The organism is Thalassospira profundimaris, assembly GCF_003326755.1.
Lineage (GTDB): Bacteria > Pseudomonadota > Alphaproteobacteria > Rhodospirillales > Thalassospiraceae > Thalassospira > Thalassospira profundimaris_B.
The window spans coordinates 172,688-288,030 of record NZ_JPWH01000002.1; the positions used below are offsets into that span (position 1 = coordinate 172,688).

Annotated in this window: 100 protein-coding genes and 1 pseudogene (1 of these 101 cut by a window edge); 51 read left to right on the forward strand and 50 right to left on the reverse strand. The window is 53.8% G+C overall.

What is annotated here, in order from left to right:
* Positions 1-36: 36 nt before the first annotated feature.
* From rplI to rpsF, 4 genes are read right to left on the reverse strand one after another with little or no spacing between them, the layout of a single operon-like run.
* Positions 37-627, reverse strand: coding sequence for a 50S ribosomal protein L9 (gene rplI, locus TH25_RS03830; protein WP_114087106.1), 591 nt, complete (start codon positions 625-627; stop codon positions 37-39).
* Positions 627-1,568 (reverse strand): DUF2232 domain-containing protein, encoded by a 942-nt coding sequence (locus tag TH25_RS03835; RefSeq protein ID WP_114087107.1) that lies wholly within the window; start codon positions 1,566-1,568, stop codon positions 627-629. The genes rplI and TH25_RS03835 overlap by 1 nt, the downstream gene beginning before the upstream one ends.
* 49 nt (positions 1,569-1,617) lie before the next feature.
* Complete coding sequence (gene rpsR, locus TH25_RS03840) at positions 1,618-1,851, reverse strand: 30S ribosomal protein S18 (RefSeq protein ID WP_073956518.1); 234 nt, start codon at positions 1,849-1,851, stop codon at positions 1,618-1,620.
* Between the two features lie 23 nt (positions 1,852-1,874).
* Complete coding sequence (rpsF, locus tag TH25_RS03845; protein ID WP_073956517.1) at positions 1,875-2,243, reverse strand: 30S ribosomal protein S6; 369 nt, start codon at positions 2,241-2,243, stop codon at positions 1,875-1,877.
* Between the two features lie 451 nt (positions 2,244-2,694).
* Between rpsF and TH25_RS03850 the strand changes: the two genes are divergently transcribed.
* From TH25_RS03850 to mltG, 6 genes are all read left to right on the forward strand, one after another.
* Entirely contained in the window at positions 2,695-4,488 is a 1,794-nt protein-coding gene (locus tag TH25_RS03850; RefSeq protein WP_114087108.1) for a chloride channel protein, read from the forward strand.
* Positions 4,489-4,755: 267 nt separating this feature from the next.
* On the forward strand, positions 4,756-5,697 hold the full coding sequence (fabD, locus tag TH25_RS03855) for an ACP S-malonyltransferase (RefSeq protein ID WP_114087109.1): 942 nt from the start codon (positions 4,756-4,758) through the stop codon (positions 5,695-5,697).
* 36 nt (positions 5,698-5,733) lie between these two features.
* Complete coding sequence (gene fabG, locus TH25_RS03860) at positions 5,734-6,474, forward strand: 3-oxoacyl-[acyl-carrier-protein] reductase (protein WP_114087110.1); 741 nt, start codon at positions 5,734-5,736, stop codon at positions 6,472-6,474.
* A gap of 166 nt (positions 6,475-6,640) precedes the next feature.
* Positions 6,641-6,877 carry an acyl carrier protein gene (locus tag TH25_RS03865; RefSeq protein WP_073956513.1) on the forward strand — a complete coding sequence of 79 codons (237 nt, stop codon included), beginning with the start codon at positions 6,641-6,643 and terminating at the stop codon, positions 6,875-6,877.
* 86 nt (positions 6,878-6,963) lie between these two features.
* On the forward strand, positions 6,964-8,223 hold the full coding sequence (fabF, locus tag TH25_RS03870; protein ID WP_114087111.1) for a beta-ketoacyl-ACP synthase II: 1,260 nt from the start codon (positions 6,964-6,966) through the stop codon (positions 8,221-8,223).
* 89 nt (positions 8,224-8,312) lie between these two features.
* A complete protein-coding gene (gene mltG, locus TH25_RS03875; protein WP_258549020.1) occupies positions 8,313-9,224 on the forward strand; it encodes an endolytic transglycosylase MltG in 912 nt (303 codons plus the stop codon).
* Positions 9,225-9,326: 102 nt separating this feature from the next.
* On the opposite strand, the gene TH25_RS03880 is transcribed toward mltG, so the two are convergent.
* Positions 9,327-10,106 carry an SDR family NAD(P)-dependent oxidoreductase gene (locus TH25_RS03880; RefSeq protein WP_114087113.1) on the reverse strand — a complete coding sequence of 260 codons (780 nt, stop codon included), beginning with the start codon at positions 10,104-10,106 and terminating at the stop codon, positions 9,327-9,329.
* Between the two features lie 192 nt (positions 10,107-10,298).
* Between TH25_RS03880 and TH25_RS03885 the strand changes: the two genes are divergently transcribed.
* Positions 10,299-11,180, forward strand: a complete 882-nt coding sequence (locus TH25_RS03885; RefSeq protein ID WP_114087114.1) for a YicC/YloC family endoribonuclease — start codon at positions 10,299-10,301, stop codon at positions 11,178-11,180.
* 22 nt (positions 11,181-11,202) lie between these two features.
* The gene (gene gmk / locus TH25_RS03890) at positions 11,203-11,835 is read left to right on the forward strand and encodes a guanylate kinase (RefSeq protein WP_114087115.1); all 633 of its coding nucleotides are present in this window, start codon (positions 11,203-11,205) and stop codon (positions 11,833-11,835) included.
* A gap of 71 nt (positions 11,836-11,906) precedes the next feature.
* On the opposite strand, the gene rsmA is transcribed toward gmk, so the two are convergent.
* The 7 genes from rsmA to TH25_RS03925 form a co-directional block, all read right to left on the reverse strand.
* Positions 11,907-12,779 (reverse strand): 16S rRNA (adenine(1518)-N(6)/adenine(1519)-N(6))-dimethyltransferase RsmA, encoded by an 873-nt coding sequence (gene rsmA, locus TH25_RS03895; protein ID WP_114087116.1) that lies wholly within the window; start codon positions 12,777-12,779, stop codon positions 11,907-11,909.
* Positions 12,772-13,830, reverse strand: a complete 1,059-nt coding sequence (pdxA, locus tag TH25_RS03900) for a 4-hydroxythreonine-4-phosphate dehydrogenase PdxA (protein ID WP_114087117.1) — start codon at positions 13,828-13,830, stop codon at positions 12,772-12,774. Before pdxA ends, rsmA begins: the two co-directional genes overlap by 8 nt.
* A gap of 38 nt (positions 13,831-13,868) precedes the next feature.
* Positions 13,869-15,146, reverse strand: a complete 1,278-nt coding sequence (locus TH25_RS03905) for a peptidylprolyl isomerase (RefSeq protein ID WP_114087118.1) — start codon at positions 15,144-15,146, stop codon at positions 13,869-13,871.
* Between the two features lie 6 nt (positions 15,147-15,152).
* Positions 15,153-17,387, reverse strand: coding sequence for an LPS-assembly protein LptD (locus tag TH25_RS03910; RefSeq protein ID WP_114087119.1), 2,235 nt, complete (start codon positions 17,385-17,387; stop codon positions 15,153-15,155).
* Positions 17,388-17,391: 4 nt separating this feature from the next.
* Positions 17,392-18,495 (reverse strand): LPS export ABC transporter permease LptG, encoded by a 1,104-nt coding sequence (gene lptG, locus TH25_RS03915; protein WP_114087120.1) that lies wholly within the window; start codon positions 18,493-18,495, stop codon positions 17,392-17,394.
* Positions 18,492-19,625 (reverse strand): LPS export ABC transporter permease LptF, encoded by a 1,134-nt coding sequence (lptF, locus tag TH25_RS03920; protein WP_309471281.1) that lies wholly within the window; start codon positions 19,623-19,625, stop codon positions 18,492-18,494. Before lptF ends, lptG begins: the two co-directional genes overlap by 4 nt.
* Before the next feature lie 220 nt (positions 19,626-19,845).
* Positions 19,846-21,636 carry an acyl-CoA dehydrogenase gene (locus TH25_RS03925; protein ID WP_114087122.1) on the reverse strand — a complete coding sequence of 597 codons (1,791 nt, stop codon included), beginning with the start codon at positions 21,634-21,636 and terminating at the stop codon, positions 19,846-19,848.
* Between the two features lie 333 nt (positions 21,637-21,969).
* Between TH25_RS03925 and TH25_RS03930 the strand changes: the two genes are divergently transcribed.
* Entirely contained in the window at positions 21,970-23,508 is a 1,539-nt protein-coding gene (locus tag TH25_RS03930; protein ID WP_258549021.1) for a S41 family peptidase, read from the forward strand.
* An 85-nt stretch (positions 23,509-23,593) separates the two neighbouring features.
* Here TH25_RS03930 and TH25_RS03935 read toward each other — a convergent pair whose 3' ends face one another.
* The 3 genes from TH25_RS03935 to TH25_RS03945 form a co-directional block, all read right to left on the reverse strand.
* Complete coding sequence (locus TH25_RS03935) at positions 23,594-24,463, reverse strand: NAD(P)-dependent oxidoreductase (protein ID WP_114087124.1); 870 nt, start codon at positions 24,461-24,463, stop codon at positions 23,594-23,596.
* Between the two features lie 206 nt (positions 24,464-24,669).
* A complete protein-coding gene (gene ppk2 / locus TH25_RS03940) occupies positions 24,670-25,836 on the reverse strand; it encodes a polyphosphate kinase 2 (RefSeq protein WP_258549022.1) in 1,167 nt (388 codons plus the stop codon).
* Between the two features lie 104 nt (positions 25,837-25,940).
* Positions 25,941-26,279, reverse strand: a complete 339-nt coding sequence (locus tag TH25_RS03945) for a DUF1127 domain-containing protein (protein WP_114087125.1) — start codon at positions 26,277-26,279, stop codon at positions 25,941-25,943.
* A 193-nt stretch (positions 26,280-26,472) separates the two neighbouring features.
* Between TH25_RS03945 and TH25_RS03950 the strand changes: the two genes are divergently transcribed.
* Positions 26,473-27,432: a transcriptional regulator GcvA gene (locus TH25_RS03950; protein ID WP_114087126.1), complete on the forward strand. Its 960-nt coding sequence runs from the start codon at positions 26,473-26,475 to the stop codon at positions 27,430-27,432.
* A gap of 26 nt (positions 27,433-27,458) precedes the next feature.
* On the opposite strand, the gene TH25_RS03955 is transcribed toward TH25_RS03950, so the two are convergent.
* Positions 27,459-27,875, reverse strand: a complete 417-nt coding sequence (locus TH25_RS03955; protein ID WP_114087127.1) for a DUF1489 family protein — start codon at positions 27,873-27,875, stop codon at positions 27,459-27,461.
* A 205-nt stretch (positions 27,876-28,080) separates the two neighbouring features.
* Here TH25_RS03955 and TH25_RS03960 point away from each other — a divergent pair, with 205 nt between their 5' ends.
* Genes TH25_RS03960 through TH25_RS03970 form a run of 3 tightly spaced genes read left to right on the forward strand, consistent with a single transcriptional unit; the run spans position 28,081 to position 30,556 of the window.
* Positions 28,081-28,374 (forward strand): DUF2849 domain-containing protein, encoded by a 294-nt coding sequence (locus tag TH25_RS03960; RefSeq protein ID WP_114087128.1) that lies wholly within the window; start codon positions 28,081-28,083, stop codon positions 28,372-28,374.
* Between the two features lie 12 nt (positions 28,375-28,386).
* Positions 28,387-30,042, forward strand: coding sequence for a nitrite/sulfite reductase (locus tag TH25_RS03965; protein ID WP_114087129.1), 1,656 nt, complete (start codon positions 28,387-28,389; stop codon positions 30,040-30,042).
* On the forward strand, positions 30,029-30,556 hold the full coding sequence (locus tag TH25_RS03970; protein ID WP_114087130.1) for a DUF934 domain-containing protein: 528 nt from the start codon (positions 30,029-30,031) through the stop codon (positions 30,554-30,556). Before TH25_RS03965 ends, TH25_RS03970 begins: the two co-directional genes overlap by 14 nt.
* A 373-nt stretch (positions 30,557-30,929) precedes the next feature.
* Here the strand turns inward: TH25_RS03970 and TH25_RS03975 are convergent, their stop codons facing one another.
* Entirely contained in the window at positions 30,930-31,313 is a 384-nt protein-coding gene (locus tag TH25_RS03975) for a hypothetical protein (protein WP_181847387.1), read from the reverse strand.
* Positions 31,314-31,929: 616 nt separating this feature from the next.
* On the opposite strand from TH25_RS03975, the gene TH25_RS03980 reads away from it, so the two are divergent.
* Positions 31,930-33,594 (forward strand): methyl-accepting chemotaxis protein, encoded by a 1,665-nt coding sequence (locus tag TH25_RS03980; RefSeq protein WP_114087132.1) that lies wholly within the window; start codon positions 31,930-31,932, stop codon positions 33,592-33,594.
* 87 nt (positions 33,595-33,681) lie between these two features.
* On the opposite strand, the gene TH25_RS03985 is transcribed toward TH25_RS03980, so the two are convergent.
* From TH25_RS03985 to TH25_RS04010, 6 genes are all read right to left on the reverse strand, one after another.
* Entirely contained in the window at positions 33,682-34,605 is a 924-nt protein-coding gene (locus TH25_RS03985) for a hydroxymethylglutaryl-CoA lyase (protein ID WP_114087133.1), read from the reverse strand.
* 2 nt (positions 34,606-34,607) lie between these two features.
* Positions 34,608-36,608 carry an acetyl/propionyl/methylcrotonyl-CoA carboxylase subunit alpha gene (locus TH25_RS03990; protein ID WP_114087134.1) on the reverse strand — a complete coding sequence of 667 codons (2,001 nt, stop codon included), beginning with the start codon at positions 36,606-36,608 and terminating at the stop codon, positions 34,608-34,610.
* A gap of 4 nt (positions 36,609-36,612) precedes the next feature.
* On the reverse strand, positions 36,613-37,419 hold the full coding sequence (locus TH25_RS03995; protein ID WP_114087135.1) for an enoyl-CoA hydratase/isomerase family protein: 807 nt from the start codon (positions 37,417-37,419) through the stop codon (positions 36,613-36,615).
* Positions 37,420-37,435: 16 nt separating this feature from the next.
* Entirely contained in the window at positions 37,436-39,043 is a 1,608-nt protein-coding gene (locus TH25_RS04000; protein ID WP_114087253.1) for a carboxyl transferase domain-containing protein, read from the reverse strand.
* 302 nt (positions 39,044-39,345) lie between these two features.
* On the reverse strand, positions 39,346-39,942 hold the full coding sequence (locus tag TH25_RS04005; RefSeq protein ID WP_114087136.1) for a 2-hydroxychromene-2-carboxylate isomerase: 597 nt from the start codon (positions 39,940-39,942) through the stop codon (positions 39,346-39,348).
* Between the two features lie 138 nt (positions 39,943-40,080).
* Positions 40,081-40,554, reverse strand: coding sequence for an Lrp/AsnC ligand binding domain-containing protein (locus tag TH25_RS04010; RefSeq protein ID WP_114087137.1), 474 nt, complete (start codon positions 40,552-40,554; stop codon positions 40,081-40,083).
* 232 nt (positions 40,555-40,786) lie between these two features.
* On the opposite strand from TH25_RS04010, the gene putA reads away from it, so the two are divergent.
* Entirely contained in the window at positions 40,787-44,596 is a 3,810-nt protein-coding gene (gene putA / locus TH25_RS04015; RefSeq protein ID WP_114087138.1) for a bifunctional proline dehydrogenase/L-glutamate gamma-semialdehyde dehydrogenase PutA, read from the forward strand.
* 71 nt (positions 44,597-44,667) lie between these two features.
* On the opposite strand, the gene TH25_RS04020 is transcribed toward putA, so the two are convergent.
* Both TH25_RS04020 and TH25_RS04025 read right to left on the reverse strand, forming a co-directional pair.
* Complete coding sequence (locus TH25_RS04020) at positions 44,668-44,889, reverse strand: helix-turn-helix domain-containing protein (protein ID WP_114087139.1); 222 nt, start codon at positions 44,887-44,889, stop codon at positions 44,668-44,670.
* Positions 44,889-45,437, reverse strand: coding sequence for a DUF2975 domain-containing protein (locus TH25_RS04025; protein ID WP_114087140.1), 549 nt, complete (start codon positions 45,435-45,437; stop codon positions 44,889-44,891). The genes TH25_RS04020 and TH25_RS04025 overlap by 1 nt, the downstream gene beginning before the upstream one ends.
* Before the next feature lie 315 nt (positions 45,438-45,752).
* On the opposite strand from TH25_RS04025, the gene TH25_RS04030 reads away from it, so the two are divergent.
* Together TH25_RS04030 and TH25_RS25670 are read left to right on the forward strand one after the other, a co-directional pair.
* Entirely contained in the window at positions 45,753-46,388 is a 636-nt protein-coding gene (locus tag TH25_RS04030; protein ID WP_114087141.1) for a BON domain-containing protein, read from the forward strand.
* Positions 46,389-46,551: 163 nt separating this feature from the next.
* Positions 46,552-46,680: pseudogene (locus TH25_RS25670) on the forward strand ((2Fe-2S)-binding protein); the annotation flags it as partial.
* 207 nt (positions 46,681-46,887) lie between these two features.
* Here the strand turns inward: TH25_RS25670 and TH25_RS04040 are convergent.
* The gene (locus tag TH25_RS04040; RefSeq protein ID WP_114087143.1) at positions 46,888-47,937 is read right to left on the reverse strand and encodes a Glu/Leu/Phe/Val dehydrogenase dimerization domain-containing protein; all 1,050 of its coding nucleotides are present in this window, start codon (positions 47,935-47,937) and stop codon (positions 46,888-46,890) included.
* A 401-nt stretch (positions 47,938-48,338) separates the two neighbouring features.
* Between TH25_RS04040 and TH25_RS04045 the strand changes: the two genes are divergently transcribed.
* Positions 48,339-48,572 carry a hypothetical protein gene (locus TH25_RS04045; RefSeq protein ID WP_073956479.1) on the forward strand — a complete coding sequence of 78 codons (234 nt, stop codon included), beginning with the start codon at positions 48,339-48,341 and terminating at the stop codon, positions 48,570-48,572.
* Between the two features lie 159 nt (positions 48,573-48,731).
* Here the strand turns inward: TH25_RS04045 and TH25_RS04050 are convergent, their stop codons facing one another.
* From TH25_RS04050 to TH25_RS04065, 4 genes are all read right to left on the reverse strand, one after another.
* Entirely contained in the window at positions 48,732-49,331 is a 600-nt protein-coding gene (locus tag TH25_RS04050; protein ID WP_114087144.1) for a 2-hydroxychromene-2-carboxylate isomerase, read from the reverse strand.
* A gap of 69 nt (positions 49,332-49,400) precedes the next feature.
* A complete protein-coding gene (locus TH25_RS04055) occupies positions 49,401-50,588 on the reverse strand; it encodes an endo alpha-1,4 polygalactosaminidase (protein WP_114087145.1) in 1,188 nt (395 codons plus the stop codon).
* 2 nt (positions 50,589-50,590) lie between these two features.
* Complete coding sequence (locus tag TH25_RS04060; protein ID WP_114087146.1) at positions 50,591-51,727, reverse strand: NAD(P)/FAD-dependent oxidoreductase; 1,137 nt, start codon at positions 51,725-51,727, stop codon at positions 50,591-50,593.
* Between the two features lie 5 nt (positions 51,728-51,732).
* Complete coding sequence (locus tag TH25_RS04065; protein WP_114087147.1) at positions 51,733-52,830, reverse strand: hypothetical protein; 1,098 nt, start codon at positions 52,828-52,830, stop codon at positions 51,733-51,735.
* A 227-nt stretch (positions 52,831-53,057) separates the two neighbouring features.
* Between TH25_RS04065 and TH25_RS04070 the strand changes: the two genes are divergently transcribed.
* From TH25_RS04070 to pgmG, 6 genes are all read left to right on the forward strand, one after another.
* On the forward strand, positions 53,058-53,933 hold the full coding sequence (locus tag TH25_RS04070; protein ID WP_181847407.1) for a division plane positioning ATPase MipZ: 876 nt from the start codon (positions 53,058-53,060) through the stop codon (positions 53,931-53,933).
* Positions 53,934-54,078: 145 nt separating this feature from the next.
* Entirely contained in the window at positions 54,079-54,747 is a 669-nt protein-coding gene (locus tag TH25_RS04075; protein WP_258549023.1) for a VWA domain-containing protein, read from the forward strand.
* A gap of 5 nt (positions 54,748-54,752) precedes the next feature.
* Positions 54,753-55,565, forward strand: coding sequence for a J domain-containing protein (locus tag TH25_RS04080; protein ID WP_181847389.1), 813 nt, complete (start codon positions 54,753-54,755; stop codon positions 55,563-55,565).
* Positions 55,566-55,685: 120 nt separating this feature from the next.
* A complete protein-coding gene (galU, locus tag TH25_RS04085; RefSeq protein WP_114087150.1) occupies positions 55,686-56,573 on the forward strand; it encodes a UTP--glucose-1-phosphate uridylyltransferase GalU in 888 nt (295 codons plus the stop codon).
* A 60-nt stretch (positions 56,574-56,633) separates the two neighbouring features.
* Entirely contained in the window at positions 56,634-57,953 is a 1,320-nt protein-coding gene (locus TH25_RS04090) for a UDP-glucose dehydrogenase family protein (RefSeq protein ID WP_114087151.1), read from the forward strand.
* Positions 57,954-57,956: 3 nt separating this feature from the next.
* A complete protein-coding gene (gene pgmG, locus TH25_RS04095) occupies positions 57,957-59,372 on the forward strand; it encodes a phosphoglucomutase/phosphomannomutase PgmG (RefSeq protein WP_114087152.1) in 1,416 nt (471 codons plus the stop codon).
* 295 nt (positions 59,373-59,667) lie between these two features.
* Here pgmG and TH25_RS04100 read toward each other — a convergent pair whose 3' ends face one another.
* Positions 59,668-60,981, reverse strand: coding sequence for a D-alanyl-D-alanine carboxypeptidase (locus TH25_RS04100; protein WP_258549024.1), 1,314 nt, complete (start codon positions 60,979-60,981; stop codon positions 59,668-59,670).
* 257 nt (positions 60,982-61,238) lie between these two features.
* Here TH25_RS04100 and TH25_RS04105 point away from each other — a divergent pair, with 257 nt between their 5' ends.
* Positions 61,239-61,901, forward strand: coding sequence for a hypothetical protein (locus TH25_RS04105; protein ID WP_114087153.1), 663 nt, complete (start codon positions 61,239-61,241; stop codon positions 61,899-61,901).
* A gap of 26 nt (positions 61,902-61,927) precedes the next feature.
* Here the strand turns inward: TH25_RS04105 and TH25_RS24870 are convergent, their stop codons facing one another.
* Positions 61,928-62,296: a hypothetical protein gene (locus TH25_RS24870; RefSeq protein ID WP_181847391.1), complete on the reverse strand. Its 369-nt coding sequence runs from the start codon at positions 62,294-62,296 to the stop codon at positions 61,928-61,930.
* Positions 62,297-62,363: 67 nt separating this feature from the next.
* Here TH25_RS24870 and TH25_RS04110 point away from each other — a divergent pair, with 67 nt between their 5' ends.
* From TH25_RS04110 to TH25_RS04125, 4 genes are all read left to right on the forward strand, one after another.
* Positions 62,364-63,149, forward strand: coding sequence for a phasin family protein (locus TH25_RS04110; protein ID WP_181847393.1), 786 nt, complete (start codon positions 62,364-62,366; stop codon positions 63,147-63,149).
* A 316-nt stretch (positions 63,150-63,465) separates the two neighbouring features.
* Entirely contained in the window at positions 63,466-63,792 is a 327-nt protein-coding gene (clpS, locus tag TH25_RS04115; RefSeq protein WP_073956469.1) for an ATP-dependent Clp protease adapter ClpS, read from the forward strand.
* A 6-nt stretch (positions 63,793-63,798) separates the two neighbouring features.
* Positions 63,799-66,117 carry an ATP-dependent Clp protease ATP-binding subunit ClpA gene (gene clpA / locus TH25_RS04120; protein WP_114087155.1) on the forward strand — a complete coding sequence of 773 codons (2,319 nt, stop codon included), beginning with the start codon at positions 63,799-63,801 and terminating at the stop codon, positions 66,115-66,117.
* A gap of 130 nt (positions 66,118-66,247) precedes the next feature.
* Positions 66,248-66,799, forward strand: coding sequence for a hypothetical protein (locus TH25_RS04125; protein ID WP_114087156.1), 552 nt, complete (start codon positions 66,248-66,250; stop codon positions 66,797-66,799).
* 376 nt (positions 66,800-67,175) lie between these two features.
* On the opposite strand, the gene TH25_RS04130 is transcribed toward TH25_RS04125, so the two are convergent.
* Positions 67,176-67,454, reverse strand: a complete 279-nt coding sequence (locus tag TH25_RS04130) for a hypothetical protein (protein WP_114087157.1) — start codon at positions 67,452-67,454, stop codon at positions 67,176-67,178.
* 147 nt (positions 67,455-67,601) lie between these two features.
* Between TH25_RS04130 and TH25_RS04135 the strand changes: the two genes are divergently transcribed.
* On the forward strand, positions 67,602-68,219 hold the full coding sequence (locus tag TH25_RS04135) for a hypothetical protein (protein ID WP_220151336.1): 618 nt from the start codon (positions 67,602-67,604) through the stop codon (positions 68,217-68,219).
* 13 nt (positions 68,220-68,232) lie between these two features.
* On the forward strand, positions 68,233-69,915 hold the full coding sequence (locus tag TH25_RS04140; RefSeq protein ID WP_114087158.1) for a methyl-accepting chemotaxis protein: 1,683 nt from the start codon (positions 68,233-68,235) through the stop codon (positions 69,913-69,915).
* Positions 69,916-70,006: 91 nt separating this feature from the next.
* Here the strand turns inward: TH25_RS04140 and TH25_RS04145 are convergent, their stop codons facing one another.
* Positions 70,007-71,173, reverse strand: a complete 1,167-nt coding sequence (locus TH25_RS04145; RefSeq protein WP_114087159.1) for a GNAT family N-acetyltransferase — start codon at positions 71,171-71,173, stop codon at positions 70,007-70,009.
* A gap of 194 nt (positions 71,174-71,367) precedes the next feature.
* Here TH25_RS04145 and serA point away from each other — a divergent pair, with 194 nt between their 5' ends.
* Entirely contained in the window at positions 71,368-72,609 is a 1,242-nt protein-coding gene (serA, locus tag TH25_RS04150) for a phosphoglycerate dehydrogenase (RefSeq protein ID WP_114087160.1), read from the forward strand.
* A gap of 153 nt (positions 72,610-72,762) precedes the next feature.
* Here serA and aat read toward each other — a convergent pair whose 3' ends face one another.
* On the reverse strand, positions 72,763-73,413 hold the full coding sequence (gene aat, locus TH25_RS04155; RefSeq protein ID WP_114087161.1) for a leucyl/phenylalanyl-tRNA--protein transferase: 651 nt from the start codon (positions 73,411-73,413) through the stop codon (positions 72,763-72,765).
* A gap of 320 nt (positions 73,414-73,733) precedes the next feature.
* On the opposite strand from aat, the gene TH25_RS04160 reads away from it, so the two are divergent.
* Positions 73,734-74,561, forward strand: coding sequence for a hypothetical protein (locus TH25_RS04160; RefSeq protein ID WP_114087162.1), 828 nt, complete (start codon positions 73,734-73,736; stop codon positions 74,559-74,561).
* A gap of 49 nt (positions 74,562-74,610) precedes the next feature.
* Here the strand turns inward: TH25_RS04160 and accC are convergent, their stop codons facing one another.
* Genes accC through aroQ form a run of 3 tightly spaced genes read right to left on the reverse strand, consistent with a single transcriptional unit; the run spans position 74,611 to position 76,884 of the window.
* Positions 74,611-75,954: an acetyl-CoA carboxylase biotin carboxylase subunit gene (gene accC, locus TH25_RS04165; protein WP_114087163.1), complete on the reverse strand. Its 1,344-nt coding sequence runs from the start codon at positions 75,952-75,954 to the stop codon at positions 74,611-74,613.
* 18 nt (positions 75,955-75,972) lie between these two features.
* Positions 75,973-76,425 carry an acetyl-CoA carboxylase biotin carboxyl carrier protein gene (gene accB, locus TH25_RS04170; protein WP_114087164.1) on the reverse strand — a complete coding sequence of 151 codons (453 nt, stop codon included), beginning with the start codon at positions 76,423-76,425 and terminating at the stop codon, positions 75,973-75,975.
* A 12-nt stretch (positions 76,426-76,437) separates the two neighbouring features.
* Positions 76,438-76,884, reverse strand: a complete 447-nt coding sequence (gene aroQ / locus TH25_RS04175; RefSeq protein ID WP_114087165.1) for a type II 3-dehydroquinate dehydratase — start codon at positions 76,882-76,884, stop codon at positions 76,438-76,440.
* 244 nt (positions 76,885-77,128) lie between these two features.
* On the opposite strand from aroQ, the gene thiS reads away from it, so the two are divergent.
* Complete coding sequence (thiS, locus tag TH25_RS04180; RefSeq protein ID WP_114087166.1) at positions 77,129-78,124, forward strand: sulfur carrier protein ThiS; 996 nt, start codon at positions 77,129-77,131, stop codon at positions 78,122-78,124.
* Between the two features lie 111 nt (positions 78,125-78,235).
* Here the strand turns inward: thiS and TH25_RS04185 are convergent, their stop codons facing one another.
* The 3 genes from TH25_RS04185 to TH25_RS04195 form a co-directional block, all read right to left on the reverse strand.
* Positions 78,236-79,006: a thioredoxin domain-containing protein gene (locus TH25_RS04185; protein ID WP_114087167.1), complete on the reverse strand. Its 771-nt coding sequence runs from the start codon at positions 79,004-79,006 to the stop codon at positions 78,236-78,238.
* Positions 79,007-79,090: 84 nt separating this feature from the next.
* Entirely contained in the window at positions 79,091-79,831 is a 741-nt protein-coding gene (locus TH25_RS04190; protein ID WP_114087168.1) for a hypothetical protein, read from the reverse strand.
* Positions 79,832-79,977: 146 nt separating this feature from the next.
* Complete coding sequence (locus TH25_RS04195) at positions 79,978-81,315, reverse strand: M48 family metalloprotease (protein ID WP_114087169.1); 1,338 nt, start codon at positions 81,313-81,315, stop codon at positions 79,978-79,980.
* 85 nt (positions 81,316-81,400) lie between these two features.
* On the opposite strand from TH25_RS04195, the gene TH25_RS04200 reads away from it, so the two are divergent.
* Positions 81,401-82,675, forward strand: coding sequence for a gamma-glutamyltransferase (locus tag TH25_RS04200; protein ID WP_258549025.1), 1,275 nt, complete (start codon positions 81,401-81,403; stop codon positions 82,673-82,675).
* A gap of 85 nt (positions 82,676-82,760) precedes the next feature.
* A complete protein-coding gene (locus TH25_RS04205; protein WP_114087171.1) occupies positions 82,761-83,912 on the forward strand; it encodes a pyridoxal phosphate-dependent aminotransferase in 1,152 nt (383 codons plus the stop codon).
* 47 nt (positions 83,913-83,959) lie between these two features.
* Here TH25_RS04205 and TH25_RS04210 read toward each other — a convergent pair whose 3' ends face one another.
* Positions 83,960-84,406, reverse strand: a complete 447-nt coding sequence (locus TH25_RS04210) for a DMT family transporter (RefSeq protein ID WP_114087172.1) — start codon at positions 84,404-84,406, stop codon at positions 83,960-83,962.
* A 4-nt stretch (positions 84,407-84,410) separates the two neighbouring features.
* The gene (locus TH25_RS04215) at positions 84,411-84,941 is read right to left on the reverse strand and encodes a GNAT family N-acetyltransferase (RefSeq protein ID WP_114087173.1); all 531 of its coding nucleotides are present in this window, start codon (positions 84,939-84,941) and stop codon (positions 84,411-84,413) included.
* Between the two features lie 35 nt (positions 84,942-84,976).
* Between TH25_RS04215 and TH25_RS04220 the strand changes: the two genes are divergently transcribed.
* Positions 84,977-85,546 carry a helix-turn-helix domain-containing protein gene (locus tag TH25_RS04220; protein WP_114087174.1) on the forward strand — a complete coding sequence of 190 codons (570 nt, stop codon included), beginning with the start codon at positions 84,977-84,979 and terminating at the stop codon, positions 85,544-85,546.
* Positions 85,547-85,693: 147 nt separating this feature from the next.
* Here TH25_RS04220 and TH25_RS04225 read toward each other — a convergent pair whose 3' ends face one another.
* Entirely contained in the window at positions 85,694-88,810 is a 3,117-nt protein-coding gene (locus TH25_RS04225; protein ID WP_114087175.1) for an Rne/Rng family ribonuclease, read from the reverse strand.
* An 861-nt stretch (positions 88,811-89,671) separates the two neighbouring features.
* Between TH25_RS04225 and TH25_RS04230 the strand changes: the two genes are divergently transcribed.
* The 12 genes from TH25_RS04230 (at position 89,672) to TH25_RS04285 (ending at position 105,414) form a co-directional block, all read left to right on the forward strand.
* Positions 89,672-90,844: an N-acetylmuramoyl-L-alanine amidase gene (locus tag TH25_RS04230; RefSeq protein WP_258549026.1), complete on the forward strand. Its 1,173-nt coding sequence runs from the start codon at positions 89,672-89,674 to the stop codon at positions 90,842-90,844.
* Positions 90,845-91,129: 285 nt separating this feature from the next.
* On the forward strand, positions 91,130-93,565 hold the full coding sequence (locus tag TH25_RS04235; RefSeq protein WP_114087177.1) for a penicillin-binding protein 1A: 2,436 nt from the start codon (positions 91,130-91,132) through the stop codon (positions 93,563-93,565).
* 232 nt (positions 93,566-93,797) lie between these two features.
* The gene (locus TH25_RS04240; protein ID WP_114087178.1) at positions 93,798-95,369 is read left to right on the forward strand and encodes an alkaline phosphatase D family protein; all 1,572 of its coding nucleotides are present in this window, start codon (positions 93,798-93,800) and stop codon (positions 95,367-95,369) included.
* Positions 95,370-95,551: 182 nt separating this feature from the next.
* Positions 95,552-96,680 (forward strand): peptide chain release factor 2 gene (prfB, locus tag TH25_RS04245; protein ID WP_114087179.1). Its coding sequence is split into 2 segments (ribosomal slippage): positions 95,552-95,620 and positions 95,622-96,680, totalling 1,128 coding nucleotides; the frame shifts between segments, so codons are not numbered across the junction.
* 295 nt (positions 96,681-96,975) lie between these two features.
* Positions 96,976-98,289 (forward strand): YjiH family protein, encoded by a 1,314-nt coding sequence (locus tag TH25_RS04250; protein ID WP_114087180.1) that lies wholly within the window; start codon positions 96,976-96,978, stop codon positions 98,287-98,289.
* 282 nt (positions 98,290-98,571) lie between these two features.
* A complete protein-coding gene (locus TH25_RS04255) occupies positions 98,572-99,072 on the forward strand; it encodes a MarR family winged helix-turn-helix transcriptional regulator (RefSeq protein ID WP_220151337.1) in 501 nt (166 codons plus the stop codon).
* Positions 99,069-100,226, forward strand: a complete 1,158-nt coding sequence (locus tag TH25_RS04260; protein WP_114087181.1) for an HlyD family secretion protein — start codon at positions 99,069-99,071, stop codon at positions 100,224-100,226. The genes TH25_RS04255 and TH25_RS04260 overlap by 4 nt, the downstream gene beginning before the upstream one ends.
* On the forward strand, positions 100,223-101,779 hold the full coding sequence (locus tag TH25_RS04265; RefSeq protein ID WP_114087182.1) for a DHA2 family efflux MFS transporter permease subunit: 1,557 nt from the start codon (positions 100,223-100,225) through the stop codon (positions 101,777-101,779). Before TH25_RS04260 ends, TH25_RS04265 begins: the two co-directional genes overlap by 4 nt.
* Positions 101,780-102,263: 484 nt before the next feature.
* Positions 102,264-102,491 carry a hypothetical protein gene (locus TH25_RS04270; protein WP_114087183.1) on the forward strand — a complete coding sequence of 76 codons (228 nt, stop codon included), beginning with the start codon at positions 102,264-102,266 and terminating at the stop codon, positions 102,489-102,491.
* 153 nt (positions 102,492-102,644) lie between these two features.
* Positions 102,645-104,189 (forward strand): DNA-3-methyladenine glycosylase 2 family protein, encoded by a 1,545-nt coding sequence (locus TH25_RS04275; protein WP_114087184.1) that lies wholly within the window; start codon positions 102,645-102,647, stop codon positions 104,187-104,189.
* Positions 104,173-104,694 carry a methylated-DNA--[protein]-cysteine S-methyltransferase gene (locus TH25_RS04280; protein ID WP_114087185.1) on the forward strand — a complete coding sequence of 174 codons (522 nt, stop codon included), beginning with the start codon at positions 104,173-104,175 and terminating at the stop codon, positions 104,692-104,694. Before TH25_RS04275 ends, TH25_RS04280 begins: the two co-directional genes overlap by 17 nt.
* A gap of 87 nt (positions 104,695-104,781) precedes the next feature.
* Entirely contained in the window at positions 104,782-105,414 is a 633-nt protein-coding gene (locus TH25_RS04285) for a glutathione S-transferase family protein (protein WP_114087186.1), read from the forward strand.
* Positions 105,415-105,501: 87 nt separating this feature from the next.
* Here the strand turns inward: TH25_RS04285 and adhP are convergent, their stop codons facing one another.
* Together adhP and TH25_RS04295 are read right to left on the reverse strand one after the other, a co-directional pair.
* On the reverse strand, positions 105,502-106,524 hold the full coding sequence (gene adhP, locus TH25_RS04290) for an alcohol dehydrogenase AdhP (protein ID WP_114087187.1): 1,023 nt from the start codon (positions 106,522-106,524) through the stop codon (positions 105,502-105,504).
* Positions 106,525-106,703: 179 nt separating this feature from the next.
* A complete protein-coding gene (locus tag TH25_RS04295) occupies positions 106,704-107,642 on the reverse strand; it encodes a LysR family transcriptional regulator (RefSeq protein WP_181847395.1) in 939 nt (312 codons plus the stop codon).
* Between the two features lie 204 nt (positions 107,643-107,846).
* On the opposite strand from TH25_RS04295, the gene TH25_RS04300 reads away from it, so the two are divergent.
* Positions 107,847-108,773, forward strand: coding sequence for a DMT family transporter (locus tag TH25_RS04300; RefSeq protein WP_114087189.1), 927 nt, complete (start codon positions 107,847-107,849; stop codon positions 108,771-108,773).
* A gap of 189 nt (positions 108,774-108,962) precedes the next feature.
* Here the strand turns inward: TH25_RS04300 and TH25_RS04305 are convergent, their stop codons facing one another.
* From TH25_RS04305 to TH25_RS04320, 4 genes are all read right to left on the reverse strand, one after another.
* On the reverse strand, positions 108,963-109,784 hold the full coding sequence (locus tag TH25_RS04305; protein ID WP_114087258.1) for a ferritin-like domain-containing protein: 822 nt from the start codon (positions 109,782-109,784) through the stop codon (positions 108,963-108,965).
* 101 nt (positions 109,785-109,885) lie between these two features.
* Positions 109,886-110,659, reverse strand: coding sequence for a response regulator (locus TH25_RS04310; RefSeq protein ID WP_114087190.1), 774 nt, complete (start codon positions 110,657-110,659; stop codon positions 109,886-109,888).
* Positions 110,660-110,885: 226 nt separating this feature from the next.
* A complete protein-coding gene (gene bcp / locus TH25_RS04315; RefSeq protein ID WP_114087191.1) occupies positions 110,886-111,350 on the reverse strand; it encodes a thioredoxin-dependent thiol peroxidase in 465 nt (154 codons plus the stop codon).
* A gap of 63 nt (positions 111,351-111,413) precedes the next feature.
* Positions 111,414-114,395: a bifunctional [glutamine synthetase] adenylyltransferase/[glutamine synthetase]-adenylyl-L-tyrosine phosphorylase gene (locus TH25_RS04320; RefSeq protein WP_114087192.1), complete on the reverse strand. Its 2,982-nt coding sequence runs from the start codon at positions 114,393-114,395 to the stop codon at positions 111,414-111,416.
* Between the two features lie 245 nt (positions 114,396-114,640).
* Here TH25_RS04320 and TH25_RS04325 point away from each other — a divergent pair, with 245 nt between their 5' ends.
* Positions 114,641-115,343 carry the beginning of a YhdP family protein gene (locus TH25_RS04325; protein ID WP_147252986.1) on the forward strand. Its footprint extends 3,092 nt past the window's final position, so 703 of the gene's 3,795 nt are visible here — the first part of the coding sequence; it begins with the start codon at positions 114,641-114,643; its stop codon lies beyond the right edge, outside the window.

Consider the following 115,343-nt stretch of genomic DNA (forward strand, 5'->3'; position numbering starts at 1 on the left):
ATACGCCGTTTTCCGAAACCGTCAAAACAACACCGATCAGGCGTTGGCAGCAGCAGCTTCTTCTTCGCCAGCAGCTTCGAGGTCTTCCTCGGCAGCTTCTTCAGCGAGAGCTTCTTCTTCTTCCATCTCTTCGATGGTGCCCAGAACGGCCGCACCTTTACGAAGCTGCTCGGCGGCGTCTTCTTCGGTACGGGCGACGTTGGCGGTCACCGTGATCAGGACTTCCGGGTGCAGGGCGACGGTAACGTCGTGCAGTCCCAGGGTCTTGATCGGGGCGTCCAGGCGAACCTGGCCGCGCGAAATGGTGCAACCCGCTTCGGTAACGGCGGTTGCGATATCGCGTGCCGTGACAGAACCGTAAAGCTGACCAACGTCAGAAGCCTGACGGACCAGGGTAACGGCCAGGCTGCCGAGGCTTTCGGCAACTTTTTCGGCTTCGTTACGGCGTTCCAGGTTGTCAGCTTCAAGCTGGGCTTTCTGTGCTTCAAACACAGCAATGTTTGCCTTGGTTGCGCGCAGGGCCATGCCCTGGGGCAGCAGGCGGTTGCGGGCGTGGCCCGGCTTTACGGTGACAACGTCACCCATCTGGCCGAGTTTTTCCACCCGCTGGAGCAGAATAACTTCCATCACCGATCCTCCTCATTGCTACGGGTCATCGGTTGGTTCCCCCGCAGCCTGATTAAATGCTCAACAATTCCAAGTCCGCAAATCGCGATAAACGACCAGCTAGACAGAACCGCGACGATATAAAATACCGTCAATATCAAACGTTTCTGCGGCCATCGGGCTGCCTGCCCGTGTATGAGTGCCAGACCCTGAAACAGGAACGGCACCGCCAATACAACCGCGACGTTGCGTGCGATATAGGCCAGGTTGCCATCGCCAAACGCGATGGAGGCCCCGGCCAGGGCGAACGCAAAAAGTGACCAGCCAGGTAATTCAAGCGACGCCAGACTTGGTGTCGGGCGCAGGTTTTTGCCTGCGCGTATCAGAATTGCCTGTGCAATCATGGCATTGACCAGAACCATAAGGTACCAGGACAAAGCCGCAATTGCCGGGAAGTATGCCTGGAAGATGGCGATGACCTGTTGGACTTCCGTGGTTAACGGAACACCCATTGAAGAATACATCGTCGAAAAGAAGTGAGCGATCACTTCCTGTATTTCCAGACCTTCCGCCGCAACGGTTGCAAGGATAATTGTCACTATCACTGCAACTGCCAGGGCCATGACCGCCAAAATGATGCCGGGCTGAATGAACTTCGGTTTCCCGGAGTCGTCGGCCCGCATAATCAGCGCCACGCGGGTCAGCATCGTCGCTGGTCCGGCTATCACGACCAGAAAGACCGTGAAGGGCATGACACCACCCAGCAAAAGCAGGGCAGCACATGCCGCAAGCGCCGCAACCAGCAGGCTTTTGGGTCCCTGCCACAATCCGATCAGGAAAAGTGGCAAATGCCCGAAATAGGAAAGCAGCAAAGCCAGCGGACTTCCTGTCAATACCAGCAGGAACAGAAGCGCACTGCCCAGTCCTGCTCCGATAGATGTCAGGGTATCACGCGAAGACATTGGCTACTCCGTGGCCGAGACCGCAAAACAAAGTCTCTTGCCGACTGCCTCAGACCTGGTCTGCGTAAGGCAGCAGCGCCAGAAAACGAGCGCGTTTGATAGCCTTCGAAAGCTCACGCTGTTTTTTGGCCGAAACGGCCGTGATACGGCTCGGAACGATCTTGCCGCGTTCGGAAACGAAACGCTGCAACAGTTTGACATCTTTGTAGTCGATCTTCGGCGCGTCCGGACCCGAGAACGGGCAGGTTTTGCGGCGACGGAAAAACAGACGACGTCCAGCCATGATATATCCTCCTCGTTACTCGATTACTGACGCGGGCCGCTGCGGCGGTTGCCACGGCTGCCGCGCTCGTCGCGGTTACGCAGAATGGCAGACTGTTCTTCTTCGAACTCGTCAACCTTTACGGTCATCTGACGCAGAACGTCTTCATTGAAGCGCATCTGGCGTTCATATTCCGCAATCGCGTCCTTGTCGGCTTCGATCTGGAAGAGGGTATAGTGACCCTTGCGGTTTTTCTTGACCCGGTAGGTCAGGGAACGAAGACCCCAGTATTCGGTTTTGGCGACGGTTGCGCCCAGGCCGGTCAGGATTTCGTTCAGTTTTTCGTTCAGGGCTTCGACCTGTGCAGTCGAGAAGTCCTGACGTGCAATATACACGCTTTCGTACTTGCTCATAATTCTCCTAATCACTCCTTGTGGCTTGTCTCTTCCTGGCACGACCTCATGTCGTGCAGGCATAGCCGGGTTCGTCCCGGCAAGGAGCCGTGAGCGGGCGAATATACACTTTTCGCAAATTGGTGCAACGGCAAATGCCGCGATATTCGCACGATTCGACATCCCTTCCGTGCAGGCCAGCGTTGCACAATCCTGACGGCGCAGGCAGGGGGGATCAATTCGTCACAAAAGCGTTGCACTTTTCTAAGAGCGGCTATGCAGAGCCGGATATTCCCTTGATTTATAAAGGGTGTGCGAGTAAGCCTTAAGGCCATTCGTCGAACCGGTCGACCTCCCATTCTTGCACGATTTTCCTGCCTCCCCCTCTTAATGACAACAAAAATTGCGGGGCAGGGGACAGGTGTTACTGGGCGCAACGCCGGGATATACTCAGAACGTACATGGTTTGGTGATGGTTGAATCCCAGGTTGAAGGCGCGTCACCCCGGCGCGCGACACTTGTTACATTATGTTTTTTTTCGCTCGTTGTTGGCATTGTGACCGGCTATGGCGCGGTGGCGTTTCGCGCGCTGGTCGCCCTGATTCATAATTTGGCGTTTTATGGCACTTTTACGCTTGATTATGATGCCAACATGCTGACGGAACCCTCGACATGGGGACCGCTTATTATTCTGGTCCCCGTTATTGGCGGGATGCTGGTTGTTTTTCTGGTCAACAATTTTGCCCCCGAAGCCAAGGGCCACGGTGTGCCCGAGGTGATGGACGCCATATATTTCAAACAGGGGCGCATTCGCCCGCTGGTGGCGGTGATTAAATCGATCGCATCTGCACTGTCAATTGGTACGGGTGCTGCTGTTGGCCGTGAAGGACCGATCATTCAGATTGGGGCATCGCTGGGCTCCAGTATCGCGCAGGTTCGCAACCTGCCAACGGGGCAGCGCATTACGCTGCTCGCGGCCGGTGCAGGTGCCGGTATTGCGGCGACATTCAATACGCCACTGGGCGCGGTGCTGTTTGCCATCGAACTGATGATGCCCGAAGTTTCGACCCGGACCTTCCTGCCGGTCGTGATTGCAACCGGGGCTGCGACGTATATCGGTCGTATTTCCTTTGGTCTGGCACCGGCCTTTGAAGTGCCGCTGGCGGCCATTCCCCAGGTTTCGGCAATCGATCTTGAAGCACTTGTTATTTATGTGGTGCTCGGTGTTCTTTGTGGTGTTGCCGCGTGGATGCTGATCCGTTCGATGCTGATTACCGACAAGTTTTTCAAGAAACTGCCGGTCAATGACTATGTGCGTCACGCCATTGGTATGCTGTCGGTCGGCATCCTGATGTATGTTCTGCTGCTAACGGCTGGCAACTATTATGTTGATGGTGTTGGTTACGGCACCATTCAGGAAATTCTGCGGGGCGGGATGACGACATTGCCGCTGCTGGTGATCCTGTTCTTTGCCAAAATGTATGCCACGTCGGTCAGTATCGGATCGGGGGCATCGGGCGGGGTGTTTTCGCCCTCGCTGTTTATTGGTGCGACGATGGGCGGTGCCGTTGGTGTGGTTGGCACCATGATTTTCCCGCATGCAGGCATTAATCCGGCGGAATTTGCCCTGGTCGGTATGGGCGGTGTTGTTGCTGCCGGTACGGGGGCCGCCATGACCGCGATCATCATGATATTCGAGATGACGCGCGACTATAATATTGTCGTGCCGCTGGTGGTGTCTGTTGCCATTGCACTGGGCATCCGTCGCATGCTGATCAGCGAAACCATCTATACCTCCAAGCTGGTATTGCGCGGAAAGCACATTCCCAAGGAACGTCACAGCAATATGTTCATGGTGCATCCCGCCCATGAGGTCATGGACCGTGAACCGATTTTCCTGGATGCCGCGATGCGCGTTTCCGAAGCGGTTGAAAGCCTGACGCCAAAACCGAAAGTTGCCTCGATTGTTGTGGTGTCGGGCGACCGTCTGGTCGGGGTTCTGCCAGACATTGATCATCTGTTCGCCATTGTCGGGGAAAGGGGCACCGATACCCTGGCCGACATTGTGGACGAGGATTTCGTGGTAGTTGTGGATAAAACCACATTGTTTGATGTGATCAAGCGTATGCACCGCCGCAATGCCCGTTCTGCCATTGTCGTGCAGCCCTGTCGCGGCTTGCCGCGTCAGTCCGATGTGCGCGGTGTGATTACCAAATCCCATATTTCGGACAGTGTTGTCTCGAGTATGCAGAACTATCTCGATTAGACTGTGACGCCCTTTGGCGCCGGTGTCTTTTGTGCCGGTTCGTGTTTCATATATGAAAAGGCAGTAGACAATTTATCAAGTTTACTGCCTTTTTTCTTGCAATCGTGAATTTCTAAGCCACCTTTGTGAGCAATCCGGATTTTCCAGGGCGACATAACGGTGTCTAGCCTTGACAGGACGGTTCGGCGCGTTATCAAGGGGGCCTTTTAAAATGTCGGGCCGGGTGTGCCGGGTGACATAAACGCAGACAAGGGTGCTATATCCATAATGACACGCGCATTTGTATTCCCCGGTCAGGGGTCGCAGGCTGTTGGTATGGGCAAGGAACTGGCTGATGCCTTTCCTTTGGCTCGTGAAGTGTTTCAGGAAGTTGATGACGCACTTTCCCAGAAGCTCAGTACGCTGATGTTTGAAGGCCCGGAAGGGGATTTGACCCTGACGGAAAATGCCCAGCCCGCCCTGATGGCTGTCAGTCTGGCTGTTACCCGTGTTCTTGAAAAAGAAGGCGGCTTTGCTCTGACCGATAAATGCGAACTGGTTGCCGGGCATTCGCTGGGCGAATATTCCGCCCTTGCTGCTGCCGGAACGTTTAGCATTTCCGATGCTGCCCGTTTGCTTAAAATCCGTGGTCAGTCCATGCAGGCTGCTGTGCCTGTCGGTGTTGGCGCGATGGCCGCCCTTTTGGGCCTGGACTTCGCCGATGCTGCCGCCGTTGCCGAACTGGCCGCCCAAGGGGATGTTTGCACGGCCGCCAATGACAATGCCAATGGGCAGGTTGTTGTTTCGGGCCATAAGGCTGCGGTGGAGCGTGCGATTGAAATTGCCAAGGAAAAGGGTGCAAAGCGCGCCGTTCTGCTGCCGGTTTCAGCACCGTTCCATTGCGCCCTGATGCAGCCTGCAGCTGATCGCATGGCGGAGGCCCTTGGCGAAGTTACCATGAATGCACCGAAAGTACCGCTGGTTGCCAACGTAACCGCAGCCAAGGTGCAGGATGCCGATGCCATCCGTGATTTGCTTGTTAAACAGGTTTGCGGCACAGTGCGCTGGCGTGAATCCGTGCTGTATATGAAAGAGCAGGGTATTTCCGATTTGGTGGAAATCGGTGCAGGCAAGGTACTGAGCGGCATGGTGCGCCGAATTGATCGTGATCTTAACGGAACCGCAATTAATGGTCCGGCAGATATAGAAGCCTTTCTGGGCGCGCTTTAAACCGCTCCAGTTTGAAAAGTGACAGGGACGAAACATATGTTTGATCTGACAGGTAAGACCGCACTGGTGACCGGGGCAACCGGGGGCATTGGTGGCGAAATTGCCAGGATGCTTGCGGCGGCGGGTGCAAAGGTTGCCCTTTCCGGGACGCGGGCAGAACGCCTTGAAGCCGTTGCTGCCGAAATTGGTGAAAACGCTGTTGTGGTGCCGGGTAATCTTTCCGACAGTGCGTCGGTTGATGGACTGATCAAGCAGGCGGAAGAGGCCCTTGGCGGCCAGCTTGACATTCTGGTGAATAATGCCGGTATCACGCGTGACCAGCTGGCAATGCGCTTAAAGGACGAAGACTGGCAGGCGGTGCTGGATGTCAACCTGACGGCCGCGTTCAAGCTGGCCCGCAATTCGCTGCGTGGTATGATGAAGCGCCGGTTTGGGCGCATTATCAACATCACCTCGATTGTTGGTGTTACCGGGAATCCGGGCCAGACCAACTATGCCGCGGCCAAGGCGGGCATGATTGGCTGGTCAAAATCGCTGGCACAGGAAGTGGCGGCACGCGGTATTACGGTAAACTGTGTCGCGCCGGGTTTTATTACCACGGCGATGACCGAAGAATTGGGTGATGCCCAAAAAGAGAAGCTGCTGGGGGGCATTCCGGCCGGTCGCATGGGCGAGAGTGCTGAAATTGCCGCAGCGGTTTTGTATCTTGCAAGTAATGAAGCCGGATATGTTACCGGCCAGACCTTGCATGTGAATGGCGGAATGGCGATGATTTAACCCGTTGCGGGTTGCCTGCTTTTCTGCTTAAAAGAGGCCGCTATATCAAATTGCCGGAACCGGCAATTACGGTTGCCGGTTTCCACGGTCCCGGTTCGCACCGAAAAAGGGCGGACTTACGGATAAATTAAACTACTGACAGAGAACCTATTGAAGGATTTAAGCTATGAGTGATGTCGCAGATCGCGTGAAGAAGATCGTTGTCGAGCACCTCGGTGTTGAAGAAGACAAGGTCACGGAAAACGCCAGCTTCATCGACGATCTGGGCGCCGACAGCCTGGATACTGTCGAGCTGGTTATGGCGTTTGAAGAAGAATTCGGCGTTGAAATTCCCGACGATGCCGCTGAAAAAATTCTGACCGTCAAAGACGCGATTGACTTCATCGAAAAGGCAAACGGCTGATTTTGCTGTTTGACGCGGGCGCCGGAGGCATCCTCGGGCGCCCTTTTCGTCTTTGCAATTTTCATAAAATAAAGGCGTAAAGCGGGATGAGACGCGTAGTTGTAACCGGTATTGGCGCAGTCACGCCTGTCGCAAATGGTGCCCAGGCAACCTGGCAGGGGCTGCTGAACGGACAATCGGGCATTAAAGCCATCGATAATTTCGATGTGTCTGATATTCCCGCCAAGATTGCGGGGATGGTTCCGCGTGGAACGGGCGCTGGCGAGTTTAATGCCGAAGATCATGTTTCCGTCAAGGACATGAAAAAAATGGACGATTTTATCGTCTTTGGCATTGCTGCTGCGGATCAGGCGCTTGCTGATTCCGGCTGGGCGCCGGAAGAAGAAGAAGACCGTGAAGCCACCGGTGTCATGATTGGATCGGGCATTGGCGGTTTGCCACGTATTGCCGAATCTGCCGGATTGCTGGCAGAAGGCAAAATTCGACGTATCAGTCCGTTCTTTATTCCGTCCTGCCTGATTAACCTGGTTTCCGGCCAGGTGTCGATCAAGCACGGTCTGAAAGGCCCGAACCACGCCGTTGTTACCGCATGTTCCACTGGCGCACACGCCATTGGCGATGCCTCGCGCATGATTATGCTGGGCGATGCTGACGTGATGGTGGCCGGTGGTGCCGAAGCCGCAGTCTGCCGATTGGGCATGGCGGGTTTTGCTGCTGCCCGTGCGCTCTCGACCGGTTATAACGACACCCCGACCGAAGCTTCCCGCCCGTGGGACGAAGGCCGCGACGGTTTTGTCATGGGTGAAGGTGCCGGTTGCGTCGTGCTTGAAGAATACGAGCATGCCAAGGCGCGCGGCGCAAAAATTTATGCCGAAGTTGCCGGGTATGGCATGTCTGGCGATGCCTATCACATCACTGCCCCGGCATCGGATGGTAATGGTGGTTATCGCTCCATGCGCAATGCCTTGCGCAATGCCGGTATCAATCCGGAACAGGTTGATTATGTCAACGCGCACGGCACATCGACTCCGTTGGGTGATGAAATCGAACTGGGTGCGGTAAAACGCCTGTTTGGCGATGCCATTAATTCGGTTTCCATGTCCTCGACCAAATCGGCAACCGGGCATTTGCTGGGGGCTGCTGGCGCGATCGAGGCTGTGTTCTCGATCCTGGCGATCCATGAAGGGGCGGTTCCGCCGACCCTGAACCTGAATAAACCGTCCGAGGCCTGCCTCGGGGTTGATCTGGTTCCGCTGGAAGCCAAACAGCGCAAGGTCAATTACGCTTTGTCGAATTCGTTCGGCTTCGGGGGCACCAACGCGTCGCTGGTGTTCAAATCGGTCTAACAAGTCAGTAGGGGAACGCATTGCGGCGTTTTCTGCTCTTACTTGGTATGTTATGTATCACCGCCGCGTTCGCTATCGGGGGCGTGGCGGTGTATGTATATATTGCCTATACCTCACCCAGTCGTCTTGCCCAGGGTATTGACATTGTCATCCCGCAGGGGACTGGCGTTCGCCAGATTGGTGCTATTCTTTCCCGTCAGAAAATTGTTTCCGATCCGCTGATCTTTTTGGTGGGTGTGCGGGCTGCTGGTCTGGATCATGCGCTACAGGCGGGGGAATATCATTTCCCGGCCCGTGTCAGTCCCCGGCAGGCTGCGGAAATTCTGGCGTCAGGCGAAACCGTCAAGCGGTTTGTCACCATTCCTGAAGGATTGCGCAGTATCGAGATTGTCGATCGGCTTGATCGTGTTGACGGGCTGGTTGGCACCATTGATACCGTTCCCGATGACGGAACATTGCTGCCGGAAACCTATCAATTTTCCTATGGCGATAGCAAAAAAAGCATCCTTGACCGGATGCAGGCCGCCCAGGCGGACTTGCTGGACCGGTTGTGGCCCCAGCGCGCGCCCGATTTGCCGATAGATACGCGTCAACAGGCGCTGACTCTGGCATCCATTGTTGAGCGTGAGACGGGAATTGCTGCCGAACGGGCGCGGGTTGCCGGTGTTTTCGTCAATCGTTTGCGCAAGAATATGCGGTTGCAGTCAGATCCGACTGTTGCCTATGCCGTCAGCCCCAATGTGCCACTTAATCGTGCGCTGACCCGCGCGGATCTGAAATATGAAAGCCCTTACAATACCTATGTTGTAAACGGCCTTCCGCCAGCACCCATTACCAACCCCGGGCGCGAGGCGATTTACGCGGTCTTGCATCCGGCGGCAACAGATGAAGTTTATTTTGTTGCCGACGGGACAGGGGGCCATGCCTTTGCCCGTACCCTGGACGAACATAATCGCAATGTAGCGCGCTGGCGTAAATTGCGGGCCCAGAGTGCTGATTAAAAACCAAAGGTTTTAGCCAGCCTTTCGGGCCCGGCATTGCATCGGGCGTTTAATCGTCCGGGCCCGGCGATGCCGGGCTGACCGGTTTTGTCGTTGAACCGCTTAACTGCTCTGTCGGGACGGCTTTTGGGGCAGACGGGCGGTAACGCGTTCATACAGAGCGGATGGAAGATATTTCAGCAATTTCGTTGCCATGTTCATTTGCCAGGGAAACGCGATCAGGGCTTTGTTTTTGCTTAACCCGCGATCTATGATTTTTGCGGCTTTGTCGGCTTCCATCAGGAAGGGCATTTTAAAATCGTTGGCGTCGGTAATGCGGCTTTTGACAAATCCGGGACAGATGACATTCACCCGGATACCGGTTGATTTAAGGCTGCCGCGCAGGGCTTCGCCATAGACACGAACCGCGGCCTTGCTGGCGCAATAGGCAGGCGCAGTGGGAAGGCCGCGCCACGATGCCTGGGAAGACATAATCGCAATCTGGCCCCGGCCATCACGTGTCATCAATTCAATGGCCGGATCAATGGTGTTTAACACGCCTTCGACATTGATCGACATGATCTCGCGAACCTGGTCTGGCGTTTCACCAAGCCCGCCGCTGCCTGCCGAAATACCGGCATTGGCGACGACCAGACTAAGCGGCATAATGCCATAGCACTGCGTGACATATTGGTGCATGACCTCTGCATCCGTGACATCAAGGATGTCGGCAAAGACATTGGCACCGTTATTTCGGCAGTCATTCTCAACCTGTTTCAGGCGCGATTTGCTCCGTCCGCTGATAAACAGGGTTACGCCGGGGCGGGCATAATGCCGTGCCAACGCCGCCCCAATGCCCGAACTGGCACCTGTAATCAGAATTGCGTTATATTGCAAAGACATGCGAGGATATGTTCCGCTTCATGAATGTCGCATTTTCTGCGTGTTTAAAACCGGGGCGAACATGACGGATGATTGGGGCATCAATATGAAAGTTCGTCAGGAAGTTTACGTGTTTTATCGGTGACTTATTCTTGGCGGTGCGGCAATGCGGCGCTATAAAACCGCATACAATTTAAAAGGATGACTATCAGCATGACCGTATCAAGCATGACCGGGTTTGGCCGCGCCGAAGGGGCAGGTGAGGGATTTGCCTGGGTATGGGAACTTCGCAGTGTGAATGGCAAGGGACTGGATGTTCGCGCCCGTCTGAATGGTGCAGAGCGGCTTGAGGCTCCGGTTCGGGATGCGGTTTCAAAGGTTTTTAAACGTGGCAATATCGGCGTTACCCTGAATGTCACGCGACCCGGCGAAAATACAAGCTATCGTATCAATCGCGATCTTTTGGCCGATCTGGTTCGACTGGCCGAGGAATTTGACAGTTCCAGCAAGCTGGGGGCTGGCACCATTGCCGATCTGTTGAATGTGCGGGGTGTGCTGGAAGCCGTTGAGCAAACCGAAGATGACGCCAGCCGTGAAGCCCGCGAAACCGCCATGATGGCGACCCTGGAAATCGCGATTGCCCAACTGGCTGAAAACCGGAATGCCGAAGGTGTGAAGCTGCATGACATGTTGTTAGGCCATATTGACCGGATTGAACAAACGGTAACAAAAGCCGAAAGTTGTGCCGGTGCCCGGGTGGAGGCCATTCGTGCGCGCCTGCAACGCCAGATTGGCGACCTGATGGATGCCGGACAGTTTGACGCGGACCGTTTGCATCAGGAAGCCGCCCTGTTGGCGACCAAGGTTGATGTGCGCGAAGAAATCGACCGCTTGAAGGCGCATATCGCGGCAGCACGCAGCATGATTGGCAAGGGCGGGGCAATTGGCCGTAAACTGGATTTCCTGTGCCAGGAATTTAACCGCGAAGCCAATACCTTGTGTTCCAAAGCAAATGATATTGAACTGACAAGTTGCGGCATGGATTTGAAAGTGATTATCGACCAGTTGCGCGAACAGGTGCAAAACGTTGAATAAGGATGGGCGAAAGGTTTGACCAATGATTGATTCGCATAAGCGTCGGGGCGTCATGCTGGTTTTCTGTGCGCCATCCGGGGCAGGTAAAACCACAATTACCCGGCAGTTGCTTGAAAAAGACGATCTGATTTCGTTGTCCGTCTCCGCAACGACCCGTGCCGCTCGCCCGGGCGAGGAAGAAGGCGTGCATTACTTTTTTAAATCTGTCGATGGCTTCAAACATATGATCGCCGATGACGAGCTGCTGGAATGGGCAGAGGTCTTTGGCAATTATTACGGTACGCCGCGCCAGCCGGTCGAGGAAGCCCTTTCCGCCGGGCGGGACGTGCTGTTTGACATCGACTGGCAGGGGGCGCGCCAGTTGCGCGAAAAAGGCGGTGACGACGTTGTGTCGGTCTTTATCCTGCCGCCATCATCGGCGGAACTTGAACGCCGCCTGCGCGACCGGGGGCAGGATGCCGACGACGTGATCATGAAGCGCATGGCAAAGGCCGGGGCGGAAATCAGCCACTGGGAAGAATTTGACTATGTGCTGGTCAATGACAACCTTGAACAGTGCCTTGCCTCTGTCGAGCATATTATCGGTGCGGAACGGGTCAAGCGTGAACGGCAGATGGAACTGAATGCTTTTGTTAAGAAGCTTTTGACCGACTGATCCGGAATGTGCCGTTTGCACTGCTTAGCAAGAAAATCCCCCTGATGTCGGCGACACAGGGGGATGTTTTTTTAAAGAGTGTCATAAATCCGTGTGAGCCTGACAAAGTCCGTTACCGACAATTCTTCTGCGCGGGCGGTTTCGGCAATCTCTGCCTGTTCCAAAAGGGCAAGAACATCGATATTCAGGCTTTTAAGGCTGGCGCGCAGCATTTTACGCCGTTGACCAAAGGCTGCCTGCGTAACCTTTGCGAGGCTTCCTATGTTGATATTTTCGCCGCGCTCGGCCTTGGGGATCAGTTGAACAACGGCTGATGTGACCTTGGGCGGCGGGGTAAAGGCGCTGCGATGGACATCAAACAGAATGTCGCAGTCACACAAATACTGACACAGCACCGACAATCGGCCATAGGCCTTGGTTTTGGGTTTCGCCACCACACGCTCGGCGACTTCTTTTTGGAACATCAGGGTCAGGCTGGCGAAGGCGTCAATGTTTTCCAGCCAGCCGATCAGCAGCAAGGTGCCGACATTGTAGGGCAGGTTGGCGACGATCTTGCGTGGTGCCGGGCCAAGTGTGGTGACATCCACGTCAAGGGCGTCGCCATCAATGACATGCAGGCAGCCCGGATAATGATTGCTGATTTGGGTTAGCACCGGCTGGCAACGGGGGTCGCGCTCGATCACGGTCAGGTTTTGGGCACCGTTAAATAACAGGGCGCGTGTTAATCCGCCGGGGCCAGGGCCAATTTCGATGACGGTGGCATTATCCAGCGGTGCCGCAGCACGGGCGATGCGACCTGTCAGGTTCAGATCAAACAGAAAGTTCTGGCCGAATTTCTTTTGGGCTGACAGGTCATGTTCGGCGATGACGTCGCGCAACGGCGGCAGGCCATCATTTGCCAGTTTGACGGTAGGCTGATCGGACGGGACCGGCGAATCAATCATTTTTGGTACCCGTGCCAAATCGGTTATGGGCCATTTGGTTCGCAATTTTCAGGGCTGCCATCAGGCTGTCAGCGCGGGCGAGACCTTTACCGGCAATATTGAGTGCGGTGCCGTGATCCGGCGAGGTGCGGATAAAGGGCAGCCCCAGGGTGACATTCACACCCCCGTGGAAATCCAGTGTTTTGACGGGAATAAGTGCCTGATCATGATAGGGACACAGGGCAACGTCATATTCCGCACGCGCTTCTTCATGGAACATCGTATCGGCGGGCAGGGGGCCGATAACGTTATATCCTTCCTCGCGCAGGCGCGTGATGGCCGGTGTGATGATGGTTTGTTCTTCATGTCCCATTGCACCGTCTTCGCCGGCATGGGGGTTTAACCCGGCAATGGCAAGACGGGGCTGGACCAGGCCAAAATCGCGGGATAATGCCGTTGCGGTAATGCGTGATAGATCGACAATCACGTCGGTCGTCAGGGCGGACTGAACCTGAGACAGCGCAATATGGATGGTCAGGGGCACAACGCGCAGTTTGCTGTTTGCCAGCATCATGACCGGAATGGTACCGGGGCCTGCCAGCTCGGCTAGGAATTCCGTATGGCCGGGGTGGCTGAAACCTGCCTGGTATAGTGCACTTTTTTGAATGGGATTGGTGACAACGGCGGATGCAGTCCCTTTGCGGGTGAGGTCAACTGCTGTTTTGATGCTGTCAATGACCATGTAGGCCGTTTTGGCAGCCGCGACACCAGGAATGACGGCAGCACCATTATCGGCGATTTCAAGGACGGGAAGACCGTTTGCGAAGTGATCGCTCGTTTGGCTGATGTCGCTGACGGGAATGAGTGGCACATCATAGGCCAATATATCGGCATATTGTGCGATGATGCGGGCCGGGGCAATCAGGCAAAAGGGCAGCATGTCGCTGCCCTGATGTGCTGATGTTTTGCTTGCATTCTGATAGGCCTGCCAGGCCTTCAATGCGAGTTCCGGGCCAATGCCGCCAGGATCGCCAAGGGTCATTGCCAGTGGTTTTGGCTGTTTGTGTGCCATTGGCGGTCTCGCATAAGGTTGGGTATCTGCCAGATATGTCAGATACGGATATCAATAAAGGCTTCGCGGCGCAGTTCGCGCAATTTGCGACGGGCGGCAATTTCAAGGCGTTCCATCAGCAGGCGGTTGTGAATGGTATCACGGTCGGGCAGGGTGCTTTTGACCGTTTTGCCACACAGCATGACGACAAGTGCACCACCATCAACACGAATCACATTCGATGTTTCCCCGTCTTTAAGCTGGCTTACAGCCGTTGCGACGGTGCCGGAAAGCTCCTGTGGTGATATGCCTTTGGTTCGGCCGCTAAGATCCGAGCCCAGATCAACCGCGATTTTGGCCATATCTTCGCAGCTTTTGGCTGTTTCGCGTGCATTTTGCAAAATGCCGACTTTGGTACGGATTTCGTCAGACGAGGCGTTTTGTGAAATGGGGACGTAAAGCTGATAAAGATCAAGTTTGATGTCCCGGTCCGCATCGGTGTCGCCTTTTGCGCGATCAAGCAGTTTCAGAATGTAGTACCCCCGGACGGTCCGGATGGGTTGGCTGATTTGGCCCGGTTGCATTTTGTTAATGGCATCTTCCAGCGTACTGTCCATTTCACCGGCTGACATCCAGCCAAGGTTGCCTCCGTTGGCCGCACTGGCATTGGCGGAAAACTGGCGCGCAAGGCCTTCAAAACTGGCACCATTGCGCAGGGCACCGATGATTTTTTGGGCGTTGTCCAGAACCTTGTTTTCTTCCTGCGGGTTATCAATGGGCAGGAAAATTTCCTGAACATTGCTCCGCGGTTTGTCCTGGTTTCGTTTGATACGTTCCAGCACATCGTCAATTTCGCTTTCGGAAATTTCGATGTCACGGCGCATTGACCGCAGGACTTTTTGCCACGCAATTTGCGGACGCAACTGGTCTTTAAGGGTTTCAAGCGGAATATTGTTGGCCTGAAGATAACGTTCCAGTCCCCCGGGCGGCATACCGGAATTTTGCTCTACGGCAGCAATGGCACGCTTCATATCGTCGTCAGAGACCGTAAAGCCAAGGCGCTTTGCCTCCTGCATCTGAAGGGTTTCGTCAATCAGCTGTTGCAGAATCTGGGGGATCATTTCCCGCCGGCGATCATCGGTAAGCTGGATATTCGATGTTGTTGCAACAAGTTTGAGACGGTCAATCAAATCGACCACGGAAATCGGCTGGTCATTGACAACAGCAGCCAGACCGATGGTCGACTGGGCACGAGCCTGCCCCGCTGAAAAGGTTAACAGAACAACGCCAAGAAGCATCGCACAAAGCTGGAGCGGTCTGGAAATGTAAGGTCTCATATTCTGTTAAAGTCCTGCTTGCGAGGCAAATTCGCCCAATGTCTTGAAGACGAGGCGGAACATGATTTCGTCAGACTGTCCAAGATCTTGATCCTGATAGAATGTCCGACGTACGCGTCCGTCAAAAATAAAGCACTCGTCTTCGTACTGAAACCCGATACCGTATTCAAGGGGGGAGCTGTTCCGATCCATATCAAAACGGCCATAACCATTGCCTGACCAGTGTTCATCGAATCTGCGTCTTGCGTTGAAATAAAATTCTTCGCGGTCGTTAAATTCTTCTGTTCCCGCATTTTCTGAAAGTTGCAGATAGCTAAGATCAAGGCGAACAATCTTTTCGTCCCCAACACTGGCCGACACTTGGTTGCGGCGTGCGGAAAAGTCATTGCTGTCCAGACGGAAACGGTAGGTCAGATCAACATACTGGTTCGGGGCAACCGTCAGGCGGCCAACATAGTCTGACAGGTGTTTGTCCAGGCCGGAGCCCTTAGCAAAGGTGTTATTGTCTTCCAGACGATAGCTTTGCCCAAACAGGGCGTTGGTATAGCCGCCATTTTGCCCGTAAACGCCCCATTCAAGGCCATAACTTGCACGCAGGCCGTCTTCAATCTTGTCCAGGCCGCCATAACGGTCATGTGAAAACAGGTTAATGTCATCAAACTCGAATGACTGCGAGTCTTCGTTCGGGATTTCGTCGGGATTACCGCCGTTGGGAGACCAGGCGACCATGGCGATCGGCTTGATAACCTGATGATAGCCACCCTCATCACGAACAAAGGGCATGTTCCAGTCAATGGCAACGAGCGGGACGGTGCGCCCGGCATAGCCTGTATAATCGGATTGCCCGCTGCGGGTTACATTATTGACCAGATAGCTGTCGCCGCGTAACGAAAGCGTAAGTTTTGTCACATCCCCATAATCGCTGATATGCGGCATTTCCCAGCCGACTTTGCCCGACAGGCGGTTGGAATCCGCCCCCGTGCGCCGAGACAGCGACAGGGCATCAAGATCCAGCGTGGTATAGGCGCCGTTTGCATCTGGAGATGTGCGGGCATGATACTGGGCGTGCGGAAGCACCAGCGGGCTGGTAGCGCGGCTGTCTTCCTCCTTTAACCCCTGAAAATAATACCCGTCGATCCGGCCGTAATTTTGGGCGGTAAAATGTTCGGTAAACAGATTGGATGTCAGGACCGAGGGTGAACCGAAGCCATACCGCGACATGTAGGTTTTGCTTGACGCCTGTTCGGCATCAAAGCCCCAGCGCCAGTTTTTGTCGATATCAAAACGCCCGGTCGCGTCGATATGGCCCTGCCAGCCGTCATCTCCGCCATCGGTGAGACTGTCGACAATATTCAGATTGCCGGTATCAAATTTGCGCCGGTAATCGGATGAAAGAATCGCGCCTTTTTTGGCGGTGATAATGGGGGTTACGGTGAGGTCACTGGATTTGTCGATGGCCCAGTAATAGGGCAATTCAAAGCGTGGCCCGACATAGCTGGTGCTGCCAAAGGAGGGCGCAAGAAAACCCGAGCGACGTTTGACTGTCGGGTCGGGATGGCTGAAATACGGGCTGTACAAAACGGGAATGCCCTCGAATTCGAGACGGGCATCTTTATATTCAATGCTTTGGCCCTTTTGGTCATGGATCACGCGGGCAGCCTTGATCCGCCAGAGCGGCGGTTCATCCGGGTTATCCTTGCATACGTTACAGGGCGAATAGACCGCTTTTGCCAGTTCGGTAAAGTTGCCGGCACTGCGGCGTGCGCCAACACCGGCAAGCCGGGTGTGGTCGTCAAGAAGGACGTAAATATCCTTGACGATACCTTCCTTGAAGTCGCCGGTCAGTTCGATGTAATTGGCAAAAATGACTTCCCCGTTCGGTTGCAGCATTTTGACATTGCCCGACGCCGAAACGATGTCCTTGGTCATGTCATAGCTGACCGTATCGGCCATCAGAACCTGATTATCGCGCGAGATTTCGACATTACCACGCGCCGTAACGGTTTTCAGATCCTCGCTATAGTCAACTTCATCGGCAGAAAACAGCAACGGATCTTCCTTTTGATCGGAATTCGTGCCGTTTTTGCTGTTACCGTCATCGTGCGTTTTTGCACTCACACCTGGTTTATTTGCGTCTGTTTCCTGGGCATGAGAGATCCCCGGTATCGCCAGTGTCGCGATTCCCCCGATCAGACCCCATACAGCCAATGCTTTCAGACTTCCCCCTGACAAGTCCGCCATCTAGTTAGCCATCCTCCAGATGTAACAGTGTCGATATCCCCAGCAGAGCGGAAATGCCGGCTGGTGCCCAAGCTGCCAGTGCCGGGGGCAAGCCCCCTGAAACGCCCAATGCAGAAGCAACGTCGGTAAAGAAATACAACAGAAAACCCGTGGTAACACCACCCCCGATAACAAGAGAAACCCGTCGGCGTCGAGAAAATTTAAGACAAAAAGCCGCCGCAATGAGAACCATCGCACATAAAAGTAACGGTCTTGATAACAGGCTGTTGAAATGAATGAGGTGCCGTCTTGCATTGAAACCGGCATGTTCGAGCAGGTTGATGAACGGCTTGAGGTCCCAGAAAGACATTGTATCGGGGGAGGCGAAACTGTCCTGGATCTTGCGCACCGTCAGATTTGTTGGCAATTCCAGATCTTTGGCAAATGTACTTTTCTGGCCGGGTATGAAGCTCCAGGCGTCGTAGAAATGCCAAAGGCCCGGTGTCAGTACCGCCCGTGCCGCGTCGATCCGCGAGGTAAAATCGTCCAGGTTTTCAAAACGGAAGACGGTAACATTGCGCAGGTCAATGCGGTTTTCCTGCTGCGAATGAATGGTGCGCGCATAGATAACCGCCTGCCCGTTTTGTGTGCCCTGGCGCAGCCAAAGGCCACTGGATGACAAATTCATCACACTCGAAACACCCTTGAGATACCGGGAATCGAGTTTTTCATATTTTTGCAGCAGAATTGACGAAAGCGGGTTTAAGGCCGTGATTTGAAGGGTGCCAAGCAAAAAGGCACACAGAAGCGGCGGCAATAGAAATTGCCAGGCGGAAACCCCCGCAGCGCGGGTGACAACCAGTTCCTGATTCCCCGTCAGTTTCCAGAACGAATACATCGATCCAAACAGCACACCAAAGGGCAGAACTTTTTCCGTCATGAACGGAATGCGCGACAGCGCCATTTGGATGATGATACCGATCGTCGCATCCGGCCGGGTGCTTGCGCGGCGCAGAAGTTCGATCAGATCGCCAATAAAAATAAGCCCAACCAGCAAAACCAGAATGGCAAGGATCGAAAACAGGACATGGCGTCCGAAATACCAGGTCAGAAGGGGAGAGATCCTCATGAGGCGGACCCTTCTTCCTGACGATCTTTTCCGGCCGCGCGGGCCAGCGTTATTTTGGGGCCGCGCAAGGTCCAGTACATTCCGCCAATAATGGGAATTAACACATTAAGATACATGAGTATAATAAAGGCAGGGTTTTTTGCCGCCAGGTTCTTAAGCGCGATCGCGGCGGCCTCGCTGCCGATCATCAGGGCGATGGCAATTAACAGACGGGAATGCTGGGTCCGGCGTGAAAAACTGCCCGAAACCAGAACTGCCAGTGCCAAGGAGGCGAAGCCTATGGCATAGAGTGGCGAAATCAGTCTTTCATGTCCCTCGGCACGGTATTTGCGAATATCCTGTGGTTGAATATCGGGCGGGTCAGCGGTAAGCAGGTTGCTGACACTGCGTTCGCGCGCCTCGAGATACCGAAGGGATGGGTCGTCAACATCCTCTGCAATATCAACGGCATAGCGGTCAAAATACAGGATCGACATGGTGCCGTCCTGGGTGTTCACTTCCTGCCGGTTGCCATCGAGCAGCACAATACGCGGGCCTTTATCGGTGCGCACAAGCGCCCCATGCTTTGCCATCATCGTACTTTGTGCCTTGGGGTTGCGGGCATCGTGAACCAGAATACCCATCAGCTCGTTATCCTGCCCGACTTCGCGCACATAGATTGTCAATCCGTCAATATCGGTGAAGCTGCCTTCCTGCAACAACACGGACGAATAATCGTTCCGGATGGTATATTGCAGTTGCTTGAATTGACGATAGCTATAGGGAAGATAATAGAGCGTTAAGAAATACCCCACAGCGGCCACACAGACCGACAGGATAATGGCCGGTTTTGCCAGCGCCCACTGGCTTAACCCGGCAGACCGCATCACGATCAGTTCGCGATCCTGGATCAGCTTGTTATAGGTGAACACCACCACGAAAAACAAAGCGATGGGGAGAATGATCGTGAGGAAACTGGGCAAAAGCAGGGAGGTCAAATGCAAAAAGACCGAAATCGACAGACCCCGGTTTACAATCATTTCCACGAAACGCAGGCTTTGCGACAGCCAAATGACACAGAGCAGGCCCAGTGTCACAAAAACCATCATGATAAGCTGCTGTTTGAGCATATATCGGGTCAAGCGATTCATCGGGCGGATTATAGAGAAGCCGATAAAAACAGAAACAGGAAATTGACCGAAAATTTCCGTATTTTTTCGTATTCGTCAAATTGAAGGCTTGCCAATAACAATTGGCTTGATTTTCAATCTCTTATTGCCTGAAAAGCCGCATTCGAGCAAGAGGCCCGCCCTTGCCCAGGGCGGAAATTCAACCGCAACGGCAAATGGCGGGCCTGATACTGCCTGCTCGTTAACCGGCTGTAAAGCCGGTTTCAATTTCTGTCAAAATGCGATCAGCCAGCGGAATCGTATCTGGGGTGAGGGCATAATGGATTTGTGCCTGCAGCATTTCGCATTCCGGTACAATTTGACTGAGATAGAACACAACAGACGCCCGCTTGCGGTTGGCAAAAGCGTCTGAAAAACTGTGATCGTCATTGTCAAGTGCCGCGCCAGACCTGAGCATGAGCCAGCCGCCACAAACAACGGCAAAAAGCCGCAAAAAGGGGCTCGCCACGGTTTGGGCGCGGTTATGATCATCGGCACATTGATCCAGGATCAACGCGACAGAAGTTTTTAGATGCTCAATTGCTATGCCAAGGGCACTGGCGTTTGCACTATTGCCAATATCGGCCTTCATTGTGCGGATCAGATCAAGTGCGGCGGTGCCTTTGTCGCGTAAAAGCTTGCGCCCGATCAGGTCAATGGCCTGAATGCCGTTGGTGCCCTCATAGATTGGCGCAATGCGGGCATCGCGCAGATGCTGGGCGGCCCCTGTTTCCTCGATAAAGCCCATTCCGCCATGCACCTGAATACCGAGCGAGGCATTTTCCACACCAAGATCGGTCGCCCAGGCCTTGATCATGGGGATCAGAAGGTCAGCACGGGCCTGTGCCTTGCGAGATGTGCTGCCATCTTGATGATGGTGGGCAATGTCGATCTGCTTGGCGGCATAAAGTGCCATCATGCGTGCCGCTTCGGTGCTGGCACGCATACGAAGCAGCATACGGGCAATATCGGGATGATACAGAATGGGGCAGGGGGTGCCGGTGGCATCGCGCCCCTGTATCCGTGTTCTGGCATACGCCAGTGCCTGCTGATAGGCGCGTTCCCCAATCGCAATACCCTGTTGGCCCACGGCAAGGCGGGCATTGTTCATCATGGTGAACATGGCGGCGAGGCCCTGGCCTTCTTCGCCAACAAGGTAGCCAACAGCCCCGTCATGGTCGCCAAAGGTTAAAACGGCGGTGGGGCTGGCATGAATGCCCAGCTTATGTTCCAGTGACACCACATGGACATCGTTGCGTTCACCAATCGTGCCGTTTTCGTCGCACAGGAATTTGGGCACGATAAAAAGCGAAATGCCTTTAACGCCAGCCGGGGCCTCCGGGGTGCGGGCCAAAACCAGATGAACGATATTTTCGGTCAGATCATGATCGCCATAGGTAATGAATATTTTTTGCCCGCGAATACGCCAGGTGCCGGTGCCGTCGGGTTCCGCACGGGTTCGTATTTGTGCCAGATCAGAACCTGCCTGGGGTTCGGTCAGGTTCATGGTGCCGGTCCATTCGCCGGAAATCAGCCGGGTCAGATAAAGCTCTTTTTGGGCTGTTGAGCCATGCGTGGTCAGAAGTTCAATCGCACCGGCGGTGAGCATCGGGCACAAGGCAAAGGCCATATTGGCGGAATGCCAAAATTCGGCAACGGCAGCGCCGAGCACAAGCGGCAATCCCATGCCGCCATGTTCGGGATCGGCGGAAATACCCTGCCAGCCACCTTCCTGAAACAGTTTATAGGCGTCTTGCCAGCCATCCGGCGTTTTGACAGTGCCGTCTGGTTGTAAATGGGCCCCTTGTGTGTCGCCGGTTCTGTTTAGGGGCGCAAGATGGTTTGCAGCCAGTTTGCCCGCTTCATCAAGAATGGCGTCAATGGTTTCGGGTGTGGCGTCGGCAAAGGCCGGAATGTCGGCGATATGATCCAGGCCGATGACGTGACGAAGAATGAACCGTATATCATCAATGGGTGGCGAATAGTCGGTCATGAATTATGACGTCTCCCTAATAGTAGTGAGGCGCCCGCTCGGATGTGCCACGATCTTTTGCCGGGCATCATTTGTTCGGGGTAGCATAATCAAGCCGGGGGCGGAATTCGAGTCCATATTGTCGCGGCAGGAACAATTCCGTCAATTTGCCGGGCTGTATTTGCCAAGGCCGATTTATTTTTCGCTGTGATCAGCCTATATATATTGTCTTATCGCAATCGGAATATATCTGTTTTTGGGACAAAGCCCCGAAATGCGGGCCTTCGGGTCGTGATTGCGCGGTGAAGAATATAACGACTGTTACGATTTAAACTTGATGACAAGGAGCCTGCGGTGCTGCGGAAGGGAATTTTACCAATTGTTTTCGGAATCATTATTGCCTTTGCCGGAACACGATTGGTGGCCTGTGCGGGACCCATTTGGGCCGATCAGGATGAACAGCGTTTCCTGGATGCTTATCGTGGCTATGTTGATCCCAATGCCACCGAGAATCAACTTGACCGGGCAGACAGCCTGTATGTTGAAGCGTTGCAGGTTTTGCGTGAAACCTATGTTTTCGACGTTGACACGACCAAGTTTGTCGATGATTCCATCGCGGATTTGCCCAAGCTGGACTTAAAGGACAAATCGCCTGAAAATGTTGTGGGCGAGGTGCTGGACCACAGTTTGCACGATCTTGACCCGCATAGCGCCTATATGTCGGAAGACATGTTCAAGCGCCTGCAGGAAAGTACGGAAGGCAGCTTTGCCGGGGTCGGAATCGTTATTGCCCAGGATGAAGACAAACAAATCCGTATTGTCTCGCCGATTGATGATACCCCCGCCGCGCGCGCCGGTTTGCAACCCAATGACCGTATTACATCGATTGATGATCATGAAATGAAAGGTCAGCCCATATCCGAAGCCGTGCGTTTGATGCGCGGACGGGTGGGAGAGCCGGTGCGCCTGGGTATTTTGCGCAAGGACAAGAATTTTGATGTGGTTATTCGTCGCGCCAAGATTGAAGTACCCTCTGTTACGGCTGCGATCATTGATCATGATATTCCCTATATCCGCGTTTCCCGGTTTGATGCCAATACCCTGGAGCAGACCCGGGATTATTTGAAAGAACTGACCAAGGACGTTGCCAATCCCCGCGGTATCATCGTTGATTTGCGGCGCAATCCCGGCGGGTTGCTCGATTCTGCGGCCGACATTGCCGATCAGTTTTTGTCCAAAGGCCTGATTGTTGCCACTGAAGGCCGGGGCGAGCGCAAAATGCGCACTTATGAAGCCGATCGCAGCAGCTTTTTTGCTGGCGTTCCGATGGTGATTCTGCTTGATCGCGGGTCGGCCTCGGCGGCTGAATTGATGGCAGCGGCCCTGCGTGAAAACGGACGTGGCATCATTATTGGTGAACGGTCGTTCGGCAAAGGGTCGATGCAGCGCATCATGCCGCTTTCGGGCGGTGGTGGTGTTAAAATCACTACCGGTTATTATACCACCCCGGAAGATCATATCGTGCAGGGCAATGGTGTGGTGCCCGACATCGAGGTGAAGCTGAAGGATGCCGAGGAATTTGATCGCGAGATTGACCTTGCCCATGCCCTGCCGCCCCGTCGTCGTGACCCGCGCAAAACGATCACCTCGGTCGATGGGGACAAATGCGCAGCCCCGATCGAGATTGAGCGTTTAGGCAAGGATGGTGTAAAGGCCGAAGACCAGGCCCCCAACCCGCAGACGGACGAAATTGCACCCGATGCGGCAGATCAGGCCAAAAAGGACGACACCCCGCATGACGAGGTTCTGGAATGTGCCGTAGGCTATTTCAATAATGGCATGCTGGCGCAATATCGCAGTCAGGTTGAGCCGCTATTGCGTGCAGGTCTTTGATCGCTTCTGCACACGCTTTATTGGTGTATCTATAAAAATGGCGGCATTGCAAGGTGCCGCCATTTTTTCGGTAAGGTTTATAAAATCAGTCGTTTGCCAGCAGGTGGATCAGGCTGGAGGTATCCCAGCGATTGCCGCCGCGTCCCTGAACCTGGGCGTAGAACTGGTCAACCAGGGCCGTGACGGGCAGGCGCGCGCCATTGCGGCCTGCTTCATCCAGGCAAATGCCAAGATCCTTGCGCATCCAGTCAACGGCAAAGCCAAAGTCGAATTTGCCATCCACCATCGTCTGGCCGCGATTTTCCATTTGCCAGCTACCGGCTGCGCCTTTGGAAATCACATCAATCACCTTGGTCATATCAAGGCCGGCCTTGTTGCCAAAATTCATCGCTTCCGCCAGGCCCTGAACCAGACCGGCAATGCAAATCTGGTTGACCATTTTGGTCAATTGGCCGCTGCCGCTTTCGCCCAGCAACTGGCAGGAACGGGCAAAGGCATCGATGATCGGTGCTGCTTTGTCAAAGGCTGCCTGGTCGCCGCCGCACATCACGGTCAAAACACCGTTTTCGGCCCCGGCTTGTCCGCCGGAAACCGGCGCATCAATAAAGGAAACGCCCTGTTTGGCGGCAAGTTCATACAGTTCGCGCGCAACATTGGCCGATGCGGTGGTGTTGTCGATCAGGATGCTGCCCGATGCCATGCCTGCCAGGGCACCATCCGCCCCGGTGATGACGCTGCGCAAATCATCGTCATTACCAACGCAGCAAAAAACAAATTTCGCACCTTCGGCGGCCTTTGCCGGGGTTTCGGCGAAGTTTCCGCCAAATTCGTCGGCCCATTTTTCGGCTTTGCTGGTGGTGCGGTTATAGACGGTAACACTGTGTCCGGCTTTTTGCAGGTGTCCCGCCATCGGATATCCCATGACGCCAAGCCCGATAAATGCACATTTGGCCATGTTGCGGCCTCCCGTTTTGTGGTTTTTCCTGTGCGTTATAAAGGCTGCGCGTGGCGGGATTGTCAATTGGTGGCGCACAACTCATGCAGATATTGGTTTGTGAATAATGCCCGGCGCAAAAATGCCTTGGTACAAAGCCGCTTTAGTTTGAAAAGAAACCGGGCACGTTTCGAGCAAACCCGAAACGTGCCTCAAGGTTCCTCGATTTATTCGTCGATGCCCAATTCCTGATCCACATTGCGAATGATGCGCGGATCATATTGCAAGAGGTCGGGCAGTTTACCCTGATAGTCAAATTGCGACAGGAAATAGCGAATGGCATTGATGCGGGCGCGTTTTTTGTCATCCGATTTGACGATCACCCACGGGCAGGCCTGGGTGGAGGTGGCGTAGAACATTTCCTCCTTGGCCTCGGTATATTCGTCCCACAGGTTTTGCGAGGCGAGATCTACCGGGCTGAGTTTCCATTGTTTCAAGGGGTCTTCCTGACGTTGGGCGAACCGGCGGGCCTGTTCGTCCTTGCTGACGGAAAAGTAAAATTTGGTCATGGAAATGTGCGAGCGCAGCAACATGCGTTCAAGTTCGGGCACGGATTGCAAAAATTCGCTGACCTCAAAACGGGTGCAAAAACCCATCACCCGCTCCACCATTGCCCGGTTATACCAGGACCGGTCAAACAGCACGATTTCGCCGCCGGATGGCAAATGCTCCATATAACGCTGAAAATACCACTGGGTGACTTCGCGATCATTGGGTTTATCAAGTGCAACAACCCGTGCGCCGCGCGGATTGAGGTGTTCGGTAAAGCGTTTGATGGTGCCGCCTTTGCCTGCTGCATCGCGGCCTTCAAAAATGATCAGGGCCTTTACCTTTTCACTTTTGACCCAGTTCTGGAATTTTAGAAGCTCGATATGCAGCGGGGCAATAAGTTCAAGATACTGTTTGGTCTTGATCTTTTTGAGAGGCTCATCAGGCGTGTCGGGCAGATCTGCGGGGACACTGACCTGTTTGTGAATAATATGGGTTGCCCGTTTGGCGACAGCGGCAGCTTCCTTTTCGGTTTTCATCGTGTCTTTGTGGGCCATCTCGATATCGTTTTGTCGTTTGGTGGCGGCATCACGGGGGTGTTTGTCTTTATCTTTATGGTGATGATGTGTTCCGTTGCCATCATCCACACGTTCCATTGTCAGGCTTTCGGAATCCAGTAACATGTGATCGCGGGTTTCGCTATCCAGGCCCTGCAGGTCGGGATGGCGGTTGGCATGGCTGCGACTGTGCTGGGTTTTGTGAACCGCATCGTCAAGAACCGGAATGTCGTCGTTTTTTTTGTCGGATGTTGTTTTTTTTGATGCCGGTTTTTGCTTTTTGGCCATGTCTGATCCTTTCCGTGGCAGGGCAACCGCCGGTCTTTTCTGCGACCGGGACTGTTCTATCAAACAGGATACGTATTCTTTTCAACCGGTCGCAAGCAGACAGATCAATTTTTCAAATGAAAGTTCCAATGTGCGGGTCTTTCGGGAATATGATCAAAGTCGCGCCGCGAAAGACCGATATCTGCCAGGTTGCGGTCGCTCATGATGCGAACATCAAGGCGCTGTTTGCGGCGTGTCGTGAGGCGGCGTGCCAGGGCGTCAAAAAAACGATTGATGGCATCAAAAAAGCAGTTTGGTATCTGCACGGCCCTGGAATGCAGCCCGGCGATGGTGAGGTCGCGGGGCTGGTCACTGTTTTTTATGGAATTGGCCTGAAGCGCGCAGAGGGCAGGTGTTTCAGGGCATGTTTCGCCAGCCTGGCTAATGGGATTTGGAAAGGACATTTCGGTGAACTCCGTCCCGTATTACCGGGATGTGGCTGTTATCATTTGTGTTGAACAGAGTTTTTGTTCAGAAAATGCCCAGTGACAAATCATATATTCTCAGCTTATATATTAGCCAGACTAATGACTGACGGTTGGCCTGTGCTACGACGCGACTGCCGTTGAGGGACCCGGTTTTTTTTGGGGGGGTGAAATGCGATTACCGCCTTTACAGGCCTTGCGGGCGTTTGATGCCGCCGCCCGGCATTTGAATTTTACCCGTGCAGCCGAGGAGCTTTTTGTGACCCAGGGCGCGGTGAGCCAGCAGATCAGGCAGCTTGAGGATCATCTGGGATTTCGGCTGTTTTTTCGCCTGCCACGCCGCTTGCAACTGACCGATGAAGGCGAGCGCCTAGCGCGTGCCACCAGCGAGGGCTTTACCCGCATTGCCAGCGAGATCGAGAGTCTGCTGTCGGTTGAGGAAGCCGGGGTGGTGACGGTAAGTGTTTTGCAGTCCTTTGCTGTAAAATGGCTGATCCCGCGATTGGGACATTTCAGAAACGAACATCCCGATATTGATGTGCGCATCCATGCTGATGACCGGCTGGTGGATTTTCGCCGTGAAGGTATTGATCTGGCGGTTCGCTTCGGGCGCGGGCGGTACCCGAACCTGTATGTTGAACGCCTGATGCGTGACGAGATTTTCCCGGTATGCAGTCCGGATTATCTGGCCTCAAGCCCGCCCTTGCGCGAACCACAGGATATTGCCGCCCATCGATTGCTTCATGATGCAACATCGGATGATCACAAAACCAGTGCGGCGGACTGGAAGTTCTGGCTGGATGGTGTTGGCGTTACCGGCATTGATTTGCGCCGGGGCCTGCGGTTCAATAGTGGGGATATGGTTATTCAGGCGGCCCTGGTGGGGCAGGGCATTGGCGTTGCCCGCACATCACTGGCAGCCCAGGACCTGAAGGCCGGGCTTTTGGTGCGGCCCTTTTCGCAAAAGGTGGCCTCAAGCTATGCCTATTATGTGACCTGCCCGGAAGAAAACCTTAATCGCCCGCGCGTGTTGGCCTTTATTCAATGGCTGAAAAAGGAAGTGGCTGTCACTTTGAAGGATATTGAAGAAAATCAGCCTGCCATTGCCATCGGAGCGCAGGATATCAGTTGATCCGACCCGCTTGCAAATCTTTGGCTTTAAATCAGGCCCAAATCGCGCAGTTCCATTGCCATGTCTTCGGGCATGGTATCATCCGTGCCGCTGCTTTTGGCATCGGGCGGGGTTTTATCCTCCGCCAGATAACGCCAGCCCTGAAAGGCCCGAAACGGGTAGGCGGCGGTTTCAATCAGGTCCGGGTCCAGCACGATGCGACAATGTTTGATCCCGGCCTCGTCGGTAAATTCTTCGAGATCAATCACGCGCTGGCGGCAGCGAATGGCCCCTTTGATCACCCAGTAAATCGATCCGCCATCCAGCACCTCATCCCGGCGCTTCGGAGTCATGCGGGTGGTGTGATAGATGCGGCCATAGGTCTGGCGCATATATTCCTGCCACTGGCGCAGTGTTTCCGGGCTTTCGGTGCCGACACTCAATTTGATCAGGTTCTGGGGCATGGGTGCTATCAGTTTGTAAGGCTGCATGTGCACTAGCCGAGGGAATGCGGAGCGTCAAGGTTGCTATTATTAACATTAAAAATATGTTATTTATCGTATTTAACAAAAAAACTTGACCAATACGGTGTGATAAGCCAAATTCTACACAACAAAAGCCCGGTTCCGCGCGGGCACCCATGAGAGATTTACTGTCTGAGAGAACCCAATGTCCTTGCAAGTTGTTACGGCAAACCGGCTTGATGATGGCCTGGCGGTGTTTATGACCGCCGATGAGGGCTGGAGTACTGACATCCGACAGGCCATTTGCGCCGGGGATGCAGAGCAGGCCGAAGCCCTGCTGGCGCGGGCAAATACCCAAAAGCAGCAGATCACGGTTGTTGGACCGTATCTGATTGATGTTGCTAATGAAGATGGTGTGTTGGTGCCAATCAAGTACCGTGAAATTCTGCGCACATTGGGACCAAGCGTTCGCCCCGATCTTGGTTATCAGGCGGGATAAGGAGGATACATTATGTATCGTTATGATGATTTTGACCGCCAGCTTGTTGCGGAACGCACCACACAGTTTCGTGACCAGGTTGCCCGTCGTTTGTCGGGCGAACTGACCGAAGACCAATTTAAGCCGCTGCGCCTGATGAACGGTGTTTATTTGCAGCTTCATGCCTATATGCTGCGCATTGCCGTGCCCTATGGCACCATGAATGGCAACCAGATGCGCATGCTGGGTCATATTGCGCGGACCTATGACAAGGGCTATGGCCATTTCACCACGCGCCAGAATATCCAGTTCAACTGGCCGAAACTCAATGAAATCCCCGATGCGCTGGAGGATCTGGCGACGGTGGAAATGCACGCCATTCAGACCTCTGGCAATTGCATTCGTAACACCACGACTGACCAGTATGCCGGCGCTGCGGCTGACGAGATCGAAGATCCGCGCCCCTATTGCGAACTGATCCGCCAGTGGTCCACCTTCCATCCGGAATTTACCTATCTGCCGCGCAAATTCAAAATTGCGGTAACAGGCTCGCCCAATGACCGTGCCGCCGTGCGGGTGCACGATATTGGCCTGCGGATGCACAAAAATGACGCGGGCGAGACCGGCTTTGAGGTGATTGTCGGCGGTGGCCTGGGGCGGACACCGTTCGTCGGTAAAACCGTTCGCGATTTTATTGGCAAGAACGACCTGTTTTCGTATCTGGAAGCCATTTTGCGGGTTTATAACCGCTTTGGCCGCCGCGATAACAAATACAAGGCGCGCATTAAAATTCTGGTCCACGAGGTCGGGGTTGAGGAAATCAGCCGCCTGGTGGAAGAAGAATGGGCGAAAATCAAGGATGGTTCGCTGCGTGTCAGTGATGACGAAATTGCGCAATATATTGCCCAGTTTGCCCCGCCTGCCTTTGAGGAATTGCGCGATAACGACCCGGAATTTGAACGCCGCAAGCAGGCTCATCCGGATTTTGCCGCCTGGGTGCGGTCTAATGTGATTGCGCATAAACAGCCCGGTTATGCCATTGCCAATATTTCACTAAAACCGATTGGCGGCATTCCCGGTGATGCCACGGCGGAACAGATGGAACTGGTGGGTGATCTTGCCGATCAGTACAGCTTTGGTGACGTGCGTGTCACCCACGAGCAAAATCTTGTGCTGCCGCATGTGAAAAAGGCCGAACTTTTTGCCCTGTGGGCGGAATTGAAAAATGCCGGTCTGGCAACGGCCAATTTGGGTTTTGTCACCGATATTATTGCCTGCCCGGGTCTGGATTATTGTGCGCTGGCAACCGCACGTTCCATTCCGCTCTCGCAGCGTATTTCCGAACGTTTTGGCGATTTGGACCGGCAATATGATATTGGCGAGCTCAAGATCAAGATTTCGGGCTGCATCAATGCCTGTGGTCATCACCATGTTGGTCATATCGGTATTTTGGGCCTCGATAAGCGCGGCAAGGAATTTTATCAGATCACGCTGGGCGGCGATGCCAGCCAGGATGCCTCGATTGGTAAAATTGCCGGGGCCGGTTTCTCGGAAGCCGAAGTGGTGGATGCCATTGAGGCGCTGATTACGCGCTATATCGACATTCGCAATGTCGGCGAACGTTTTATCGATACCTATCGCCGTGTTGGCATGGACCCGTTCAAGGAGGTGCTTTATGGCGATCGTTAAAAATGACAGCGTGATCGAAAATGATTGGGTCGCGCTTGATGACGAGGCATTGGTGCCGGAAAGTGGCGCGAATGTTCTGGTGAGTCTGGCCCGGTTCAAGGCGGAACGTGATGCGCTGATTGCCCGGAATGGTGGCTTGGGGGTGTTGCTTGTTCCGGGGGATGCGCCCGAGGATCTGGCCGACGATATTGACCGGTTTTCGCTGATCGCGGTGAAATTTCCGTCCTATACCGATGGCCGTGGTTATTCCTATGGTCGCGTGTTGCGCGAACATTACGGGTATCAGGGCGAATTGCGTGCGGTTGGCGATGTTTTGCGCGACCAGATTTTAAATATGCACCGCTGTGGTTTTGATGCCTATGAGCTGGCCGATGAAGCGGATGTCGCGCTTGAAAAGGTCCGTGCGGCCCTGCGCGAGATGACAGTTTATTATCAACCAACCGGAGATGGCCGGGTCACAGCCGGTTCTTTGAGGGAACGGCGCCGGGCAGCTCTTGAGCTTGGTGGTTCGTAACTCCTGTCATCGGCGCACAGGGAATTGAGCAGAGCGTTAAAATGGGTATCCCGCTTTGGGATGCCCATTTTTTTTGCGTGTGCAAGCAGAGGGTCTGTTTTGGCCCATTTGACACGTGAAATGGGCGAATCGCGGGTCTTTTAACGCGCTTGTATCGTAAAATATGTCCGTTATTTTATCGGATTATGGTCAATTATATCTCATTTCTGTCTCTTGGGAATAGGATTCCCCTATTCTTGCGAGCATGAATATCGCCTGAGTCTTGCTTCGTGATGTACAACCGTTTGAAGTTGGGGGCGTAATCGGACAAAATTGTCCTTAACATTGTTGTCGCAGCCAGAGGTCGCCGCGGGTTCGGGAATTGTTGGAGGCGTTATAAGGTTGCAGCTAACATCAGGAATTGGAGGTTTTTAATCGTTTCGTGTCGTTTTTCTGCTTCCTGGGATTCCATCATTTGGTAGCCAAGAGAAATGATTTGGGAAATTTGCTGGTTGCTCCAGTCCGGATTGTGTTGTTGGCGGAAGTTTTCAAGCTCCTCAATGATCTTCCTTAATAGCTCCGGGTCGAGATTTGGCTGTGATTTTTGCGTGTCAGCCTGGGTCATGTTTCCTGTGCCTGTAAGCAACCATGTACCGTCAATTCCATGTTCCACAAGCATGGTTAAAGAGGTTGCACGTGGTTCGCTTTTGTCCAGCTCGTATCGTTCCCATGACTTTCGCGTCAATCCTGCAAGCTCGGCGGCGCGGGAAGCCGTCATTCCCAAGTGTTTTCGAGCCGTTCTGATGCGGGCGCTAAGGCAGCTTTTCATATGAGTTACGCTCGGTCACAATTGTATTCTGGTATATTTTTGAACCATTTTTGCTCGGTCACTTTCTTTTTGTGCTTGAAAAAGGGTATTTTATGTACCATTGTGGCTGGTGTCCGATGTGAGGATGTTTTACCGGCTTTTGGGGGTACAAAATGGCCGGGCTATTCAAGTGGCAGAAATATCTAGAGGTTGGAACTATCGGTTACGGGGTTTGATTAGGAATACATCTTTGCTCTTTTTGGCGATTGCGGTTGGCTCCGGTGTTGTGAGCTATGCCAAGAGTGAGTGTCCAAGTGAATATTTCAAGTGGTGCGTTCTTCTGTGCTGCTGAATTTTTGCCTGATTGGACGATGAATATTCCACATTTTATCTTACCTCGTGATTGAATATGAGTCACGTTCCAGAATGCTTCCCAAGTTTGCATATTAATGGGCTAACACTTTGTAACGCGTTAGATTCATTTTGGTTTCCCTCTTTTTCTGTTCGTTGTTTGCAAGGAATGATTGCGCGGCTGTCCGGTTTTACCGTGATGAAACAGCCAGCATGACCAAGGGGGACTCAAAAGTTGGATTTTTTAAAGAAAATCACGGTGCCACAAAAGGTTTTTGGTGGTTTTGCAATCGTGCTTTTGCTGTTGCTGGTGGTGGCGGCAATTGGTGTTTTTTCGTTGCGTTCTGCGGATCATAATTTTTCACGCTATCGGCAAACGGCGTTGCAATCACTTCAGGCGGGCCGGGTACAGGCCAATTTGCTGGAAGCGCGCATTGCGACCTATCAGTTCATGAAAAATGGCTCTTCCGATGCGATTGCGCTCGGAAAAGAGCGTTTGAAAGCGACCGATCAATATAACGAACAGCTTTTATCCTTGTTGAACCGTCCTGATCGCATTGCCGCAGGCAACAGCAATGATGAATTTATCGAAAAATACAAAGCTGCCTTTGACGAATTGGTTGCAGCCCAATCCCCGGCTGAGCGAGACGGGATTTTTTCACAGAAGCTTGAGCCACTGGGCCCCAAACTTGCGGAGAGCCTGGAAAAGCTGAAGCTTGATATCAAATCCGAACAGGATGAACTGGGTCCGCGGGCAGAAAAAGCAATTGGCGAAGCTGTTGTGTCGATGATCATTGTTGCTGTTGTCGCACTGCTGGCAGGGGGCTTTGCTGCGTGGATTATCGGGACTGGCATTTCAAAACCGATAGGCCTGATTACCGATGCGATGCGCAAGCTGTCCGGGGGGAATAAAACGATAGAGATTCCCGGGCAGGATCGCGGGGATGAAATTGGTGCCATGTCGCAGGCTGTTCTGGTGTTCAAGGAAAACATGATAAAAGCGGACGAAATGGCAGAATACGAAAAAGAACAGGTTCGTTTACGGCAGGCCCGTGCGGACTTGATTGAACGTTTGACCAAAGAATTTGATCAGGACGTTGCTGATGTTCTGAGCGGATTTGCTTCCGCGGCAACTGAAATGCAGGTAACGGCACAGTCGATGACGGCAACGGCAGAACAAACCAGTCGGCAGTCTACCGCTGTGGCAGCGGCGGCCGATGAGGCTTCGACGAATGTGCAGACGGTGGCCAGCGCCACGGAACAACTCAGTTCATCTATTGATGAAATCAGTGGCAGAGTCAGTCATTCGGCGCAAATCGCCTCGAAAGCGACGGAAGACGCAACCCGGACCAATGCACAGGTCGAAGGTCTGGCCGAAGCCGCATTGCGCATTGGCGAGGTGGTTAATCTGATTAATGACATTGCCAATCAGACCAATCTGTTGGCATTGAATGCGACAATCGAGGCTGCACGCGCCGGCGAGGCCGGAAAAGGTTTTGCCGTGGTGGCGGCAGAGGTCAAAAATCTGGCATCGGCCACCGCACGTGCGACGGACGAAATTACCAGCCAGATCAGCGCGATCCAGAATGAAACCCGAAGTGCGGTTTCGGCCATTCAGGGCATCGGAACGACCATTGCCGAGCTTAATGAGATTGCCGCAAGCATCGCCAGTGCTGTCGAGCAACAGGGGGCGGCCACAGGTGAGATCACCCGTAATATTCAGCAGGCCTCGCAGGGGACCAACGATGTTTCGCACAATATTTACGGTGTGACCGAGGCAGCCTCGACGACAGGGGCAGCCGCCCAGCAGGTACTGTCGGCGTCGGGGGAGCTTTCGCAGCAATCGGAAGTTCTTCGCACCCGTGTGGACAAGTTCCTCGCGGCGGTCAAAACGGCTTGATGTTTTTGAATAGGATTGCGGGCCGACCAGAAGATTTATCCCCGTTGCCAGACAGGCAGCGGGGATTTTTATCGGGCGCGTTAAAGATCACATCATATGGGCGGCAATTGCCAATTGCGCCTTTGAGGCCGACGGACGACCAACACGGCTGCAAATCCAGTGGCCGGTTTCCACCAGTTTTTCAAGGTTTACGCCACTGTCAATGCCCAGCCCGTTGAGCATATAAACAACGTCTTCGGTCGCAACATTACCACTGGCCCCCTGGGCATAGGGGCACCCCCCCAGGCCCGCTACCGAACTGTCAATGGTGGCAATGCCCATTTGCATTACCGCCAGCAAATTTGCCAATGCCTGTCCATAGGTATCGTGGAAATGGGCGGCCAGTTTTTCGACCGGGACATGTTCACTTACAGCGGCAATCATGTTTTGCGCCTTTATTGGCGTACCCGTGCCAATGGTGTCCCCCAGGCTGACTTCGTAACAGCCCATTTCAAAGAGTTCGCGGGCAACTCTGGCAACCTTGTCCGGGGCAATATCGCCTTCATAAGGGCAACCCAGCACACAGGAAACATACCCGCGCACGGCAATATTGTTTTTGCGTGCCGATGTCATGACCGGGCGAAAACGCTTCAGGCTGTCTTCGATCGAACAATTGATGTTCTTTTGCGAGAAACTTTCCGAGGCAGAACCAAAAATCGCCACTTCTGTTGCACCCGCGGCAATGGCGGCCTCCAGCCCTTTGATATTGGGCGTCAGCACCGGATAGGACACACCATCACGACGTTCAATCCCCGTCATGACGTCGCTGGCATCGCCCATTTGCGGCACCCATTTGGGGCTGACAAAGGCGGTGGCCTCGATCACGGAAAGGCCCGCTTCGCCCAGGCGGCGGATCAGCTCGATTTTGGTGGCTGTCGAGACCATCGCCTTTTCATTTTGCAGGCCGTCACGCGGGCCGACTTCAACGATCTTTACCTTGTTAGGCAGAGTTCCCAGCGTGCGGCGTGGCATGGTCAGGCCTCCTCGATTGCGATCAATTCGTCGCCGTCGCCCACCTGGTCGCCGACGGCAAAATAAACATCGCGGATGGTTCCTGAAACGGGGGCGGAAATGGTATGTTCCATTTTCATCGCCTCCATAATCACCAGCTTGTCACCCGCCTTTACAGCATCGCCGGTTTTTGCCATCACGGCAATGATCTTGCCGGGCATGGGCGCATTCAGGCTGCCGCCACCAGCGGCATTGGCGGTGGTATTTTCGGTGGGATCAACCCTTTCAAGGCGGTCCATTTTGCCGGGCTGGAAAACAGCCATGCTTTTGCCTGCATTTCGCACCTGGGCACGTTTGCGAACCCCATCCATAATGGCGGCAATATCGCCGTTGTCATGGGTGATTTGTTCGATGCGAACCGATGTTCCATTGGGCAGGTCGCACATATATCCAAAGTCGCGGTAATGCAGTTTCAGGCAAATTTCCTCGCCGCCATGACGCAGAACAAGATCATGGTGGTTGTCGTCATTCATGCGCCAGCCATTGGTGCTGTTCCAGGGGGACCAGGGGTCGTTGCTGGTGGCGGCAAAGGTGCGGGCTTCGCAATCGCGTTGATGGAGAATTTCCAGTGCAGCAAAGCATAGCGCGCTGTTATCCGGTTGGGCCGGGGCGGGGATCAGGTCATCCTGATAGGTGGGGATGAATCCGGTTTCAACCTCGCCACGTTCAAAGGCGGGGTGGCGGGCAATATTGGCAAGGAAGGCGGTGTTGGTGCTGACACCAACAATCTGTACATCATCTAGCGCGCGCGATAACCGGCGCAGTGCCGAAGTCCGGTCCTGATCCCAGACAATCAGCTTGGCAATCATCGGGTCATAATGGATGGAAACAACACCGCCCTGATAAACGCCTGTATCGATGCGCACATGGCGGCTGGCTTCGGGCATGTGCATATGGGTTAACGTGCCGGTGGCAGGCAAAAAGTCGTTGTTCGGGTCTTCGGCATAGAGGCGGACTTCAAAGGCATGGCCGGTGATGGCAAGCTGGTCCTGGCTTTTGGGCAGGGCCTCGCCATTGGCGACCTTCAATTGCCATTCAACCAGGTCTTCGCCGGTGATCATTTCCGTTACCGGGTGTTCGACCTGCAGGCGGGTATTCATTTCCATGAAATAAAACGCACCAGACGCATCCAGCAGGAATTCAACCGTGCCAGCACTCTGATAGCCAATTGCGCGTGCCGCATTAACGGCTGCTTCGCCCATTTGCGCGCGTAATTCTTGCGTCATGCCGGGGGCGGGGGCTTCTTCAATCACTTTTTGGTGGCGGCGCTGCAAGGAGCAATCCCGTTCAAACAGGTAAACGGCATTGCCGTGGCTATCAGCAAAAACCTGAATTTCGACATGGCGGGGATGGGAAATCAGCTTTTCGATCAGGCAGTGATCATCACCAAAGCTGGACCGCGCTTCGCGTTTACAACTGGTCAGGGCATCGGCGAAATCTTCGGGTTTTTCAACTGCGCGCATGCCTTTGCCGCCACCCCCGGCGGATGCCTTGATCAAGACGGGATAACCAATTTTATCGGCCTCTGCCGCCAGCAAGTCCGGGGCCTGATCCTTGCCATGATAGCCTGGCACCAGCGGTACACCGGCATCTGCCATAATTTTTTTGGCTTCGGATTTTGACCCCATGGCGCGAATGGCGCTGGCGGGCGGGCCAACAAAAACAGCCCCGCTATTGGCAACAGCATCGGCAAAATCGGCATTTTCGGACAAAAAGCCATAACCGGGATGAACGGCATCTGCGCCTGATTGTGCAATAACATCAAGCAATCGGTCTGACCGAAGGTAGCTTTCCGCCGGGGCGGCTGCACCAATATGCCAGGCTTCATCGGCCTGTTGCACATGCAGGGCGGATTTATCGGCATCGGAATAAACGGCAACGGTGGTAATGCCCATGCGCTTTGCGGTGGCAATGATGCGGCAGGCAATTTCGCCGCGATTGGCGATCAGAAGTTTGCGCAGCATATGTTTATTCCTTAATCCAGAAGGCGGATCGTTTTTCAAGAAAGGCACTGACCCCTTCACGACCTTCGACACTGGCGCGCTGGTCGGCGATGCGGGTGGCCGTATCCTCGATGATGGTATCGTTAATCGGCTGATGGGCTACGGCGTAAATCAGGTCTTTGGCCGCTTTCATCGCAGCCGGGCTGTTTTGCAGCAGCGTGCGCGCCATTTCATCGCCTTTGGCAAGCAGTTCTTCCGCGCTGACAACGTCATGCACCAAACCAATATTTTGTGCGGTTTTGGCATCAAACCGTTCGGCACTGATGAAGTATCGCCTTGCCTGTGCCACGCCGATGGCCTCGATCACATAAGGCGAAATAACAGCAGGTATCAGCCCCAAGCGGGTTTCCGACAGGCAGAATTTTGCCTTTTCCGATGCAATGACAATATCGCAGCACGCCGCAAGGCCAACACCACCCCCAAATGCCGCCCCATTAACCAGCGCAATGGTGGGTTTGCGCATGAAATTCAGCGTTTTCATCAGGGCGGCAAGGTTGCGGGAATCGGCCAGGTTTTCGGCATGGCTATAGGTTGCCATGCGTTTCATCCAGTTAAGGTCCGCCCCGGCAGAAAAACTTTTGCCTGCGCCTGTGAGTTGCACCACGCGCACATTGTCATCGTTATTCAGACGTTTCAGCGTGGTGGTCAAATCGCTGATCAGCTGGTCATCAAAGGCATTGTGAATTTCCGGGCGATTAAGGGTAATCCGGGCAATGCCGTTATCCGCGATCTCACATATCAGGGCAGAGTTATCATTGTTAACTTCGGTCATGACTTTCCTTCCCTGATCACATGCGGAAAACACCAAACCGGGTTTCTTCGGCCGGTTTGTTCAATGCTGCGGAAAGGCCAAGGCCCAAAACCATGCGGGTATCGGCGGGGTCGATTACGCCGTCATCCCACAGGCGGGCAGAGGCATAATAGGGATGACCCTGTTCTTCATATTGATCACGGATGGGGGCCTTGAAGGCATCCTGTTCATCCTGCAGCCAGGTTTCGCCGCGTTTTTCCATCGCATCGGCCTTGATTTGTGTGAGCACATTGGCCGCCTGTTCGCCGCCCATCACGGAAATGCGGGCATTGGGCCACATCCACAGGAAACGCGGGCTATAGGCACGCCCGCACATGCCATAATTGCCAGCGCCAAACGACCCGCCGATCAAAACGGTGAATTTGGGCACTTTGGCGGTGGCAACTGCCGTTACCAGCTTGGCGCCATTCTTGGCGATGCCGCCGCTTTCATATTTCTGGCCAATCATAAAGCCGGTGATGTTTTGCAAAAACACCAGCGGTATGCCGCGCTGGCTGCAAAGTTCGATGAAATGGGCACCCTTAAGCGCGCTTTCGGAAAACAGGATGCCGTTATTGGCAATAATCCCGACCGGATAACCAAAAATGCGGGCAAAGCCGGTCACAAGCGTGGTGCCATACAGGGCCTTGAATTCATCAAAGTCGGAACCATCGACAATGCGGGCGATGATTTCGCGCACATCGAACGGCTTTTTGGAATCGGTCGGGATGATGCCGTAAATTTCACGCGGGTCATAGGCCGGTGTGACCGGTTCGCGCAGGGTGATGCCGGGGTTTTTCGTCCAGTTCAGGTTTTTGACAATGGTGCGGGCAATGGACAGGGCATGGGCATCGTCCTGGGCGTAATGGTCAGTCACGCCTGATGTTTTGCAATGCACATCCGCCCCGCCAAGGTCCTCGGCGGAAACAACTTCGCCGGTTGCGGCCTTGACCAGCGGTGGCCCGCCCAAAAAGATGGTGCCCTGATTGCGTACAATCACGCTTTCATCAGACATGGCCGGAACATAAGCCCCGCCTGCCGTGCAGGACCCCATGACAATGGCAATTTGTGGAATACCCTTGGCCGAGAGATTGGCCTGATTGAAAAAGATGCGGCCAAAATGATCCCGGTCCGGGAAAACATCATCCTGACGCGGCAGGTTGGCACCGCCACTATCGACCAGATAAAGACAGGGCAGGTGGTTTTCCAGCGCAATCTCCTGGGCACGCAGATGTTTTTTCACCGTCATCGGGTAATAGGACCCACCCTTGACCGTAGCATCATTGGCAACAATCACGCATTCCACGCCAGAAACGCGGCCAATACCGGTAATAATGCCTGCGGCTGGTACATCTTCGTCGCCATACATGCCATAGGCGGCAAGCTGCGAAAGCTCCAGAAATGGTGATCCGACATCAAGCAACTGGCGAATGCGTTCGCGCGGCAGCAGTTTGCCCCGGCTGGTGTGGCGCTCTCTTGCGCGTTCCCCACCACCCAGTTTGATCTGGCCGATCTGGTCACGTAAATCCTCAACCAGTTTTGCCATATGGTCGGCATTGCTGCGAAAATCTTCGGCGCGAATATTGATGGCGGATTTTATCTGCATGTCCCGTCCTGCTGGGTCGAAACCAAACCGATGGGGCCAGCCGGGCGGCAGGCAAGGCGGCCCATAATGTGTTTTTGGCGCGATGGCCATGCGCCTGTTATGGCGGAAGTTTACGTAAACGGCAAGCATAAATTGGTATTTTAGTACCGAATATACGTATATGTCGTTCAGGCGCGCGGAAACGATCCTTGGAAATATGATGGATATTTCCATAGGGATATGGTTTTAAAAGAAATTCATCAGGTAACCTGGCGGGTCTGACTGGCGTGATGATGTTATTTCCAGCCCTTCACGGCAGATGGTCAGGGCCGACTTTTGATCCACTGTTCCAGTTGATCCATGCGGTCATTGCCAAAGAACGGTTCGTCTTCGTAGAAAAAGAAGGGTGAACCAAAAGCACCGCGTTCGATCGCCTCGTTAATCACGTCACGCAGGTGCTGTTTCCATTTTGGGTCCGTCATGGCGGCGCGAAGATCATCGGCATTGATGTCGTGGCGGGTGGCCGAGGCAATGACGGTTTCCTGGTTCGACATGTCCAGACCATCGGCGAAATAGCCACGATAAATATCATGGGCAAATCGCTTGGCAAGGGCGGGATCAAAGCTGTTGATCCAGTAAAAGGCGCGGCTGGGGGCCGTGGCAGCATAGGGAAATTTGGCAGGTAGTTTGAATGGTGTACCCTGCAGTTTGGCGCAACGTTCCATATCGCGGCGGAAATAGTCCCCGCGAATCGGTTGATCAACCAGGGGTGTCTGACCGGTTTGTTTGAAAACCACCCCAATCAGATAAGGCTTCCAATTAACCCTGACACCGCAACGCTGGGCCAGCCCGTCGATGCGTTCCGCGGCGAAATAGCCGTAAGGTGATGAGAAATCAAAATAAAAATCCACATCAGACATGGAATCCTCCCTGATTATCTGGTTCGATTTCCCTGATCGTTACGGATTGTCGTTATTTGTGCTACTTTAAAATGCGCGGCAGACTGAAATAGCCATGCCTTGTGTGTGTTGATGTTGGATATCTGGATGGGACCAGGGTCAGATAACGGTAATGCCAGGCCGTACCTTGACTTCTTCCATCACGACATAGGTGTGGGTCTGACTGACACCTTCAACCGATGACAGGCGTTCGAGAAATTCGCGATAGGCATACATATCGGAAACCCGGGATTTCATCAGATAGTCAAAGCCACCTGCCACCATATGACATTCTTCGACTTCGGGCAGCTTGCGTACGGCAGTGGAAAATTTGTCAAAAACATCGGGCGTGGTGCGGTCCAGAGTAATTTCGACAAAAACGACGAGAGACTGATCAAGTTTGCGCGGGTCAAGTCGGGCCATATAGCCGATAATGAAGCCCTGCTGTTCCAGGCGTCGCACACGTTCAAGGCAGGGGGTCGGGCTTAGATTAACGCGCCGGGAGAGTTCCACATTGGACATTCTGCCGTCATTTTGCAGTTCCCGGAGGATCTGTTTGTCGATCTTGTCGAGGCTTTTGATATTCTTCTGCATCTGATGTGTTTAACCAGTGTTTAAAACTGCAATTATGACCAATCAGTGGATGATATATCGCAAATTTGGAAAAAATGGCAGCATATTTTTCTGATTTGTTACTATTCTGGCGAACATTGCTTTTGCCCTTGCTTTTGAATCCTGTCGGGAAAACGCGGACGATAACCGTCCTGACAGTTTGAGATGATTACAGACAGGGCTGCGTCGTTGTGAACAGGGAGTCTTTTGCGTGATGTTTCGTTCCCCCTTGCCCAAATCCGATCACTTTCGCGATCAGATCCGTGCGACCTATCGCTGTGATGAGGAAGCTGTTGTTAATAACCTGATCGAAAAGGCCACGTTGTCGTCTGAAGACAAGGCAAGGGTGCAGGAAAAGGCTTATCAGCTTGTTGCCAATGTGCGCGCATCGGATTCCGGCAAAAGCGGCATTGACGCCCTGCTGCATGAATATGAACTGACCAGCAAGGAAGGGGTGATCCTGATGTGTCTGGCCGAGGCATTGCTGCGCGTGCCTGATGCCGTCACTGCCGATAAACTTATCCAGGATAAACTGTTTGATGCTGACTGGAACAGCCATTTGGGCAACAGCGGCAGCTTTTTTGTCAATGCTTCAACCTGGGGCTTGATGCTGACGGGAAGGGTGATCCGTTTTGGGCGGGAAGAACGGGCCAATCCCGGGGCCCTGGTCAAACGCATGATTGCCCGTTCAGGCGAACCGGTGATCCGTCGTGCCTTTAACCAGGCGATGCGGATCATGGGCCGCCAGTTCGTGATGGGCCGCACCATTGCCGAGGCCGCGGAACGGGCACGCGCAAACGAGGAAAAGGGGTATCGTTATTCCTATGACATGCTGGGTGAAGCCGCCCGCACGATGGAAGATGCGGACCGTTATTTCAAATCCTATGAACGTGCGATTCATGAAATTGGCAAGGTTGCCAAGGGGCGTGGCCCCATTGACAGCCCGGGTATTTCGGTAAAACTCTCGGCCATTCATCCGCGGTATGATTTTGCCAATCGCGACCGCGTGATGGACGAACTGGTACCGCGCCTCAAGGCATTGGCCCTGATGGCAAAGCAGCACGATATCGGCTTTACCGTCGATGCCGAGGAAGCCAACCGGCTTGACCTGTCGCTGGACGTGATCGAGGCGGTCTTTGCTGATCAGGACCTTGAAGGCTGGGAGGGATTCGGCCTGGCAGTACAGGCCTATCAAAAACGTGCCTATCATGTACTGGAATGGCTGGCTGATCTGGCAAGTCGGGTCGGGCGCAAAATGATGGTGCGCCTGGTAAAGGGTGCCTATTGGGATACCGAGATTAAAAACAGCCAGGAAAACGGCTTTGAAGGCTATCCGGTATTCACCCGCAAGGCGGCAACCGATGTTTCCTATCTTGCCTGTGCGCGCTTGATGCTGTCACGCCGGGATGCGTTTTATTGCCAGTTCGCCAGCCATAACGCCCACACGGTGGCTGCCATTCTGACGATGGCGGGTAATGACCGTACCTTTGAATTCCAGCGCCTGCATGGCATGGGCGAGGCCCTGTATGAGCAGATTGTTGGCAAGGATGGCGAAAATATTCCCTGCCGTGTTTATGCGCCGGTCGGCACCCATGAAGACCTGTTGGCCTATCTGGTGCGGCGTTTGCTGGAAAATGGGGCCAATACCAGCTTTGTGAACCGTATTCAGGATGAACAATTGCCGATTGAAGAAATGATCGGCGACCCGGTGGAAAAAATGGCGGTGCTGCCGCGCAAGGCGCATCCGAAAATTCCGGCACCGATTGATCTTTATGGGGCAGGGCGCATCAATTCGCGCGGGATGGATTTGACCGATCAGATCAAGCTGACCGCCCTTGAAACCCATATGGAAAGCCTTGCCAAAAATGACTGGCGCGCCGCTCCTCTGATCAACGGCAAATGGGTTGAAGGGGACGTACAGGATGTGATGAGCCCGGTTGATCTCTCCGAAAAGGTTGGCGAGGTCGTGCTGGCCGATGAAGACACCGCCAAATCCGCCCTTGAGGCGGCAAGTGCGGGTTATCCGGCCTGGAATGCAACGCCCGCCGCAGAGCGTGCGGCCTGCCTGCGCAAGCTGGGTGATTTGCTTGAAGATAACCTTGACGAGTTTATTTTGCTCTGCCAGCGCGAAGCCGGAAAGCTTTATTCCGATGGTGTCGCCGAAGTACGCGAAGCGGTGGATTTTTGCCGCTATTACGCCAATCGTTGCGAGGAGCTTTATCGCGAAGGCAATGCGATGGAAGGGCGCGGGGTGTTTGTGTGCATCAGCCCGTGGAACTTCCCGCTGGCGATTTTTCTGGGTCAGGTTACAGCGGCCCTTGCTGCCGGTAATGCCGTTATTGCCAAACCGGCAGAACAAACGTCGCTGATTGCGGCCAAGGCGGCAGAGCTGATTTTGGCAGCCGGTGTGCCGGGCAGTGCGTTTCAGTTGCTGCCAGGATCGGGGCGCAAATTGGGTGATGTGCTGATCAATGATCGCCGGGTGGCTGGTGTGGCCTTTACCGGCTCCACCGAAACCGCGCAGGTGATCAATCGCACGCTTGCCAAACGTCCGGGCGCGCCGATTCCGCTGATTGCGGAAACCGGGGGGCAGAATGCCATGATCGTCGATTCCACGGCCCTGCCCGAGCAGGTGGTGCAGGATGTGGTGATTTCGGGCTTTCAGTCCGCCGGCCAGCGCTGTTCCGCGTTGCGTGTCCTGTTTGTGCAGGAAGATATTGCCGATAAATTGTGCCATATGCTGGTTGGCGCGATGAAGGAATTGCGGGTTGGTGATCCGGCCTATCTTGATATTGATGTTGGACCGGTGATTGATGGCAAGGCGCAGGATATGCTCAAAAAGCATATCGACCGGATGAAGCGCGAAGCCAAAATCCTGCATGCCTGTGACATGTTGCCCGAAACCGAAAAAGGCACGTTCTTTGCCCCGCATTGTGTGGAAATTTCCGGCCTGGATGTGCTGGAACGCGAAGTTTTCGGGCCGATTGTGCATGTGGTGCGCTTTAAGGCACGGGATATGGAAAAGGTTTTGGACCAGATCAACGATGCGGGTTATGGCCTGACACTGGGTGTGCATTCGCGCATTGATGGAACGGCACGCCACATTGCCCGTAAATTGCGGGTTGGTAACTGTTATATCAACCGCAACATGATTGGTGCAGTCGTCGGCGTACAGCCCTTTGGCGGGCAGGGTAAATCCGGCACGGGTCCCAAGGCGGGCGGCCCGCACTATGTTGCCCGTTTCGCCAAACCGGTTGCCGATCAGGGCAAGGTTGCGGTGGGGGATGCGTCCTCGGCGGATGACCGGGAAACCATTTTTGTGAATACGCCTGTTCCGGCGGCGGAAATTACCGCCCTGACCAAAGGGCAGATCGACTGGCAGAATATGCCGGGTGATACACGTATGAAGCAGTTGGAAAACCTTGCCAGTAAACTGGCGAATGAGGGCAGCGAGGAACTGGCGCAGGGTGCGCAGCATTTCGCCGATTTTGCCGCAATCTCGCAAAATGGTTTTGTTGCGCCGGTGCGTCTGCCCGGGCCGACCGGTGAAACCAACGATCTGGAGCTTCTGGGACGTGGTGTTTATCTGGTGCAGGCGGACCGTGGGGCTGAACCGGGCCGGGTTTTGCGCCATGTGGCGGCTGCCCTGGCAGCGGGCAATAGTGTGCTGCTGGCAGGCAATGACAAATGGCTTGCCCGGGTGGAAAAACTGGTTGCCAGCCTTGATTTGCCAAAATCCCTTGTCAGGGCGGTGAATGATGAAGCCGGTCTTGCCACCATGAATGGCGGTGCGGTTGCCGGTGTTTCCTGTGTCGCGCCCTTACAAAGGGTGACGGTTTTCAAACAGGTTCTGGCACGTCGCGATGGTGCCATCCTCTCGCTGATTTCCGATAGCGGGATCGAGGATGACGGTGCCTTGCCCGGTGAATTGTTCCTGCATCGTTTTGCCACTGAGAAAACTATTACCATCAACACCACGGCAGCCGGTGGCAATGCTTCGTTGATGTCGATGGAAGAGGCATAAGCGCACGCTTTTCGACCCCTGGATGAATGTTCGGCCAGCCTTTCGGGGCTGGCCGTTTTTGTTGGAACACATCATCCGTTATTGGTTTCGCTGGTGGTGTATTCCAGCAGATCACCAGGTTGGCAGTCCAGGGCCTGACAAATGGCAGCAAGGGTTTCAAACCGGACCCCGCGGACTTTGCCCGATTTCAACAGCGAGAGATTTTGTTCGCTAATGCCGATGTGGGTTGCCAGGTCTTTCGATTTCATCTTGCGTTTGGCCAGCATGACATCCAGGCGCATGATAATGGGCATTAAACAAAGCTCCGGTTTTCGTCATGCAACGTAACGGCTTCGCCCAGAACCCAGGAAATGATCAGGAACAATGCGCCCAGGAAAAAGCTGGTAGCTTCGACATTGCTAAGCCCGATCGAAATGGCGCGTTCGCCTTCGGGCCGGGTAATGGTCACAAAAAGCGACGTTAATGTTCCGGCAAGAGGGGAAAGGAGTGTTTGCGATAACAGGGCGATACTGAAGATTTTCAAATGACGGATTGTGCCATGCTCGAATATCGCGTTGTGGGCAAAGCATAGAAACATTTTGCGTAAATGCCACAGACCAAATGTCATTACGGCCGATGGTATCATCAGCGTGATGAAAACCACAAAAAGTTGGCCGCCCTTAAGGGATTGCAGGTCGGCAAGAGGAACTGGCACCAGGCTGTCGGAATAGGAAATTGCGTTTTGGGCCATGTCAGGTGTCAACCAGATTAAGGGTACAAAACCGAGTTCAAAGACAATCGCGATCAAACACAACCAGCTCAGGATCAGGCTGACGGTGCGTATTTTTGTGGTGGGACTCATTTTCATATTCCTGTCGTTTTATGATGATTAATTATCGTAAAACATGAATAAATTAATGAAATGAGTCAATCAGGATTTGTGAAACGGAGGGTTTTGTCAGAATTTTTTGTGACACGGGCATCTGTTTCGCGGCGAAAAGCGTTTTATTGTCACGGCTTTTGAAAGATTTTTTAACTTTGCCATAATTGTGGTGCCGATTTTGTCATAATCAGCCTGTAAGGCTTGGGATATATGTGCTGCTGTTGCCGGGAATTGGTGCCTGATGGGGCCGATGCCATTGGCGCAAAATTTGAAAAGCGATTTAGGAGTAGCCGAATGAAACGTGTGTCTCGCGGTTTGAAACGAACATTGCAGGTTGTGGCGCTGGGAATCGTTTTCAGTGCGCCGCTGGCGGCTTGTGGCCCGTTGCAGATGCCGGTTGAAAACCGCTCAGGCGATGATCAGTGGCTTGATACCAAGATCAAATCGGAAATCCTGGGCAAATTTGCCGAAATTGATCACAGCTATCTGATCGATGTGAATGTCGATATTTGGAAACAACAGGTCATGGTCACAGGCATGGTTGATTCCAAGGGCAAATATTACGACGTGATGTCGATCATTCGCCAAGATAAGCGCATCAAGAAGATTTACGATCATTTGCAGGTCGCCGATGCCAAAACCGTTGCCGAATATCGCGAGGCCGAGCAGAAATACGGCGAAGACAACGCTGTACCAGCGGATTCGGCCAAGCAGTCTGTTTCCGATGTATGGATCGACAGCCAGATCAAAGCCCTGTTGCTGGCGGAGAAGGGGGTGCGTTCGGTAAATTATCGTTGGGAAACAGTGAACAATATCGTCTACATCATGGGCGAATCGGCCAATAAAACCGAATATGACAAGGTGCTGAACATCGTGCGTCGGATCAAGGGTGTGACCAAGGTGGTCAGCCATATATCGGTTGTCGGATGATCTTGTAATAACAGGATATTCTTAAAATCGGGATCCGCAGCCTCAATCTGGCTGCGGATTTTTCGTATTCCCAAACCGGAATTTGATCGAAATCATTTGAAACGCATTCGCATTTGCAGTAGTTAGGTTCAGGTGTCATTAATAACTGATTGCATTTGCATCTATGTTTGTATGTGTTTGTAATGCCCTTAATCAGGGTGACGTAAAACGTGCTGCAACGGACGGTCACGCAACGCGTCCGGCAGAGGTTTTTCGTTTTCACGGCTGCAAACCACAATGTGGTAAATGTGCCTGTCAGATGCGCGCAGAACTGAACCGCCATTGCTGTTCGGATGGCGGACAGGATCAGGTGGTGGCGAATGTTGCCGCCGATCAGGCGATTGCGGCGGAATAACCATCGGACTGCCACATCGGCGATATAACAATATTCGGCGCATACAAACGACAAAAGGCGAAGCCATCGGGGCCTCGCCTTTCATTTTATCTGCTTTGTAAAGATTTAGGCTGTTTTGCCAAAACGTTCTTCGGCAAGGCGGTCGGCGATATAGCTGGTGGATTTGCTTTCCCGGTCGGCCCGTTCAAAGATTTCGCGCACTGTTGCACCAATACTTTCAATATGGCGGTTTGTCTCGCGAACCGGGCGACCTTCGCGGCAGTAATGCACCTCGACGACGCCACCGGCATTAATGACGTAATCCGGGGCATATAATACACCCATTTCACGCAAGATGTCGCCGTGATGGTCTGCTTCAAGCTGGTTGTTTGCTGCCCCGGCAATGATCCCGGCTTTCAGGCCGGCAATTGAGGTGTCATTGATGATGCTGCCCAAGGCACAGGGGGCCAAAATATCGGCATTGACCGACAGGATTTCATCAATTGAAACGGCTGTGGCCGCAAACCGGTCAACCGCGCGGTTAACGGCATCTGAATTGATGTCAGCAACAATCAATTTGGCCCCGGCTGTGTGCAGCAACTCACAAAGATGAAATCCGACATTGCCCAGGCCCTGTATGGCAACCTGCAGGCCTTTAAGGTCGTCGCTGCCATTTTTGTATTTAACGGCCTCCTTCAGGCCAATAAACACACCATAAGCCGTAAAGGGGGATGGATCGCCGGTGCGTGCCGGGTCCGTGCCATCATTGATACCGCCAACATGGCGTGTCTCGCAGGCGATTTCGGCCATATCGGCGGGGCTGGTGCCGACATCTTCGGCCACGATATAACGACCATTGAGACGTTCGACCGCGCGGCCAACAGCGCGAAACAGCTCTGGCGTTTTTTGGGTGCGTGGATCACCGATGATAACGGATTTACCGCCGCCAAGCGGCAGATTAACCAGGGCTGACTTGTAAGTCATGCCGCGCGAGAGGCGCAAAACATCGTGGATGGCGTCCTGTTCGCTGGCATAGGGCCACATGCGGCAGCCCCCCAGCGACGGGCCGAGATTGGTGTTATGAACGGCAATAATGGCTTTCAAGCCGGTTTCAGGGTCGCTTGCGAAAACAACCTGTTCATGATCGTCAAAGGCGGGTTCGGAAAAAATCGACATTTTGGGACAGCCTCCCGGGCTGGTTTTGTTTTGATTTTGGGAAAGAAAAAGTCCTGCTTACCCTTTTATGTTTGCCGCAATTGCCGGTTCGGCAATTGGAAAGTTGCCAAAAAATCAAAAAAGACCGTTTTGAAGCAAAGCCTTGGGTTGTGTGGAATTTAATGTCCGAAGCGGCGCGGGTTTGTAATTTTATTTCGTGCAAATATTGCAAGCCGATTATGCAAAACTGGCGCGCTGTGGTTTCTTATGTTTCAATTAAATTACGATTCAGGCCGGATGATTTACGGCTCGTTAAACTACTGGTCGCAGACTTGTGGTTGATATTTCGTTTCTTGAGCGAGATATCATCAGGACACATCAAGCGTCGGGTCGGACGCTGACAGCAAAAGGAGTTTCGGGGGATGTCAGCTTTTACAGACCACCGGAAGCGGGTTTATCAAGTTGGGTTGCACAACAAGTTCGTGCGTGAGTGCGTTAAGGAAAACCGTTCTCACGCCCTGTATGACGACCGTTGGGCTGATATACAGACCCACGAAGTTGCCGCACAGACCAAAACAAAGGCACTTGCCATGATCGAAAAAAATTATCCGTCCTGTGACGGATTTGTTGTCGATCACGTCAAACGCCACGATTGATTTCGGTTCTGTGTGAATGCCGGTATGTTACAGGAACTGAAACAGCATTGACGCACATAAATAAGCGCACATAAATAAACAGGGCGGGAACCACCCCCGTCCTGTTTTTTTGTTTTCAGCATATCATGACTTTGACAGTCAAATACCCGGATAACGTGTTCAGTCACGTTCCGCCAGTGCGCGCTCGACGAAATCCAGCCTGTCCTGTCCCCAGAACATTTCATCATCGATAAAATAAGCGGGCGACCCAAAGACGTTCAAGGCTTTGGCATCCTCGGTATAAGCTTTGAAGGTGTCGCTTACGGCCTGGTCCTGCGCCTGGTCAAGATATTTCCCGGCAAGATTAACGCGTGCCAGCGCGGCGCGAATGGTTTCGGGATCGGCAACATTGCGTTCGTTTACCCAGATATCTTCCATGATCGCCATGATCAGGTTGGAAATATCGTGACCGTCAAGTTTGGCGGCAATCATCGTTCCCGCTGCCAATCCGCCATTCACCGGAAAAAATTCCGGATTTTCGTTGATCGGAATATTCAGAAATTTGCGCCAGCGTTTAAGCTCGACCATACGGTATTCCTGACGCGGGATCGGACGTTTGTGCAGGGGAACCCCGCCGCCATGCTTGAAAATTTCGGCCGGGTCTACCGGGCGGTGGTCAATCACGGCATTATGGCGTTTGGCAATATCCATGACCCGGCGCAGCCCGAAAAAAGCCCAGGGCGAGGGAACAAAGAAATAGTGGGTAATAACCTTGGGCACGATTTTCTCCTGCAAATATGCGCGATGTTGCCCGGATGATGGGCGAAGGGTCCGGGCGTCGCGTCGGGCTTATTGATTGGCCCACCACCGGTAATCATCAATACCGTCCATGACGACACCATCAAAGCCAAGCTGGATCAGGCCGGCAACATAACTGTTGGCATTGCCAAAAATGATATTTTGCCATTGTGGTTCCCAGTAATAGACATGGTTTTCCTGGCCCCAACGGCCCTTGTTGCTGGCACTGCTGATAAAATCGGGCGAACCGGCGCGCCAGTTATCCCGCCAGTAATACCGATAGGTTTGCGCGGTACCAATGTCGATATAGGCAAGCAGCAGGCGCGGTGTGCCAAGTTTCTTGTAGCGCAGTTTGCGCATGTCATCATAGGTCAGTGGAACAGTGCCACGATCAAAGGCATCAAGAATGAGGATGTCGTAATTGGTATTTGCGAGGGCATCGACATAGGCATCTTTGCCGCCAAACGGCGCACTGTCGACAACCATTGCGAAATTGCGGGCTTTGTGAATCGTATCAATGACAAACGGGTTCTCGTTAAATGGTGTGGACGGTACCTTTGCCAGGGCTGAAAGCTGCATGTCGGGGGGCGGGGCTGCGTAATAAAGCGGGTCAAGGTCCTTTAAGTTTTCGCGCGATTTGCGGATGTTTTCCATTTTATCGGTGTAATCGAGCATGAAAAACCGCATCCCGGTATTTGACAGGCGTTCCAGATATTGCTGGTCATATTTGACCTCGCCTTCGGCGGTTTCCTTGTTGTAACCATCGCGCCCGTATTGGGGAGCTTCAATCAGGAAGCCATCAAGCGCACGGATGAAATTGCGTGCCGGTTTGGCGTCGGATTTGGTAACAAACAGGCCTGGTTCGATAAAGGTCGTCAGGTCAAGTCCGTTCATGGCAATGATGGAAAAGTCGCTGCGTTGGCCCTTGGCCCACCGGCTTAGGGAAATGACCATTTTGCGCATTTCTTCGGCGAAATCGCGACTTGGTTTGGCATTGTCATCTTTTTCGTTGTCGTCCGTCTTCGGGCTGTTCGAAAGGCTGTTGGCGGGCGGCACAAAGGGTTCAAGCTGTTGCGCATTTGCCTGAAAGCACAGGGGGCCGATCATGCTGGTCATAATTGCCGCAACTAGCCCCGCAAAGAGGACACTGCGCGCAAAGCGCCGCCAGCCAGAGGTTGTTTTAGCGTGATGGCGGTGGCGGGTAAACCCGGCGGGAAGAAGCGCAAGGGCGGAAACCATGATCAGGATGCAGCCTTTTTAACCGGTAAAGAATTCAGTTTAGCACAGACATAATCCCCGATCGCCATTGATGCCGTCAGGCCGGGTGATTCAATGCCATAAAGCGTTATCAGGCCATCAACCCCGTGAGTGTCCACATCGGAAATCATAAAGTCACGGGCAGCTTCGCCTTTGGACTGGATTTTGGGACGTATACCGGCATAACCAGGTTGCAGGGCCGTTTCGTCCAGATCGGGATAATAACGGCGAATGGCCTCGGCAAACAGGCTGCGTCGGGTTTCATCAACCGTGTAGTCAGGCTGGTCAATCCATTCAACATCGGGGCCAAAGCGAGCCTGCCCGCCAAGGTCAAGGGTCAGGTGAATGCCCAGTCCGGCCTGTTCGGGGGCAGGATAAATCAGGGTGGAAAACGGGTTTTTGCCGCCAAGGGTGAAATAAATGCCTCGTGCATAATGTTGTGGCGGAACGGACTTTCCAGGCAGTCCTGCAAGATTGCGTGCCAGTGTCTGGCTGTGCAATCCCCCGGCAATCACCAGTTCCTTGCACGAAATTTCCATTTCTTCGCCTGCCGCGTCCCGGGTTTGCAGGACATGAACCCCGTTTTCATGGCGACCGCCAAGTACATCGGTATTGAGCGCAAGGGTGGCTCCGGCAAGTTCGGCATCGCCCAGCAGGGAAACCATCAGCCCGTGCGAATCAATAATTCCGGTAGACGGGCTTTCAAGTGCTGCAACACATTTAACGGCGGGTTCGCGATCGTGAATTTCTTCTGCGCTACGCCAGGTAAGGTCGGTAACGCCGTTGCCGATGGCGTGTTTTTCGATTTGGCGCAAGGCGTCAATCTGCGCATCGTGGGTGGCGACAATCAGTTTGCCGGTATTGCGATGGGTAATGCCGCGATCCGTACAATAGTGATACAGCGCCTGTTTGCCACTGATGCACAGTTCGGCCTTCAGGCTGCCTTTGGGGTAATAAATGCCGGCATGGATGACCTCGCTGTTGCGAGAGCTGGTTTCGGTGCCAATGGCGTCATGACGTTCAATGATCATGACCTCGCGCCCGCTTTGCGCGAGGGCGCGTGCACAGGCAAGGCCGACAACACCCGCACCTACAACAATGGTTTCAATATCACAAGACATGGCTTCTACTGATCTGCCTGATGAAAAAAGACTGCTTGGCCGTTGCTGTCCTGGCCTTCGCCTTTGACCTGGCTTGGGTCCGGGCTGTTATAGGTGCCACGGGCAGAAACGCCATCCGAACAAAAAATTGTCCAGTTGCCAAAGGGCAGGGTCGTGCTTTGATATCGTCCGCCCTGATGTTGCCAGTATCCTTCGCAGTGGCGATCTCCGCTATCGACAATCATGGTGCCTTCACCGGCCGGTTTGTCAAATTTCAGGACACCATAACCGGTCTGGTCATTCCAGTTCGTTGCAATGCCAATACCCTGGTCCGGTGCAATTGCGGGGGCCTGTTGCGCTGCTTTTGGGGATGTCGGCTGGGCAGGTTGCACCGCGTTGGGCGTATTTTCCGCTATATTGTCGCCGGGTTGTACAGGCGCGTTTGCAACCGGTGCTGTTAATTGTGGTGCTGGTACGGCCGGAACGGTACTGCCGGTATGATCGGGCAGGTTAATCTCAAATCGCAAAAAGAAATCGGCGGCAAAATCGCGGGCTGCGTTTGATGTCATTTGCTGTGCGGGGGGCTGGTGCTGCGGCGCAGTTTGAACGGCAATCGGCTCACAGAAATACCCTAACAGCTGACTGCCTTTCTGATCGGTGCGCAACGGATCCCAGCGCCCGGCATAACTGATGCACTGGGCATTGCCCTTGGCAAACGGCAGGACCTGCATCAGGCCTGACGGCGTTTGATAGGAAAAACTGTTGCCATTGGCACGGCTGCTTCCCTTCAATTCGTCAAACATGCCCAGCAGGCTGGCAGGGGGTGTGTCGGTACGAAAGGCAAAACCGGGGCTGGTTTCGGAAAAGACCGATTCGATAAAGATCTGGTTGGCACTGTGGTTATCGTCGCTTTGATCGAGCCATCGGGCAACATAAACCGTGCTGTTTTCACGGATCTGTCGCAAATAGACAGCCGTGGCATTGAACGGGGGATGATACCGAACCGGGCTTTCTGCCGCGTCGATTTTAAGAAATGCCCCCGCATTTTGCCCGCTGGCCTGTGCTGAGATCCCGATCACGGCCAGTGCCAGGAATGCCGGTATATATTTTTGCGAAAAGGTCACAAACTTCTCCCCCGTTGAGCTTGCTGTCTTTGCGATGCCGATTGCTCTATGTTTAGCGCCAAGACGATAAATTGGCTAGGGTAGAGCCGGTTTGCACCGTGGCTTATGCGTCTTTATACTTGATTTTTACGCATAAAGGCGTTCATTCACGGGCATTGGGGACTTTTGGTTTTCCGAAACACACTATGACGGAGCAGCGCGTAATGACGGGGGACGCAACCGCCACCATGACCGAAATCAAGGGACAGGGCGACGCACAATCCACAGGTGGCCGCACGAAGCGCGCGCATGTCATTGTTATTGGCAATGAAAAAGGCGGCTCGGGCAAATCGACAACGGCAATGCACCTGATTGTTGCCCTGCTGAAAATGGATTTTTCCGTCGGTTCGCTGGATATTGATGCGCGGCAGGGCACATTGACCCGCTATGTCGAAAACCGTCAGGCCTTTAACCAGGCACGGGGACTGTCGCTCAAGATGCCGGTTCATCATCCGATTTATCGAAGCGAGGATAATGACGCAACCGCTGCCAAGCATGACGAGCGTGACAGATTTACCCGTGCCCTGAGTGAGTTGGTGCTGAGCCATGATTTTGTTGTGATGGATTGCCCGGGCAGTGACAATTATCTCTCGCGGTTGGCCCATGCCTGTGCCGATACCCTGATTACCCCGATCAATGACAGTTATATTGATCTGGATATGCTGGCACGAATTGACCCGGAAACACTGGAGGTCAAGGGGCCAAGCCTTTATGCGGAAATGGTGTGGGATGCCCGCAAGCGCCGTGCTGCGGTTGATGGTGGGTCTATTGACTGGATCGTGATGCGGAACCGGTTGTCGCATCTTGATGCGCGCAACAAACGTGATATTGCCGAAATTATCGACAAGCTGGCAAGTCGCATTCATTTTCGGGTTGCCCCCGGCTTTGGTGAACGCGTGATTTATCGTGAACTGTTCCTCAATGGTCTGACGCTTCTTGATTTGCGTGAAAAGGGCATCGGTATTACGCTGAGCATGTCACATATGGCAGCGCGCCAGGAAGTCCGGCAGTTGCTGGAAGTCATTGGCTTTACACCGGCTGATGGCGAAGAATTGCCGATTTGAGTGTGCGTCTGCCCTTGGCAGTGTGGTGGTTCGATTAAAACCGGGTCACAGGTTTCTATAGAGACAACAAACATTCAGGAACGCAATGGCGGATGATGACAGGGCTGTTTCATCACAATCGAGCAGGCAGGATGTCGCGGATTTTTTGAATCGTGCCCGATCTGTTGAACCAACAGCACCCCGCTCCGGCCCGGCGGCGGGACGCATTGTGTTCGCCCTTGATGCCACTGCAAGCCGCCAGCCCAACTGGGACATGGCAGCACATATTCAGGCCGAGATGTTTGACGCCGTTAGCAAGATTGGCACGCTGGATATTCAATTGGTGTTTTTTCGTGGTTTTGGTGAATGCAAAGCCAGCAAATGGTGCCGCAATGCCAGCGAGTTGCGCGACAAGATGACAAACGTGCAATGCCGGGCCGGGCATACGCAAATTGCCCGTGTGTTGCAGCATGTGATCAATCAGTCCCGTAAAAAGCCTGATCAGCCGATTGACGCCCTGATTTATGTTGGTGATTGCGTCGAAGAGGATGCGGATGAATTGGGGCACCTGGCCGGGACCCTGGGTATGACGGGAACACGGGTGTTTGTGTTTCAGGATGGTCGCGATCACGGGGCAGAAAGTGTTTTTCGCGATATGTCCCGGTTGGGAAATGGCGCCTTTGCCCGTCTTGACGGCAATGCAGCATCGGTGCTGGCTGATCTGCTGGGCGCGATTGCATCCCTGGTTGTGGGGGGGATGGATGCGCTAACACATTATGAAAAAAACAGAAAAACCGGTACGATCCGGCTTCTGACCGATCAGTTAAAGCGGTAACGCCGATGCAATGGGTGATTTTGGGCTTTGGTCTTTTTGTGGCGACCGGCTTTGTTTTGCGCTGGCTTGCCAATGCCAAACCGTCTGATATTCGCTATCTCGGATTTGGGTTGATCGCCCTGGTATTGGTGCTGGTCGGGCTTTGGTTGTTGTTGACCGGCAAACTTGCGGCCATGTTTGCCGCCCTTGTTGCCGCCATACCATTTCTTTTTCGTCTCCTCAAATTCGGCGTATTATGGCCATTTTTCAAAAGGATGTTCGGTGCTGCCCGATATCAGGGCAGGGGAACACACCAAAGCGGTGAAGGTCGTCGCGGTGCCCGAAAGGGACGTTTCTCTGAGATCAGGACGCAGTTTCTGGTGATGCAGCTCGAGCATGAAACCGGTCGTCTTTCGGGATCGGTCCTTGCCGGTTCCCTGAGCGGACGGGATTTGGATACGCTGGGACTTGACGCGTTGCAGCATTTGTATGTTGAATGTTGCGGTGCACAAGATCAAAGCCGTACAGTGCTTGAGACGTATCTTGATCGTCGCGGCGATTGCCAGGACTGGCGGAACTGGGACTGTGTCGGGCGGGCTGACGGCAGTTCGTCGAGGCAGGAGCAACAAGGAGGCAATAGCGGATTTCGTTCTGAGGGAATGGATGTTACCGAAGCCCGTAAAATTTTGGGGCTGGGCGAAAATCCCAGCCGTGCCGAGATCAATCGGGCCTATCAAACGTTAATCAAGGCGGTACACCCTGATCATGGCGGTTCGGACTATTTGGCATCTCGGGTCAATGCGGCGCGACAGCTATTGTTAAAAAACTGTGGCGATTGATATGACCTCCCTACGGGGCAGCTTGATCATCGATCACGAAATGTGGCAAAAGCGATGTATATTGCTGCAAACAGAGCGATTTAACGCATTCATTGCCGCCAAAAACAAAGGAAATAAAATATGACCAAGCGAATTAAAAAGGCGGTTTTCCCGGTTGCGGGTATGGGGACCCGTTTCTTGCCTGCAACCAAGGCAATGCCCAAGGAAATGCTGCCGGTTGTTGACAAGCCGTTGATTCAATATGCGGTGGATGAAGCGATTGCAGCGGGAATTGAAGAATTCATTTTTGTGACCGGTCGGGGTAAAACCGCGATCGAGGATCACTTTGACCGTTCCGCCGAACTGGAAGCCATTTTGATGGAGCGTGGCAAGCATGACGCGCTTGAAGCGGCATTGGCGATGATCCCGGAAAATGGTCGTGTTACCTATACCCGCCAGGGCAATCCGCTGGGGCTTGGTCATGCCGTTTTGTGTGCAAAATCGCTGATTGGTGATGAACCATTTGTGGTTCTGCTGGCTGATGACCTGATCCAGTCTCAAACCCCGTGCATGAAGCAGATGGTGGAAAGTTACGGCCGCACCGGTGGTAACATGGTTGCCGTGATGGATGTCCCGCGCGAGGAAACCAAGCGTTACGGTGTGCTGGAAGTGGAAGGTACCAATGGTCGCCTTGTAAGCGCGTGTGGCATGGTTGAGAAACCGGACCCCAAAGATGCACCTTCCACATTGTCGGCGATTGGGCGCTATATCCTTGATCCGGGTATTTTCGATGTTCTGGAATCGATCCCGCGTGGCGCAGGCAATGAAATTCAACTGACCGATGCACTGGCGGCCATGATCGGCAAGGTGCCTTTTTATGGCTACCGGTTTGAAGGTCAGCGGTTTGATTGCGGTAACAAAGTGGGTTTCCTGAAGGCGACCCTTGCCTTTGCGCTGGAGCGCCCGGATTTGCGCGACGATATGAAGGCGCTTATTCAGGAATTCGCCGAAGGCAACGCAGCGAAATAACAGATTTGTCAAATTTCCGGGGGCGTGGCCCCCGGAAGCGTTTTATGGGGTAAAACATCCATGCATGTTGCAATGATTGGCACCGGGTATGTCGGTTTGGTATCCGGGGCCTGCTTTTCCGAGTTCGGTACGGACGTCATTTGTGTTGATAAAGACGCCTCCAAGATCGAACGTCTTGAGCAGGGCATAATGCCAATTTACGAACCAGGGCTTGATCTTCTGGTTGAAAATAACGTCAAGGCGGGACGACTGCATTTTACCACCGACCTTAAAAAGGGTGTGAAGGATGCCGATGTCGTTTTCATTGCGGTGGGAACGCCAACGCGTCGTGGCGACGGGCATGCTGATTTAAGCTATGTGTATGCAGCGGCAGAAGAGATTGCCGAGGCAATGGATGGTTTTACCGTTATCGTGACCAAGTCTACCGTGCCGGTGGGTACCGGGCGCGAGGTCGAGCGCATCATTCGCGCCAAGCGGCCCGATGCGGAATTCGCCGTGGTCTCCAACCCGGAATTTTTGCGTGAAGGCTCCGCGATTGGTGATTTCATGCGCCCTGACCGCGTGGTCATCGGCACCAGCAATGAACGTGCGCGTGCCGTGATGTCGGACCTTTACCGTCCGCTTTATCTGATCGAAACGCCGATTGTTTTTACCACCCGTGAAACCTCGGAAATGATCAAATATGCCGCCAATACCTTTTTGGCAGCCAAGATCACCTTCATCAACGAAATTGCCGATCTGTGCGAAAAAGTGGGTGCCGATGTTCACGATGTGGCACGCGGGATCGGCCTTGATGGCCGTATTGGCAAAAAGTTCCTGCATCCCGGGCCGGGCTATGGCGGGTCGTGCTTTCCCAAGGATACACTCGCCCTTGTTCGGACGGCCCAGGAACATAATTCGCCGCTGCGCATTATTGAAACGGTGGTTTCTGTTAATGACAGGCGCAAAAAGGCAATGGCGGATCGCATCATCGCGGCCTGCGGCGGTTCTGTCGAAGGCAAAACCATTGGTATTCTTGGTTTGGCATTTAAACCCAACACAGATGATATGCGCGATTCACCCAGCCTGGATGTTGTTCCGGCCCTGCTTGCCGCTGGTGCCACTGTGCGGGCCTATGACCCCGAAGCAATGGAAGAAGCGGCAAAACTGCTTGATGGTCTGACTTTCTGTGAAAGTGCCTTCGAGACGATCGAAGGTGCAGATGCGATGGTGATCCTGACGGAATGGAACGAATTCCGCGGGCTGAATTTGAAACGCGTAAAAGCTGCTTTGAAATCACCGGTGGTGGTGGATTTGCGTAATGTGTACGAGCCGCGCGAAATGAAAGAAAACGGCTTTGAATATAGCTGTATCGGCCGCGGCGCAATCGGAGGCAATTAACATATGACCGCTTCGGATGGCCATAAATTTGATCCGTCCATGCTGCGCGAATACGATGTGCGCGGCGTTGTTGGCAAAACCCTTCATGCCGAAGATGCCCATGCTCTTGGGCGGGCATTTGGCACTATGGTGCGGCGCAGTGGTGGGCAGCGTGTGGCTGTTGGCCGTGACGGGCGCTTAAGCTCGCCAGAGCTGGCCGATGCCCTGGTGAAGGGTATTCGCGCCACGGGGTGTGATGTGTTGCGTATCGGGCGTGGCCCGACGCCGATGCTGTATTTCACGGTTTATAACCAGAAAACCGATGCCGGCATCATGGTAACAGGGTCGCATAACCCACCGGATTATAATGGCTTTAAAATGCTGAATGCCGGAAAATCGGTGTTTGGCGAGGCAATCCAGGAACTGGGTAAAATTGCTGAAAATGGCGATTTTGAAGTCGGTGCCGGCGGCCTGGATGATATCGACATCGAAGAACGTTATGTTGACCGGCTGGTCGAGGAACTTGATGTCGATGTTGCCAAACCGATGACCATTGTCTGGGATTGCGGCAATGGTGCTGCGGGTGACGTGGTGCGCCGACTGACGGAAAAGCTGCCAGGCACGCATCATCTGCTGTTTGACGAAATCGATGGCAATTTCCCCAACCATCACCCGGATCCGACGGTTGAAGCCAACCTGGTGGATTTGAAAGCGGCTGTTGCCAAACATAATGCCGATTGGGGCGTTGCCTTTGATGGCGATGGCGACCGTATCGGTGTTGTTGACGGGCAGGGCCGTGTCCTTTGGGGTGATCAGCTTTTGCAGATTTACGCTGCCGACGTGCTGGAGCGTGTTCCCGGTGGCGCCATTATCGCCGATGTCAAAGCCAGTCAGACTTTGTTTGATGAAGTTACCCGTCTGGGCGGCAAGGCCATTATGTGGAAAACCGGTCATTCCCTGATCAAAACCAAAATGATCGAGGAAAAGGCACCGATTGCCGGTGAAATGAGCGGACATATCTTCTTTGCCGAACGCTATTACGGCTATGACGATGCCACCTATGCCGCCGTTCGCCTGTATCGCATTTTGGTGCAAAGCGCTAAAAGCCTTGATGCGTGGCGCGATGCCATGCCGGTTGCGGTTAACACGCCGGAAACCCGCATCGAATGCCCCGACGATCGCAAATTTGCGTTGATCGAGGAAGTTCGGGACCGTTTGGCCGGAACAGATGCCGAAGTTGATGGTATTGATGGTGTGCGGGTCAAAAGCGACGACGGCTGGTGGCTGCTGCGGGCATCCAATACACAGCCTGCGATTGTCGCACGCTGTGAAGCCGCGGATGACGCCGGGCTGGAACGTCTGAAAGCACAGGTAACAGCACAGCTTCAGAAAAGTGGCCTGCAAAGCGATGATTTCTTCGCCCCTGGTGGTGGGCACTAAAGAACATATTCAATACCCTGATTAAAGGGTGGATCGAAGGCCGGTGGCAGATATGTCACCGGCCTTTTTTTATCGCTGCCCGGGGCCGGATGTCGAACACATGGTGTGCGGAATGTGCGCCGGTACGCAACGACGGGCATGCGTTCGCATGACTGGCTGGTGCTGGTGGCTCTGTGACGAACTGCTTGTGCGGGCAACAGCAGCGGGTGAGGTACCAAACAAAAGGGCCGCCCTGTTGTTGGGGCAGCCCTTGAAAATCATTCCTGTATATCGATGGCAGGAAGTATTGAAACGCTCAGCCAGCATCGCCGGGGGTAACGACCGGAATGCAGGCCATGTTCTGGCGTTGCAGGGCGGCACAGGCGCTGCGGGCATCTTCCTCTGCGCCAAAGCCGATCAGACGGGCCCGATAGACAACTCCGCTATCGGATTCCTGCTGTTCAACAGCAGCACGGGTCAGTCGCAAAATTTCCGGCGCGGTACGTGCGGCGGTCAAAACGGCTTCCTGGGCCCGGCGCTGGTCGCTAAATGCGCCAACCTGAATGCCCCAGCCACCACCGGTTGGTTTGATGCGGGCAACAATGGTGTCGGTGTCGATATGACCCGGAATCTGCCCTTCGTTAGCGCTGTTGGCCTTGGCCATCAAAAGCTGTGTATCGGCCGGAAGAATCTTTTCTTCCGGGCTGACGCGCGGCCGTGGCGGGATGATTTCGCCGTCTTTCTTGAGTTCCATATAGGCTTGATCAAGCAGCTTTTTCATCTGCGCATCACGCGAGCGTGCCGTCCGACCGCCAAACACCGCCCCGATCAGGCGTTTGCCATCGCGTTTGACCGAGGCAACCAGATTAAAACCCGATGCGTTGATGAAACCTGTTTTGATACCATCCGTCCCGTAATAAGACGCCAGAAGGTTGTTATGGTTGCCATAGGTGCGGTTGCCATAGGTGAATTTCTGGGTCGAAAAGTAATGATAATAGTCGCCAAAATCGTTGCGAAGGCGCATGGCCAGGCGCACCATGTCGCGCGCCGTTGTCATTTGGCCGCGATTGGGCAGGCCGGAGGCATTGCGGAACGTTGTGTTCTTCATGCCAATTTTGCGGGCCGTTGCGGTCATCATCTGGGCAAATTTGGTTTCAGTACCTCCCAGATATTCCCCAATCACAACAGCAACATCGTTGGCCGATTTCGTCACCAGTGCCAGAATCGCATCATGTACCGTAATCGTGTCCCCTGGCTGAACGCCAAGCTTTGACGGTGCCTGCCCCCAGGCCCGCCTTGAAACCGGCATTTGCGTTGCCAGCGAAACCTTGCCGCTATCAAGCGCGTCAAACAGCATATAAAGCGTCATGATCTTGGTGAGCGACGCGGGATATACCTTTTGGTCGGCGCGATATTCATGCAGCACTTGGCCTGTGTCGCCGTCGACAATCAGGGCCGTGTAGGTGCGGGCAAACGCGGTGTTGCTGGTGGCTGAAAATGCAATCAGCGACAGCAGCAAAATGCTTATCACACAAAACAGGCTTCGTGCCGTCATGCGTGATGGCAAAAAGTCAATGGTATCTGGTTGTCTGGTCGGTCTGGCAAAGCCGACGCGGAACATGGAAATCATAAACAATGTCCGGTTAACGAGTATCCCCAAGACGGTTAGGCCCAGCATGTCAGTTTCGTTTAAAAAAAAGCTTAACGAAATGAATTTTGCTGGCAGGCTGCAATGCCTTGCCGATGCCCCAATTAAGCGAGAGTGTATGCGTTGTGACCGAGTCTGTCAAAACAGAGGTATTAATGCCCATTAATTTACATAGACCGCACAAGGATATAGCGCCGAAGCGGCTTGGAATCATTAAGTTTGCCACGGCACTGGCGACAATGGTTGTGTTGGGAGGGTGTGCCTATACGGGCAACAGCGACATTGCGAATCCGGTTGTTCGCAAGGCAACCTGGTTCTCCTATCTTAACGCGGACGATATTCGTACGGCCTGTTCTGCCGGTCAGGCGGAGGGGCAAATCAGAATCGTTTACAATGCCGATTATTACAAGGAAGTCCGGTCTTTTGACATCTTGCCACAACCGGGGCAGGACGGGTTTATTGTCGAGTCCCATGTGTTTGGCCCGCTCGACGTCAGTGACCTGAATGTTTCGGTACGTTCGCCGCTGGGGGCCTTTAGTGGCGACCCGGTTCGCAAGCCAATTACCCGCCAGCAATATCTGACGCTGACAGATGCCCTTCAGCAGGACGGGTTTGGGACACAAGACCGTGATGGTCTGCGGCTCCATTCCCAGAATTATTACTGGGTGGCCCTGGGATGCTCGGGGCAGCATATGACGCTGGCGGCCTGGACATCGGCAAAGGATGATTTGCGCGCTCTTCATTTTCCGGCTGTGCTGGAAAAAATATCAGGTCAGTCAACGCCGCTTCCGGCCGCACCGGACCCTGATGCGGTGCAAAATCCTGATCCGGTTTATGGCAAAGACAAGGATTTGCAGGATCGTAATTTTTACAGAACGGTACGCGGCAACAATTTGCAATAAACCGGTATTGAAACGGGCTGGCAGTGTCAGCCTGTTTTCTTTGGAAGGGACCGTCTGGCACGATATATCAAGAGAATGTCATGAAAGGAGCCTTGACGAAAACCCTGTTTCCATCTAGAGTTTTGCTGCATTGCAACATGTCTATGGCGATCCTGAAACTCGTAAATGGAGGACGGCACGATGGTGACGACCCCGAAAAAGGTGCCTGAAAAATCCCGAAACGCATCAGCATCGAAGGCTAAAACGACTGCTTCGTCGGGGGCCTCCGCTTCTTCTGTGATATCAGCGAAAGCCGGTGCTGCATCTGCGAATAAAACTGCTTCCAATTCCGCTTCGTCCACACCTAAAACGCCTTCTGGTTCAAAAACTTCTGCGCGTCCTTCTTCTTCGGCCAAGTCTTCTGCGCCGAAACGGGCCGCTGCGGCAGGTGCTAGCAAACCCGCTGAAAAATCGGCCGAGGTCGTGCGCGAAGAAAGCCAAAAGGCTGCCGCTGCGGTAAGCAAGACGGCTGAAGTTGTGAAAGGCGCAACTGAAAAGCAGGTTGAAGCAGCCGCCGAAACAGCACGTAAAGTTGCCGGGGCGGCATCTGATGCTGTTGTCAGTGCTGCCGAAAAGGCACCGAAGGCGCCCAAGATCGAGGTGCCTGTGGCAGCCGAAGTGACAACACCGGTCGGGAGTGCGACCGTAAGTGTTGACGAGGGTGCAAAACCCAAGGGTGTCGCGGTATCACAAAAGATTGAAGCTGATCTGCCGATGCCAACAATGCCCGTTTCGCAGATGTTTGAATTTTGGAATTCGGGCGAAATGGTCGATATGGTCTCATCTGCCCGGGACGCGGCGAACGAGGCCTTGTCGGGCCTGCTCGAGGCTGTCTCCGGTCATAGCGACATGATTTCCGATGCCGGGGCACATTTTGCCAGCCAGTATGAGGACTTGCTTCAGTCGCATTTGTCGAACTGGGACGGAATGATGCAGGCTTCTTCCAAAATGGCCGATCAGAGCGGGCGCTTTGGCAAGGAGTGGATGACCTGGATGCAGCGCGAGATCGACGCGCTTCAGGGCGATATCGAAGCCCTGTCGAAGGTGGAATCGCTTGGTGATATCCAGGAAATCAACGCCCGTATGGTCAAGCGGTTTGTTGATGACGGCATGGCGGAACATTCCCGTTTTCAGGAAATCTGGTTTGGCATGTGGAATGACAGCGTGGCTTTGATGGAAAAAAGCTGGTCGGCAAAGGCCGGTCAGTAAGCCCGTTTGTTGCGAATCCCGGTATCATCTGATTTGAGACCGGTTTTGCCTGGGTCATGTGTTATTTGCGGAGGCGGGCGTGACCTGGGTCACGTCCGTTTCTTCGTTTTGGGCACGCGCACACGTCCGACACGGTTTTTCGCCGGGCTATGGGAACGAGTTTTTTTGTCGCATCTTGCGTGCCTGCAAACGCACCTTACATGACATGTAAAGAAGTAATCATTTCGTGGATTGAATTAACGGGGCTTTGAAACGCTGGCATGTTGACCTATCATGTTTTCAAGGCGCAACTAACAAGGATTCCGGTTAGCAGGTTATGAGTGATCAGGGCAATCAGGGTGACGGCCTCCCTACCACAGGCGTTGTAACCAAAACGCGGCCGAAAACCAAAAAACCGGCAATGTACAAGGTGTTGTTGCTCAATGATGACTACACACCGATGGAATTTGTCGTGCTCGTCCTGGAACAGTTTTTTGCCAAGGGGCGGGAAGAGGCGACGGCTATCATGCTGCAGGTTCACCGTAAAGGTGTTGGCGTCTGTGGTGTGTTTACATACGAGATCGCCGAAACAAAGGTAAACCAGGTCATGGATCTGGCGCGTCAAAACCAGCACCCGTTGCAGTGCACGATAGAGAAGGAGTAGTCATACATGCTCTCACGTAATCTGGAAGAAAGCCTGCATCGTGCGCTTGCATACGCATCCGAACGACGTCACGAATACGCAACACTGGAACATTTGCTGCTGTCTTTGACCGAAGACCAGGACGCGGTTGCGGTTTTGAAAGCCTGTCGTGTTGATGTGGACCGGTTGCGTAACGAGCTCCTTGATTTTGCCGACAGTGAATTGTCGGGTCTGGTTAGCGCGCGTTTGATCGATCCCAAGCCAACGGCAGGGTTTCAGCGGGTTATTCAGCGTGCTGCCATTCATGTCCAGTCTTCGGGGCGCGAGGAAGTGACCGGTGCCAATGTGCTGGTGGCCCTGTTTTCCGAACGGGAATCGCATGCGGTTTATTACCTGCAATTGCAGGATATGACGCGCCTGGATGCCGTGAACTATATTTCACACGGCATTGCCAAAGCGCCCGAATTAAACGAACGGCGGGTACCGCGTGGTGCTGATGACGAATTGAATGCCTCTGGCGCGGGTGAAACTGACGAGGCGGGTACCGCCAAGGAGGGCGAAGCCCTTAAGGCCTATTGTGTAAACCTGAATGCCAAGGCGCAAAAAGGCAAGATTGACCCGCTGATTGGTCGGCAAGGTGAAATTGATCGCACCATTCAGGTTTTATGCCGCCGCACCAAAAATAACCCGCTGTATGTGGGTGACCCGGGCGTGGGTAAAACCGCCATTGCCGAAGGCCTTGCCAAACGCATTGTCGATGGTGATGTGCCCGAGGTTTTGCAGGGCGCAACCATTTTTGCCCTTGATATGGGCTCGCTTCTGGCGGGAACGCGCTATCGCGGTGATTTTGAAGAACGGTTGAAAGCCGTGGTCAAAGAACTGGACGAGCATGAAAATGCTGTGCTGTTCATTGACGAAATCCACACCGTGATTGGCGCAGGTGCCACGTCGGGTGGGGCAATGGATGCCTCGAACCTGCTCAAACCTGCTCTTGCCAGTGGTGCGTTGCGCTGCATCGGTTCGACGACCTATAAGGAATTCCGCGGTCATTTTGAAAAGGACCGTGCCCTTGTGCGTCGTTTCCAGAAAATCGATGTCGATGAACCTTCCCTGGAAGATACCATCAAGATTCTCAAGGGGCTGAAACCCTATTACGAAGAGCATCACCACGTTAAATATACCAATGAGGCCATTCGCTCGGCCGTTGAGTTGGCATCGCGTTACATCAATGACCGCAAACGTCCTGATAGCGCGATTGACGTGATTGACGAGGTTGGTGCGTCGCGAATGCTGATTGCGCCAAGCAAGCGCAAACGCACGATCAGCAAACGGGATGTCGAGGAAATCGTCGCCAAAATTGCCCGTATTCCGGCCAAATCGGTATCGAGCGATGACCGCAAGGCATTGCAGAATATCGAACGCGATCTGAAAACGGTTGTGTTTGGTCAGGATAAAGCCATTGAAGCGCTGTCGAGTGCCATCAAACTGGCCCGTGCGGGCCTGCGCGAACCGGAAAAGCCGATTGGCTCCTATCTGTTTTCAGGTCCGACCGGGGTGGGTAAAACCGAAGTTACCAAGCAGCTTGCCAATGTGATGGGGATCGAGTTTGTCCGCTTTGACATGTCCGAATATATGGAACGTCATAGCGTTTCACGTCTGATTGGTGCGCCCCCGGGCTATGTCGGGTTTGACCAGGGTGGTCTTCTGACCGATGCGGTTGACCAGCATCCACATGCCGTTGTGCTGCTTGATGAAATTGAAAAGGCACATCCGGACCTGTTTAACATTCTGTTGCAGGTGATGGATCACGGTAAACTGACGGACAATAACGGCAAAACGGTTGATTTCCGGAACATCGTGCTGGTGATGACGACCAATGCCGGTGCCGCCGACATGGCAAAACCTGCCATCGGCTTTATGCGGAGCCAGCGCATTGGCGAGGATGAGGAGGCGATTAAACGCACCTTCAGCCCCGAATTCCGCAACCGTCTTGATGCCGTTATTCCGTTTACTCATCTGCAGGCCGATGTGGTTAAGATGGTGGTGGATAAATTCATTCTGCAGCTTGAAGTTCAGCTTGCGGATCGCAATGTCTCTATCGAGTTGACGGAAACTGCCCGTACATGGCTTGCGGATCGCGGATATGATCCGGCGTTTGGGGCGCGTCCGTTGGGGCGTGTGATCCAGGAGCATGTTAAAAAGCCGCTGGCGGAAGAATTGCTGTTTGGCAAGCTTGAGAAGGGCGGTTCTGTGCTGGTTGATATCGAGAATGACGGGGTTGTTTTCCGTTTTCCCGATCAGCAGGATGATAAAAGCGAAAGCCGGGACCCTGAAATGGTTGAATAAATTGGCGATGGCTGATTTTAGCTTTTATCATGGTTCTGCTTGCTATCATTGCGTGCCATAGTATTCTGAAATGTATCCAGCCTGCTTTTGGGGCTGGATACATTTTTAATTGAGGTTATTTCGACTTTTTATGAATTCATCAGGTCAAAGACAAAAAATAAAAGAAGTCGAGCATTTCCTGTCGCAGTTGGAAAAGCGGGGGCGCATTCTGGTTTCGATTGCGGCCGAGCTTGAGGCGCTGGCCGATACCACAGATGTGACGCGCTATCGTCCATTTCGCGAACAGGTTGATAACTTCAAGGCGCTTTCCCTGATCCTCTCCGAAAGATTGTCTGCACTAGATAATCATCCGCGCAAGGACGAGCTGGAAGACCAGTTTCACAAGCTGCAGGTGCTGATGCTGCGGTTGGTGATTAAAACCAGCCTTAAATTCTTTTTTGTCATGAGCGCAAAACCTTTTCTGCCGTTGGGATCCCGCGAGCTTTTTCAGAGCGAGCTGAGAACGCTCTACGAAGCAGAAAAAATGCTGTCTGACCCGAGATATAAAAGTGATCTCGACGAGAGTGCGCAGGACGACCTGGATATGGCCCGGGATATTCTGGAGGAAATCATCCAGCATGCGCCCGCTTTGCTCAATTTCAGTAACAAGCCCGCCGCCAACAAGCGCAAAAGATTTCGCTAGTTTATTTGCAGTTTTGAATATTTCCAATTCGTTTGGATAGCCCCTATCCGGACAAAATATTCTGAATGATGCGAGGCACAGGGCTTCATTGGTCCTGTCTTCGGCAAAATGCAAATAATTCTTCCCAGCAACACGGTACGGTTTCCGGCGGTTTTGCCAGCTTTAAATTGGTTTCATGCCAATGGCTTGGCGGTTTTTGCAATATGAGATGATGAATTTCGCAATTTGCAAAGATATTTTCTCAAATTGCGAAATTCAGAGGTGTACCACCAAGGTATTACTACTCTATACCGCGCAAACCTGCGGAATTTTAAATTTTAAAAAACTGGCACGGTATCTGCATATATAGCAGCGGACAGTTGTTCTGTGCAGGGGCTCACTTTGGTGCGCCTGGAACAACGTAATCTTCTGCAGTTTGCTCGTGTCCCAACCAAAACTTACAGCGGCGATTTTTATCGCCGCTTTTTTCTTGTCCGGACGCAGCCAGAAAATATTTCCATTCCCCATTTACGCTGTTGTCGTTTTCCGTGATCCGTTCGCGGATTTCGGTTTGGCATGACGCATGCCGAGGTTTTTTTGCAGGGATCATGTCATTTTCCGGATGTGCGGCTTTGTCCTGCCGGGTGAAGGCAATTTCACCCTGCAACAAATTCATACTCCCCAAATTGGGATGTTTCTGAATTTATCCTTAGGTATAAATTAAAGGCATACCAAGTGAGGAATTTTCAGCCAAAAGGCTGTAATTTTGATGTTTGTGCCCATTTTATGGTTAAGGGGCAGTGGGAAATGAGAAGGATTTGCCATGAAACAGACTAATCCACGCGCATGGGCCATTGCGCTCGGTATGGCAGCTTTTTTGTCATCCGGCGGGGCATTGGCAAAGCAGCCGCTTCCGGCAAGCCCGCAGGATCTGATTGACAATAGCGTTATTTCGGAAGTTCGGACCTGGCTTGCCAACCCGGTGGTTGAAATATCGGTAAAGGGTCAGAATGCCCGAAACGTCACGATGTCGCAGGCGGAAATCGATGCTGCCGACAAACAATGGCGTGCGGAGCGGGAATCCGAAGACCAGCCTCTTATTGCTGCCGTGCTCAATAACCCTCTTTCCGGCTATTTGACGCAAATCCAGGCGCGTTCGGGCGGACTTTATAGCGAAGTATTTGTCACGGATATGCACGGGCTCAACGTAGGTCAGAGCTCTATTACCTCGGATTTCTGGCAGGGCGATGAGGCCAAGTTCCAAAAAACCTATCCGAATGGCGCCGGTGCCGTTTTTATCGACGAGGCCGAGTATATTGAGGCCGTGGATAACTGGCGTGCGCAACTGAATATGACGGTGTCTGACAGTGCTGGAAAACCGATGGGCGCTGTCACGGTTGAAATCAATCTCACTGAACTTGCCCGTCGCAAGGGGCTTTAAGGGAGCACGTATCATGATGTTTGTTAAAAATATGCGCATTCCCGTCAAGCTGGCGGCAAGTTTTGCCGTCATGATTGTTGTTATTCTTATGTTGGGCGGTGCTGCGTTCTATGGGATGAAGAATGTTGAAGATGCCGATGCCAGAATTGAAAGTCTGATGGAGGTCGAAAGAGGCTTTAGCGATCTCAACAATGCTTATCGAACCGCCCGGCAGGAAATGACATTTTTTCTGACGACAGGGGACCAAAGTGGGCTTGATGCCTATCGTGCCGCGCTTGCGCAAACCGATAGTGCATTTGCCCGTCTTGAAGAAATTGCTGTTAGTGATCCTGTGATGGCGGAACGGGCCCAGGAAATGGAAACCGCCATTGACGCCTGGATAAATATTGCCAACCAGCAGGCGCAATTGATGCGACAGTATTTGACGGTCAATCATGCGCGCGCAATAGAGGCATCCGGTGAACCACGCGCGTTGGCGGTGACAATAAGTGAGGCAACCGAAAAACTCGGCAACTATATTGACGCGTCTTATCAGGCTCTTGACAGTGAACGGCATTCGGCGGCCTTTTTCTTCAAGGTGACGCTTTCGGTTGGAATTGCCGGTTTGATTTTATGTGCCGGACTGTTCGCGACATTATTGACCCGCATGATCGCCTTGCCGATCCGCGATATGACCGCGGCCATGAGCAAGCTGGCAAATGGGGACGTCAATGTGCATTTCCAGGAAATGAAACGCCAGGATGAAGTTGGTGCGATGTCGCGGGCATTGCGGGTGTTCCGTGAGAATGCAGAGGAACGCATGCGTTTGGCCGAACAGGAAAAAATCGAAGCGCAGCGGCAGGTGGATCGTGCGCGCCACATGCAGGAATTGTCGTCACGCTTTGATCGTCAGATCAAGGACGTACTCTCGACGGTGTCGGTTGCGCTTGGCGAAGTGCGCGGTGCTTCCGAGCAACTTTCGGATCATTCCACCCGTGCCAATGACTATGCACAACAGGTGGCAAGCCGGGCGGATGAATCTTCGGCAAATATTGAAACGGTGGCAACGGCAACCTTCCAGCTTTCTTCCTCGATTAATGAAATCTCGCATCAGATTTCCGAGGTTGCCAATATTGCCAAACAGGCCGCACAGGATACGGAAAAAACCAATGCCCGCGTGCTGCAGCTTAACGAGGCCGCCGAAAGTGTTGGCGAGGTTGTCAATCTGATCAGCGACATTGCCGATCAGACCAATCTTCTGGCCCTTAATGCGACAATTGAATCTGCCCGCGCGGGCGAGGCTGGTAAAGGGTTTGCCGTGGTTGCTGGCGAGGTTAAAAACCTGGCGTCGCAAACCGCCCGGGCGACCGAGCAGATTACGGACAAAATCACCGAAATGCAGTCCGAAACCGGTGCTGCTGCAGCCGCGGTGCGTGATTTTGCCACGACCATTTTGCGGATCGAAGAACTGATGGCGGTTGTTGCCAGCGCGATAGAAGAGCAGGGTGCAGCCACGCACGAGATTTCACGCAGTGTGGATGGTGTTGCGTCCGGCAATCAGGAAATCAACCAGGCGGTTGGCAATGTTGCCCGTGCAGCAACTGAAAGCGGCGAGCTTTCCAGTGGTCAGTTGGGGTGTGTGGGGCGTCTGACTGCCGCAAATGACCAGTTGCTGGCGCATGTGAACGGCTTTCTGGAGGATGTGCGCAAGATCTGACAGCCCTTATCTGAAAGATCAAGATACGCGACAGGGCCGGGCCATTGTGCTTCGGCCCTGTTTTACTTTTCGAGCGAGGATCAGGCGAAAATCAGGTTTGCGGATTTTTGTCATTCTTGCGATAGGGGCTGTGTTCCTCGCGGATAAACAGGCTGTCTTCCTCGATCGCTGAGCGTTCCTGTGCCAGAAAACGGGCGACAGCGTCGCGCAGACCGGGATGACGCAGAAAATGGGCAGAATGGGTCAGGACCGGTTCGTAACCGCGCTGAATTTTATGTTCGCCCTGTGCCCCGGCCTCAACGGTTTTAAGGCCGCGTTCAATGGCAATATCAATGGCCTGATAATAACAGGTTTCAAAATGCAGCATTGGCGTGCGGTCAATACTGCCCCAGTTTCGGCCATAAAGGGTATCCTGCCCCAAAAGGTTCAGCGCCCCTGCAACAATGTCGCCATCGCGTGATGCTGTGACCAGAACGACATTGTCGCGCAGCCGGTCATGCAGCAGGTCAAAAAATTCGCGGGTCAGATAGGCCTCGCCCCATTTGCGATCGGTGGTGTCACGGTAAAACCGAAAGAACTGATCCCAGTGACGTGTTTTTAAATCATCACCGGACAGGGCGGCAAAGCTGTATCCAGCTTCGACCACCTGTTGGCGTTCTTTGCGGATATTTTTGCGTTTGCGCGAATTAAGGGCCGCGAGAAAATCATCAAAGGTCTGATAATCGCGGTTTTTCCAGTGATACTGAATTCCGGTGCGCGCAAGAAAACCGTTTTGCGCCATGACCTGGCTTTCTTCTTCGCTACAAAATGTCACATGCACGCCCGAAAGGCCAAGCTGTTCGGGCAGGGCAGCAAGGCCGCGGGCCAGGGCGGTTTTTATCTCTGCCGGGGCGGGGTGATCGGCCCGTACCATCAGCCGGGGGCCCGGCACCGGCGAAAAGGGCACGGCCGATTGCAGTTTGGGGTAATATTTGCCACCGGCACGCTGAAAGGCATCGGCCCAGGCCCAGTCAAACACATATTCGCCGTAAGAATGGCCTTTGACATATAGCGGTGCGACGCCCGCAATCGTGCCGTCTTCGTCCTGGCAGATAATATGAAAAGGTTGCCAGCCGGTGTCCGGGTGGGCGGACTGGCTGTCTTCCATTGCCGATAGAAAGGCAAAACTGACAAAAGGGTTGGCAGAGCCGGCACAGGCATCCCACGCGTCGGCCCCGATCTGATGAATATCGGTGGCTGTTTTCAATTCGACTGGCAAAGGTTTTCCCCGTTGGCAAATGGGTGCGTCGAGACCTTAAGTGACTACGCATAACCCGGTATATGCGTTCAAAAGATAGGCGCAATGCGTATATGTGCAAGGGAAAGCCTTTGACGTAGCGGCAAGTTGGTCCTATTTCATGAACGGCTTGGGGAATACCCCGGCTAATTCTGCGAAAAAAAGGATGGTACGTCGTGATCAGCAAACTTTCGTTGGAGAAGGACAAAATCAAAATTGTTCTGCTCGAAGGTATCCATGAAAATGCTGTTAAAATGTTTCGGGAGGCGGGTTATTCCAATGTTGACCTCTATCCCGCAGCACTTGACGCGGATGAATTGAAGTCTGTCGTTTCCGAAGCACATTTTCTCGGCATTCGATCCCGTACCAAACTGACCGAAGAAATCATTGATGCCGCCCCGAAACTGACCTCGATTGGCTGTTTCTGTATTGGCACCAACCAGGTGGATCTGTCGGCCGCTGCCATGCGCGGCATTCCGGTATTCAATGCGCCTTATTCCAATACCCGTTCGGTCGCCGAACTGGTCCTGGGCCAGATCATCATGCTGATGCGCGGTATTCCGCAGCGTGACAAAGCGGCTCATGCGGGTGGCTGGCTGAAAAATGCCAAAGGCTCTTATGAGGCGCGTGGCAAGACGCTGGGGATCATCGGGTATGGTCATATCGGTTCGCAGCTTTCGGTGCTTGCCGAGTCGCTTGGCATGAATGTTATTTATTATGACGTGATCAATAAACTTGCGATGGGCAATGCCACGTCCTGTGCCAGTATGGATGACTTGCTGGCGCGTTCTGACGTTGTTTCGCTGCATGTGCCGGCCAATGACCAGACCAAAAACATGATCACATCGGTCGAACTGGGCAAAATGAAGCCGGGTGCGCATTTCATTAATGCGGCGCGTGGCAATGTTGTTGTGATCGAAGATCTGGCCGCCGCCCTTGAAAGCGGGCATTTGGCAGGGGCTGCAATTGATGTGTTCCCGGTTGAACCCGCAGGCAAGGACGACGAATTTGTCAGCCCGTTACGCGGGATGACCAACGTGATTTTGACACCGCATATTGGTGGCTCCACCCAGGAAGCCCAGGAAAATATCGGGATCGAAGTGGCTGAAAAGCTGATTACCTATTCCGATAACGGCTCTACTTTGGGTGCGGTGAACTTTCCCGAGGTTTCGTTGCCCGTCAAGAATCGCAGCCATACGCGCTTTATGCACATTCACCGCAACGTTCCGGGTGTTCTCTCCAGGATCAACGATGTTTTCGCATCGCGCGGCATGAATATTTCCGGCCAGTATTTGCGTTCCGAGGGCGGTATTGGTTATGTCGTGGTTGAAGTCGATGACGAAATCAAACCGGGCCTGGGCATCCGCAAGGAACTTGAAGCAATCAACGGCACATTGCGTGTTCGCTTCCTGATCTGAGGCGGGTCAGGCATAAAAATTGTGCGGGGCGGTACCTTTGGGTGCCGCCTTTTTTCGTGCTGGGGATGCAACAGCGTTTTTGCGATCAGCCATCATTTGCTCTGCGGCCGTTGCTTCACGGTGGTCAGGCAGGACCTCTTTCCAGGAACCGGATCAGGGATAAGGCTTTTGGCACAAAACAGCTTCAATCGCTGCGTCATCTGCCTCGAAGGGCAGGGAGGCCCGGCCGGTCAGGGCCTCGGCAAGCTGGCTGCGATATTTCTGGCGCGAAATTTCGATCACCCCAAACTGTTTGAGGTGGTCGTTGACAAACTGGGTATCCAGCAGGCGATACCCGCCCTGTCGCATCAGGGCGACAAGGTGAACCAGGGCAACCTTTGAGGCGTTGGTGGCGCGCGAGAACATGCTTTCGCCAAAAAAGGCCTGTCCCAGGCTAACGCCATATAGCCCGCCAACAAGTACACCATTTTGCCAGGCTTCGATGGAATGGGCACATCCCATTTCATGTAAATGACAATAGGCCTCGCGGATGTTTTTATTAATCCAGGTTTCCTCGCGGGTGTCGGTGGTGGTCGCACAGGCTTCAATCGTGGCGGCAAAGTTGCTATCAACCTTGATGTCAAATTCCTTTCGCCGCACAACCTTGCGCAGGCTTCGTGGCACATGAAAACCATCCAGCGGGATCACGCCGCGCCATTCCGGGTCAATCCAGTACAGCGTTGGATCATCGTGGCTTTCGGCCATGGGAAAAAGCCCCACGGAATAGGCGCGGATCAGAAGCTCTGGCGTTAGCTGGTTTGACATAATTGCTGAAATAATTGCATGTCCTGGTTGTGCGGACGGTTTTTTCCGTCAGCGCCTGTATTTCATATGTGCATTGGTCTTGCGGCAACAAGATGAAAATTAATCTATCCGGATTTCCTGCAATTGAGTATAATGAGATCTATACTTAAAGGGGTTCATTTTTAGTTTGGCGCGACCATATTGACAGATAAAACCAGGATGCCGTTTTGCGATAAAGAAAATTGGTGTCCTGTTTTCCAAAATATGATTTGGCATTGTGTAACGTGCGTGTTCGGAACATGATCCGAAAAATTCAACCGTATGTTTTCTAAGGGGGTATTATGAAACTTTTACGATCCGTTGGTGTTGCCTTCCTTGTTTCGACGGCTTTAGTCGGCGCATACGGAACGACAACGGCTTTTGCCCAGCAGGCGGGTCCTGCTGGTCTTAGCCAGCTTCCCCCGGCTTTGCGGGCGGCTCTTTTATCTGGGAATTCGACGCAAATCCAGTCAGCAATCCAAGCCCTGAGTGGTGGTAATCCGACGCAGGCAGCAAGTCTTGCCCAGCAGGTTGTTGCAGCGGCAGAACAGCTTGTTCAGTCTGACCCTCAGGCGGCCCTTGCGGCGGCGCAGGTGGCTGTCAATATTGTCAGCAACAGTTCGGTCCAGAATTCCGCGCCAGCTTATGCCAATAATGTGGCCGCGAGTGCGGCCCGTATTGTTGTTAATCCGAATGTGATTCGGGCCGCGCCAGCCCAGGTTGCGCAGGTTGCGGAAAGTGCGGTTAAAGTAGCAATGACTCCGGTTGTATATCAGGCTAGTCCGGCAGCAAGCGTGCAGGTTGCTGCCAATGCACATTCAGCGGCAAATAATCCGACCGTTGTAGCAATTGCGCCGGAGGCGGTGCAGCAAGTGACTGTGGTTATTCGTCAGGCAAGTTCCAATCCTCAGTTAAATGCAGCGAACCAGGTGAATAGTGCCCAAATGAATGCCATATTGGGGGGGGCGCAGCAAGGGCAGCAACAGCAAGGGCAGCAACAGCAGCAGGGGCAGTCGCAAAATATTCAAACAGGCGATAATACTAATTCCTCCGACGATTCATTTGGAATCGAACCACCTGAACTGGACTCGGCTGCACAGAATGACGCTTCGCCGATCCGACCAATATGATGTGGCAATTAAACAAAAACCGGGGATCGTTTGATCCCCGGTTTTTATTTTACTTCTTCATATCCATGAATTTTTCAAGCCAGTGAATATCGTAATTCCCGGCCTGAATATCAGGATTGGCCAACAGGCGCTGATGCAGTGGAATGGTGGTTTTGATGCCGCCAATCGCATATTCGGCCAGCGCACGACGCAGGCGCATCATACATTCTTCGCGGTCACGACCATGCACGATCAGCTTGGCGATCATGCTGTCGTAATAGGGCGGGATCGAATAACCGGCATAAATGCCACTATCAACACGCACACCCAAACCGCCGGGCGCGTGATATTCCTGAATTTTACCAGGCGAGGGCACAAAGGTTTGCGGGTCCTCGGCATTGATGCGGCATTCAATGGCATGGCCATTGATTTCGATATCGTCCTGGGTAAAGGACAGTTCCATGCCAGCGGCAACGCGGATCTGTTCACGCACCAGATCAACGCCTGAAATGGCCTCTGTCACCGGGTGTTCCACCTGCAAACGGGTGTTCATTTCAATGAAATAGAACTCGCCATTTTCATAAAGAAACTCGATGGTCCCGGCATTGCGATAGCCCATGCCGCGCATGGCATTGGCAACGATGCCACCAATGCGCGCCCGTTCCTCGGGCGAGAGCATCGGTGCCGGGGCTTCTTCCAGAACTTTCTGGTGGCGGCGCTGAAGGGAGCAGTCACGCTCGAACAGGTGCACGGCATTGCCGTGTGAATCGCCAATGACCTGCAATTCGATATGGCGCGGCTTGCCCAGATATTTTTCCATGTAAACTGCAGCATTGCCAAAGTTCTGCAAGGCTTCCTTGCGGGTCATGGAAAAGGCTTCGGCAAGGTCTTCATCGCGTTCCACGACCTTCATGCCACGGCCACCACCGCCGCCGGATGCCTTGATCAGCACCGGATAGCCGATGTCGGCAGCACATTTTTTAGCCTGCTCGACAGTGGTGATTTCACCATCGGACCCGGGAACGACCGGAATGCCAAGTTTTTCAGCCGTTTGTTTGGCGGTGATTTTATCGCCCATCGTCCGGATATGTTCCGGGCTGGGGCCGATAAAGGTAAAGCCGTGTTCTTCGACCATTGCGGCGAAATCGGCACTTTCCGAGAGAAAGCCATAACCGGGATGGATGGCTTCGGCCCCGGTAATTTCAGCCGCCGACAGGATGGCCGGAATATTCAGATAGCTGTCACGCGATGCTGCCGGACCAATACACACGGCTTCGTCCGCCAGGCGAACATGCATGGCATTGGCATCGGCGGTGGAATGCACCGCAACGGTTTTGATGCCCATTTCGCGGCAGGCGCGCTGGATACGCAGCGCGATCTCGCCCCGGTTGGCAATCAGGATTTTTTCAAACATTGCGGTTATAACCCCGGATTATTCAATGATGACCAGCGGTTCGTCATATTCGACAGGGTTGCCGTCGGTTGCAATAATCTGGCTGACTTTACCGGCCTTCGGTGCGCGGATCGGATTGAAGGTTTTCATGGCTTCAATCAGCATCAGGGTCTGGCCTTCGGCAACGGTGCTGCCAGCGGTGATAAACGGTGCGGCACCGGGTTCCGGTGCGAAATAGACAACACCGACCATCGGCGATTTAACGCAACCCGGATGCGACGCAATGTCGCCACCCGATGCGGCGGCGGCCGGTGCCGCAGCGGCGGCAACAGGTGCTGCTACCGGGGCCGGTGCCGTGGCATAGGTTGTGCCCTGGCGGGCAACGCGGATTTTGTTGTCGCCATCGGCAACTTCAATTTCCGTCAAATTGGTTTCGTCCAGCAATTCTGCAAGCTGGCGAATGGCGTCGTTATCGATGTTGAACTTGCTCATTTCGACTATCTTTTATGATGATGGAGCGATAAGGGGTTTCAACGCGTCGAGGGCAAGAACATACCCTTGGGCACCAAAGCCGCAAATCATGCCTTTGGCGGCCTTTGAAACAAAGGAATGGTGCCGGAATGTGTCGCGCTGATGAATATTGGACAGATGTACCTCGATGATCGGCAGGTCAGATGCCAGCAAGGCATCCAGAAGTGCGACCGATGTATGTGTATAGGCCGCAGCATTCAAAATGATGCCGCAACCCTTTACACGGGCTTCCTGTACCCAGTCAACCAGAACGCCCTCATGATTGCTTTGGTGAAAGGCAATCGTCATGCCCAGCGTTGCGGCATGGTTTTCGCACAGTGACTTTATATCCTCAAGCGTGGTCGTCCCGTAAATGTCGGGCTGACGCTGTCCCAGAAGATTAAGGTTAGGCCCATTTAAGATATAGACGGGTTTTGTCATCCGGTCTCGCATATCCAGCAGTTTGTGGTGCGTTTATACCACGACGAAAGTCTGACGCAACGCCGCATTCCTTACATCCAGATTGCCAAATATGCCAGCTTTGATGTGAAAGAGCCGTTAAGGGGCACATTTTCCGGGTCATGCCCAGCGATTGTGGTGGTGGTACTTATCACGTCTTGCCATCGTTCCCGGTGCTGACCATACTGCGCACCAGCATTCAAGGATTAGGAAAGTCAGCAGAACAATGCGTCTTACGATCAATGGTGAAGACCGTATCATCGAAAATGCCGCCACCGTCGCCGATCTGCTTGCGCAATTGAATATTGCCGCAACCAAGGTCGCCGTGGAGCGCAATCTGGAGATCGTGCCCAAAACGGCCTATGATGCCACGCGATTGGGCGAGGGCGACCGGCTGGAGATCGTCCATTTTATTGGCGGTGGTTCGGGCGAACCGGAACTGGCCGCCGCGGCGGATGACAGCTTTGTTGTGGCCGGGCACAGTTTTAAATCCCGCCTTTTGGTTGGCACCGGTAAATATCGCGATTTCGAGGAAACCCGACTGGCCATTGAAGAATCGGGCGCGGAAATTGTTACCGTTGCCGTGCGCCGGGTGAATGTGACCGACCCCAGCCAGCCGATGCTGGTTGATTATGTTGATCCGAAAAAATACACCTATCTGCCCAACACTGCGGGCTGCTTTACCGCCGATGATGCCATGCGCACCTTGCGCCTGGCCCGCGAAGCCGGCGGCTGGAACCTGGTGAAGCTGGAGGTCTTGGGCGATCAGAAAACCCTGTATCCCAATATGCCCGAAACCCTGAAAGCGGCCGAAATCCTGATCAAGGAGGGTTTCGATGTGATGGTTTATTGCAGCGATGACCCCATCCAGGCAAAAATGCTGGAGGATATGGGCTGTGTCGCCATCATGCCTCTGGGCTCGCTGATTGGGTCGGGCATGGGGATCATCAACCCGGTCAATATTGCCCTGATCAAGGAAAACGCCAGTGTGCCGGTACTGGTTGATGCCGGTGTTGGCACGGCATCCGAGGCATCCTATGCGATGGAGCTGGGCTGTGATGGTGTTTTGATGAACACGGCCATTGCCGGGGCCAAAGACCCGATCCGTATGGCACGCGCGATGAAACATGCGGTGATTGCCGGGCGCGAGGCCTTTTTGGCCGGGCGGATGCCGCGCAAACGTTATGCCGACCCCTCTTCGCCGCTGGCCGGGATCATTTGATCGGTCGTTAACCCGTTTAAGAATAAAGGCTCCGTTTCCATATCGAAACGGAGCCTTTGGTTTTATTTTGGAACCGAAACTGAAAAACTGCCAATGTTGGCAATTTTTAAATCAGGACTCTTTTTCCAGTCCGGCATCGACCAGCGATTTGACCCGTTCCATATCGGCACCGGCCACCAGCGTTCCATTGATCAAAAAGGCCGGTGTGCCATTCACACCAATTGATTTTGCCATTGCGGCATTGCGCGACAGTTCCTGGCGAATGTCATCGCCATTCATATCCTTGCGCATCTTTGCCACATCAATACCGGCACCGGCGGCCAGTTCGTCAATACGATCATCGGTCAGTTTGCCACGGCTGCCCATCATGGCGCGGTGTAATTCAAGGTATTTGCCCTGCTTTTGTGCTGCCAGGGCGGCCTTGGCGGCCACCAGCGATTCGGGTGTCAGGATCGGCAGTTCCAAAAATACGGTGCGAATTTTTTGCGTGTCGTCATCGGCCATTGCCATCACATCATCAAAGGCGCGTTTGCAATAGCCGCACTGATAGTCAAAAAATTCGACAACCGTAACCGGAGCATTGGTCGCGCCAACCGATGGCGCAGTGGAATCCTTGCTGGTCAATGCCTTCCAGACCGGGGCAATGGCTTCGTCCTGAAGGCGGGTTTTTTCCGCCATTTGCCATGTTTGTACATTTTGCAGTGCCTTGAGCAACACATCAGGATGGTCCATGAGGTAGTTTTCAATCATGGTCTCAACCTGCTTTTGCTGCGCGTTGGAAAGACTGTCATCAGCAGCATGAGCCGGGGTCACAGCCATGATCGAGAGGGGCAGGGCAATGGCGGCAAATCCGGCGGCTTTTTTGAAAAGATGCAAAGGCATTGAAATCCCTGTTCTAATTGTCCGGTGCCAGCGACGGTAGCACTTTGATAAAAATTCTCTTTTGCCTTGATACGGGACGGGTCTCTAGCGGGAAAGTAAAATATGCGAGAGGTAGGTCACAGCATGGGTTGGGCGGTTGGGATGCGGGGTGGCGGCAATGCCGATCCAGACCAGTTTGACATCGCGGGTATTGGTGTCGGGCCAGTAATGGCGATGTAACGTTGCAAGGTCCAGATAGTCGGTTTGCCAATAGCCGGTTTCATCCGGGGCAGGATGATTGAGCAGGGGCGTTTGACCCACCGGGCTGCCACCAACCGGAATTTGCAAAATATAGTCCACACCGGGCAGACCAATGCCGAGATCGTTTTCAGTCCAGCGGGTGGCCTTCTGGTTTTTGAACCCGAGAATAAGCGTGATGTCGCCCGCCATTGCCCCGTTTCGCAATTGCCAGTCAAAGGACAGGAAGGGGCTGCCAAGAATGGCGACATTGGTGCGCCGCCCGAGCTGTATTGGCTGGTTTTGCGACGGATGCGATGAAATGCCAAGTGCGATGCGCCCGTCAATATTGTCCCAGAACAGCGCGTCGCGTCGCGCGCCATTTTCAGGCATCCTGCCTGGCTTAGGGGAGGATATATCGGCAGATGGAGCGGCCGCATAAAGCCAGTATTCCGGCAGTTTTCCGGGCTTAAGCGAAAACGGCGCATAAAGCAGTTTTAGTCCGCCATCCGCATTGACCCCCGCGCCCGGCAAGGTACAGGCGGTAAGAAGAAAACCCAGCGCCAGTCCGATTATCAGGCCGACAGAGTGTCTAAAACGCTTACGCATATGATGACGGTGCTTTTTTTGCCTATGCCCGCTATTTCGCACGTGCTGATAACCAGGAAACAATAGCTGAGGAGATTGATCGGAACCGGAAAAACCGGGGCATTCACAGACAATATCTGTCGCGGGCACCCCGGTTTTTGGGGTGATCAGTTTGGTTTATCCGGTTCGGTCGCACGCAAAATATCCTGCGCGCGCTGCCAGGGGGCGGTGCCGCTTTTAAGTTCGCGATCCGCCTGCACGGCATGGTACCGCGCCGCACTGCGATCACCGGTCAACAGGCTGTATTCGGATTGCGAAAGCGAAGCTTCCCCCTGGTTATTGAGCCGCGATTCGGTAATGGCGCGGAAACGCCAGGCCGAGGCGTTGTCCCGTTCCTTTGACAGGGCGGCCAAAAGGTTTTCCTTCGCATCGGGCAGCAGATCGGCGTTGTTGGATTCCAGTTCGGCATGGGCCAGCAAAATACGAATGAGCGGTGCACCGTCGGACTGCTGAACGGCCTTTTTCAACGGTTCGATTGCTTCGTTGGCCTTGCCGAATTCCAGCAATACCTGGCCTTTCAGCTCGGCAAAATAGGGGTTTTCCGGTTCGTCGGCGATCAGGTCATTAATGCGGTCGAGTGCGGGTTGCAACTGCGAGTCGCGATAATAGCCAATGGCGCGGGCATAGCGTGCGGCTATGCTGGTATCCGATTCCGGGTACTGGCGCAGCGTCATTTGCAGGCCGTTGGTAAAGGCGTATAGCTTGGCCCGCATCCGGGCGTGGCGTTCATACAGGGCCGGGGAAACCTTGGCATCCTTAAGTGGTGAATTGGCAACATAGTTTTCCAGGAATTCAACACGTTCGGTGGTCAACGGGTGACTGCGCAGATACGGGTCCTGGTTGGCGGCACTTAACAGCTCCTGGCCTTCCAGCTTTTCCATGAAATCGCGCATCCCGCGCGCGGAAATGCCGGCCTCGGTCAGGAATTTGACACCGGCCTGGTCGGCACTGCTTTCCTGGGTGCGCGAATAGGCCAAAAAGTTGCGCTGGGCAATGTTCTGCCCGCCAATAACGGCTGCTGTTCCCACATCGGCCCGGCCCGCGGCCACACCGGCGGCAACACCCAGAACGGTGGAGAGAATGGAAATGGCCGATGCGTTGCGCAACTGGTCCTGCACGCGCGAAAGATGGCCACCGGCAATGTGGCCGGTTTCGTGCGCGATTACGCCCATCACCTGTTCGGGAGTATCTGCTTTCAACAGAAGCCCTGTATTGATAAAAAGTTTTTGCCCACCGGCAACGAAGGCATTGAGGCTGTTATCGGAAACAATGTAAACCGATACAGCCTGTGGATCGAGGCCAGCGGCCTTGAATATGGGCGTGGCATAGAGACGAAGGGTTTCTTCGATTTCCGTGTCACGGATAAATGAACGGCCTTGAGCGAAAGCAACGCTGGGCAAGGCAACAAGGAAAATGGCAGTGAGTGTTAAAATGCGTCTAAGCAAAATATGCGTTCCGTATGTTCGTTCATCCGGGCCAGGCGAAAAGTCATTTGGCCAGCCATCATGGCGGATCGCCGCGATTTGCGCAATGACTGCCATCCTTGGCGCATGTAGTAGCACACCACAAAATCTTGGCCAGATCGGGGCAGTGAAAGGTGTTTTGGGCGGTGTGACTGCCGATGAGCCTCTGGCGGTACAAACCGCGCGGGATGTTCTTTCGGCAGGGGGTACTGCCGCCGATGCCGCCGTGGCCCTTTATGCCACCATGACAGTGACCAAACCTTCGGTCGCCGGTATTGGCGGCGGCGGGGTGTGCGTGGTGCATGACCGCGCGGCCAAAAAGGTCGAAGTTCTTGATTTCTGGCCCCGTCCGGGAACACAAACAGCGGATGGTCAAATCCATACGGCTGTGCCCGGTGTGCCCCGTGGCCTTTATGCCCTAAGCGCGCGTTATGGCCGTCTGAACTGGGGACAACTGATTGCCAGTGCCGAGCAGGATGCGCGTTTTGGCATCCCGCTGTCACGCTCGCTCAAGATGGATATTGACGCATCACGCGAAAAAATCCTGTCAACGCCTTCCCTGGCAAATATCTACAGCCGCGATCGTCAACTTTTGAAAGTGGGCGACCGGGTGCAGCAAATGGGTCTGGGGGCGCTATTAACCTCGCTTCGGGTCAAGGGGCCGGGCGATTTTTATAATGGCGTGCTCGCCAGCCAGATTGTAAAGGCCGTGACCGCCGCAGGGGGCACATTAACGCTGGCTGATCTCAACAATTACAAACCCGTCTGGCGCGAAGCAACTGTGGTGAAATCGGGCAATGAAAATATTTATTTCAGTCAGGCGCCGAAATCGGCAACCGGGAAGGATGTTATCGCCGGAACCGATGATCTGGCGGGGATTTTGAACCGTTATTTGGCCGATATTGATAATGCACCGGCCAATGCGGCCAAAGGCGGGCGCAGCGGTTTTGTTGTTGTGGATGTCGAGGCAAATTCCGTTGCCTGTGAAACAACCATGACCGAACCGTTTGGTGTCGGAATCGGGGCGGATGCCTTTGGCCTTGATCTGGCCAGCGGCGATATTTCGCAGCCTTTGGTTGGCCCGGTTCTTAAGGTAAACCCCAATGTTTGGGAATTCTATTATGGCATCGCGGGGAGCGATACGCCCGCTGGTGCCACCAAGCAGATCGCGCAAATGGCCGAAGACCTGGAAGGGGCCGGCAGTGCCGCCAATGTTCCGCTGAACAATGATGGTGTGTCACTGGTGAACCGGGTGTCGTGCCCGCAGGGTATTCCGCCGCATCCGGAAAGCTGCCAGTTTGTGGCTGACCCGGCCGGGGCCGGGATGGCGATGGGCCGTTAACCTCGGGCTGATCTATCAAAAGACCCATTTCCTGCCTGTATGTGTTTCATGCAGGCAGGTTTCGTTTTGACGGACTGGATGGAAAATGACGCTGAAAAAATCTGAACGGGGTGCCATTTCACCCTTTATTGTCATGGATGTTTTGCGCGCAGCCAATATGCGCCAGCAAAGCGGCAAGGCGGTATATCACCTTGAGGTCGGACAACCGGGCACACCGGCCCCGCGCAAGGTACGCGAGGCGGCGGCCCGTGCCCTTGAGGATGATTTAATCGGCTATACCGACGCGCTGGGGGTTGAACCTTTGCGCACCGCCATTTGCGGGCATTATCAGCGTAAATTTGGTGTGTCGCTGGACCCGTCGCGCATTTGTGTTGCCAGTGGATCATCCTCCATTTTTGTGCTGGCGTTTCTGGCTGCCTTTGATGCGGGCGACCGCGTTGCAATGGCGGCCCCGGGTTATCCCGCTTACCGCAATATTCTGGGCGCACTGGGGATTGAAACCGTCACCCTGATGGCCGGACCCGAAAGCCATTACCAGCCGACAGTTGCGATGTTGGAAGCCCTGGATAAGCCGGTTGATGGTCTGATCCTTGCCAGCCCGTCCAACCCGGCGGGCAGCATGGTCTCGCGCGAAAAATTTGCCGAATTGGTGGCCTATTGCAAAAACAAGGGCATTCGCCTGATTTCAGACGAGATCTATCAGGGCATTTCCTTTGGTGATGTGGCCGATTCTACGGCTGTCGAATTTGGCGACGATGCCTTTATCGTAAACAGCTTTTCCAAATATTTTTCCATGACCGGCTGGCGTTTGGGCTGGGCTGTAGTGCCACCTGATCTGGGGCGCCAGGTGGAATGTTTGCAGCAGAACCTGTTTATTTCGGCACCAACCCTGTCGCAATTGGCTGCCGTTGCCGCCTTTGACTGCGAGGATGAATTGCAGGGCAATATTGCCGCCTATGCCCGGAACCGCGAAATCCTGCTTAATGACCTGCCCAGGGCCGGGTTTGACGAGTTTGCCCCGGCGGATGGGGCGTTTTATTTATATGCTGACGTCTCGCGCCATACAGATGATAGCGAGGCTTTCTGTAAACGCATGTTGGACGAGACAGGTGTTGCCGTAACACCGGGCACCGATTTTGACCCGTTTCGCGGCAAATCCTATGTGCGGTTTTCCTTTGCACATAGCGAACAAACCATGCTGGGGGCGGTAAAGGCCCTGCGTGACTGGCAAAAATGATCTGCCCCTGCGTGTAGGCGCATTCTGGCATAAATGGGCTGTTAAGTTCATATCCGTCGAAAGACGACCAGAACCGCCCCGATGATCAATAAAACAGCCCCTGCAATGGCGAAGGCCGAGTTTTGTGGTGGGCTGTTTGCCTTTATCATGTCCGCTGCCAGCCCGAAAACAAGCTGGCTGGCAATAAGAATGGCAATTGTCGAGGCCGCGCCCAACCGCTGATAGCCGATAATGCTGGCAAAGACAAAGAACGAGCCAAGAAGACCGGGAAGAACACTCCACGCCCGAAACTGGGTAATGACTTCGACAAAGCCCGAGAAGCCATTCCGGCTGACCAGGATCAGCATCAGGGCCGCCAGCCCGACAGCGGAATTTGTCACCAGAATGATCAGGGTGGTTGAGACGGTTTCGCTCATGCGGACCATCAGGCTGTTTTGAATAACAAGTGCTGCCCCGGCAGCAATCAAGAGCCCCAAGATTGGCAGAAATGTCATGGTCTTAGTGATCCTTGAGGTGATCCTTGGGGGTCAGGCGGGAATCAAGCACAAGTTGCAAAAAGACGAGATCAAGCCAGCGTCCGAATTTGCAACCCACTTCCCTGAGATGGCCGGTAGGGGTAAATCCCAGCTTTTCATGAAGCCGGATGGATCCGGTATTTTGGGCCTCAATCCCGGCCACCATGACATGTTTTCCCATGTCGCTGGCGTTTTTAATCAGGCTTTGCAGCAGGGCCTTGCCAATACCACCCCCACGGCGGTCCGCCCGAACATAAACTGAATGTTCGACAGTATGACGATAGCCATCCCATGCGCGCCAGTCACCAAACGAGGCATAACCCAACACGGTGTCCGTGTCATCAACGGCTACGAACACCGGGTAGCCCGCTTTCTGCCGCTCTGCCATCCAATGTTGGCGATTGGCGACATCAACGGTGGTATCGTTCCAGATGGCTGTCGTATTCGTTACGGCATCATTGTAAATTGTCATGATCGCTTCGGCGTCATCCTGGGTGGCGTTGCGGATTTTCATGTTGCTCTCGCTGTTTGTTCATTATAAGAATACATATGTCTACTATATTAAACGATATTGATCAACGAATTGGTGCGCGCATCCGCACGGAACGGGAAAAACGCGGGTGGTCCCTAACCGACCTTGCCGAGAAATCCGGGGTGTCGCGGGCAATGGTTTATAAGGTTGAACGTGGTGAAAGCAGCCCGACGGCGACGCTTTTGGCAAAGCTTTCCGGAGCGTTTAACCTGAGTATGTCAGCCTTGTTGTTGCTGGCGGAAAAGCATGAAGAACGCCTCGTGCGGGCGGCGGATCAGCCGGTGTGGGTGGACCCGCAAAGTGGATATGTGCGTCGCCATGTCTCTCCGACATCGGACTTCCCGCTTGATCTTGTGCGTGTTGATTTGCCTGCGGGTGCTGAAATTCCGATGCCCGCTGCGGCCTATTCATTTTTACGGCAACTGATATGGCTGCAGGAGGGCGAGCTTGTTTTCATCGAAGGTGGGGCGCGCCACGAAATGAAACCAGGTGACTGCCTGGAACTGGGGCCGCCATGCGACTGTGTTTTTAAAAATGAAAGTTCACAATCCTGCACATATGCCGTGATTGTTGTCCGTAAAGATTAACCGTTTGAGTGTGCAACAGGCCGGATAGTTTGGCTGTGCAGCTCTATTGGCGCACGATACCCCAAGAAGGCCCGTGGCGTATGCAGATACAACAACCCCCGCCAGAATATGGCGGGGGGTGTGTGTTTCAGGCGGGTAAGTGGCGGGTTAGTTGCTCCACCAGCCTTTGCGCTTGGGCTTTGGTTTCGCCGGGGCTGCGGGCGTGGTTTCGGTTTTTTCTGCCTCGGCCGGTTTTTTGGTGGCCGCAGCTTCGGTCGGTTTGGGCTCGCTGCTTGTGGGTGCAGTCACCGTCTCCGTTGCCGGTTTGGCTGGGCTAGGTTTGTCTGCTTCCAGATCAACCGGTTTGCTGCTGGCTTCCGTCTTTGCGACTGCGGGGTCCGGTTTCGGCGTTGCCGCAGGTTCAAAGGTTGCCTCAGGGGCAGATGCTGCCGGTGCAGCCGATGTTTCAGGTGCTGAAACGGTAGCTACGGCCTTGTTTGCTTCATCTTCACTGGTGGCTTCCGGTGCAGGGCCGTTCTGGATCGGGATATTGCGCACTTCGCCACGATCGTTACGGTCACCGTTATCGCGGCTGCGGCGGTTATCCTTGTTGCGGTCGCGACGGTCACGGCGCTGGCGGGCCGGAGCCGGGGCGGTTGTGCTGCGCTCGCGTGCTGCACGAATGCCGCCTTCTTCGCCTTCTTGCGGGCCAAAGCTGTCGGCATCCTGGCCTTCGCTATCGGCATCGATCACAAGGTCGGTTTCGCTGCCATCCGGCGCGGTATGGTCGCGTGCCCGGCGTTTTTCGGTTGCTTCGGCATCATCGGCAGGGGAAACGACGCGCGGTGCGGTTTCAAAATCCTGACGGCGCGACCGGCGACGGCCGCCGCGTTTACCGCGACGACGGCGTTTGCGTGATGATTCGTCATCATCGTCATTGTCATCGCCGTTATCCGACGCCGAACCGGTATCCTGATTACCGTCATTCGCGGCATCATTATCGTCATTATCGGATGACGGGGTGTCATCACGGTCATCCTGGCGGCCCCGACGGCGACGGCGACGGCGACGACGTTTGTTCTGGTCGTCATTGTCGCTGTTCTGATCGTTATCGTCGTCACGGCTGGTATTTTCAACCAGCTCTTCCTCGACCTTTTCGATCGGCGCTTCGATGGCGGTCAGCGATACACTGTCGGTATTGAGAACGGCGGTATGATGATGCTCTTCGTCACCGGCTTTCGGGGCGCGGGTGCGCTCGATCCGGTGATCCGGCGAAATTAGGCTGTCATCCCCGAAAATCATCACGGTGAAGCCGTAACGCTGTTCGATTTCGGCCAGGGAATCGCGTTTGCGATTCAGGATGTAAAGGGCGACCTCGCTGGCAACATGGACGGTCAGGGCACCCGCACGGCGGCGCATGCCTTCTTCCTCGATCACGCGCAACAGGTGCAGGGCCGAACTTTCGATTGAGCGAACCAGGCCAACGCCACGGCAATGGGTGCAGACCTCGAATGCGCTTTCAACCAGCGACGGACGCAGGCGCTGACGCGACATTTCAAGCAGACCAAACGGGCTGATGCGGCCAATTTGCAGGCGCGCCCGGTCGTTGCGCATCGCTTCTTTGAGCTTGCGTTCAACGGCCGACTGGTTGCGATGATCTTCCATGTCGATAAAGTCGACAACGATCAGACCTGCAAGGTCACGCAGGCGAAGCTGGCGGGCCAGTTCTTCGGCAGCTTCCAGGTTGGTTTTGTAAGCCGTTTCTTCGATATTGCGTTCGCGGGTCGACCGGCCAGAGTTAACGTCAATCGCAACCAGGGCTTCGGTCGGGTTGATCACAATGTAACCACCCGATTTAAGCTGGACAACCGGGTTCAACATGGCATCAAGCTGGCTTTCCACCTGGAAACGATGGAACAGCGGCACGCCCTGATCCTTGTAGGGCTGAACACGCTTGGCATGTGACGGCATCAGCATTTTCATGAAGTCTTTGGCAACGCGGTAGCCATCGTCGCCTTCGACCAGAACTTCATCCACATCGCGTGCATAAAGGTCACGGATGGACCGTTTGATCAGGTCGGCTTCTTCATAAATCAGGCAGGGGGCCTGGCTTTGCAGGGTGGTTTCGCGAATGCGGTCCCACAGGCGCATCAGGTAATCAAAGTCGCGCTTGATTTCGGCCTTGGTCCGTTCGGCCCCCGCAGTACGGACAATAACCGCCATGCCGCCGGGAATTTCCAGCTCTGCCAGAATGGATTTCAGGCGCTTGCGATCCTGCGCATTGGTGATCTTGCGTGAAATGCCGCCACCCCGCGGGGTGTTGGGCATCAAAACGCAATAACGACCGGCCAGCGACAGGAAGGTGGAAAGGGCGGCACCCTTATTGCCACGTTCTTCCTTAACAACCTGAACCAGCAAAATCTGGCGGCGTTTGATCACTTCCTGGATCTTGTAGCGTTTTTGCAGTTGCGGGCGCACATTATCGGAGAAATCATCGGTGTCATCGCCACCCATGTCTTCGATATTTTCGTCATCATTGACGGTTTCGGTGTCGTTTTCGTCAATATCGACCGAAATTTCGGCAATCTCGGCAGCCATCGTGGCAACGGTGTTCGAGCCACCATTGTTGCCGTCATCCCCGTTATCGTCATCGTCCTGGTTCGATGCGTCGGTTGATGCGTCGCTGGTGCCTGCATCATTTTCGTCGGTTTTTTTGCGCCGGTTGCGCACACGGCGACGGCGCGGTTTGGCATCTTCGTCACTGTTATCGATACCGGCCGCATCACTGTTTTCCGGTGCTGCTGTATCATCAGCTGCATCGGCGGCATCGGTTGCCTCTTCGGGTTTGTCAGATGCGTCGGCGCTATCGGTGCTTGCCTCGTCCTTGCGCGGCTTGCGGCGCGAGCGCGATCGTGTCTGCCGTTTTTCTTTTTTCGGGGTATCGTCATCATCCCCGCCGATATTGTCTTCGACAATTTCGGCATCCCGAACAGATTGTGTGCTGTTCTGTGCCCGCGTAATTGCTTCGCGGTCAGCAACGGGGATTTGATAATAATCGGAATGGATTTCGCTAAATGCCAGAAACCCGTGGCGATTCCCGCCATAATCGACAAATGCCGCCTGCAACGAGGGCTCAACCCGCGTTACCTTGGCAAGGTAGATATTACCTTTTATCTGTTTCTTGGTCGATGTTTCGACGTCGTATTCTTCTAGGCGATTTCCATTAATAACAACGACGCGGCTTTCTTCCGCGTGCGTTGCGTCGATGAGCATACGTTTGACCATTCGGAACCTGTTCCTAAAGGTCCCGCCAGTTTAATGCGTCTCGCTAAAGTGTGCTGATATGCAAACAAACCGGCGTTACCGAAGGCGCCGCCCACAAAGGTCGCGATATGTCCGTGATATGTATGGTTCATCGCGTTTCGGCTGCTCTTTCGGTATGGACCTGGTTTTGGTGTTAAAAATAAGAATTGCTTATGTCTGTATCGAGCGCGCCACGACAGCCTGATTTGGGAGGGCTCTATCGGGAGCGGGGATTGCCGCGTCACCGAGACACCGACCCGAGGAACTGCCACGTCGCGTCCTCAGCCTGACGGAGAATATTTTTGTCCCGTAAAGCATAGGAATCTCGGCGACAACATATCTCTTTTATTCTCAAGCCACAAACAATTTTGTTGCGTTCCGCTCAAGGTTTGTTCGCCTTGTGCATCAAAATCCCCGTTTTTTCCGGCTTTCATAGGCAGAAAAGAAAATTTGTCGCAAATAATTGCGATCATAACGATTTTTCAATTATTGGCGCGATTTGCAAATCGCGGTGACTTTGCCCCGCACAGATCAGCAGGGAACGGCATGAAGAATCGTCTGGATAAATAATGGCTGTACGCCACCCGCCAAAACACATAGAGAACACCCCATATGGTAAGGATGCAGGAATTGTGGAATGGGCCGCTGGGTCAATTACCCGTTAACTTTCTGGTTGCTATAAGCACAAACGGCATATGGTGTGTCGATATATCCGAAAAGCGGTAAAGCAGAATGGGGTCGGTGGTGCTTTTGCAAGGCAGGCAAAAACTCACGCAAGGCGGAATGTTGGGCGGTCGGGGTGCACGTGCGCTTGTCCTCGCCTTTTTATACTGCTTTTTTGCATTGACCCTCAGCACCGTGGCAGAGGCCAAAACGGCCAAGGTTCTGGGCGCGCGTCTTGGCGTTTATCCCGACAAAACACGCTTTGTGATCGACCTTGATAGCGAGGTTGACTACACCTATTTCCTATTGCCCGATCCGTTTCGCATTATCATTGACATGCCTGAAATCGACTGGAGCGCCCCGCCGGGCAAGGTGACATCCGGGGGCGGACTTATTTCGGGTTTGCGTTATGGCCTGTTTAAACCCGGCACGTTTCGCGTTGTTCTGGATGTGAGCAAGCCCGCCCTGATTTCCAAGATTTTTACTCTGCCTGCCAGCGGGGGGAAACCAAACCGCCTTGTGATTGATATTGCCCCCACATCCCGCGATACCTTTATGGCGGCATCGCGCGAAAGCATGGCGGCCTATTCGGCGCGCCAGCGCAACGATACCTCGGTCACGGAAAAGAGCGAGGATGTCGCGGTTGAAACCGGTAAAACCACCGGGCCGCGCAAACCGCTGATTGCCATCGATGCCGGGCATGGCGGGGTTGACCCCGGTACCATCGGGGTAGGGGGTATTTATGAAAAGGACATCACGCTGGCGGCAGCACGGGAACTGGCAAAGGTGCTAACGGATTCGGGGCGTTATCGCGCCCTTTTGACCCGTGACAAGGATGTGTTCCTGAAATTGCGTCAGCGTACCGAGATTGCGCGAAAAAACCACGCCGATCTGTTTTTGTCCCTTCATGCCGATTCCATTTCCGATCCCAATCATCGTGGGGCCTCGGTTTATACGCTGTCTGAAAACGCATCGGACAAGGAAGCATCGGCCCTGGCAAGCAAGGAAAACAAGGCCGATGTCATTGCGGGGATTGACCTTTCCGAGGAAAATTCGCTGGTGCAAAGCATTTTGATTGACCTTGCCCAGCGTGAAACCATGAATTTGTCGTCCAATTTTGCCACCGATATGGTGCGGGAACTGGCAAGCGATGTGAAATTGCAGCAACGGACCCACCGGTTTGCCGGTTTTGCCGTTTTGAAGGCACCGGATATTCCCTCTGCCCTGTTTGAAATGGGGTATTTGTCCAATCCGACAGATGCCAAATTGCTGCAATCACCGGCACACCGGGAAAAAATGGCAAAGGCCATTTTGCGGGCTTTGGACGACTATTTCAAAACCCACAAATTTTGACGGCTTCGGTAGTGGCAAAAATCATCTTATTTTGTCATGTCATGAAATTTTGCCGTTGTTTTGCCCGGTTTTGTCCCTACAGTTACTCTGACAAAGGTATAGGGTGCGTCTGTGCAGGTGCGGATTTTCATTAAAATCGACTGAAATTCGGGGATCAGAAAGCCGGGAGCCACGTTCCTGTGCAACGGGGCCACTTTTTTGCCGCGATGATAGGGCTTTGTGATATTCGTCCGAGCATGCACCCGCCCAGGCGGCAACAACAGCGAAACGATAAAGATCCGTTTAATGCGTATTTTTCTGACAATTACCGGTGTGCTTTTCCTGCTGGCAGTAGCAGGCGGGGCATGTGTTCTTGGTGTTTTCTGGCATTTTGGCCGGGACCTGCCTGACTATACCCAACTGGCTGATTACGAGCCGGAGGTTATGACCCGTGTTCACGCCGGCGACGGTGCCCTGATCGCGGAATATGCCAAGGAAAAACGTGTTTTTGTGCCGATCGAGCAGATCCCGCGCAAGGTCATTAATGCCTTTGTCGCTGCCGAAGACCAGAATTTCTGGACCCATCCCGGTATCGATTTTCCCAGTGTGTTTCGCGCGGCATTGACCAATATTGCCAATATCGGGTCCGGGCGTCGTCCTGTCGGGGCGTCAACCATTACCCAGCAGGTGGCAAAAAACTTTTTGCTGACCAACGAGGTTTCCTATGACCGTAAAATCAAGGAAGCCATCCTGTCTTTCCGGATCGAACAGGCCTTTTCCAAAAAACATATTCTGGAATTGTATCTGAACGAAATTTATCTGGGACGGGGCAGCTATGGTGTTGCGGCTGCGGCATTGCGCTATTTTGACAAATCCCTTGATGAATTGACCGTGGCCGAGGCCGCCTATCTGGGGGCTTTGCCCAAGGCACCTTCCAATTATGACCCGGTACGGGACCATGATGCGGCAAAAGGGCGTCGGAACTGGGTGATCGGGCGTATGCTCGACGAGGGCTATATTACCGAGGATCAGGCCAAAGAAGCCCTTGCCGCGCCCCTGATTGGCAAGGACCGTGAATCGGTCGATTATTATGCCAATGCGGATTATTTCGCCGAGGAAGTGCGCCGGGAACTGGTGGATCGGTATGGTGAAAACGTCCTGTATAATGGCGGTTTGTCGGTCCGGACATCAGTTGATCCGAAATTGCAGACCATTGCCAACAAGGTAATGTTTGATGGCTTGGTGGACTATGACCGTCGTCATGGCTGGCGGGGTCCGCTCGCCAAAATCGATATTTCCGGCGATTGGCAGAAACCGCTGGAACAGGTTCAGGCACCGCATGATGTGCCGTGGTTAAAGGCGGTTGTGCTGCGCCTGGATGGCAACGATGCCATGATCGGGCTTGAAAATGGCAAACAGGGGAAAATCCCGTTTGAGCAAATGAAATGGGCACGCCCCTGGGTAAAGGGCCAGCGCGTTGGCGGTGCGGTAAGCAAGGCGTCCGATGTGGTTAACCCCGGTGATGTCGTGATGGTTGCCAGCCTGAAAGATGATGACGGCAAGGTTCTCGATGGCAGTTATTCGCTCCAGCAAATTCCCAACGTCAATGGTGGGCTTGTGGCAATGGACCCGCATACCGGCCGTGTTCTGGCAATGTCGGGCGGTTTTTCGCATGATATGTCCAAATTCAACCGCGCGACCCAGGCCCATCGCCAGCCTGGTTCGGCTTTCAAACCCTTTGTTTATGTTGCGGCAATGGATTCCGGTTTTACGCCGTCCTCGCTTGTGCTTGATGCGCCGTTCGTGATTGATCAGGGACCAGGGCAGGGCAAATGGAAGCCGGGCAACTATAGTGGCAAGTTTTATGGTCCCTCGACCTTGCGCCTGGGGATTGAACTTTCGCGAAATCTGATGACGGTGCGTCTGGCTCAGACCATTGGGATGGAAAAGGTCGTCAACTATGCCGAAAAATTTGGTGTGGTGGACAGCATGCCCGCCGTTCTTTCGATGTCGCTGGGCGCTGCCGAAACCACCGTTTTGCGGCTGACCAATGCCTATTCCGAACTGGTTAATGGTGGCAAGAAACTGACCCCGACCCTGATTGACCGTATTCAGGACCGTCGTGGCAAGGTGATTTACCGCCGGGATGACCGGCAGTGCCCGGACTGCCAGGATGTGGTTTATAATGGTCAGTTGCCGCCTGAACTGCCTGATAATCGCGAACAACTGACCGATCCGGCCAGTGCCTTCCAGATTGTTTCAATGCTTGAAGGGGTTATTCAGCGCGGGACGGGGCGTCGCATGCGTAACTTGCCGTTCCCGCTGGCGGGTAAAACCGGTACCACCAACGATTCCCGCGATGCCTGGTTTGTCGGGTTTACCCCCGATCTGGCCCTTGGCGTTTATGTTGGCTTTGATGATAACCGTTCGCTGGGGGATCGTGAACAGGGGGCGTCGGCAGCAGCCCCTATTTTCCAGGAATTCATGGCAAAGGCGATGGATGGCGTCAAACCGGTTCCGTTCCGGACCCCACCCGGTATTCGGATGGTGCGTGTTGATGCGCGAAGTGGCCTTCCCGCACAGGCAGGTGACAGCAATGTTATTTGGGAGGCCTTCAAACCCGGCACCATTCCCGAACGCAATGATCGGGTGATTGATGGCAGTTCCCCGAATGGTGGGGGTAGCGGAAGCATGGGAAGCAGTAGCGATGGCGGCATTTCCAGCCCCAGCGGTATTTATTAGGCCTGTCAACGCGTTATCATGAACCGGTACATGAGTGAAAAGGGTTGGAGACCATCGTCTCCGGCCCTTTTTCCTGCACGGATGGAAGGACGAATTGTTTCTGTCTGTACAGTGGCAACATATTGCAAGTGACGGGGTGTTGATAAAACCGTCAAGACTTGGAAATATCTTTGTTACATGAACCCGTTATAATTCCCGCAGTTTTTCTATGGCTTTTGCTGGGAATTGGAAAATGTCACTTCGATTGACCCGACGCCGGTTTTTGCAGTCAACGGGGACGGCGGGTGCCGCCTCTGTTTTGGGCGGTTTTTTCATGCCCTCTATTTCACGGGCGGCGGATCGCCCTGTCATCACGCATGGTGTGCAAAGTGGTGATGTAACGGTAAATTCGGCCCGTATCTGGGCGCGGGCGGATCGCCCGTCGCGCATGATTGCCGAAATTGCCACGACCGAGGGCTTTTCCAAATCCATCAAAGTGCCCTATGTCGATGTGCTGCACGAAGGTGATTTGGCTGGCAAGCTGGCTTTGACCGATTTACCCGCCGGGCAGGACATTTTTTACAAAATCCATTTCGAGAATCTTGATAACGTTCGCGCAATATCCGAGCCGATTATGGGTCATTTCCGTACCAATCCGATGAAGCGCCGGAATATCCGCTTCGGCTGGTCTGGCGATACTGGCGGGCAGGGCTGGGGCATTGACGAGGATCGTGGCGGGATGAAAACCTATGCCACCATCACAGCACATCAGCCGGATTTCTTCATTCATTCCGGTGACACCATTTATGCTGATGGCCCCTTCATGGCCGAACAGAAAATGCCCGACGGCCAGATTTGGAAAAACCTGACCACCGAGGGAACCGGCAAAGTCGCCGAGACACTCGACGAGTTTCGCGCCAATTATAAATATAATATGCTTGATAAAAATGTGCGCGAGTTCAACCGCATGATCCCGGTTTATTATCAATGGGATGATCACGAGGTTTTGAACAACTGGTATCCTGGCGAAATGCTGACGAACGATGACCGCTATAGCGAAAAATCGGTTTCATTGCTGGCAGCGCGCGCCAATCGCGCCTTTCGCGAGATGCTGCCGGTGCGTGAACAGCCGCAGGAGCCAGGGCGGGTTTATCGCACCATTTCCTATGGTCCGTCGCTGGAAATTTTTGTGCTGGATATGCGGTCCTATCGCGGCCCCAATGATGGCAATAACGGCCTGGTTGAAAACGACAAGACGGCCTTTTTGGGTAAACAGCAGATTGAATGGCTTAAACGTGCCCTGTTGAACTCCAAGGCGACCTGGAAAGTCATTGCGGCTGACATGCCGATTGGCATGATTGTCTACGATGACTGGAAAAACAAAAGCACCTTTGAAAACCTGGCCAATGGCGACGGTGCCCCTGCAGGCCGGGAGCTGGAAATTGTTGATTTGCTGCGTTTCATCAAATCAGCCAGAATTCGCAATACGGTCTGGCTCACCGCCGATGTGCATTACACCGCTGCGCATTATTATGACCCGGCCAAGGCGCAATTCACTGATTTTGATCCGTTTTGGGAATTTGTTTCAGGTCCCCTGCATGCCGGGACATTTGGCCCCAATGACATGGACAATACCTTTGGACCACAGGTCAAATTTGCCAAATATCCCAGCAAGGAGCAGGGTGTCAATTTGCCACCTTCGGCAGGGATGCAGTTTTTTGGCCTGATCGACATTGATGGCGAGAGCGAACAGTTGCGCGTTTCCCTGCGCGATGTTGCCGATACCGAGCTTTATACCGTGACTCTGGACCCTGTATATAGCTAGGTACGATTTATATCCTGGTGATGATGTGATGATCCCGGTGCCCGATGATGGGCGCCGGGGTTTTTTTTATGTGGCTGCGGGGGTTTCAAGACGGGCAAAAGCTGATATAACCCGCGCGACGATTGGCAATGACGTGATCATGACGTTGCCCGACGGGATTCACGAATGTAACGGAGACATCAATGCGCGCCGAAGCACAGGCATTGGTAGATGAGATCAAGCAGTCGATGGCACTGCTGAGGAGGCATCTTTGACTGGGATAATGCCCTTAGACGTCTCGACGAATTAAACGCCCTGGCCGAAGACCCCACCTTGTGGGACAAGCCGGAAAATGCGCAGAAAATCATGCGCGAACGCACCCAGCTTGATGAGTCCATCAATGGCTATAAGGCGCTGGCCCAGGAACTGGATGACAATATCGAACTGATCGAACTTGGCGAAGCCGAGGGCGATGATGATACCGTCAGGGAAGCCGAAGAGGGCCTGCGCGCCATTCGCGACATTGCCGCCAAGCGCGAGCTTGAAAGCCTGCTTTCGGGTGAGGCGGATGCCAATGATGCCTATTTGGAAATTCATGCCGGTGCGGGCGGGACAGAAGCCCAGGATTGGGCCAGCATGTTGGCGCGTATGTATGTGCGCTGGTGCGAAACCAAGGGTTACAAACTTGAAATGCTTGAAGAAAGCGACGGTGAAGAAGCCGGTATCAAGTCTGTCACCTATAAGGTATCAGGGCACAATGCCTATGGCTGGCTGAAAAACGAGGTGGGTGTGCATCGCCTGGTGCGTATTTCGCCTTATGACAGTGCCGCGCGCCGTCATACCAGTTTTTCGTCCTGCTGGGTTTATCCGGTGGTGGATGACGACATCAATATCGAAATCCTCGACAAGGATTTGCGAATTGATACCTATCGTGCCTCGGGCGCGGGTGGGCAGCACGTCAACCGGACGGATTCTGCCGTGCGTATCACCCATATTCCGACCGGTATTGTCGCCCAGTGCCAGAATGACCGTTCGCAGCATAAAAACCGTGATACCGCGATGAAAATGCTGAAGGCCCGGTTATACGAGGCCGAATTGCAACGTCGCGAGGCCGAAGCCCAGGCCGTTGAAGACACCAAGTCCGATATTGGTTGGGGGCATCAGATCCGGTCCTATGTTTTGCAGCCTTATCAGATGATCAAGGATTTGCGGACCGGGGTTGAAACATCCGATACCCAGGGTGTTTTGAACGGCGATCTGGACCAGTTTATGGCCGCAGCCCTGGCTGCCCGTGTTACGGGATCTGCTGGCGAGGTTGAAGATATCAATTAACCGGAGTCCTGATACCGGTTTTAAAGCTCCCGCTGTATCGTGGCGGGAGCTTTTTTATTCTGGGTTGCAAGGCGACCAGGATATTGTGAATTTTGTGCCCCTGTATAATTTTTAATCACCTGGCCGTAACCGGGCTGTTTTTCCGCCAAAAAACGGTGCCGAGATTTTGCCTGTTGCCTTTTCTTTCGCGGAATTGGTGAAATTTCTTTGTTGCAGAATGTGCTCAAATGTATAGTCATAATAAAATGTCTATACATAATAGATGTCCGTAAACATGACTTTCAGGGAAGCTATCATGTCATCGAACAACAATTCTGCTGCGGCACGTCCCAGCGCGGCTAATATTGGCCGGCTGTTGGGGCTCAGTGCCATTGGTATTTTCATTTTCTTCATTCCGGTCACAATTGAAGGCAAAAGCTCGATCCCGCTGGATCACATGGTCGGCTTTTTGCGTGGTATCATGGGGCCGGTTGCCGGTTATTATGCACTCGCCATGATCTGGGTTGGGGCGGCCTATCCTTTTGTGAAGGGCACCTGGAAGAACAGCGCCACCGACAGGGTTTTTTCGCTGCTAAAGCTGTTGGGGGCGGTCACGGCGGTTCTGGCATTAACCGGATGGGGACCGGAAGCCTTGCAAAGCAAGGATATGTTGCCGTTTCTGTTTAACAAACTGGTGATTTCGGTCGGACTTATTGTGCCAATCGGGGCGGTGTTTCTTGCGCTTTTGGTCAGCTATGGGTTGCTGGAATTTATCGGTGTATTTTTGCAACCCATCATGCGGCCGATCTGGAAAACACCGGGGCGGTCGGCCATTGATGCGGTGGCGTCGTTTGTGGGCAGCTACAGCATCGGTCTTTTGATTACCAACCGCGTTTACAAGGCCGGGCAATATTCGGCCCGCGAGGCAGCCGTTATTGCCACCGGTTTTTCGACGGTTTCGGCAACCTTCATGATCATCGTTGCCAAAACCCTGAACCTGATGGATATCTGGAATCAGTATTTCTGGATAACCCTGGTTATTACATTTGTCGTTACGGCCATAACGGTCCGTATTCCGCCCCTGGTTGGGATGGATGACCATGCCAGTGATCCGGAATCCGACGTTCCGTCGGGCGAGCGGGTGCGTACGGCCTGGCAAAGCGGCCTTGATGTTGCGCATAATGCCCCGAACCTGCTGGAAAACATCAAACTGAACCTGCGTGAAGGTCTGCTGATGACCATTTCAATCCTGCCATCGATCATGTCGGTTGGCTTGATTGGTCTTCTGCTGGCGAAATACACGCCGGTATTTGATTGGCTGGGTTACGTTTTTTATCCGTTTACCGCGATATTTGGGATCGACGGCGCAGCAGAGCTGGCCAAGGCATCCGCGACCGGGCTTGCCGAAATGTTCCTGCCTGCCCTGATCCTGGGGGATGCCAGTTTCATCGTGCGGTTTGCCGCCGGTGTCGTCAGTGTTTCGGGTGTGCTGTTCTTCTCGGCGTCCATCCCCTGCATTCTGTCAACGGAAATTCCAATTGGTGTGGGACGGCTGGTGATTGTCTGGTTCCTGCGGGTAGCCCTTAGCCTGCTGCTGGCAATTCCCGCCGCGATGCTGATCGGGGGTTAGGCACACCATCCGGGGCGATAGATTTTGACTGCGCCAAGACGGCTCTGTGGTGATCGCTACGGGGCCGTTTTGCTATGGTTTTTCCGGCACCGGCTGCATTTTTATAAGCCTGCATTTCCTGCATGGGTGCCATCTTTTTAAAATTATTATTTTAAAACAGATATTTATTCCTTTTTGCAGGCGCGCACGATTGTGTGAATGAATTCACACTTGCCAATCTGTGATGCAATTTCATATACATTGCTTACAATATGCAATACGTATAATAAGTAGGAGTTCTATTTGACGTCTTCCCGCGATCCGCAAAAAAGCATTGGTTTTTTGCTGAAAGACGTTTCTCGTCTGATGATGCGTCGTTTCAACCGCCGTGCTCGCGATTTGGGGCTGACACAGTCGCAATTGCAGGCGCTTGCTTTTCTGGTTCCCCGCGAAGGCATCAACCAGGCCGCACTTGCTGACCTGATCGATATTCAGCCCATCACCCTGGCACGTCTGATTGACCGGTTGGAGGAAGCCGGTCTGGTTGAACGTCGGCGTGATCCGGCGGACCGACGGGCTGTGAATTTGTATATCGGTAAAAATGCCGCGCCACTGATTGACAAAATGTGGGAATTCGCGGCTGAAACCCGGCGCGATGCGCTTGCAGGTTTATCGGAACAGGATCAGGAAGTCGTGATTGGGCATTTGCAGCATATGCGCATGAACCTGATTTCCTGCGAACAGGAACTGTCGGACAAAGTCCCGCCGGTCCCCAAACGAGATTTAAAAGGCGACGAAGAATGAGTGAACCTGTTGAAAAAAAGGATAATGCAGAACAGGGCCATCAAGGTGGGGCCGTGCCAAAACGCAAGCGGCGCTGGTTGCGCCCGTTTTTGCTTGTGTTGGGGCCGGTCGCCGTCATCGTTGGTGGTGCCTATTGGTATTATTCGGGCGGACGGTTTGTTGAAACCGAAAACGCATATGTTCATGCCGATATGGTTGCGATCAGCCCGCAGGTTAGCGGGCAGATCGCCGAAGTCCTCGTGCAGGAAAACCAGCATGTCAAAAAAGGCGATGTTATTTTGCGCCTTGATCAGGACCCCTTCAGAATTGCCGTAGAGCAGGCACAGGCAAATCTGGCGTCGGTCCGTCAGGACATGAATGCCCTCAAACAAAGCTATGCCGAGCAGCAGGGCAACCTGGAACTGGCGAAAATCAAACTGGAATATGCCGAAAAAACCTATGCGCGCCAGTCGCAACTGAGCAAACGCAATATTGTATCCAAGGCGGCTTTTGACGATGCGCAAAATGCGGTTGCCAGTGCCAAACAGGAAATTGCCCTGGATCGCCAGGCGATGAAAACGACCCTTGCCAAACTGGGCGGGTCGGTTGATACGCCTGTCGAAAACCTGCCGCAGTTCCAGCAGGCCAGAGCCGCCCTTGACCAGGCAAAACTTGATCTTGCCCATACGGTTATCACCGCACCCTTTGACGGTGTGGTTGCCAACAAGCCAGAGCCGGGGGCCTATATCTCGCCGGGCCGGGCTGTTGCCAGCCTTGTTTCGGACAGTTCGATGTGGGTGGATGCCAATTTCAAGGAAGTCGATCTGACCTATTTGCAGCCGGGGCAGTCTGTTTCCGTGACGGTCGATGCCTATCCGGATCATGAATGGAAAGGTGTTGTGGAAAGTGTGTCGCCAGCAACCGGGGCAGAGTTTTCGGTGCTGCCGGCCCAGAACGCCACCGGCAACTGGGTGAAGGTTGTGCAGCGTATTCCCGTTCGTATTGCCCTGGAAATGACCGGCAGTCAGCCCGTTTTGCGCGCCGGAATGAGCACGGTTGTTGAAGTTGATACCCATCACCAGCGTGAAATGCCGGCCTTTGCCAGAACGGCGTTGACCTGGATCGGTGTAAACGAGGCCGAAGCCGGTACCGCGCGCGGAGATAACGGACAATGAGCGCTGCCGCAGCAACAGCAAGCATGGAAACCACGCCGATGGAACGGGGTTTGACCACCGTTTCCATCATGTTGGCGACGATCATGCAGGCACTTGATACGACGATTGCCAATGTGGCCTTGCCTCATATGCAGGGCAGTATGTCTGCAACCCAGGACCAGATTTCCTGGGTGCTGACATCCTATATCGTTGCTGCGGCCATCATGACACCGCCAACCGGCTTTCTTGCGGCCCGTTTCGGGCGTCGCAAGCTGTTCATTTGCTCGGTTGCGGGGTTCACCATTGCCTCCATGTTGTGCGGTGCGGCAACGTCTTTGCCGGAAATCGTGATTTTCCGCTTGTTGCAAGGGGCTTTCGGGGCGGGGCTGGTGCCGTTGTCCCAGGCGGTTTTGCTTGATACCTATCCCAAGGAAAAACATGGATCCGCAATGGCGATGTGGGGGATGGGCGTAATGTTGGGGCCGATCCTCGGGCCAACACTCGGCGGCTATCTGACGGAATATTACAACTGGCGCTGGGTCTTTTACATCAATTTGCCGATCGGCATTATGGCGCTGCTTGGTATTATGGCCTTTGTGCCAGAAACCGAAAAGAGGCCGGGGCTTCCGTTTGACTGGTTCGGATTTGCGTTGTTAAGCCTTTCAATCGGTGCATTGCAAATGATGCTGGACCGCGGAGAGTCGCAAAACTGGTTTTCGTCCTATGAAATCGTGATCGAAACGGTGTTGTGCATTTTGTGTTTTTACATGTTCCTGGTGCACATGTTTACGGCGCGAAACCCGTTTCTTGAACCCGGTTTGTTCAAGGACCGCAATTTTGCCATCGGTTTGATTTTTATCTTTATTGTCGGGGTGGTTTTGTTGGCGACCCTGGCGCTGTTGCCGCCCTTTTTACAAAATCTGATGGGGTATCCGGTCGTCACCGCCGGTATTTTGCTCGCCCCGCGCGGAGTCGGATCGATGATTGCGATGATGCTGGTGGGGCGCCTGGTGGGTAAGTTCGATATTCGGTTCCTGATCCTGTTTGGTTTGGGCATGACGGCATTGTCGCTTTATGAAATGTCGTGTTTTACGGCCGAGGTCAGTTCCATGACTCTGATCACGACGGGCGTTACCCAGGGGATCGGGCTTGGTTTTATCTTTGTGCCCCTGAGCACCATTACGTTTGCCACGCTGAACCCCAAATATCGTACCGAGGGAACGGCCATGTTTAGTTTGATGCGCAATATCGGATCAAGCATTGGCATCTCGGTGATGACGACCATGCTGACGCAAAATACCCAGATCATCCATTCAAGCTTTGCTGCGATGCTGACGCCCTTTCGCCATGCCATGCAAGCACCCTGGTTGCCCGAAGCCTGGGACTGGACCACGACTGCCGGTGCCGTCGGGTTGAATAACCTTGTAACGGTCCAGGCCCAAACCGTCGCTTATCTTGATGATTTTCAGGCGATGATGTGGATTGTGCTTGCGGTTATGCCGCTTTTGCTGGTGATGCAGGGGCCGCAAAAACCAAAACCTGGCGAGGAACAACATATGGAGGTCATGGATTAGGCGTTTGTTCTGGTCCTGAACTTTTGAATACGCGATTTTCGTCGTCCATGATTCCCCCCCCTTTCCCCGCATGGATGACGGAACGAATGGCGGTGCGGCTTTGGCCGTGCCGCTGTTTCGTTTTTGGCTCCTTTGCATCGAGATAGAGGTATCTTGCCGCGGGCAGAAGAATGTCTCTCAATGCTACGGAGCCTCAACCCGAATATTGGCGTTGTTTCCTGCTTGCGTTGTGCGAGAGGAAAAAATCCTGCCATTTTTGTTGCGTGACAGCATGCGTTTGATTGTTTGATATTATTTCCGAAATAGTTTCAATATTTGGCCTGAATTCAGGAAAATTTCCCGCCATTTTCCCTTATAAGCCATACCGTTGTCATAGTTTTGCCGCGACTTTGAAGCAGAGTAAATCCGTTATCAGAAACCGTTATCGAGCACATTTCGTGCCCGGCCGGTTTTTGTTTCCTTAAGATAACGGAGGTCCAAAAGAATGGCGCGGAAAGCGGACCAGAATATTGCCGTTGGCGACCAGTTCCGGGTGACAAACGCCCAAAGTTCGGTTTTTGAGGTTCTTGAAATCCGCGACATAACACCGGCACCCCACGCGCTGATCGTCAAGGTCAGTGAAAGGCGGTCGCCGTCCCTGATTGCGGTATCGACCCTGCTAAATCCCGATTTCTTTCAACGGGTTTATGATGCCGAACCACCCCGGTTCTGACATTTGCCGGGTTTCGGACCGGCTTTTGACCATCAATCACCTTGAACCGCGCCAGTCATGTTGGCGCGGTTTTGTTTTGGGTGCGGTATTTTTACCAATGTCAGAGTCCGAAAATGGCGAGTATTTCATCCGTGCTCTGCTAGAATTGGGGGCATGGAACAGATCAATGATGACATTTGTTATACGGCCCTTCTGGCGCGTGATAACCGGTTTGACGGGCGGTTTTATACCGCAGTTAAAACCACCGGCATTTTTTGTCGGCCCATCTGCCCGGCGATTACGCCCAAGCGGCAGAATGTGGAATTTTATCCCACGGCCGAGGCAGCAATGGCACATGGCTATCGCCCGTGTCTGCGCTGCCGTCCTGAAGCCGCACCGGGCAGTGCTGCCGCGGCCGGCGTCCATGCCACCGTACGCCGTGCTGTTCGCCTGATCGAGGAGGGCGCCTTAACCGAAGGTTCGCTCGAGGATCTGGCTGACCGGCTGGGTGTCGGGACACGGCATTTGCGACGGATATTCAAGGATTACACCGGGGTTGCGCCGCAGGAACATGCCAGGGCCCGTCGTTTGCTGCGGGCCCGGCAGCTTATTGTCGATAGCAATCTGACCATGACGGAAATCGCTGATATTGCCGGTTTTCGCAGCCTGCGCCGGTTCAATGATGCGATGAAAGAGGCTTATGGTCATGCGCCAACGGCATTTCGGCGGGGGATTCGCGGGGAAAACGTGGCGTTGGCACAGTCCGAACAAACCGAGGACCCCTTTCTTTTGAAAAGGGATGACATGATCCTGCGGCTTAAGCCCCGGCAGCCTTTTGATCGTGATTTTATTTTGGGTTTTTTTCGCGACAGGGCCATTCCGGGGCTTGAGGCAGTCGGGCCGGATTATTACGCCCGGGGCTTTTTGATTGCCGATGCACCGGGCCTGATGATTTGCCGTTTCACCAACAAAGGCAGCATTGAAATCTGTCTTCGGGGTGAAGACCGGGGCAGTTTGCTTGAAATTGGTGGTCGGGTGCGACGTTTGTTTGACCTTGATGCTGATATGGTGGCGATCACGGCGGTTTTTGCCAGTGACCCCTTATTGGCGCCATTGGTGCAAAAACGACCCGGCTTGCGTGTTCCGGGCTGCTGGGACCGGTTTGAACTGGCGATGCGGGCCGTTTTGGGACAGCAGGTTTCGGTGGCAGCCGCGCGCACACTGGCCGGGCGCATTGTTGCGCGCTATGGGCAGGCTTTGCCCGATGCGTTGGTGGCGGGTACCGGCATTACCCATTTATGTCCCGAACCAGGCACCCTGCAAGGCCATGATTTGATCTCGATTGGGTTGACACGTCGCCGCGCACAAACGCTTTCCGATGTCATCGACTTGTTTGCCGCAAATGATTTGAACGACCAAACCGGCAGCGAGATTTTGGCGCAAATGGCAAAGATCAAAGGTATTGGCCCGTGGACGCTCAATTACTTTGCCCTGCGTGGATTGGGCGATCCGGATGCCTTCCCGGCAGCAGACCTTGGGATTTTAAAGGGCTCGCAAATGGGCGGTGGCTCGGCAACCGCGAAAGAACTCGAAAAACATTCGGTGGCGTGGCGACCCTGGCGGGCATATGCGGCGCAATATCTGTGGTCGGCCCTGATCCCGGACCGGGACGGGCATGATGTAATTACAAAGGAAAAGGACCATGAGAACGATCATTAATATGATGCGCTATGACAGTCCGATTGGCAGGCTTGGTCTGGCTTCGGTTCAGGGGCGGCTGGTGCATCTTGATTTTGAGGATAATGACGACCGTATGGTCCTTATCCAGTCGCGCCGTTTTAAAAATATCGACTGGCAAGAGGGGGGAGCGGCCCCGGCATCTGTGATTGCCTGGCTGGATTCCTATTTCGCCGGAACAACGCTCCCTTTACCGATGGATGATATTGATATGCGTGGCACCGATTTTCAAAGGTCGGTTTGGCAGGCCTTAACCGGCATTCCGTCGGGGACCCATATTTCCTATGCCGGGTTGGCCGAAAAACTGAATAACCCCAAGGCTGTGCGTGCCGTGGCCCGTGCCAATGCGCTTAACCCTGTGTCGATTATTGTGCCCTGCCATCGGGTGATTGGCTCTGACGGCACCCTGACGGGCTATGCCGGTGGGCTGGCGCGTAAAAAATGGCTTCTGGAGCATGAAGCCCACATGATGTCTGTGCCTGCCTAAATCTTTAAACCACAAAATTCGTCTATTCCGTCACCTGCATTGCTCAATGCCGGAACGTAATTTTTATGCCCGAAATGGGAGGGTGTCATGAAGCTATATGATTATGCCGGTTCACAAAATGCCTGGAAGGTGCGCCAGCTTTGCGCCCATTTGAATTTGGAGTATGAAACGGTTTGGGTATCGATTTTTGAGGGTGAAAGTCATACGCCGGATTTTTTGCGCAAAAATCCCGCCGGTGCTGTGCCTGTTCTGGAGCTTGATGATGGGCGCTGCCTGGCAGAATCACATGCGATATTGCTCTATCTGGCGCAGGGCAGTCCCTATTTGCCGGATGATGCCTGGCAAAAGGCCAGGGTTTGCCAGTGGCTGTTTTTCGAAACTGATTACGTGCAATCGACCATCGCGACATTGCGCCACTGGAACCTGACGGGCAAAAATGAACGGAACGCCGCACAGCTATCCCGACGACGCGCCAGCGCACGGCATGTTCTGGAATTGCTGGATCGCCATTTGCAGGGACAGAACTTTCTGGCCAATGATCGTTATTCCATCGCCGATATTGCCGTATATGCCTATGTTCATTTGGCGCACGAAGCGGGCCTGGAAATGGCGGATTATAAAGCGATCCGTGGCTGGATTGAGCGGGTTTTCAACATTGTCGGCACGGCCGTGCCGGTCCGATATTACAGCGAGGATCCTTTTTCTGGGCAGGATCTGTAAGGGGCACGGTTTATCTTGTCGGAAAACAAACATGCCGTGCCTCTGTAATGAGCACGGCATGTTTTAAGATCGGATATATTCAATCGATCAGATCGACATCACGATACGGCCATCAATTTTGCCGCCGCGCATGCGATCAAAGATGGAATTGATGTTTTCCAGCGGTTCGGTGGTGAAATGCGAGTGCACCTTGCCGTCGCCTGCGAATTCAAGGGCTTCCTGAAGGTCGGCACGGGTGCCAACGATGGAGCCACGAATGGTTTTGCGCGACAGCACGGTATCAAAAATATCCAGTTCAAACGTTCCCGGCGGCAGGCCACACAGTGCCATTGTACCATGACGGCCCAACATGCCGACACCCTGTTTGAAGGCGGCGTTGGAAACGGCGGTAATCAGAACACCATTGGCACCGCCCATCTGCTTTTGCACCTCGGCCACCACATCGGTTTCGGCGGCATTCAGCGTCCAGTCAGCCCCCAGATCTTTGGCGAGTTTGAGTTTTTCGTTGGCAATGTCAACGGCGATAACTTTCATGCCCATTGCCTTGGCATATTGCACGGCCATATGGCCCAGCCCGCCAACACCGGAAATCACAACCGTTTCGCCCGGTTTGCATTCGGTTTCCTTCAGGCCCTTGTAAACCGTCACACCGGCACACAAAACCGGTGCAGCATTGCCATATTCCAGCGCATCGGGCAGGTGGCCAACATAGTCGGGATCCGCCAGTACATATTCGGCAAAACCGCCATTCACGGAATAGCCGGTGTTAAGCTGTTCCCCACACAGGGTTTCCCAGCCGGTAATGCAATGATGGCAATGCCCGCAGGCGGAATGCAGCCACGGCACGCCCACACGGTCGCCTTCCTTGACAGATTTGACACCTTCGCCCACTTCGGCAACAACGCCAACACCTTCATGACCAGGAATAAAGGGCGGGTTCGGCTTAACCGGCCAGTCGCCTTCGACGGCATGCAAGTCTGTATGACAAACGCCGGATGCTTCGATTTTAACCAGAATTTTGCCGGGGGTTACTTTGGGGGTCGTCACTTCTTCAATCGATAGCGGCTTGCCGAATTCGCGCGCAACAGCTGCTTTCATCGTCGCTGGCATTTCGTCCCTCCTGATATGTGATATGATTTTGTTCAGGCAATGATGTGGTTCATCACAGGTCAAAATGATAGCGGTTCGCAAATATCAGGCATTGCGTTATATCAAATAAGACTAAATTAGGTTGTAGCTGTATTGCGCCCTGTAAAGGCCGTTTTGCCTACGATCACTTGGTTTCGGCCTTATTCGGTTTTTAAGGCGGCAAAATCGATATTACGTAAAAGCTGCTGGCGGAATTGGCAAAGCAGGGTATTTTGTCGCTGATAGGCCATGACAAGTTCGATGTCGGGCAGGGCAGGAAGCATGGTCTGGCCATTAAGCGATATATGATCATCGTTAAGCGCACTTTGCGGCAGGATGCCAATCCCGAGGCCGTTTGAAATTGCGGCACGGATATTTTGGTAGGAAGCACTGCGATAGGCATTAAAATAACCGAGGCCCTGTTGTTTTAAGGCCCGGATCGCCGCTGCCCGGTAGGCACATCCGTCGGGAAAGGTGATAAGTGGTATTTCGCCTTTGATTGGCGATGCAAACGCCGCCGCACAGGCCCAGTGCAAAGGCTGACGGTGCAAAAGCGAAGTATCCCTGTTATTTTGCCATTCGTTGATACCGCCGGGTCGGGGCGTGCCGGTGTTGTCATCACCAATACGTTTGTAAATGATCATGTCGATATTCTGGTTGCGATACAGGTCCTGTAGTGCTGACGATAACGCCGATGTGACTTCGACCCGCAAGGCGGGATTGGCTTCCATACAGCGACGAACCGCGCCGGCAATGTTTCCCAAGGGAAAATCGTCTGGCACGCCCAACCGGATGCGTCCCCGCAAGGCCGGCTGGCGGAAACTTTCAACGGCGGCCGACAGTCGGGATAGAATTTCTTCGGCCAGAGGCAACAGGCGTTTGCCATTTTCGGTCAAATCCTCAACCTGGCCCCGGCGCCGGGCAATCAGGCGACATTCAAGAATATCTTCCAGTTTTTGCAGGCTTTGCGTAAGGGCCGACTGGCTGCGTCGTAACTGGCTGCTTGCACGCTGAAAATCCAGTTCTCCGGCAACGGCGACAAAGGCCCGAAGCTGTTCAAGCGTGATGCGACGGTCATCAAGCTGTGGGCTACGGGGCACGTGTATGTCGGGTGCTGTGTCAAAGATCGGGATATTCGGTGGCTGATTGCCAGGTTGCGGTTTTGCCATCGTGCGATACCTGTGTGAAATTTGTGCCCCAAATTAGCATATCTTATTTGGTGTTCCTTTTAATTAATTTCTCATCACAGACAAAATCAGGCAGGCTGCATTCAAATTATTTACTGTCTTCAGGAATGTTTCAGGATGGTGTGTGTCCTCCTATTGTTTGTCGGTTTCAGCTTGATCTGGTCGTCGGCATTTATCGTCGGCAAGGTTGCAATTGCCCATCTTGACCCTATTGTGTTGCTGGCTGCGCGTTTTTTGCTGGGCAGTATCTGTTTGCTGCCTTTTGTCCTGTGGCAGGGCAGGAAATTCTGGCAATGGCCGACTATTCGTTTTGGGGCGATTGCCGGTGTGTTGAACAACACCCTTTATTTGGGTTTGAGCTTTTTGGCGCTGCAAACCGTGCCAGCACCGCTACTGGTGGTGATTATTAGCTGCGCGCCCCTGCTGACCAGCGCCTTTGCCGTAGCCAGCGGACAGGAACCTTTAAACGCCGCACGCTTTGTTGGTTTTACCATTTGTATTGCCGGAGTGGTCTGTGTTGCCGCATGGCAACCTGCGGCCGGAGCGGGCCTCGACCATGCCGCTATGTTTTCTTCCGGCGCGCTGGTGGGGTATGCGATGGCAATTGGCGGTACGGTGGCCTTTGCGTTTGGCACGGTGTTTTTAAAGTCGCGGGCGATGGGGGCATCACCGGTGGATGTCAATTTCTGGCAGTCTTTGGTCGGGGGGCTGGTTTTGCTGCCACTGGCCCTGTTTCGGGTGCCGGATGTCGGGCAGTGGGCCGTCATGTTTGACGGGCCGGTTTTGTTATCAATTCTTTATCTTGCCATCGTCATTACGCTGGGCGCGATGTTCTTATGGCTTTATCTGATTGGTCGATTTGGTGCCAGCAAGGCTGCGGCCGCCCATTTGATCAATCCGCTTTCGGGTTTGGTTTTATCGGCTGTGATTTTGGGCAGCGATGTGTCACTGGTGCAGGTGATGGGCGCGGTATTGATTGGTTTTGGGTTGTATATTGCTGTTTTTCATCCGGTACACCAGCGTGACCGGGCTTTGATAAAGTAATCTGCGATGTCACGGAACGGGTCTGTCAGGGAATTGGTAAAATCTGCGTGCCATTCACAATCCTGCGGTGGCTTTTGCTTTTTTATTCCTGAATCAACCGTTTATCTGCCAAATCCATTCACGGACTGTTCGGGGAAAATAGGGCATTTACGATCAACAGGTTTTAAGCGTATATCCTGGCGACAGATTTTAGTCATCGTCACCCTCGCCGGGCAATTCCAGGACGTAATCCTGATAATAATCCGGCGGCATCCCGGCATCATAGCGCGCTTCGTCATTAAAGGGTGGTTTCAGCGGGCCGCGCAGATGTTTGCGCAGTAGCGCATGCCATGTCGTGTAATAGGGCAGGCCGCGCTTATCGCACATCATTTCATAATACTTGCGCCCGGCACTGACATGGGCGACTTCTTCGGCCGCAATGATTTTAAGGATCTCTGCACTTTCCACATCGCCATTGGCAATCAGGCGTTCTACTGTTGGCGGGGTGGCATCCAGCCCGCGGGCTTCAAACACCATTGGCACCACGGCCAGTCGCGCCAACAGGTCATAGGCGGTTTCCATGCTGCTTTGCCACAGGCCGTCATGGGCAGGCAAATCGCCATAGGTGGCCCCCAATTCACTCAGTCGTTTATTCAGCATCAGGAAATGTTTGGCCTCGTCGGCGGCCACCTGCACCCAGGCATCGTGAAAATCGCGCGGCATGTTTTCGTCGGGAAAGCGCACGGCGATATCCCAGGCAAGGTCAATGGCATTGAGTTCAATATGGGCCAGCGCATGTAAAAGCCCGATGCGCCCCTTAAGCCCGCCTTTGCTGCGTTTGGGCATTTTGTTGGGCGGCAGGGTTTCGGGTTTTGCCGGGCGTGCCGGGCGGTCGGGCAGATCGGTTGCACCAACATCAGTAATAATGCCTTCCCGCCATTGCCGGGCCAAATCGATGGTCAGGTAGGCCTTTTCTGTGGGGTCAACAGTCAACAGGGCCTGTTTGGCGGCATCGGCAAGGGTTTGGGACATGGTTTGGATCACGCTGATTGAAAAATGAAAACGGACCGGTTTTTCACGCGGTCCGTTTTTACGGCTAATTTTATGAGGCGGCAAGACATGCCAGGCCATTTTCAGGTGATGTTGAACCGTGCCAGGGCTTCGGCCAGGTCATCGCCAAAGGCACCGCCCTTGCGGATAATGGCCGTACGAAACGGCAGATCGCGCAATGACGGGTGGTTGGGGGCGTCTGATGTTAAAACAGCGGTAGGAATATCGCGTGTTTTGGGCATGGCTTGTAGGGCATTGACCACATCAACCCCGTCAAGATCATCAATGGTTTTGGCAACAATGATGAAATCCGGCCTTGTGCGAACGGCAAGTTCGATGGCCTCGAACGAGGAATGCGTGACCGAACTGCGATACCCGCAGGCGGCCAGTTCGCGTTCAACAATGGCTGCCATTGAACGCTGTGGAATGACCAGCAGGGCTTCGACATTTGCCTTGCTCAGCCAGGCCGGGTCAATGTCAGGCGCGCGTTTGGAAGGCAGCTCGCGGACAAATTCGGCGGAATCGGTGGCGGCGCCAGAAAAGTCGCCATCCAGGATACCTTCGATTTTATCGACAAAGGCCTGGATGTCGGCAATGGCATCGGCATTGAGTTCACGGCAACTGGTGACATAATCGGCCAGGCGGTGGCTGGTGAGGTTGATCAGCGGGGCATTTACCGATTTGCCCTTGTATCGCAGGTTAAAAACCTCGCGCTGGATTGCGGTCAGCAATGTGTCGCGGTTGGCCTGTGAATGTGCGTTCTGCAAATGCACATCCAGGCTGCTGATGATGTCGCGGGCTTCATCCTTGAAGTCGGCTAACATTTGATCGTCAAGATCAACGACATTCTTGTTCATTCACTGGCCCCGCCATAGATGCGTTCAAATTTCCTGTCCCCGTCGCCTGCATGGCGAGCGTCCAGACTCCCAAATTGTGAATATCATATTTATGGACCGCCCTTGCAAGATGGATACATACGGGAGGATAAAGTTTCTGAAATCGGTCAACGCATTAGGCACAAATAAAAACCGGCCACGGGCGACGTCCCCGTGACCGGCAGGCAGAACAGACGCGAGCCAGGATTTAAAGTGCCTGGACGGCGGCCAAAACCTCGTCCACATGGCCTTTAACCTTCACCTTCGGCCAGATGTGGCGAATGACACCTTCGGCATCGACAATCACGGTTGTGCGCTCAATCCCCATGAATTTTTTGCCATACATGCTTTTTTCTTTCCAAACGCCATAACGTTCACAAACATCGCTTTCTTCATCGGATGCCAGTGTGAAGTTCAGGTCGTGCTTTTCCTTGAACTTGTCGTGACGCGCGGCACTGTCTTTGGAAATGCCGATGATTTTGGCATTTACGGCAGCGAAATTGGGATGTTGGTCGCGGAAATCACAGGATTCCGTGGTGCAGCCCGGTGTCATGTCCTTGGGGTAAAAGTAAATAACCACCGGCTGACCTTGCAGGTCAGAAAGTTTGACATGCCCGCCGCCATCGGTCGGCAGGTCAAAATCCGGGGCTTTGTCACCAACGGCAATGCTCATTGTAAACATCCTCTTTTCAGGGTTTGTGGCTATCGCTTTATAGGGTGGTTTTGTTTGTTTGGTTCAGTTGGCTGGTTGTACAGGGCCAAGTTCTTCGGCCGGGGTGGTGATCAGGCGGTCATATACCTGTTTGACCCCTTCGGCGGTGTCCGAGAGTTTCTTTTCAAGCTCGGCAAAGTCCTCGCATTGTCCGGCGGCGGTCAGCATTTCACGCAAATCCGCGCTGGCATTTTCCGGCGAAAAACGGCCTTCGGTCGTCAGGCGCAGCATCGCCTGCAAGGCCAGCCAGAATGAGGATGCGTTTGCCAGCCATGCTGCCTCATCGGCGGGCAGGATGCCCGCCTTGCCCAGCCGTTTAAATACCTTGCGCGTGGTCGAGGATAATATTTCCGGATGGTCATGCGCATGATTGAGTTGCAGGAACTGGGCAATGAATTCCAGGTCCACCAGGCCACCACGCCGAAGTTTGATGTCCCATGCCTGGTCACTGCCCTTATTGGCGGCCATGCGGTTGCGCATGTCATAAACATCGCGCACCAGTTTGTGAAAATCGCGTTTTTTGCACAAAACCCGCCGGGTGCTTTCCATCACCTTTTGTTGCAGCTTTTCCGGGCCGAAAACCGGGCGCAAGCGGGTCAGTGCCATATGCTCCCAGGTCCAGGCCTCGTTGGTTTGATAGCCGTCAAAACTGTTGAAATGGCAGGCCAGCGGGCCTTTGCTGCCGCTGGGGCGCAGGCGCAAATCGGTTTCAAATAAAACACCTTCGGCGGTCGGGGCGGACAGGGCGTTGATGTAACGCTGGCTTAAGCGGATAAAGTAATGGCCTGGTGACAGGGGCTTTTCGCCATCCGATTCCTCGCATCCTTCCGGCACGTCATAAACAAACACCATATCCAGGTCCGAGCCCGGTGAAAGTTCCTGCCCGCCATGTTTGCCCAGGGCAAAAACGGCCAGGCCGCCTTCGTCAAATCCGCCGTGTTTTTGTGCGAAATCTTCGGCAATGCGTGGAAACAGCCCGCGAATGGAAACATCGGCCACGTCGGCCAGTGCGCGCCCGGCCTGATGCGGGGTATGGCGGTTATTGATGGTTTGCACATCGATGCGGAATTTCTGGTCATTGGCCCAGCGCCGGGCAATATCAAGCCATTGCTCCACCACTTCGGCACCCGGCTGGGACAGTTGCTCGTTTAGCTGGTCCAACATGGTGTTTGCATCGGGCAATTCATCATTGAAACCCGACATCAAAACATAATCCAAAACACTGGCATTACGGCCCAGATATTTCGCCATGCGCGGCGCGGTGCCTGCAATTTTGGCCAGCAGGCGCAATAATTCCGGATTGGCGGTAAGCAATGAAAACAACTGTACCCCGGCGGGCAATCCCTTCAGAAATTCATCAAAGGCACGAAAGGCCATATCGGGATTGGTGGTTTCCGACAGGGATGTTAACAATGTTGGCATCAGTTCGGTCAAAATCTCGCGGGCGCGGCGTGACCGGGTGGCACGATAACGGCCATGATGCCAGCCTCGCACCGTGCTGGAGATCATACCCGGGTTTTCAAACCCCATTTGCTGAAGCTGGCGGATGGTTTCCGGATCATCTTCGCTGCCGGTGAAAACAAGGCTGCCTTCGTTGCCGCCCAGCGGCGAATCTTCCTCGAACAGTTCGGCATAGTGTGATTCAACCCGGCGCAAATGGCCCAGCAGATCGTTTTTAAAGGTTTCGCAATCCTGATATCCCAGGAAACAGGCCAGGGCGGAGAGGCCTTCTTCGCTTTCTGGCAGGGTCTGGGTTTGCTGGTCATGTGTCATTTGCAGGCGGTGTTCGACATTGCGCAAAAACTGGTAGGCGTCGATCAACTCGTCACGCACTTTTTCGGAAATCTGTTTGAATTTGCATAATTCGCGCAGCGCCTCGCAGGTGCTGCGGCATCGAAGCGACAGTTCGCGCCCCCCCCAGATCAATTGCTGGGTTTGGGCGAAAAATTCAATCTCACGAATGCCGCCGCGGCCCAGTTTGATATTGTGGCCGGGGATTGTCACCTTGCTACCACCCCGGTGGGCATTGATTTGCCGCTTGATGGAATGAATGTCCTGAATGGCAAGAAAATCAAGATGTTTGCGCCAGACAAAGGGGCGCAGAATATCGAGGAAATCCTGCCCCGCGTCGTAATCACCCGCCACAATGCGCGCCTTGATCATGGCGGCCCGTTCCCAGTTCTGGCCAACAGTTTCATAATAGGTCTCGGCTGCCAGTGCCGACATGATGGGCGGGGTGGATGCCGGGTCCGGGCGCAGGCGCAAGTCGGTACGAAATACATATCCGTCCCCGGTGCGCTCTTCCATGATGCGGGTGACATCGCGCACCATGCGCACCAGAATTTGCTGTATCCGGTCCCGTTCGATCCAGGTGATTTTATCGCCATCAAATAGAAAGATCAGATCAATATCGGACGAATAATTCAACTCGTTCGCCCCCAGTTTCCCCATGCCAATGGCAAAAATGCCACAATCGCGCAATGGATCGTCAGGATGGGGAAGGTCCAGATTACGCAACTTTGCGGTGGCCGACAGGCAATGGGCCAATGCGTAATTCAGGGTGGTTTCCGCCGTAGTGCTAATGGCAGCGGTGATTTTGACCAGATCCCAGCTATTGCTGATATCAGCCAAAGCAATGACGAGGGCTGCGCGGCGCTTGGCCCGGCGGACTTTCATCATCGCGGTTGCCTGGTCCGTGCCTGCCGCGTTAGCCGATATGCTGACATCCTCAAGGGCGGTGGCAAAGGCATGATCAAGGCCGTTTTCAAACGCATCGACAATCATGTCGGGGTCGCGCAGGGCCAGGCTGGTCAGATACGGGCTGTTGCCAAACAATGCTGCCAATACCGCATGATGTGCGGGGTCTTCTGTCAGCCTGGCAAAATGATCGGCCTGGTTTTCCCATACGGGTTTGCGGGCCAGTTCGGCCCATCTTTCAAACCCGGTCTTGCAACGTTCCGCGTCAAAGGGGGCTGGCAGGGTGGTTTGGGTCCAGGCAAGGGTCACGATGGGCGTTCCTTTGGTTTTGGCATGTGCTGTTCGGCACGATCGGTGTCGAAAAGCACTTTGGCAGCGTCTTTTTCATCGTTAAATCACAGTTTAGTCATAACCTCTCTTGGAGATGACAAAAAGGCCCTGTAAACAATATCAGATTTAATGCCGGACAAAATTATGGAAACCCTTCGTCTTGTGCGGCGTTGATAGTGTGATCAAACTATTACCCGATATGCGGGTTTGGAGAAGACAGGTCATTGAGGCACGTTAAAAAACTTTCCGGAATAATCGCCGCCCTGTTCGCATTTTGCGCACTATTTGTGGGTGTATTTTCCGGTGTGCTGATCTGGCGCGTTTCGCAGGGGCCGGTATCGCTTAACTTTATTGCGCCTTATATTCTCGAGGAACTGAACAAAAGCTCCGGCGACCTGAAATTCGATGTTCAGGATATGGTGCTGGTGTGGCGCGGCTGGGAAGAGAAATTTGACGTGCGGATGCGTCAGATTTCGGTCCGCCAGATGGACGGGCATGAAATGCTGCGTATGCCTGCTGCCGATGTTGTTTTTTCCAGCCGTGCGCTTTTTAAGGGTATTTTTGCCCTGCGCGAGGTGGACCTGATTGCGCCGCGCCTGCGCCTGATCCGCCACCGTGATGGCCAGCTTGACTTCGGTTTAACCACCGATCTGGCCGAGATTGCTCCAACGCAAAACAAAGGTGCCGAGGGTGTTAACCAGGGGGCGGACCAGACCACGGCGCGCGTGCCCGACATGCAGCAACCAACCGAACCTGCAAATACTTCGGTGATGTCAACACCTATTCCCGAGGCCGGTAAAACCGGCCAGCCGGAAGTATCAGCGGCACCTGGGCCGACAACTGTCACGCGAAAAGATGCGGGTGATGAACGGGCAGATGATGCCCAAACCCGTGCGGATGCTGCCAAGCCACCGGTCCCTGAAGCCG

Excerpts from the sequence above, each read along its gene's own strand:
- TH25_RS04105 (WP_114087153.1), top strand. The coding sequence starts at position 61,239 with ATGGTTGTGTTGGGAGGGTGTGCCTATACGGGCAACAGCGACATTGCG.
- gmk (WP_114087115.1), top strand. The coding sequence starts at position 11,203 with ATGATTGATTCGCATAAGCGTCGGGGCGTCATGCTGGTTTTCTGTGCG.
- TH25_RS04055 (WP_114087145.1), bottom strand. The coding sequence starts at position 50,588 with ATGGTTTCCGCCCTTGCGCTTCTTCCCGCCGGGTTTACCCGCCACCGC.
- TH25_RS04250 (WP_114087180.1), top strand. The coding sequence starts at position 96,976 with ATGTCATCGAACAACAATTCTGCTGCGGCACGTCCCAGCGCGGCTAAT.
- TH25_RS03990 (WP_114087134.1), bottom strand. The coding sequence starts at position 36,608 with ATGCTGCGCAAACTTCTGATCGCCAATCGCGGCGAAATTGCCTGCCGC.
- ppk2 (WP_258549022.1), bottom strand. The coding sequence starts at position 25,836 with ATGGCCAAAAAGCAAAAACCGGCATCAAAAAAAACAACATCCGACAAA.
- bcp (WP_114087191.1), bottom strand. The coding sequence starts at position 111,350 with ATGAGCATTGCCGTTGGTGACAAAGCCCCGGATTTTGACCTGCCGACC.
- TH25_RS03885 (WP_114087114.1), top strand. The coding sequence starts at position 10,299 with ATGACCGTATCAAGCATGACCGGGTTTGGCCGCGCCGAAGGGGCAGGT.
- lptF (WP_309471281.1), bottom strand. The coding sequence starts at position 19,625 with ATGAATCGCTTGACCCGATATATGCTCAAACAGCAGCTTATCATGATG.
- rpsR (WP_073956518.1), bottom strand. The coding sequence starts at position 1,851 with ATGGCTGGACGTCGTCTGTTTTTCCGTCGCCGCAAAACCTGCCCGTTC.
- TH25_RS04260 (WP_114087181.1), top strand. The coding sequence starts at position 99,069 with ATGAGTGAACCTGTTGAAAAAAAGGATAATGCAGAACAGGGCCATCAA.
- TH25_RS04130 (WP_114087157.1), bottom strand. The coding sequence starts at position 67,454 with ATGAATTTGTTGCAGGGTGAAATTGCCTTCACCCGGCAGGACAAAGCC.
- accB (WP_114087164.1), bottom strand. The coding sequence starts at position 76,425 with ATGAGCAAGTTCAACATCGATAACGACGCCATTCGCCAGCTTGCAGAA.
- fabG (WP_114087110.1), top strand. The coding sequence starts at position 5,734 with ATGTTTGATCTGACAGGTAAGACCGCACTGGTGACCGGGGCAACCGGG.
- TH25_RS04265 (WP_114087182.1), top strand. The coding sequence starts at position 100,223 with ATGAGCGCTGCCGCAGCAACAGCAAGCATGGAAACCACGCCGATGGAA.
- TH25_RS03910 (WP_114087119.1), bottom strand. The coding sequence starts at position 17,387 with ATGGCGGACTTGTCAGGGGGAAGTCTGAAAGCATTGGCTGTATGGGGT.
- TH25_RS04190 (WP_114087168.1), bottom strand. The coding sequence starts at position 79,831 with ATGCGTAAGCGTTTTAGACACTCTGTCGGCCTGATAATCGGACTGGCG.
- TH25_RS03905 (WP_114087118.1), bottom strand. The coding sequence starts at position 15,146 with ATGAGACCTTACATTTCCAGACCGCTCCAGCTTTGTGCGATGCTTCTT.
- TH25_RS03835 (WP_114087107.1), bottom strand. The coding sequence starts at position 1,568 with ATGTCTTCGCGTGATACCCTGACATCTATCGGAGCAGGACTGGGCAGT.
- galU (WP_114087150.1), top strand. The coding sequence starts at position 55,686 with ATGACCAAGCGAATTAAAAAGGCGGTTTTCCCGGTTGCGGGTATGGGG.
- TH25_RS03965 (WP_114087129.1), top strand. The coding sequence starts at position 28,387 with ATGTATCGTTATGATGATTTTGACCGCCAGCTTGTTGCGGAACGCACC.
- TH25_RS04000 (WP_114087253.1), bottom strand. The coding sequence starts at position 39,043 with ATGCAGATAAAATCCGCCATCAATATTCGCGCCGAAGATTTTCGCAGC.
- TH25_RS03975 (WP_181847387.1), bottom strand. The coding sequence starts at position 31,313 with ATGACGGCTTCCCGCGCCGCCGAGCTTGCAGGATTGACGCGAAAGTCA.
- TH25_RS03945 (WP_114087125.1), bottom strand. The coding sequence starts at position 26,279 with ATGTCCTTTCCAAATCCCATTAGCCAGGCTGGCGAAACATGCCCTGAA.
- TH25_RS03955 (WP_114087127.1), bottom strand. The coding sequence starts at position 27,875 with ATGCCCCAGAACCTGATCAAATTGAGTGTCGGCACCGAAAGCCCGGAA.
- TH25_RS04280 (WP_114087185.1), top strand. The coding sequence starts at position 104,173 with ATGAGAACGATCATTAATATGATGCGCTATGACAGTCCGATTGGCAGG.
- TH25_RS04040 (WP_114087143.1), bottom strand. The coding sequence starts at position 47,937 with ATGTCGATTTTTTCCGAACCCGCCTTTGACGATCATGAACAGGTTGTT.
- TH25_RS03865 (WP_073956513.1), top strand. The coding sequence starts at position 6,641 with ATGAGTGATGTCGCAGATCGCGTGAAGAAGATCGTTGTCGAGCACCTC.
- TH25_RS04215 (WP_114087173.1), bottom strand. The coding sequence starts at position 84,941 with ATGAAAATCCGCAACGCCACCCAGGATGACGCCGAAGCGATCATGACA.
- TH25_RS03925 (WP_114087122.1), bottom strand. The coding sequence starts at position 21,636 with ATGACCGACTATTCGCCACCCATTGATGATATACGGTTCATTCTTCGT.
- TH25_RS04060 (WP_114087146.1), bottom strand. The coding sequence starts at position 51,727 with ATGTCTTGTGATATTGAAACCATTGTTGTAGGTGCGGGTGTTGTCGGC.
- TH25_RS04270 (WP_114087183.1), top strand. The coding sequence starts at position 102,264 with ATGGCGCGGAAAGCGGACCAGAATATTGCCGTTGGCGACCAGTTCCGG.
- TH25_RS04220 (WP_114087174.1), top strand. The coding sequence starts at position 84,977 with ATGTCTACTATATTAAACGATATTGATCAACGAATTGGTGCGCGCATC.
- TH25_RS04100 (WP_258549024.1), bottom strand. The coding sequence starts at position 60,981 with ATGATTTCCATGTTCCGCGTCGGCTTTGCCAGACCGACCAGACAACCA.
- TH25_RS04080 (WP_181847389.1), top strand. The coding sequence starts at position 54,753 with ATGCAATGGGTGATTTTGGGCTTTGGTCTTTTTGTGGCGACCGGCTTT.
- TH25_RS04240 (WP_114087178.1), top strand. The coding sequence starts at position 93,798 with ATGTCACTTCGATTGACCCGACGCCGGTTTTTGCAGTCAACGGGGACG.
- TH25_RS04125 (WP_114087156.1), top strand. The coding sequence starts at position 66,248 with ATGAATTCATCAGGTCAAAGACAAAAAATAAAAGAAGTCGAGCATTTC.
- lptG (WP_114087120.1), bottom strand. The coding sequence starts at position 18,495 with ATGAGGATCTCTCCCCTTCTGACCTGGTATTTCGGACGCCATGTCCTG.
- rpsF (WP_073956517.1), bottom strand. The coding sequence starts at position 2,243 with ATGAGCAAGTACGAAAGCGTGTATATTGCACGTCAGGACTTCTCGACT.
- TH25_RS04185 (WP_114087167.1), bottom strand. The coding sequence starts at position 79,006 with ATGCCTTTGCATCTTTTCAAAAAAGCCGCCGGATTTGCCGCCATTGCC.
- fabD (WP_114087109.1), top strand. The coding sequence starts at position 4,756 with ATGACACGCGCATTTGTATTCCCCGGTCAGGGGTCGCAGGCTGTTGGT.
- rsmA (WP_114087116.1), bottom strand. The coding sequence starts at position 12,779 with ATGATTGATTCGCCGGTCCCGTCCGATCAGCCTACCGTCAAACTGGCA.
- TH25_RS04300 (WP_114087189.1), top strand. The coding sequence starts at position 107,847 with ATGGTGTGTGTCCTCCTATTGTTTGTCGGTTTCAGCTTGATCTGGTCG.
- TH25_RS04200 (WP_258549025.1), top strand. The coding sequence starts at position 81,401 with ATGACTGCCATCCTTGGCGCATGTAGTAGCACACCACAAAATCTTGGC.
- TH25_RS04275 (WP_114087184.1), top strand. The coding sequence starts at position 102,645 with ATGGAACAGATCAATGATGACATTTGTTATACGGCCCTTCTGGCGCGT.
- accC (WP_114087163.1), bottom strand. The coding sequence starts at position 75,954 with ATGTTTGAAAAAATCCTGATTGCCAACCGGGGCGAGATCGCGCTGCGT.
- putA (WP_114087138.1), top strand. The coding sequence starts at position 40,787 with ATGTTTCGTTCCCCCTTGCCCAAATCCGATCACTTTCGCGATCAGATC.
- TH25_RS04090 (WP_114087151.1), top strand. The coding sequence starts at position 56,634 with ATGCATGTTGCAATGATTGGCACCGGGTATGTCGGTTTGGTATCCGGG.
- aroQ (WP_114087165.1), bottom strand. The coding sequence starts at position 76,884 with ATGACAAAACCCGTCTATATCTTAAATGGGCCTAACCTTAATCTTCTG.
- TH25_RS04135 (WP_220151336.1), top strand. The coding sequence starts at position 67,602 with ATGAAACAGACTAATCCACGCGCATGGGCCATTGCGCTCGGTATGGCA.
- aat (WP_114087161.1), bottom strand. The coding sequence starts at position 73,413 with ATGTCAAACCAGCTAACGCCAGAGCTTCTGATCCGCGCCTATTCCGTG.
- TH25_RS04010 (WP_114087137.1), bottom strand. The coding sequence starts at position 40,554 with ATGCAGAAGAATATCAAAAGCCTCGACAAGATCGACAAACAGATCCTC.
- pgmG (WP_114087152.1), top strand. The coding sequence starts at position 57,957 with ATGACCGCTTCGGATGGCCATAAATTTGATCCGTCCATGCTGCGCGAA.
- TH25_RS04205 (WP_114087171.1), top strand. The coding sequence starts at position 82,761 with ATGACGCTGAAAAAATCTGAACGGGGTGCCATTTCACCCTTTATTGTC.
- rplI (WP_114087106.1), bottom strand. The coding sequence starts at position 627 with ATGGAAGTTATTCTGCTCCAGCGGGTGGAAAAACTCGGCCAGATGGGT.
- TH25_RS04225 (WP_114087175.1), bottom strand. The coding sequence starts at position 88,810 with ATGGTCAAACGTATGCTCATCGACGCAACGCACGCGGAAGAAAGCCGC.
- TH25_RS03880 (WP_114087113.1), bottom strand. The coding sequence starts at position 10,106 with ATGTCTTTGCAATATAACGCAATTCTGATTACAGGTGCCAGTTCGGGC.
- TH25_RS04020 (WP_114087139.1), bottom strand. The coding sequence starts at position 44,889 with ATGCCCATTATCATGCGCCTGGATGTCATGCTGGCCAAACGCAAGATG.
- TH25_RS03985 (WP_114087133.1), bottom strand. The coding sequence starts at position 34,605 with ATGCCACGCCGCACGCTGGGAACTCTGCCTAACAAGGTAAAGATCGTT.
- TH25_RS03970 (WP_114087130.1), top strand. The coding sequence starts at position 30,029 with ATGGCGATCGTTAAAAATGACAGCGTGATCGAAAATGATTGGGTCGCG.
- TH25_RS04070 (WP_181847407.1), top strand. The coding sequence starts at position 53,058 with ATGACCGAAATCAAGGGACAGGGCGACGCACAATCCACAGGTGGCCGC.
- TH25_RS03995 (WP_114087135.1), bottom strand. The coding sequence starts at position 37,419 with ATGACCGAAGTTAACAATGATAACTCTGCCCTGATATGTGAGATCGCG.
- TH25_RS04285 (WP_114087186.1), top strand. The coding sequence starts at position 104,782 with ATGAAGCTATATGATTATGCCGGTTCACAAAATGCCTGGAAGGTGCGC.
- TH25_RS04005 (WP_114087136.1), bottom strand. The coding sequence starts at position 39,942 with ATGTCTGATGTGGATTTTTATTTTGATTTCTCATCACCTTACGGCTAT.
- TH25_RS03935 (WP_114087124.1), bottom strand. The coding sequence starts at position 24,463 with ATGGCCAAATGTGCATTTATCGGGCTTGGCGTCATGGGATATCCGATG.
- pdxA (WP_114087117.1), bottom strand. The coding sequence starts at position 13,830 with ATGGCACACAAACAGCCAAAACCACTGGCAATGACCCTTGGCGATCCT.
- TH25_RS03960 (WP_114087128.1), top strand. The coding sequence starts at position 28,081 with ATGTCCTTGCAAGTTGTTACGGCAAACCGGCTTGATGATGGCCTGGCG.
- fabF (WP_114087111.1), top strand. The coding sequence starts at position 6,964 with ATGAGACGCGTAGTTGTAACCGGTATTGGCGCAGTCACGCCTGTCGCA.
- TH25_RS04030 (WP_114087141.1), top strand. The coding sequence starts at position 45,753 with ATGAAACGTGTGTCTCGCGGTTTGAAACGAACATTGCAGGTTGTGGCG.
- clpS (WP_073956469.1), top strand. The coding sequence starts at position 63,466 with ATGAGTGATCAGGGCAATCAGGGTGACGGCCTCCCTACCACAGGCGTT.
- TH25_RS04045 (WP_073956479.1), top strand. The coding sequence starts at position 48,339 with ATGTCAGCTTTTACAGACCACCGGAAGCGGGTTTATCAAGTTGGGTTG.
- TH25_RS04160 (WP_114087162.1), top strand. The coding sequence starts at position 73,734 with ATGAAACTTTTACGATCCGTTGGTGTTGCCTTCCTTGTTTCGACGGCT.
- TH25_RS03850 (WP_114087108.1), top strand. The coding sequence starts at position 2,695 with ATGGTTGAATCCCAGGTTGAAGGCGCGTCACCCCGGCGCGCGACACTT.
- TH25_RS03950 (WP_114087126.1), top strand. The coding sequence starts at position 26,473 with ATGCGATTACCGCCTTTACAGGCCTTGCGGGCGTTTGATGCCGCCGCC.
- TH25_RS04305 (WP_114087258.1), bottom strand. The coding sequence starts at position 109,784 with ATGTCCCAAACCCTTGCCGATGCCGCCAAACAGGCCCTGTTGACTGTT.
- TH25_RS04235 (WP_114087177.1), top strand. The coding sequence starts at position 91,130 with ATGCGTATTTTTCTGACAATTACCGGTGTGCTTTTCCTGCTGGCAGTA.
- TH25_RS04140 (WP_114087158.1), top strand. The coding sequence starts at position 68,233 with ATGATGTTTGTTAAAAATATGCGCATTCCCGTCAAGCTGGCGGCAAGT.
- TH25_RS04210 (WP_114087172.1), bottom strand. The coding sequence starts at position 84,406 with ATGACATTTCTGCCAATCTTGGGGCTCTTGATTGCTGCCGGGGCAGCA.
- thiS (WP_114087166.1), top strand. The coding sequence starts at position 77,129 with ATGCGTCTTACGATCAATGGTGAAGACCGTATCATCGAAAATGCCGCC.
- adhP (WP_114087187.1), bottom strand. The coding sequence starts at position 106,524 with ATGCCAGCGACGATGAAAGCAGCTGTTGCGCGCGAATTCGGCAAGCCG.
- TH25_RS04310 (WP_114087190.1), bottom strand. The coding sequence starts at position 110,659 with ATGAACAAGAATGTCGTTGATCTTGACGATCAAATGTTAGCCGACTTC.
- TH25_RS04025 (WP_114087140.1), bottom strand. The coding sequence starts at position 45,437 with ATGAGTCCCACCACAAAAATACGCACCGTCAGCCTGATCCTGAGCTGG.
- clpA (WP_114087155.1), top strand. The coding sequence starts at position 63,799 with ATGCTCTCACGTAATCTGGAAGAAAGCCTGCATCGTGCGCTTGCATAC.